Origin of the sequence: Caballeronia sp. AZ7_KS35, from assembly GCF_023631045.1 — a bacterium.
Taxonomy (GTDB): Bacteria; Pseudomonadota; Gammaproteobacteria; order Burkholderiales; family Burkholderiaceae; genus Caballeronia; species Caballeronia zhejiangensis.
Map to the genome: position 1 here is coordinate 57,672 of NZ_JALQDV010000008.1, position 105,354 is coordinate 163,025.

Sequence of the window (105,354 nt, forward strand, 5' to 3'; positions counted from 1 at the left end):
GCCGACACGGACATCCGCGAGTGGATGCGCGCCGTCGACATGTTCGACGGCGTCTCGATGTCGCGCTCGTCCATCGAAAAGCTCATGCCCGCGATGCTGAACAACGGTATCGAGCCGGTCATCATCCCGAACAGCGACGGCTCGGTGTCGAACGATCCGCAAATCGACATTCGTTCGCTGTCGATGCTCGCGAAACAGCGCGGCGTCGAAACCCTCGCCTTGCCCGCCGCCGATCCGAAAGCGCTGCGTCCGTTCGAAGTCGTCGGCATTCCGCTGACAAAGCCGGGCTTCTATGTCGTCGAACTGAGTTCGCCGGCGCTCGGCGCATCGCTGCTCGACAAGAATCAGGCGATGTACGTGCGAACGTCGGTGCTCGTCACCAATCTCGGCGTGCATTTCAAAGAGGGACGCGAGAACAGCGTCGTCTGGGTCACGACGCTCGACAAGGGCAAGCCCGTCGCGAACGCCGACGTGCGCGTCACCGACTGCAACGGCGATGAAATCGCCACCGCGAAAACCGATGCGCAAGGCATCGCGAAAATCGGCAAGCCGCTCGCGTCCGTGCGCCGATGCAACGAGCGCAGTCTCGCGTGGGGCGGCTTTTTCGTGTCCGCGCGCGTGAACGATCCCGTGAGCGGTCCGGACATGGCGTTCGTGACATCGGACTGGGATCGCGGCATCGAATCGTGGCGCTTCAACGTGCCGACCGACATGAGCGCGGCGCGCACGACGCGCGCGCATACGGTGTTCGACCGCACGCTGCTGCGCGCGGGCGAAACCGTATCCATGAAGCACCTGCTGCGCGTGCAAACGCTCGGCGGCTTCGCGTTTCCGAAGAGCTATCCAACGCGCGTGACGATCCGGCACGTCGGCAGCGGACAGACGTGGCATTTGCCGCTCAAATGGGCCGCCGATCACAGCGCCGATTCGACCTTCGCCGTGCCCGCCGCCGCGAAGCTCGGCGAATACAGCGTGTCGCTCGACAACGGCACAGCTTCATCCGACGACGATAGCGGCAACGACAACGACAACGACAACCCGGTGACGCAGTCGTACGAATCCGGCAGCTTCCGCGTGGAGGAATTCCGCCTGCCGGTGTTCAAAGGCTCGATCACGGCCGGCGAGGCCAAAGCGTCCGGTCTCGTCGCGGCGCAGGAAGCGCCGGTCGCGGTGCGGCTCGAATACGTGCAGGGCGGACCGGCATCGAATCTGCCGGTGCAGGTTTCCGCGCTCGTGCGCGATGCCGCGCCGCCCTTCGCTTCGCAATACGAAGCGTTCACTTTCGCGCCTTACCGCAAGCCGACGGACGACGGCGCGAGCGCGCCCGCCGAAGACGAAGACAGCGAGCAGGAAGACCACGCGACGACGAAGCTCGTCGCCGACAAGCTGCGCGTCACGCTCGATCGCGAAGGCGCCGGCAAGGTCACGATCAAGCCGCTGCCGGCGCTCGAATCGCCGAAGCGTCTCACGCTCGAAGCGAGCTTCGCCGATCCGAACGGCGAGATTCAGACGATCAGCGGCGGCACGACGCTGTGGCCCGCCGACGTCGCGGTCGGCGTGAAAGCGGGACATTGGGTATCGGTCGGCGGCGCGCTGCCGGTGCAGGCGATCGCGCTAGATCTGCAGGGCAAGCCGCGCGCGGGCGTGTCGGTGGAGATCAAGGCCGTCGCTCGCGTGATGTCGAGCTCGAGAAAGCGCATGGTCGGCGGCTTCTACGCTTACGACAACCACACGGAGATCAAGGATCTCGGCACGCTGTGCAGCGGCAAGAGCGACGATCACGGCATCGTCTCGTGCGATGCGAAGCTGAAGGATGCCGGCAACGTCGATGTCATCGCGATCGCGAAAGACGGCGACGGCCGCGCGGCCAACGCGAGTACGTCCGTGTGGGTCACGCGCGCGGACGAGCTGTGGTTCGGCGGCGAGAACACCGACCGCATCGACGTGCTGCCGGAAAAGACGAGTTACGAGCCCGGCGAAACCGCGCGCTTCCAGGTCCGCATGCCGTTCCGGTCCGCGACGGCGCTCGTCGCCGTCGAGCGCGAGGGCATCGTCGAGACGCGCGTCGTCGAACTGAACGGCACCGATCCGAGCGTCGAGCTGAAAATCGAAGCGTCGTGGGCGCCGAACGTGTACGTGTCGGTGCTCGCGTTGCGCGGACGCATCCGCGAAGTGCCGTGGTATTCCTTCTTCACTTGGGGATGGAAGGCGCCGGTCGAATGGGCGCGCGCGTTCTGGTACGAAGGCCGTCAGTATCAGGCGCCGACGCCGCTCGTCGATTTGAGCAAGCCCGCGTTCCGCTACGGGCTGGCGTCGATCAAGGTCGGCACGGCGGCGCACAGGCTCGCGGTCAGCGTGAGCCCGGATGCGAAGTCGTACACCGTGCGAGGCAAGGCGCACGTCAAGGTGAAAGTCGCGCTGCCCGATGGCAAGCCCGCGCCCGCGGGCACGCAGATCGCCGTCGCGGCCGTCGATGAAGCCTTGCTCGAACTGATGCCGAATCGAAGCTGGGACGTGCTCGACGCGATGCTCGAACGGCGCGCGTACGGCGTCCAGACGGCGACCGCGCAGATGGAGATCGTCGGGCGGCGGCACTTCGGGCGCAAGGCGGTGCCTGCGGGCGGCGGCGGCGGACACAGCGCGACGCGCGAACTGTTCGACACGCTGCTGCTGTGGAATCCGCGCGTCACGCTCGATGCCAAAGGCGAAGCGACCATCGACGTTCCGCTGAACGACGCGCTCACGCGCTTTCGCATCGTCGCGGTGGCGGCGGTCGGCGCGGGACAGTTCGGCACCGGCAGCGCATCGATTCAGAGCACGCAGGACTTGCAACTGATATCGGGATTGCCGCCGCTCGTGCGTGTCGGCGATTCGTTCCGCGCGCAGTTCACGCTGCGCAACACGACCGCGCGGACGATGCGCGTCTTCATCACGCCGCATGCCGGCGCGCTGGCGCTCGATGCGCGCACGGTCGAGCTTGCGCCGGAATCGTCGCAGGAAGTCGCGTGGGAGGTCACGACGCCCGATGTGCTCGGCGCGAATTCATCCGCAGCGTTGGAATGGAACGTGACCGCGTCCGAACAGGCCGGACCCAGGGCGAGCGATGCCGTCAAACTGACGCAGAAAGTCGTCGCGGCGATTCCCGTCAATGTCCAGCAGGCGACCCTCGCGCAAGTCGACGGCACGCTCACGCTGCCCGTCGCGCCGCCCGCCGATGCAATCAAGTCGAGCGACGGCGCCGTGCGCGGCGGCATCGCGGTGTCGTTGCAATCGAAGCTCGCCGAAGGACTGCCCGGCGTGCGTCGCTGGTTCGAGCGCTATCCGTACAGTTGCCTCGAACAGCAGACTTCGCGCGCGCTCGGCCTGATGGACGCAGCGCTTTGGCAAGGCGTGCTCGCGCGGATGCCGTCGTATCTCGATCGCGACGGCCTCGCGAACTACTTCCCGCCCGCCGACGACGAGCGCCCGACCGGCAGCCCCGCCCTCACGGCCTATCTGCTCGCCGTCACCGATGAAGCCGCGAAGCAGGATCGCCGTTTCGCGCTGCCCGACGATCTGCGCAATCAGATGGCGGCGGGCCTCGCGAATTTCGTCGACGGCAAGCTCGAGCGCAAGTTCTGGGCGCCGCGCAACGATCTCGACGATAGGAAGCTCGCCGCGATCGAAGCGCTCTCGCGCTATGGCCTTGCACAGCCGCGCATGCTCGGCTCGATCACGGTCGCGCCGGATCAGTGGCCGACATCCGCGGTGCTGGACTACTACGCAATCCTGTCGCGCGTCGACGGCATTCCGAATCGCGACGAGAAGCGTGCGCAGGCGGAGCAGATCATTCGCGCGCGTCTGACGTATCAGGGCACGCGACTCACGTTCTCGACCGAGCGCGACGACGATCTCTGGTGGCTCATGACCGGCATGGAAACCAACGCCGCGCGCACCGCGCTCATCTTCGCGGATGCGCCCGGCTGGAAGGACGAAATGCCGCGCGTCGTCGCGGGCCTGCTCGCGTTGCAGAAGCACGGCGCGTGGCAAACGACGACCGCCAATCTGTGGGGCGCGCTCGCCGTCGGCCGATTCTCGCAACTCTTCGAGAGCACGCCGGTGACGGGTCACGCGTCGATCCAGCTGGGCGCATCGGCGCAAAGCGTGAGTTGGAGCGCCGCTGTCATGTCCACGCCCGCGCCCGCCTCGGCCACGCCCGCGACGAAGAACGCGAACGCGCGCAGCGTGATGCTGCCGTGGAGCAGCGGTTCGCTCACGCTCTCGCAGGACGGCACGGGCAAGCCGTGGGCGACGATCGAAAGTCTCGCGGCTGTCGCGTTGAAGGCGCCGTTCGCGGCGGGCTATCGCATCGCGAAAACCGTCACGCCGATCGATCCCGCCGTGAAAGGCGTGCTGTCGCGCGGCGATATCGTCCGCGTGCATCTCGACATCGACGCGCAAAGCGACATGACGTGGGTCGTCGTCAACGATCCGATTCCCGCGGGCGCGACGATCCTCGGCTCCGGTCTCGGACGCGATTCCGCTGCGGCGACCGAAGGCGAGAAGCGGGATGACGGCGCGTGGCCCGCGTTCGTCGAGCGTAGCTTCGATGGTTATCGCGCGTATTACGACTATCTGCCGAAGGGCAAGCTGAGCGTCGAATACACGATGCGCCTGAACAATCCGGGCACGTTCGGCCTGCCGCCGACGCGCGTCGAAGCGCTCTACGCGCCGTCGGCGTTCGGCGCGCTGCCGAATGCGCCGGTGGTCGTCAAGCCGCTCGCCGCGAAGTGATCCGATGAAACGCGCCGCCTGCCTTCTGATCGCATGCGCGCTATCGATGCCGGCGCAGGCGCAGCCGGGCTTCGACGAAGTGCGCGCGAACTGGCGCAGCTCCGACTGGGTGCTGCTCTCGCGCGACGGCGAGCCGCTCGCGCGCACGCGCGTCGACAAGAGCGCGCGGCGCGGCGACTGGATCGCGTTGTCCGACGTGTCGCCCGCCTTGCGCGAAGCGATCGTCGTATCGGAGGACAGGCGTTTCTACGAGCACGCGGGCGTCGACTGGCGCGGCGCCGCGGCAGCCGCGTGGGGCAATTTGTGGAACACGCGTACGCGCGGTGCATCGACGGTGACGATGCAGCTCACCGGTCTCATCGACGATGACGGCAAGCGCGCCGGCCGCCGTTCGATCGGCGAAAAGGCCGGGCAGACAATCGGCGCGCTGTGGCTCGAACGCACCTGGCGCAAGGATCAGATTCTCGAGGCGTATCTGAATCTCGTGCCGTTTCGCGGCGAGATCGTCGGGTTGTCGGCGCTATCGCAGACGCTGTTCGGCAAGGCCCCTTCCGGTCTCGACGAACGCGAGTCGGCGCTCGCCGCCGCGCTGGTGCGCGCGCCGAACGCGCCCTTTGCGAAGGTCGCCGCGCGCGCGTGCGTGATTCTGCGCGACATGCAGACGCTGCACGGCGTCGCGCAGAGCGTCGATCCGTGCATCAATCTCGACAGCTACGTGCAGCTCACGTTGACCCGCACCGCGTCCGCGCCCGCCTTCGCTCAGGGCGACGACGCGCTCGCGCCGCATCTCGCGCGACGCATCGCGGGCGAAGTGCATCCGATGGCTGGCGCGCGCGTGCGCTCCACGCTCGACGCGCGCCTGCAACGCTTCGCCCGCGATACGCTCGCCCGCACGCTCGCCGAACTGAACGCGCGCGCGCATCCGCGCAATGTGCACGACGCGGCGGCCATCGTGATCGACAATCGTTCGGGCGACGTGCTCGCGTGGGTCGGCTCGGCGGGCGGCCTGTCGAACGCGCCGGAAGTCGACGCCGTGCTCTCGGCACGTCAGGCCGGCTCGACGCTCAAGCCCTTTCTGTATGCGCAGGCGATCGACGAAAAGCGCGTCACCGCCGCCACGCTGCTCGACGACGCGCCGCTCGATCTCGCGACCGGCGGCGGCCTCTACATTCCGCAAAACTACGATCACGACTTCAAGGGCTGGGTAAGCGTGCGAACCGCGCTCGGCTCGTCGCTCAACGTGCCGGCGGTGCGTACGCTCGTGATGGTCACGCCGCATCGCTTCGCGAAGACGCTCGTCGCGCTCGGGCTGCCTTTGTCGCAAGCTGGCGATTACTATGGCTTTTCCCTCGCGCTCGGCAGCGCGGACGTGACGCTGGCGACGCTCGCCAACGCGTATCGCACGTTCGCGAACGGCGGCGTCGCACAGCCCTTCTTCGATCTCGCGGACCATCGGCCGGCGCAGGCGGGCACGCGCGTCTTCAGCCCGGAAGCGAGCTTCATCGTCACCGACATCCTCGCGGACAACAACGCACGCACGCGCACGTTCGGCTTCGACAGCGTGCTCGCCACGCGCACCTTCAGCGCCGTGAAAACCGGCACCAGCAAGGACATGCGCGACAACTGGGCGATCGGTTTCACATCGCGCTACACCGTGGGCGTCTGGGTCGGCAATGCCGACGGCGCGCCGATGTGGGACGTTTCCGGCGTGACGGGCGCGGCGCCGGCGTGGAACGCGATCGTCAACTATCTGAACCGGCGATCGGATAGCCGCGCGCCGCAAGCGCCATCGGGCGTCGTGACGACGCGCGTCACGTATCAGAACGACATCGAACCGGCGCGCAGCGAGTGGTTCGTGCGCGGCACGCAGATGAGCGCCATCGGTCTCACGGCGAACGCGGCGCAGGCGGCACGCGGCGCGAACGCCGACGCGCGGGCCGCACGCATCGGCGCACCGACGGACGGCACGATCTTCGCGCTCGACCCTGACATTCCGCCGGCGCGTCAGCGCGTGTGGTTCACCCGCGTGGACGGCAGCGCGCGCCTCGCGTGGCGGCTCGACGGCAAACCCTACGGTCACGACGCCCGAGCGGCATGGCTGCCGTGGCCGGGCCGACATGTGCTCGAACTGGTCGATGCAAAAGGCGAAGTCGTCGATAAAGTCGGCTTCGAGGTCCGCGGCGCTTTCGCGAAGACGTCCGCGCGCACATCGAAGTGATGCGCGCACGCCCGCTAAAACAGCGACGTCATCCGTGCAGCGTTTTGCAACGTTAAAGATTGTGCGCGGGCGCGGTGCGCGCGGCGGGGTCGTGCACAATGCGGGCGCCATCGTTCGGGAGGGTTTTTTGCCCTATCCTTAACGGCATCTTCCCGATTGGCCCGAACTTATCGATTCATCCTTTCTCTCAAGCCTGGAGTGCCGTCATGCTGAAAAAGCTGCTGATGCTGTGCTTTGCGTTCGTGCTGTCGATGGGAGCGGCGTTCGCCGCGGTCGATGTCAATACCGCCGATCAAGCCGCGCTGGAATCGGTGAAGGGTCTGGGGCCGGTGAAGTCGAAGGCGATCATCGACGAGCGCACGAAGAACGGCCCCTTCAAGGACGCCGACGATCTCGCGACTCGCGTCAAGGGTCTCGGCGCCAAATCCGTGACGAATCTGGAACAGAATGGGCTGACGATCGGCGGCTCGTCGCTGCCGCCGACAGGCAAACCGTCGAAGCCCGCGACGCCGTCGACGCAAGGCGGCAGCGCCGCGCCGAACTCGACGGTCAAATCGTCGACCGCGGCCACCGGCGCGACCTCGCCCGCAGCCACGACGGCGCAGACGCCGGCCACGACGCCTGCCGCGCCAGCATCGGGAACGAAGGCGTCGAAAAAATCGAAAAAGGACAGCGCAGCGTCGGCAGCAGCGAGTGCGTCGAGCCCTTCCGCCGCGAGCGAAGCGAAGCCCGCAAAATCGAAACGCAGCAAGAAAGATAAGGCCGCCAGCGCCGCGGCTGCCAGTCAGTGATTCTTCGGGGAACCTTGTCGAAGGAAACTTGCCTTCGTATGACCATCGTCGAACGGCCGCTCGCGGCCGATGCCCGCGCCGCCGCGACCGGTTCCGAGCCGAATGCGGCGGCACAGGCGAATCCACCCCGCAACCTCTCGTAGTGAGACCGTCATGAGCCTACTCGATATCCTCGCCTCCACCCTCGGCAATTCGTCGCAACAACCGGGCGGCCAACCGGCTCAGTCCGGCCAGGCCGCGCTGATCGCAGCGGCGCTCGCTTTCGTCAACAGCCAGCCCGGCGGCCTCATGGGCCTGATCCAGCGCTTCCAGCAACACGGCGCGGGCGACGTGGTCCAGTCGTGGATCGGCACGGGCGAGAACAAGCCCATCAGCCCGGACACGCTCACGAACGTGCTCGGGCAGGACAACGTCGGCGCGCTCGCGCAGAAAGCAGGCGTCTCGGGCGACCAACTGTCCGGCATGCTCGCGGCGGTGCTGCCGCATATCGTCGATCGCGCAACGCCGAACGGTGAGGTGCCGCCCGAAGGCCAGCTCGATCTGACCGGCGTTCTGGGCTCGCTTGGCGGCCTCGCAGGTCTTTTCGGCAAGAGCGAAGAGCCCAAGCAAGGCTGAACGCGCTTTCACGCATTGAATCGAAAGCCCCGCCGGCGTTGAACCGAGCGGGGCTTTTGTGTTTCAGGCGGCTGCAAGCTTGCGTGTCATGTCCTCGATGATCGTGTAGCGGATCACACGCAGACACATCAGCTCGCCGCCGAGCGTCGCAGCGAGTCCCGGCCGCTCGGCGAGCAACGCCGCGTTTTTCTCTTCGACGCGCGCGTACAGATCGGCGGCCGCGCGCACGATCGAACCTGCGAGCGCATCCAGCAGCCGTTCGGCCGTCGTCCTGGCGATACCGAGCACTTCGCCCGCCCGCAGCATCAACGCGCGATCGAAGTCGTCGTAGTAGCGCGCGCCGAGGATGTCCCACGCGAACGATGCCCGCTTCGGCCATGCGTCCTTTTGATACGACGGCGTCGCGTATGCGGCTACGCTCAGCAGGTCGTAGAACGGCGCAAGCTGAATACCTTGGCGCGAGACGAGGAAACTCAGGTTTTTCAGATGCGCGTCCGAATTGCCCACCAGCACATTGAACACGAGCCACGAAAAGAGCCGCGTGCGTGCGGACGCCTGATTCCGGCAACGCGCGGCCAGTGTCGCGAGTTGCTCGACGCTGCCCTGCTCGTACTTGAACGTACGCGCGAGGTCGAGCAACTGGCAAGCGTCGATGCTATGCAGCCGGCGCCATTGTCCCGCCCGCGACTCGCGGTCGAAGCGATCCACGAGATACACGGGAGAAGGCACGTAGCGCCGATGCACGCCCGGAACGCCGAGGCGCAGCTTGTCGGCGAGCTTCATCACGAACCATTCGTTGATGACCGAGTGCGGATAGTCATCGGTGTCCTGATGATTCGGCTTGAGGATATGCGTCGACGGTGTGCGGCCTGCCGGCTCGAACAACGCGTCGTCGCGCAACACCACCGCCAGCTTGTGCTGCGCGCCGGCGAGCGACATGCGTTTGAGTGCGTCGTGCGTGAGCGGCAGGCGGGGCAACGCGTCGATCCGCGCCTGCAACGCTTCGTCGGGCAGCAAGCGCTCGGCGGGCGGTTGCTCGTCGCTTGCACCGGGTGGACGCAGCGTCACCGAACCCGCCGATTCGGCACCGTAGTGCGCGAGCAGCGCGAAGGCATCGGCTTCGTTGCGAATGGCCGCGTCGCGCGCGAGCAGCGTGCGTTGGCCTTCTTCCGGAAGGAGGTTGTCGAAGTACCACTGCACCGAGCGGCGCGTGCTGCCGTCGCACAACGCGTTCGGTTGCAGCGGCAGCGCCGGACTCAGCGGATAACCGTCCACGCTGTCGCGCCACGCCGGCAGATAGGAGAAAGACCAGATGTCGTCGTCGGCGTTGAGCACACCCACTTCGACGTCGTTGATGCTCGCGATCAGATTGCGGCGGCCTTCGAGCGTCGCGATGGTCTCAGGACTCATCCGCGTCCTCTCGTGCGCGACGACGTTTCTCGGCGCGCTCGACGCGGGCGTAACGCTTGACCGCCTCTCCCGCGAAAAGCTCGCCCGCTTCGTCCGGGATATCGACCGTCACGCGCACGCCCAAGCCTTCGAGCACTTGGAACAGCTTGCCCCAATGCACGCTCTCAGCGCCCTTCTCGACCTTGCCGAGAAAGCTCTCGCTGACGCCGATGCTGCCGGCCGCATCGTCCTGGCGAAGCCGTTGCGCTTTGCGCGCCGCACGCACTGCGACGCCGATTTCGCTCGCCGTTCGAATATCGATTTCCATGATTTGAATCCGTGCGATCGCAGGGATAAAACCGAATCATTGTATGAGATCACGATAATCCATGCAATCGAATGGATTTTCATTCATCGCACGTGCTCCGCGCGGGAATCCGTGCGATCGCACAGATTATAGAAACAAAAAAGGCAACGAATCGCTCCGTTGCCTTTTTCGCCCGACGGCCGCCGCGCTACCGCGACGACCGAACCGCCCTCAATGCACCACGCGATCGAACACGAACTGGCCTTCCCGCACATCGACGGGAATGACGTCCTTCGGCCCGAACCGGCCCGCGAGAATCAGCTTGGCGACCGGATTCTCGATCTCCTGCTGGATCGCGCGCTTCAGCGGACGCGCGCCGAACAGCGGGTCGTACCCGACCTTGCCGATCTGCGCGAGCGCCGCATCCGAGACGTCGAGGTCCATATCGAGCTTGGCGAGCCGCTCGTGCAGACGCGCCAACTGAATCTTCGCGATGGACTCGATGTTCGTGCGATCGAGCGCATGGAACACGACGACATCGTCGATACGGTTCAGGAATTCCGGCCGGAAGTGCAGCTTCACTTCTTCCCACACGGCGTCCTTCACCCTTTCCTGCGGCTCGCCGACCATGCCCTGAATGACCTGCGAGCCGAGGTTCGACGTCATCACGATCACCGTGTTCTTGAAGTCCACGGTGCGGCCTTGACCGTCCGTCATGCGCCCGTCGTCGAGCACTTGCAGCAGCACGTTGAACACGTCCGGATGCGCCTTCTCGATTTCATCGAGCAGAATCACGCTGTACGGCTTGCGGCGCACGGCCTCGGTCAAATAGCCGCCTTCCTCATAACCGACGTATCCCGGCGGCGCGCCGATCAGACGCGCGACGCTGTGCTTCTCCATGAACTCGCTCATGTCGATGCGGATCAGATGATCTTCCGAATCGAAGAGGAACGCCGCGAGCGCCTTGCACAGTTCCGTCTTGCCGACGCCCGTCGGCCCGAGGAACAGGAACGAGCCATACGGACGATTCGGATCCGACAGACCCGCACGCGAGCGGCGAATCGCGTCCGCGACCGCGCCGATCGCCTCGTCCTGGCCGATCACGCGCTCATGCAGCTTCGCTTCGATCTGCAGCAGCTTCTCGCGCTCGCCCTGCATCATCCGCGAAACGGGAATGCCGGTGGAACGCGACACGACTTCCGCGATTTCCTCGGCGCCGACCTGCGTGCGCAGAAGACGCGGACGCGTCGGGTTGTTCTGCTCCTGCGATTCGGCCTGCGTCACCTGCTTCAGACGCGCTTCGAGTTCCGGCAGCTTGCCGTATTGCAATTCGGCGACCTTCTCCAGCTTGCCTTCGCGCTGCAGACGCGTGATATCCGCGCGCACTTTCTCGATTTCTTCCTTCAGTTGCGCGCTGCCCTGCACCGCCGCTTTCTCGGCAGTCCAGATTTCCTCGAGATCGGAATACTCGCGATTGAGCCGGTCGATTTCCTCTTCGATGAGTTGCAGACGCTTCTGCGACGCCTCGTCCTTCTCCTTCTTCACGGCCTCGCGCTCGATTTTCAGCTGAATGAGACGACGATCCAGCTTGTCCATCTCTTCGGGCTTCGAATCGATTTCCATCTTGATGCGCGACGCGGCTTCGTCGATCAGATCGATGGCCTTGTCGGGCAAAAAGCGGTCCGTGATATAGCGATGCGACAACTCCGCCGCCGCGACGATAGCCGGATCGGTGATCTCGACGCCGTGATGCAGTTCGTACTTTTCCTGCAAGCCGCGCAGAATCGCGATGGTCGCCTCGACCGACGGTTCATCGACGAGCACTTTCTGGAAACGCCGCTCGAGCGCCGCGTCCTTTTCGATGTACTTGCGGTATTCGTCGAGCGTCGTCGCGCCGATGCAATGCAGCTCGCCGCGCGAGAGCGCCGGCTTGAGCATGTTGCCGGCGTCCATCGCGCCTTCGGCCTTGCCCGCGCCGACCATCGTGTGAATCTCGTCGATGAAGACGATGGTTTGCCCTTCGTCCTTCGCGATGTCGTGCAGCACGGCCTTCAGGCGCTCCTCGAACTCGCCGCGATACTTCGCGCCCGCGAGCAGCGCGGCCATGTCGAGCGAGAGCACGCGCTTGCCCTTGAGCGTTTCCGGCACTTCGCCATTGACGATGCGCTGCGCGAGTCCTTCGACGATCGCCGTCTTGCCGACGCCCGGCTCGCCGATCAGCACCGGATTGTTCTTCGTGCGGCGCTGGAGAATCTGGATCGAGCGGCGAATTTCATCGTCCCGGCCGATGACCGGATCGAGCTTGCCCGCACGGGCGCGTTCGGTCAGATCGACGGTGTATTTCTTGAGCGCCTCGCGCTGGCTTTCCGCGTCCTGGCTATTGACCTGCGCGCCGCCGCGCACGGCGTTGATCGCGGCTTCGAGCGCACGGCGCGTCAGGCCGTGCTGCTTCGCGAGACGGCCGGCTTCGCCACGGTCATCCGCGACGGCGATCAGGAACATCTCGCTCGCGATGTACGTGTCGTTGAGCTTCTGCGCTTCCTTGTCGGCGGCGTTGAGCAGGCCCGCGAGTTCGCGGCTGACTTGAACATTGCCGTCGGTGCCCTGGACTTGCGGCAGACGGTTGATCGCTTCGTTGAGCGCCGTTTGCAGCGCCTGAACCTGCACGCCCGCGTGCGACAGCAGCGAGCGCGCGGAGCCGTCCTGCTGCGCGATGAGCGCGGCAAGCAAATGCACCGGTTCGATGTACTGGTTGTCGCGCCCGACCGCGAGGCTCTGCGCGTCGGACAGCGCTTCCTGAAATTTGGTGGTGAGTTTGTCGATTCTCATTTTTTAAAAGCTCCGATTCTGAATACGACCAAAATGAGGCGCTTTTTGTCACTTTCAAGCATCGTTTGGGCCGGAAAGTGCTCTTTTTGCTCTTCGACAATGGCGGCAGCCAACCGCCCAGGCTCTGAATTGACCTACGGCGTCCGGGTTTCGTTCAACGCGTGCCGGCTGGAATCACGAAGGCGCGCGAAGCGCCCCGGGCGCACCCACCGCAATCGGCGCGATGCTGACGATGCCGAGCAGAGCCGCCAGATCGTTCGCGGGTTGAGCGAGCTCGCCGACCGTGTGCTTGTCGAGTTCGGCGAGAAAGGCGTCGCGCGCGGCTGCCAGCACGCCGCGCAACCGGCAGGCCGGCTGAATGACGCAGCGCGCGTGCGACGAGGCTTGCCGATCCGCCGGCTGATTCACGAGGCAGCCCACGAGCGCGAAATCGCTTTCGGTTCTGCGCACGATGTCGCCGATCGTGAGGTCGTTCGTCCGCGATGAAAGTCTCAGTCCGCCGTTGCGGCCGCGCACGGTCTCGACCCACCCGAGTTCGCCAAGCTGCTGGACGATTTTCATCAGATGGTTCTTCGAAATGCCATATGCATCCGAGATTTCCTGAATCGTCGAAAGGCCGGAAGGTCGAACCGAGAGATAGAGCAGGACGCGCAGCGAATAATCGGTGTAATCGGTGAGTCGCATGATCTCGCGCGGAGAAAGTGGATGCAAAAGCGCATCGGGATTTCGACGAAACGCGCGTATCGTCAAGGAGTCCGCGTCAAGACGAGGGACGATGACACGAGCGGACGTGGCTGACTTACCATCGGCGCACCGCTCGCCCGCGTCGTACCAAAATGCACGGAATCCGTACAAGCGTGCTTTTCGTACGGCTTGAGACGCGCGTCGACGAATCGGCCGCATGGATGCGCCATTTTGCGGCATCTTTACATTCTTCGCCGGAAAATATCTGATCCGCCTTCACTGTTTCAAAGATGACGAACACCGAACACCTTTCCGCCGATGCCCCTCGCGAACGCGCACCCAGCGAAGCCAATGTCCGCGCGCTGGTCGAAGCCTTCTATCGGCGCGTCGATGACGATGCGCTCCTCGGGCCGATCTTTTCGCGCGCGCTCGCCGGCCGCTGGGACGAGCATCTCGCCAAAATGACCACCTTCTGGTCGAGTCTCGTGCTCGGATCGAAGCAATATCGCGGCAACGTGCAGGAAGCGCATCGCCCGATCGACGATATCGAGCCGCAACACTTCGCGCGCTGGCTGTCGCTGTTTCTCAACACGGTCGAGTCGCGCTATGAGCCGGCTGCGGCCGTGCAGTTCATGGAACCCGCGCTGCGCATCGCGCAGAGCTTGCAGTTGAGCAAGTTCGGCTGGGACTACGAGATTCCCGTCGAGCAGCAGGAACTCCTCGCGGCGCTGAAGCGGCAGCGCACGGGCGGCGCGCCCGAGCCGCGCTTCCCCGAGCGTCCCGACGCCGCGCCGTTTCCCGCGAAGTTCATCGGCAAATCGGCCGACGAAAAATGACGCCGGTCAGGTCTGCCAGCGCGCGAGCGCCGTATCGTCGGACTCGCGCGCGTCGACCCAGCGTTCGCCCGCTTCGGTCTTCTCCTTCTTCCAGAACGGCGCCTGCGTCTTGAGATAGTCCATCACGAAGGCGCAGGATTCGAACGCCTCCGCGCGATGCATCGCCGTCGTCGCGACGAGCACGATCTGATCGAGCGGCTTGAGTTTGCCCACGCGATGCACGATCAGCACGTCCGAGCCGCGCCAGCGCTCGCGCGCCTGATCGGCGATCGTTTCGAGCGATTTTTCGGTCATGCCGGGGTAATGCTCGAGTTCCATCGTCTCGACGGCGCTGCCTTCGTTCAGATCGCGCACCGTGCCGACGAAACACGCGACCGCGCCCACTTTCGGATTGTCGGCGCGCAACGCGGCCACTTCCGCGCTGATGTCGAAATCGGCTTCCTGCACGCGGATTTTCGAACGCGTGTTCATCTCAGCCACCCGTCACAGGCGGAAAGAACGCCACTTCGCAACCCTCGGTGATGCGCTGTGACGGACTCGTCATCACGTGATTGCAGGCCATGCGCAATGCACGGCCTTCCGCGAGCGTCTCTTCCCACACGCCGCCGCGCATGCGCAGCCACGCGCGCACGTCGCCGACATTGACCACCGTGTCCGGCACGCTGACCGTCTCGTTCGCGACGCCCAGCGCCTCGCGCACGCTCGCAAAAAATCTCAAATCGATCTTCATTTCTCTACCGCGTCAGTTCTGAAAATGGGATGAAGCGCACGATCTCGCCCGCGCCGATCGCATGATTCGGCGGATTGTCGATGAGACCATCGCCCCAGACGGTCGATGTCAGCACGGCCGAGCTCTGATTCTCGAAGAGATCGAGGCCGCCCGACGCGTTCACGCGCGCGCGCAGGAATTCGTTGCGGCGATCGCCTTTTTTCTGGCTGAAGTCGGCGCGCATCGAATAGACGCGCGGCGCGACGTTCGTCACGCCCGCGAGCCGCAGCAGAAACGGCCGCACGAACAGCAGGAACGTGCAGAAACTCGAAACCGGATTGCCCGGCAAGCCGATGAAAAACGCCTCATCGCGAACCGCGCCGCCGCGCCGCACCGCGCCGAACGCGAGCGGCTTGCCCGGCTTCATCGCGATCTGCCACATCGAAATGCGTCCTTCGGCCTCGACCGCCGGCTTCACGTGATCTTCCTCGCCGACCGACACGCCGCCGCACGTCAGGATGAGATCGTGATCCGCCGCCGCGCGCCGCAAGGTTTCGCGCGTCGCGTCGAGCCGGTCCGGCACGATGCCGAGATCCGTCACCTCGCAGCCGAGCTTCGCGAGCAGCGCGCGCAGCGTGAAGCGGTTCGAGTTGTAGATCGCGCCGGGTTCGAGCGGCTCGCCCGGCATGCGCAGTTCGTCGCCGGTGAAGAAGATCGCGACGCGCACGCGCCGCACGACCTCGAGCTGCGCACATCCGACCGACGCCGCAAGCCCGAGCGCCTGCGGCGTCAGGCGCGTGCCCGCGGGCAGGATCACCGAGCCGCGCCGGATATCCGCGCCTTGTTGCGTGATCCACTCGCCCGCCGTGGGCGCCTGCCCGAACGCGACGCGCCCGTCGTCCGACGCTTGGGCCATTTCCTGCATGACGACGGCATCCGCGCCGGGCGGCACCGTCGCGCCGGTGAAGATGCGCGCGGCCGTACCCGCCGCGAGCGGCTCGGCCGCGTGCCCCGCCGGGATGCGCTGCGACACCCGCAACGTGACCGGCGCGCCTTCGCCCGCACCAGCGAGATCGGCGATGCGAACCGCGTAGCCATCCATCGCACTGGTGTGCATCGGCGGGACGTCGAGCGGCGAGGTCACGTCGGCGGCGAGCACGCGGTTCAGCGCATCGAGCGTGTCGACGCGCTCGCGGGCGTCGACCTGACGCGCGGCGTCGAGCAGACGGCCGAGCGCGTCGGCGGTGGCGAGCATCGGAGGACGGCTTGAAGCGGCTGGCGTGGATGACATGGCGTTCGGTTGGGACGCGCGCGGCGGCCTGATCGTGAAAGGGACATTGCAATTCCGGTCAACTATTGTAGCGAGAAGGCAGGCGTCGCACCTTCGCCCTCGGGCACGCCGGACATGCGCCGCGACCGATACCGCAATCCATTCGCGCGCCTCAAAGCCGCGGCGGTGCGGTGATACACTCGCAGCACACTTCCCACGTCCATTTCCATGAAATTCTGTTCCCTCTGCGGCCACGAGGTCGGTCTCGCCATTCCGCCCGGCGACAACCGCGAGCGCTTCGTCTGCAACAACTGCGGCACCGTTCACTATCAGAATCCGCGCAATGTCGTGGGCACCGTGCCGGTGTGGGACGACAAGGTGCTGCTGTGCCGTCGCGCGATCGAGCCGCGTTACGGCTACTGGACGCTGCCCGCGGGCTTCATGGAAATGCAGGAAACGACGAGCGAAGGCGCCGCGCGCGAGACGCTCGAGGAAGCGGGCGCGCGCGTGGAGATTCAGAGTCTCTTCACGCTGCTCAACGTGCCGCACGTGCATCAGGTGCATCTGTTCTATCTGGCGCGGCTGCTCGATATCGAAGTCGATCCCGGCGAGGAGAGTCTGGAAGTGAAGCTCTTCGAGGAAAGCGAGATTCCGTGGGACGAGATCGCCTTTCCGACGGTCGGACAGACGCTGCGATTCTTCTTCGCCGATCGCGCCGCCGGCAACTTCACGCTGCATACGGGCGACATCTTCCGCACGCTGCGCGACGGCTGATTCCGCCGCTGTCCGACGAATCTCACTGAACGCCGCCCTCCCGAGAACATGGTTCCCTGGCTCGCCGACGACGATCCCTTCCCGCCCGTCGAGCGCGCGCTCGGCGCGGCGAGCGGCGCGCCGGGCCTGCTCGCCGCGAGCGCCGATCTTCTGCCGTCGCGGCTCATCGATGCTTACGGGCGCGGCATCTTCCCGTGGTATTCCGACGGCCAGCCCGTGCTGTGGTGGAGTCCCGATCCGCGCATGGTGCTGTTTCCGGCCGAGTTCAAGGTGTCGGATTCGCTGCGCAAGACCTTGAAGCGCGTGGTGCGCGATCCGGTCTGGGAGATCCGCGTCGACGACGATTTTCCCGCCGTGATGCGCGCCTGCGCCGACACGCCACGCGACGGCCAGCGCGGAACGTGGATCACGTCGGATATCGTGGATGCCTACACGACCTTGCATCGCGCAGGCAACGCGCACAGCGTCGAGACGTGGTTCGACGGCGTGCGCGTGGGCGGACTCTACGGCGTGTCGTTCGGGCGCATGTTCTTCGGCGAGTCGATGTTCGCGCACAAGACCGACGCGTCGAAAATCGCGCTTGCGGCGCTCGTCGGACACTTGCGCCGCAATCAAATTGAGATGATAGACTGCCAGCAGAACACGTCGCATCTGGCGTCGCTGGGCGGCCGCGAGATCGCGCGCCGCGCGTTCGTCGCGCATCTGAGACGGGCGACGGCGGAACCGGCGATCGGCTGGCGCTTCGACAAATCCGTCCTTCTCGACGTGCTGGCACGCTAAACGCTACACGCGTGATGCCCGAGCGACACATGCAATGCAGCCGCCGCGCGCCTGAAGACGATCTCGCGCGCCGGCCGGCAACGACGAGACGACGCCTGCGAGAGCCGCCAACGTGACACATCCGAACGAGCTGCCGCTGTCACCGCTTTCCGCGCTGCAATTCTATGCAACAGCGCCCTACCCTTGCAGTTATCTGGAAGGGCGTGTTGCGCGCTCGCAGGTGGCCACGCCGAGCCATCTCATCAACTCCGACGTCTACACCGAACTCGTCAAGGCCGGCTTCCGGCGCTCGGGCGTCTTCACGTATCGACCGTATTGCGACGGCTGCCGCGCCTGCGTGCCGGTGCGCGTGCCGGTCGCGCGCTTCGTGCCGAACCGGGCGCAGCGGCGCGTCTGGAAGCTGCACGGCAATCTGATCGCGAGCGTCGCGCCGCTGCATTACGACGAAGAGCATTACGCGCTTTACATGCGCTATCAGTCGGCGCGTCACGCGGGCGGCGGCATGGACCGCGACAGCCGCGATCAGTACGAGCAGTTCCTGCTGCAAAGCCGGATCAATTCGCGGCTCGTCGAGTTTCGCGAACCCGCGCATCCGGGACATCCGGACGAGCCCGGCGAACTGCGCATGATCAGCATGATCGACATACTCGGCGACGGCTTGTCGTCCGTGTACACGTTCTTCGAACCCGATCTGCCGAAGACGAGCTACGGCACCTTCAACATCCTCTGGCAGATCGAGCAGGCGAAGAGTCTCGACTTGCCGCACGTCTACCTCGGCTACTGGATCCGCGAAAGCGAAAAAATGGCGTACAAGGCCAATTTCCGGCCGCTGGAAGGTCTGATCGACGGCCGCTGGACGCTGCTCGATCCCGCGAACACTCACTCCGCGGGCGCGCTGCCGATGCCCGGGCGCATCAACGGCCCGAGCCAGCCGAAATAGCCGCCGAAGTCCCTCCCGCGCGCCCGGACCGGCACGCCGTCCGAAACGGCTAAAATAGCGGTCTTAAAAAAATTCGCCGTCGCCGGCTTTCATTTCGTGTTCAGTTCCCTCTATCCGATCGCGCGTTCGCATCTCTTCAAGATGGATGCGGAAGACGCTCATCATCTGACGCTGCGCATGCTCGGCGCGGCTGGCCGCACCGGGCTCGCCGGCATGCTCGCCAAGCGCGGCCCCGATTCGCCCCGCACCGTCATGGGCATCACGTTCCGCAATCCGGTCGGACTCGCGGCGGGGCTCGACAAAGACGGCGCGTGCATCGACGGGCTCGCGGCGCTCGGCTTCGGCTTCATCGAAGTGGGCACCGTGACGCCGCGCGCGCAACCGGGCAATCCGCGCCCGCGCATCTTCCGGCTGCCCGAGGCGAACGCGCTCATCAACCGGATGGGCTTCAACAATCGCGGCGTCGATCAGTTCGTCGCGAACGTCAAGGCCGCGCATTATCGCGGCGTGCTGGGACTGAACATCGGCAAGAACGCCGATACGCCGATCGAACGCGCCGCCGAGGACTATCTGTATTGCCTCGAGCGCGTCTATCCGTTCGCGAGCTATGTGACGATCAACATTTCGTCGCCGAACACGAAGAATCTGCGGCAGCTCCAGGGCGCGGGCGAACTCGATTCGCTGCTCGGCGCGCTCAAGGAAAAGCAGGCGCGGCTGTCCGATCTGCATGGCAAGCTCGTGCCGCTCGCGCTGAAGATCGCACCCGATCTCGACGACGAGCAGATCAAGTCGATCGCGGGCACGTTGCTGGCTCACAAGATCGACGGCGTGATCGCGACCAACACCACGCTTTCCCGCACCGCCGTGACCGGCATGAAGCACGGCGACGAAGCGGGCGGCCTGTCCGGGCGTCCGGTCTTCGACGCGTCGAACGAGGTCATCCGCAAGCTGCGCGCGGAGGTCGGGACCGACGTGCCGATCATCGGCGTAGGCGGAATTTTCTCGGGCGACGACGCGCGCGCGAAGCTCGCGGCGGGCGCGTCGCTGGTGCAGATTTATACGGGGCTGATCTATCGCGGTCCCGCGCTCGTGAAAGAGTGCGTCGAAGCGCTCGCGTGACGCCCCGATCCGGCATATAGACATAAGCAAACGATATTACGCAGCGATTGCGTTTTCACTATGATCGCCGCATCGAAAAAAAGACGCTGTGCCCATCAAGAGGAAAACAACACGATGAAACTGTCCACGCTCAAGAAGCTCGTCGCCGCCAGCCTGATCGGCGCGGCATTCACGGCCGTCACGACCGCCGCCCACGCCGAAGATCTGCTCGATCAGGTCAAGCAGCGCGGCACGCTGCGCGTCGGTCTCGAAGGAACCTTCCCGCCGTTCAACTCGAAAGCGCCGAACGGTGAACTGGTCGGCTTCGACGTCGATATCGCCAAGGCCGTCGCGGCCAAGCTCGGCGTGAAGCCCGAGTTCGTCACGACCGAATGGAGCGGCATCATCGCGGGCCTGCAGGCGGGCAAGTTCGACGTGATCGTCAACCAGGTCGGTATCACCGATGCGCGCAAGCAGACGCTCGATTTCTCGCCCGCCTACACGTACTCGAACGCGCAACTGATCCAGCGCAGCGACGACAAGCGCGAGTTCAAGTCGCTCGAAGAACTGAAGGGCAAGAAGCTCGGCGTCGGCCTCGGCACGAACTATATGGACATGGCGAAGTCGGTGCCGGGCATCGACGTGAAGACGTATCCGGGCGCGCCCGAGTATCTGCGTGATCTCGCCGCCGGGCGTCTGGACGCCGCGCTCAACGACCGCCTGATGCTCGCGTACTTGCTGAAGAATTCGCAATTGCCGCTGCGCACCGGCGCGAATGTCGGCGCGGGCAATCCGTCCGGCATTCCGTTCAAGAAGGGCAATCCGAAGTTCGCCAAGGCGATCGACGACGCCATGACCCAGCTCGAAGCCGATGGCACGTTCTCGAAGATTTCGGACAAGTGGTTCGGCATCGACGTGACGAAGCCGGCGAAATAAGACGCGCCGTTTCGGGCGTCGCGAGGGCGGCATCGTAACGGTGCCGCCCTTCTCTTTTGCCGGCTCGGTTTAATATGTGCCGGTTTGTTTCACTTCAGCACCGTTTCAGTCAACGCGTCTCTTAAATGTCCACGACATCCCTGCTCGTTCAATCGGCGCCCGTGCTGGCGCAAGGCGCGCTGCTGACGATCAAGTTCGCGCTCTACTCGATGTTCTTCGGCCTCATCGCGGCCGTCGTACTGGCGTTGATGGGCATCAGCCAGAACCGCGCGCTCGTCGCGATCGGACGCTGCTATGTCAGCGTGATGCGCGGCACGCCGCTGCTCGTGCAGATCTTCGTCATCTACTACGGCCTGCCGAGCCTCGGCATCTCGCTCGAACCGACGCCCGCGGGCGTGATCGCGCTGTCGGCGAACGTGGCCGCGTATCTCTCGGAAAGCATGCGCGGCGCGATTCTCGGCATCCACGCCGGGCAGTGGCTCGCGTCCTATAGCCTCGGACTGTCGCGCGCGCAGACGCTGCGTTACGTGATCGGGCCGCAGGCACTGCGCATCGCGGTGCCGAGCCTGTCGAACAGTCTCATCAGTCTGATCAAGGACACATCGCTCGTGTCGGTCATCACGGTGACCGAACTGTTGCGCAGCGCGCAGGAAGTGATCGCGGCGACCTATCAGCCGTTGCCGCTTTATCTCGCGGCGGCGTTCGTCTACTGGATTCTTTGCAGCGTGCTCGAATTCGTGCAGCGGATTTTCGAGCGGCGTCTCGCGCTGCCGGGGCGGCACTGATCGAAAACAAGCCGCTGAAAAGCGGCTTTTTCGCATTAGTCGGTTTCGAACGGAAACCTGAGATTCAAATCGCGCCGCGCGGCGTCGATGATCGCGATCATCCGCATCGACGTTGCGTGCGGCATGACCGGGCTCTCGGTTTCGCCGGCGCGCAGCAGCTCGCAGAAATGCGCGGTTTCGTAGTTGAGGCCGCCGCCCGAGAACGGCTCGTCGAGTTCGGCCTTTCTTCCGTCCGTATAAGCGATCGTCGCGCGCGATGGATTCCACCAGTTCTCGTGGATCGTCACCGTGCCGAGCGTGCCGCCGATGAGCGCATCGCCGCGGCCTTGCAGATCGAGTCCGCAGAACAGTTGCGCGATGCCGCGTTCGTGGCGCACGTTCAGGCTCGCGAAGACGTCGACGCCGGTCGCGCCGAGCCGTCCGATGGTCTGCACGTCGAGCGCCTCGCCGAGCCAGTCGACCGCGAGAAACGCCTCGTAAATGCCGATATCGAGCAGCGCGCCGCCGCCCGCGTCCAGCGAGAACGACGGATGATCGAGCGGCACGTTCGCCATCGAGCAGCCGGCCCGAACGAGACCGATTTCACCGATCGGATCGCTTTGCACATGCTCGCGCAAGCGGCGATACAGCGGATAGAACGGCGGCTTCATCGCTTCCATGAACAACACGTTCGCCGCGCGCGCCGCGTCGATCATGCGTTGCAGCTCGCGCGCATTCACGGCTGCGGGCTTTTCGCACAGCACGGGCTTGCCCGCCGCGAACGCGCGCAACGCGTACGCCGGATGGCTGTCCTGCAAGGTCGCGATGTAGAGCGCATCGATGTTGGCGAGCAGCGCGTCGAAATCGGTGAATGCGCGGGCATCGAATGCATCGGCCAATGCGCGCGCCGGTTCTTCGCGGCGCGACCACACGCCCGCGAGCCGCGCGCCTTCGACGTGCCTGAGACTGTCGGCGAAGCGCCGCGCGATGCGTCCCGCGCCGACGATGCCCCAGCGGATCGTCTTTTCATCGATATTCGTATTGCTCAAGCCTGCCTCCGTGCGCCAGATTCGTCGTGCGACGCATTGTGCCTGATTGCGTCGCATGACGACTGCGCGCGGCGGGCTCAGACGGCAAAAAGCCGGGACATGTCCCGGCTCGATACATTCGATCGTCCGATGCGTTCGAGGACCCGCTACGCACCCGCGGACGCGTTCACGTTCGGCGACGCAGGCTGACTGTTCACGCGCTCCAGCGAGAACGCGCGGCCGACTTCTTCCGCGGCCAGGTCGACGAGCGCGCGCGTCGCGGCTTCGGCGGCGGCGGGATCTTTCGCCTCGATCGCCTCGACGACGCTCTTCTGCGCCGCGAGCGTCGCTTCGCGCACGGACTCGATGCCGTCGACGATCGGATTGACCGTCACCAGCGCGCCGCGCACGATCGCCGTCATCTGACGAAAGAACTGGTTGCCGCTCGCCGCGACGATGCGCGTATGCAGCACTTCGTCAGCCGCCTGATATTCCGGCTCGCCGACCTGCAGACGCGACAGCGTGTCGAATGCATCGCGAATCCCGGCGATTTCGTCGGGCGTCGCGCGGGCGGCGGCGAGCGCTGCGGCGCGCGGCTCGATCAGCATGCGGAATTCGATTACATCGCGTAAAAACGTCTGATCCGGCTTGGCGCGAAAACGCCAGCTCACCACGTCCTCGTCGATGAGACGCCAGTCGCTCATCGGACGAATGCGCGTGCCGGTTTTCGGCCGCACATCCAGCATGTGCCGCGCGAGCAGCATCGAGAGCGCCTCGCGCATGACGGTGCGGCTCACGTCGAACTCCTTCGAGAGGATGTCCTGCGGTGGCAGTATCGCGCCATATTTTTGCTCGACGATCCCTGAGACGAGTCCGTCCATGACCTTCGCCACCAGCGATCGCTCTTTGTTGTCATCCATCTCGCTTCTCCCCTTCTCGCCTGTTCCGTAGCCGTGTGTATGAGCGCATCGCTTTCGCTTCCCGGGCTGCGAAAGGCACGACGGGTTCCCGACAGGTCCATTCGTCGTGCTTGATACGTTGCGTCTTCGTTGCTTCGAATGCCAGTTGGGAATTTCCTGACAGGGTAATCCCTCTGGCTTCGACGTCACTGTTTCGTTTTTTACTTCTTACCGCTTCACGTGCATCTCTTGCGCTCGCGCCGCGCGCGCGCAGGCATTCATCAGGGAAACTGAAGAATGGCTGCGTCGCGTCGCGGCGTGTGCGTTCTTTCGCGGCCCGCTGTTGCCATCGGACCGATCATGCACCCATTTGAGCAAGCATCTCGTAGGCTTTCTGTGCGAACGCGAACGGAAGCCGGCTCGCTTTTGCCTTTTGTATGATCGGATGGTTTGGACGAAAGTACCGTGGCGCGGTGCAAGCGGGGCGATTTGTCAGCCCTATGCTTAAATCGCGCCATCTGTCGTTCGGGGTGTGCGCGCGTCGAGATCGATCTGCCGGCGCTTCAATGCTTCGCGCTCCGTAAGCGCTTGCTGATACACCGCGAGGTACTCGTCGCAGACTCTTTCGACGGAAAGCTGCTGCAGGCCGTGACGCGCGCGCGCCGCCAGTTGGCCACGCGCCTGCCGGTCGAGCAGAAGCCAGCGCAGTTTTGCCGCTGCCTGCCCGATGTCGCCGGCGGGCACGAGCAGACCCGCAGCGCCGTCGTCGAGCATTTCGGGGATACCGCCCACGCGCGTCGCGACGATCGCGCAGCCGGCCTCGCGCGCCTCCGCGATCACGAGCGGACTCGGGTCCTGGCGCGAGAGCAGCGCGAATACATCGGCGCTCGCGAAATACGGCCGCGTATCGGCGACGAAACCCGTGAAGTGCGCGTTCTCCGCGATGCCGAGCTCGGCTGCCAGCGCTTCCATCGATCCGCGATCGGGGCCTTCGCCGACGAGATACAGATGCGGCTCCGCCATGAATTCGCGCTCGCTCGCGGACTGCTCGCGCACCTGCGCGAACGCCTGCAGAAGATCCGCAATCCCTTTCCTGCGATACATCCCCGCCACGCAGACGATATTCGGATGCTTGAGCCGCACCGGCTTCGCGGGCGGCCGCGTGATGAGCCGCGGCGCGCCGACGGCGCCGTTGAGCACGGTCGACAACCGCGCCGGCCCGATGCCGCGCGCCTCCAGATCGAGCGCCAGCGCGCGGCTCACGGCCACCATGCGATCGCCCGCGCGCACCAGCGCCGCGCTTTTCTGCAGTTCGTGATGCACCGTGGTGACGAGCGCGAAGCGCCGCCGCATGCTGCCGAAACGCGAAATGAGCGCGCCGGTCATCATGTGCGCGTGCACGATGTCGGGATCGAAACGATCGATGAGGCGATTGAATCCCGCGATCATCGACGGCACGCGCCACGGTTGCCGCGACTGCTGCAGCGAAACATGCGTGATGCCGTGGCGACGCAAAAGCGGCTCGAAGCCGCCGCCCGACGATGCGACCACGACGTCCTGCCCCATGCGCGCCTGCATGCAGGCGAGATCGACCATCATGTTGACGGTGCCGTTGCCGATCGTCTGCGCGTGATTGGCGAGATGGACTATTCGCATGAGATAGGCTGTTTGTGCGCTCGCCGGCCCATGCCGGCGGCGTCGATCTTATTGTTTCGAGGACGCGTCTCGAAGCGGCCTGCGCCGCGCCGATCGCGTTGTTATCGCGTTGTTATCGCTTTGTTATTGCCTCGATGCCCGGACGGTCCACGCCTTCGATGCTGCTGACTGCCGCGTTGGTTCTTTCGCCGCGCGCGCGGTTGCGGCGCACGCTGCGCGTCTCTGGTGGCGCTTACAGCAACTCGTACGTCGTGGCGTTGTCGCTCGCGGCGAACGGAGCCTTGCTCGCGCCCGATGCTTCGCGCGATTGCCGGCCCTTTCTCGTCAGACCGATGTACGGCATGCCGTGCTCGAGAAACGGCCCTTCGGTCTTGCGAAAGCCGAACGCCTCGTAGAAACCGCGCAGGCTCACCGGCGCGGTCAGCCGCACGCGGCGGCCGGGCCAACGCTCGGCGGTCACCGCGAGCACGCGTTCGATCAGGGCGTGCGCGGTGCCGTCGCCGCGACGCAGCGGGCTCGTCAAGATCTTGTCCACCACGACTTCCGGATCGTCCGCGTCGCCCTCGTTGATGCGTGCATAGGCGAGCACGGGCATCGAACGGCTCATGTCCTCGGCGGCGAATACGTGCGTGCCGGTTTCATCGCGACCATCCGGGTCGAGATGGACATGCGACTGTTCGACGACGAACACCGCACTGCGCGCGCGCAAAATCAGATAAAGCTCCCGCGCAGTGAGTTGTTCGAAATCCAGCGTTTTCCAGTTCATCGATTATCTCCATGCTTTACCGGCAATTACCGGCGTTGCGACGATTGAACGTTACGTGCCGACCCGCCTGAATTCAGTGCGCCATCGCACCGACCCATGACGCGCGCGCCTTTCAAATAAGCTCGACCACACGCACAAAGGCGTCCCGGGGAAAAAGACGCCTTTCCGACGATCAATGCGACCGCGCTACAGCCCGGGTTGCGGGCTGCCGCGCGCGCGTCGCATGGCGTCGATAGCACTCGCGTAATACGGCACCTTCATGGGAAAATCACAATGCATACCGCCATCGAACGCGATAGAGACGCACGATTAAAAGCACATTCGCTCCATTGCGCACGCGGTATCGAACGCCGGCCTTTCCGGCCCGAGGTCACGGCATGAGCGCGTTCCATACGAGCGGTGTGACGGATTCAGGAGCAAGTCGTTCCCGCGTCGTGTCACTCGATCCCTTGCGCATGCGTGCGCGGCGGCATCACGCGCACGCGCTGCATCGCGGCGAGCGCATCTGGCGTGAAGCGGTCGCGCCCGTCGATCTGTGGATCGAAATTCTGCACGGCAACGGGCTCGAACCGCGCGCTGCGCTCGCGTTCGCCGTCGCTCAGGACTTCGAAGCCGATCAGTTCACGCTCGGCAAGCTGCCGTTCGAAGACATTGAAAAACTCTACGGCCTGCAAGTGCAGGAGCTTTCCGTGTTCGATTCGCTCGAAGAGCGCGCGCTCGTGCAGACGCGCCGCGCGAATATCGTGCTCGTCGAAGTCGATGCGTTCTATCTGCCGGACACGCGCACGGCTTCGTATCGCCGCGAGCATGCGAAGACAACCATCGGCATCGATGTGATCGATCGCGATGCGCGGCGTCTCGGCTACTTTCATCACACGGGTTATCACCTTCTCGACGGCGAAGACTACGACGGCGTGCTGCGCTCGAATGCGACGCCCGAGCCGGCGCTTTTTCCGCACGTCGAGTTTGTCAAGCGCGTGCGCGAGCCGCTGTCGGGCACGCCGCTCGCGGAAGTATCGGCGGATCTGCTGTGCGCGCATCTGTTGCGACGTCCGATGCACAATCCGATCACGCGTTGGCGCGCGGCGTTTCCCGAGCATCTCGATACGATGATTGCGCGCGGCGAATCGTATGCGCGTCATTACGCCTTCAACGTGATGAGGCAACTCGGCGCGAACTTCGAATTGCTCGCGCATTATCTGCAGTGGATGCGCGAACAAGGCTTCGACATTCCCGTGCCGACGTATGCGGGCGCGCGCAAGATCGCGAGCGAAACCATGGTGATGCAGTGCCGCCTCGCGCGCGCCCTTTCGCGCGGACGACGAGAGCTGTGCGAGACATCGTTCGACTTGATCGAGGATGCGTACGAACGCGTGATTCCTCCGCTTGCGGACATCGTGTGCTGAACGTTGATGTCGAACCGCGATTCGCACGCGCTTTCATCTCGGGAGCGACTGTTTAAAAAGACACATTTCAACCCTTGTTTCAAGGGTTTTTTCACTCGCTTACGTTCGCGTCTTATACGGGTTTTTATGACCTCGTGATGTCGCCGCGAGAATTTCTTCGCGCCGGTTTCTCCGCGTTAATGAGTTCCGCATGAGATTGTCCTCGATGAAACATTTCAGGGCATCGCGCGCACGACTGAAATGCGCTGCGCCCGACCATGAATCCGATGAATGACGCGCAAACGTTTCACGGCGGCTAGTCGCATGCCGAACTCGCGAGAGGGCCGCTACAAGGCCTGTGTGGGCTATTCCTCGCCGAAAGCCGCGCTAAAGAGGCGCTTATGCGCGAGGAATCGCACACGCAGATTTCACTTCGTGCAACGGGCGCAACGTTTCCGCTTCACGCAACGCCGCGCGGAAGACTTTTCCCGATGCCGGCAAAGCCTTATCCGGCAAGGCTTCGTGGGGAATCAAGCAGCGCTCGGATAAACACGCGTTCGCCAGCCCACGGAGCCGATGGAACACGGATGAATCATTTTCCATTGTCCCTACGAAAGAAGGTGGTATGTCGAAGGGATGTCGACCCGTGAGGCCTGTCGCACCGTGGTCAAAAAATCCTCAACCGCCTTTCGAGGGGTATGCGCTGATGAAACTCATCGGGGCACGCACGTATTCCTAAGACCACCGATGTTCAAGACTGAAACAAAAACGCAGCGCTGCGCTGCATCACAAAAAGTGCACGAGTTATGAGGCCCCGCCAGCATTGCGATTGCCCGCATTGGCACAGTCCTCGCTAATAGAAGCACGCAACCCAGACCAGTGCGATCAACCAAAAGCAATTCAAGTACGAAACGGGCGGCTACGGGGCTGATGTCATCCTTCCTCGAGGAACCGGCGCAAGCGGCAATCTTCGAAAACGGTCACATCAGTAAATAAAAATTGAAGCGCAACGCGCGAAAGTTACGAGAGAGAACAATCATGCTGACCCTCCAGTCCGACCTGCACGGCAATCATCTGCTTGGCGCGCTTCCTGCGCACGAATGGCAGGCGCTCACGCCGCATCTCGAACTCGTGCAATTGCGCACCGAGCAACTGCTGTGCGACTCCGGCCAACGGATTCACCACGTCTACTTCCCGACGACCGCGATCATCTCGCTGCTGCACACGATGGAAGACGGCGGTTCGGTCGAGATTGCCGCGGTGGGACGCGAAGGCATGACTGGCGTGCCGGTTCTGACCGGCGGCGAAACGATGCCGACCCGCGTGCAGGTGCAATGCCCGGGCTTCGCGTATCGCATGAGCGCGCAAGCGTTGCGCGAGCAGTTCGGCCGCTCGGACTTCCTGCGCCGCCTGATGCTGCTCTATATGCAGGCGCTGCTCACGCAGGTCGCGCAGACGGCGGCATGCAACCGGCATCACTCGCTGAACAAGCAACTTTGCCGCTGGCTGCTGATCGAAATCGATCGCACGGCGTCGAACGAATTGCAGGTCACGCAGCAACTGATCGCGGACATGCTGGGCGTGCGCCGCGAAGGCGTGACCGAAGCGGCGGGCAAGCTTCACGACGCGGGTCTCATTCATCACAGCCGCGGCTGCATCAAGGTCGTGGATCGCGAGGGTCTGGAAGCACGCGCATGCGAGTGCTACGGGCTCGTCAAGCGGGAGTTCGATCGACTACTTCCGCGTCTTCGTGCAACCGAGGCGATATCGGCCTCAAGTGTCTAACGGCTAGGATTAATGCAAGAAAAAAACCTCGATCTGTTCTCATGGCTGGCGCGTGTTCTGGATGTCTGTCTCATCATCGCGGGCGGATTGATCGCGCATGACGTACGCTTTTCGTCGCTGGATTTCGTCAGCGATATCGAAAGGCTTCTGATCGCGTTCAACTCCGCACTCGCCCTCCTGCTCTTCCCTGCTTTCGGCGTGTATGAAACCTGGCGCGGCAAGCCGTTCGCCATGATGCTGGCGCGCGTCACTTTGGCGTGGATGGCGGTCGTCGCGGGCGCCCTGCTGCTCGCCTTCACGCTACATCGCATGGATACGGTGTCGCGACTCTGGTTCGCGTATTCGACGCTCATTTCCGGCGCGCTCATCATCGCTTCGAAGCTGATCGTGTACTCGGCCTTGCGCCTGATGCGCGGCCGCGGCCTGAATCAGCGCACCGTGGCGATCGTCGGCGCGCAGGGTTTCTCGCGGACCTTGCTCGCGCACCTGTGCAGCACGCCCGAACAGGGCTTTACTCCGGTGTGCATTCTCGATACGACCGGCGACGAGGAACTGCACGCGAGCGGCATCAGCGGCATGCCCACGCCGACGACCGCGATCGGCATGGGCGGCAATCGTTTGCCGGTGCTGAACGATTTCGACGAACTCGTCGAGAAGGTGCGCGCCGAGGAAATCAACGAAGTGTGGCTCGCGCTGCCGCTGTCGCAGGAGCACACGATCTACCGCTTCGTGCATGCGCTGCGGCACGATTTCGTGAATCTGCGGCTGATTCCGGACACGCGCAGCATTTCGCTCTTCAATCATTCGATGACGGATGTCGCCGGGCTCGCGACCATCAACCTGACGACGTCTCCGATCAGCACGCTGCAGATGTGGCCGAAGATGCTCTTCGACCGCCTGTTCGCGGCGGCCGCGCTGCTCGCGCTTTCGCCGCTGATGATCGCGATCGCGATCGCCGTGAAGACGACCTCGAAGGGTCCGGTGTTCTTCACGCAGCATCGCAAGGGCGCGGACGGACGGCCGTTTCGCATCTACAAGTTCCGTTCGATGGGCGTGCATCGCGAGCACGGTCGAGTGACGCAGGCGACGCGCAACGATCCGCGCGTGACGAAGGTCGGCGCGTTCCTGCGGCGCACGAGCCTCGACGAGCTGCCGCAGTTCCTGAACGTGCTGTTCGGGCATATGTCGGTGGTCGGTCCGCGCCCGCACGCGATCGAGCACGACGATCTGTACAAGGATCTCGTCTACGGCTACATGTTCCGCTACCGCATCAAGCCCGGCATTACCGGCTGGGCGCAGGTGAACGGCTATCGCGGCGCGACGGAAAAGGTCGAGAAGATGCAAAGCCGCGTGAAGTTCGACCTCTTCTACATTCACAACTGGTCGTTCTGGTTCGACATCAAGATCGTCGCGATGACGATGTTCAAGGGATTCATCGGACGCAACGCGTATTGAACGGCGTAAAAACGCGAAAGGCCCGGCGATTTTCGGATCGCCGGGCCTTTCGCTTGGTGCGCGCGTGACTTACTTGTAGTCGATGCGCTCGACGCCGTTCTCCGTGCCGAGCAGACAGATATTCGCGCCGCGCGCCGCGAACAGACCGACCGTCACGACGCCCGGCCAGGCGTTGATCTGCGCTTCGAGCGCACGCGGATCGGTGATCGACAGGCCCTTCACGTCGAGGATTTCGTTGCCGTTGTCCGTGATGAACGGCGAGCCGTCCTTCGTCACGCGCACGATCGGCACGCCGCCGAGCGCCGCGAGCTTGCGGCCGATCGCCGTGCGCGCCATCGGCACGACTTCGACGGGCAGCGGGAACGTGCCCATCACCGGGACGCGCTTGCTCGCGTCGGCGATGCACACGAACACGTCCGCCACCGACGCGACGATTTTCTCGCGCGTGAGCGCGCCGCCGCCGCCCTTGATCATCGCGCCGCTCGCGTCGATTTCATCGGCGCCGTCGACGTAAATGGACAGCGTTTCGATGTCGTTCAGATCGAACACCTTGAAACCGTGCGATTCGAGCCGCGCCGTGGTCGCGAGCGAACTCGACACCGCGCCGCGATAACGCGCCTTGGACTTCGCGATGGCGTCGATGAAGCAGTTCGCCGTCGATCCGGTGCCGACGCCGATGATCGCGCCTTCCGGCACGTTCGCGTTCACGTAGTCGGCGGCGGCCTGACCGACCAGTTGCTTGAGTTCGTCTTGAGTCATGGGAGCGGTGCTGCTGTATCGGTGAAAACTGAGATTTTATCGGAGCGCGGGCGACGGCCTCGCGGATCATGCCAACGCGTGCAGGAAGCCGAGCGGATCGTGCGTGCGCGCCACCGACGCGATGAACGCGAACACGACGATCGCCAGCACGCCATAAACGGCGCGCGCGCCCTTCGTGCGGCCGCGCTTGAGCGCGAACGTGCCGAGCACGATATAGACGACGAGCCCCGCGATTTTCGCGCCGAGCCACGCAGCGTTCGCCGAAAAACCGATGATCGCGACCAGCGCGATGGCGCTCGCGAGCAAAAGCGTATCGACGATATGCGGCAGGATTTTCGTCGCGCGCGCGGCGAGGAGGCGCGAATTCGTCAGCATCCAGATCCAGCGCAGCACGAATCCGGCGATGGAAAGGCCGGCGCAGGTCATGTGGATCGCGCGCAGTGTCGGAAACCAGTCGTTCATTGTGGGAAGTATTTATCGAGCAGGGCCTGGGCGATCGCGTCGCTTTCTGCATCCGCGTTGCCCGCGTGATCCGACGGGCGAAAGTGCATCTGAAACGCGCTGAAGACGCGGCGGGTTTTGGCGTCGAGCACGCCGTCGGTCGCGACTTCGTAGCCGTAGCGCTTCAGCTTTTCCTGCAGCGCGCGCACGTCCGATGGCGCCTTCGGATCGCGGCCCGCGAGATGCGTGGCAACAGCCGCGTCGTCGGGCCATGCGCCCACGCCGGCGTCGTATAGCGCATGCCACGGGAAAAGCGGACCCGGATCGATCTTGCGTTGCGGCGCGATGTCGCTATGGCCGACGACGCGCGTCGGCGGGATGTGGTAGCGCGCGACGATATCGCGGGAGAGCTTGATGAGCGCATCGACTTGCGCGGGCGGATACGGCTGCCATTTTCCATCGCTCAGCGGGCCGATCGGACCGAGATTCACGTTCTCGATGCCGATAGACGACGCGTTCAACTCCGTCGCGCCCTGCCACGAGCTCACGCCGGCGTGCCAGGCGCGCTTGTCTTCCGGCACCAGTTGATAGACGACCGGCTCGCCTTTCTCGATGCGCGGGGCGTCGGGGACGACGTAGTGCACGCTGACTTCGTCGCCGGTCAGGACGGCGAGCGATCCCGCTTCGTCGATCTCCGTGTAGTGCATCACGAGGAAACGGATGCGGGAATCGGCGTTCTTCGCGTGGTACTGCGTGTCGGCGATGTAGGTGGTGCGGTCTTGCATCGCGGTGCAGGCGGTGAGCAGGCATGCGGAGATTGCTGCGGCAAGACGAATCGCGCGTGTGGTGCTCGTCACGATTGCATTTCTCGAAGCGAATGCACGTGCATCCAGTGGGTGAGAAGCGCGTCGCGGCTCGGCTGGCTTTTCGGATCTTTCGGAAGCCGAAGCCTTTTGCCGGCTAGCGCGGCGTACTCGCTGCCCTTCAGCTCCGGCGAAATCGACACTTCATAGATCGCAGGGTCAATCGTAATCAGCATGCGGTCGTAAAGCGTGTGCAAGTCCGCACGAAGTAAAAGGCCGTTTCGAACGTCGTTGGTTTCAGTGCCCATGTAGCCGCAGATATGCGCCGCTTCGAGAACCGCTTCGACCGCGCAGTCCGTGAGCGCGCAACGGCGCTCGTAGGCTTTGAGCAGTCCATTGCGAAACGCGGGTTGGCCTTGCCTTACGACGATGGAAACGAGCGTCTTCTTGCGGGCGTCTTCGATGCACGATGGATCGAATGCGCCGCTCGATTCTGCCCGCGCCCGGGCTTCGCATTCCGCTTGCGCGAACGTACTGCTTACTCGCTGCGAAGCGCCCGGATTCGCTCCCGGGCTCGAAACCTGGAATCCCAAGCTTTCGAGCCTGCGCGCGACCGTGAGCGCGCCGCCACTGAAATCTTTCGCACGCAACGGTCCGACGGCGGGAAACTGGTAGCCGCAAGCCGCGCCAGCGACGGCCTTCGAATCGTAGCGTCGCCCATTCAAGACGACAAAATAGTCTCGCGCTTCCCTGAAACCGTATTTATCCAAAAACGCGGATCGGCCGATCCGATCGAATTCTTCCAGCGCGGCATGAACCGCCGAAGGATCACTAAGTCGCTTCAAAGCCATGAATGACGTTGGACCCTGACCCTTACTTCTTCACCGCCCGCTGCCTCACCGCCTCAAACAAACAAACCCCCGACGCCACCGACACATTCAAACTCTCGACCGTCCCCGCCATCGGGATATTCATGATTTCGTCGCACGTCTCGCGGGTCAGGCGACGCATGCCCTCGCCCTCCGCACCGACGACGATCGCCACCGGGCCATCCAGCTTGGTCTCGTAAAGCGATGCCGTCGCCTCGCCCGCCGTGCCGATCACCCAGACGCCCGCCTCCTTGAGTTCGCGCAGCGCGCGCGCCAGATTCGTCACGGTGATATACGGCACGCTCTCCGCCGCGCCGCTCGCCACCTTCGCCGCCGTCGCGTTCAGGCCCGCCGAGCGATCGCGCGGCGCGATCACCGCATGCGCGCCGGCCGCATCCGCGACGCGCAGACACGCGCCGAGATTATGCGGATCGGTGACGCCGTCGAGCACCAGCAGCAAAGGCGTGCCCGAAATGCCATCGAGCAGTTCGGCCAGATTCTGCGCGAGCGGCAGATCGTGCGCGCGCGCCACCACGCCCTGATGCTGGACGTTGCCCGACAGCCCCCAGAGACGCGCTTCATCGGCCGCGATCAGCCGCACGCCCGCTTCCTTCGCGGTCCGCAGAAAGTCCTGCATGCGCCGATCCTTGCGCGTGGGGTCGTACAGCACCTCCTCGATCGACGATGCATCCGCGCGCAAACGTGCGGTCACTGCGTGAAATCCGTATAGAACCTTGAGACGTGACATGACTGATCCGAACCTTCGGTGAAAACTTGAAAAGCACGACGCGGTCCGAAGCACGAAGCATCGGACCGCGCGTATTCGATGGCGGCTGTATTGACGCGCCGCCCTAACGTTTCTTGCGCGCCGGCCGTCCCTGCGATGCCGACTTCGACGCCGCTCCGCGCTTCTTCGCCGCGCCGCCGCGCGGACTCGCCGCAAGCGCCGCGCCCTTCTTCGTGCCGCCGCGCGCACGCGTGCTCGGAACGTCGTCGTCGCCGAACGGACGGATACGCGGTCCCGCGCCGATGCCGGCAGCCGCTGCATCGCTCGCACCGGTCGACGGACGCGGCGACGGCGGCTTCACCGGCGTATCGCGAACCAGCCGGAAATCGATCTTGCGCGCATCGAGATCCACGCGGCTCACCTGCACGCGCACGCGATCGGACATCCGGTAGCGAATGCCCGTGCGCTCGCCGCGCAGTTCGTTCTTGATCTCGTCGTACTGGAAATAGTCCGAGCCGAGCTCGGTCACATGCACGAGTCCTTCGATGAAGAGCGAATCCAGTTGCACGAAAATGCCGAACGACGTCACGCCGTTCACCATGCCGCCGTATTCCTCGCCGAGCTTGTCGCGCATGAAGTAGCACTTGAGCCACGCTTCGACGTCGCGCGAGGCTTCGTCGGCGCGACGCTCGTTGGACGAGCAATGCAGCCCGAGCTCTTCCCAGATCGCGACGCTGTTGCGAGCGCGGCCACGCGCGGAGTCGTCGGCCTTCTGCAGTTCGCGCGCGGCTTTCGTGAGGCCCGTGCTCAGGAAAACATCGTGACCGACGTCCGGCAGATACTTCTTGCCCTGCAAGATCGCGTAGATCGCGCGATGCGTGAGCAAGTCGGGATAGCGCCGGATCGGACTCGTGAAGTGCGCGTACGCCTCATAAGCGAGGCCGAAATGGCCGATGTTGTCCGGGCTATAGACGGCCTGCTGCATCGAACGCAGCACCATCGATTGCAGCATCTGCGCGTCGGGCCGGTCGCGAATCTGCGCGATGAGGGCGGCGTAATCGCTCGCGTGCGGCTTGTCGCCGCCGGTGAGCGTCAAGCCGACGCCGCGCAGGAACGCGCGCAGGTTTTCGAGCTTCTCTTCCGTCGGCCCCGCGTGCACGCGATACAAACCGGGATGCTTGTTGCGCTTCAGAAAGTCGGCCGCGCAGACGTTCGCCGCCAGCATGCATTCCTCGATCAGCCGATGCGCGTCGTTGCGATGACGCGGCACGATCTGCTCGATCTTGCCCTGCGAGTTCACGACGATATACGTCTCGGTCGTATCGAAGTCGATGGCGCCGCGCTTCTGGCGCGCGGCATGCAGCGACTTGTAGACGCCGTAGAGGTTCTGCAGCTGCGGCAGGATATCGGCGCGCTTCGCCGCTTCCGGACCCTTCGTGTTGGTGAGCACGGCCGCGACTTCGGTGTATGTCAGGCGCGCCGCCGAGTGCATCACGCCGGGATAAAACTGATACGCCTTGATCTCGCCGCGCGCGGTAATGACCATGTCGCACACGAGCACGCAGCGATCGACATCGGGGTTTAGCGAGCACAGGCCGTTCGACAGCTTCTCCGGCAGCATCGGAATCACGCGGCGCGGGAAATACACCGACGTGCTGCGATCGAGCGCATCGATATCGAGCGCTTCGTTCGGACGCACGTAATGCGATACGTCCGCGATCGCGACCAGCAGACGAAAACCCTGACCACGTCCGACGGCGACCGGCTCGCAATACACGGCGTCGTCGAAATCGCGCGCATCTTCGCCGTCGATGGTGACGAGCGGCACGTCGCGCAGATCGACGCGATGACGGATATCCGCCGCGCGCACTTCGTCGGGCAGCTTGGCGGCGGCGGCGAGCGCGGCGTCGCTGAATTCGTGCGGCACGCCGTACTTGCGCACCGCGATTTCGATTTCCATGCCGGGATCGTCGATATCGCCGATCACTTCGACCACGCGTCCGAGCGGCTGCGAATGGCGGCTCGGGAAATCCGTCAGATCGACGGACACGACCTGCCCGACCTTCGCCTTCTTCGGATTTTGCGTGATGAGGATGTCATGCCCGATGCGCTTGTCTTCGGGCACGAGAATCAGCGCGCCGTTCTCGTTGACGAGGCGCCCGATGACGCGCTTGTTGGCGCGATCCGTGACCTCGACGATGTGCCCTTCCGGCCGTCCGCGCCGGTCATAGCCGACGATGCGCGCGAGCACGCGATCGTTGTGCATGACCTTCTGCATTTCGCCATTGGGGAGGAAGAGATCGTCCTGGCCGTCATCGCGGATCAGAAAGCCGAAGCCGTCGCGATGCCCCTGCACGCGCCCCGCAACAAAATTCGACGGATGCGTGAGTTGATAGTGGCCGCGCTTGTCGAGGCGGATTTGCCCGTCGCGTTCCATGGCCGCCAGTCGCTTGAAAAATCCTTCGCGCTCCTGGCGCTTGATCGACAACGCTTCGGCGATGTCGTTCGCGGCATGCGGTGTCTCGCTCGTGCGCAGCACGCCGAGAATTTCTTCGCGGCTCGGAATCGGATACGGATATTTGCTCAAGGGCGTAGTCGTGTTTTTTCTCGTTGGACGGGACTTTTGCGGTGCTTTGTAACCAATAATGCGGTCATCGTTGCGGGTCATTCTAACACCCGTCTTTTAAGCGCCACGGGCGCGAGACGCCGACGCGGCGCGCTTCGCGGCTCGTTACAGGCATCGCATCGAAACGCTTGACAGATGCGTCAGGCTCGCTATAATTGCGTTCTCTGCTGCTGAACACTCATTCGAACGATCAGTAAAGCGCAGCAGATTTGAAGTAACACGCACCCTTGCCCAGGTGGCGGAATTGGTAGACGCACTAGGTTCAGGTCCTAGCGGTGGCAACACCGTGGAGGTTCGAGTCCTCTCTTGGGCACCAGATGTTTGAAAAAGCCACCTTCGGGTGGCTTTTTCTTTTTATGCGGAGACCGTGTTTTTGTCGTAGACGAGTCGTATGACTTTTCGATTGACACGGCGCCCGTTCCCGCTAGAATAGCGGGCTTGCTGTACCCCTTGGCCCAGGTGGCGGAATTGGTAGACGCACTAGGTTCAGGTCCTAGCGGTGGCAACACCGTGGAGGTTCGAGTCCTCTCCTGGGCACCAAGGTCCCTCTTTCGCGAGACGCTCGTTCGAGCGCATCGCACGCAAAAACCCCGCGCATCGTCGCGGGGTTTTTTGTTTTCCGCCTTCGCTTTCCGCCTTCACTTTCCGTTCGCAATTCGGTCTCCGATTCGGTCCCCGGATGTCGAATTGAAATCGAAACGAATCTGCGTTCGCCGATTCATATTCGTGCGAACACTGCGACGCGCCAGTGCTCGCGGCGTTCACTTTCTTCAGCCGCGAGCGCAGGGGCGTCGATATGACCCGCTTTGCGCAAGAAGCCGGCGCGACGAATAGCTGCGTTTCTCCGCCACCCGGCTCGCGTCCGACGCGCCTCGCTTATCGCGCTTCGTCGCCCCGAAAGGCAAGCATCCGCAGCAGCGAATTCGTGTTCTGCGGGCGCAATGCGACGAGGCCGTGCAGTTCCCTGCGATAGCGATAAGCCGTCGTCACCGACAAGTTGACCTCGCGCGAAACCTCGACGACCGGCGCGCCATCGTGCAGCAATGCCAGCGCCTGGAATTTCCTCTTGAAGTCGACGCGTCCTCGGACGCCGCCGCCCGGCGACGCCTCGACGACCCGAAACTCCTTGCGCAATTTCCTGGGCGCCGAGCAGTCCAGCGATATGGACCGATAGCTATAGCCGTCCGTGCCGTTGCTAAAGAGATAGAGCTTGCTGTCGAAAACGTAGCTCCGATCGATCGGCGCGGTCTCTCTGTACAGCGAGTTTATTTTTAGCTCGACTCGGTAAACACATTTATTTAGGACCACTTACTCTCCTGTTGCCGATTGTTAACGGCAGGTGATTGCTGCCTACAGGAGACGACTGTAGTTTGCGATCGTCGTGCGCGGGTCTGCAAACCCGATCACGGCATTCCTACGCGTCCTGGCTTCGCCTGAGCGGAGTCAGGACCGATACTCGCTCGCACCCCTCGACCAGGGCAATCGCGGTGCGAGTTCTCGATATTTTTAGCTCGTTTCACGGCCATCCCCACCAGATGTTTCCGAATTGGCGCTGCCGACGTTCCCACGAGCTAGACATCTCCGTTTCCCTCGAACGGCAGCGGGGGAATCAGTTGCAATCGGCTACCGCAATCGATGACGCCGACGGCAAAATGCCAGACAACGAGCAATAGATTCATCATCGCTTCGGACAGGCCGAGTTCGCGCCTGATAGCCTGAATCGGCACGTCCCGCTGCAGAAAAACGAAGGCCAGATACGTGGCAAGCAGTGTCGGCTCACCTCGACTATTCCGATACACGCCATCTCCCTTTCGCATGGTCGACTTCCGCACGTTATTGAGCAGTTCCAGATCCAGCGGCACACGCAGATAACTGACCTCTCCACTGCAACGGGCCAGCAAATACAGCACATCCCCCGTAAGCAGCATCCAGTCAGAAACACCGATGTCATCAGGAACGGCGCCCATGCTTAGCCTGACTAAGTGATCTCTCGTCTCCATTTCCAAATATGCTCCTATGGCCACCGTACGCGTGGCAGGTGGTCACACTAGAAGCCCTCCGATGTGACCTGCTGTGGCGCATCCCGCGAAGAACGACCCACAGCCCCTTTGACGCCCCGCGTACTGCGGGGTGTCAAGAATCCAATCGCTTTAATTTTGTTTAGTAAATCGAACTAATCATTCGATTTTGTCGGTGCTAATGCGAAACAAAAGCATAACGCCCGAATCTCGAATCCTTGAAGTGGACACATCCTAAAGAATGAGACTTCCGAATTAGAGTTCTAATCGGTCGTTATGCTCTTGTTTATTCTGTGGCATGGTGTGTGCTCCGAGTGTTCAAATACCGGAGATTCGTGATGCCTGCCCTGTATGTCATCGCTTTCCTCCTGCTCGCCGGCACGCTCGCCTTCCTGCAAGCGCCGGCGCTCGCATGGCTCACCGGGTTCGCGGTCTGGGTCGCCGCCGGCGCGCTGACCGGTTTGACGGTCCCGCTCGGCGCGACGCTGCTCGCGATCGTCTTCGTGCTTCCGGCGCTCGCGCTCACGCTGACACCGATGCGTCGCGCGCTCGTCAGCCGCCGTGTAATCGCCGTGTTTCGCAAGATCCTGCCGGAGATGTCGTCGACGGAGCGTGACGCCATCGAAGCCGGCACGGTCTGGTGGGACGCCGAGCTTTTCTCGGGCCGCCCGCGATGGGACCGCCTGCTCGCACACGGCACGCCGAAGCTCACGCAGGAAGAGCAAAGCTTCATCGACAACGAATGCGCGCGTCTGTGCGACCTGTCGAACGACTGGGATACGACCGCCATCTGGCAAGACTTGTCGCCAGAAGCGTGGGCTTACCTCAAGGAACACGGCTTTCTGGGCATGATCATTCCGAAGCGCTATGGCGGAAAGGCTTTCTCCGCGTACGCGCACTCGCAGGTCATCATGAAGCTCGCGACGCATTCGTCGGCGGCGGCCGTATCGGTGATGGTGCCCAATTCGCTCGGTCCCGCCGAGCTGCTTCTGCACTACGGCACCGAGGAACAAAAAGATCACTATCTGCCGCGGCTCGCGCGCGGCGATGAAATTCCGTGCTTCGCGCTGACCAGCCCATACGCCGGATCGGATGCCGCGGCGATCCCGGATATCGGCATCGTGTGTCGCGGCGTGCATGAGGGCCGCGAGACGCTCGGATTTCGCGTCACGTGGGAAAAGCGCTACATCACGCTCGGTCCGATCGCGACCGTGCTCGGCCTCGCCTTTCGCGCGCTCGATCCCGATCACCTGCTCGGCGACGACGACGCGCCCGGCATCACCTGCGCGCTCATTCCGACGAACCATCCCGGCGTGAACATCGGACGGCGGCACTGGCCGCTCAACGCCGTGTTCCAGAACGGCCCGAACTGGGGTAAGGACGTGTTCGTCCCGATGGACTGGGTCATCGGCGGACGCGCGCAAGTGGGTAACGGCTGGCGCATGCTGATGGAATGCCTCGCCGCCGGCCGCGCGATCTCGCTGCCTTCGTCGAACGTCGGCATGGCGAAGCTCGCGGTGCGCGGCACCGGCGCGTATGCCGCCGCGCGCCGTCAGTTCCGCACGCCGATCGGCCGCTTCGAAGGCATACAGGAAGCGCTCGGGCGCATGGGCGGCAATCTCTATGTGATGGACGCGGCGCGGCGTCTTTCCGCGCAGGCCGTCGATCTCGGCGAGAAGCCGTCCGTCATCTCGGCGATCGCGAAGTATCACATCACCGAACGCGCGCGCAAGGTCATCAACGACAGCATGGATGTCGTCGCGGGCAAGGGCATCTGCATGGGACCGTCGAATTTCTTGGCGCGGGCGTATCAGCAGATGCCGATCTCGATCACCGTCGAAGGCGCGAATATCCTGACGCGCTGTCTCATCATCTTCGGACAGGGCGCGATCCGGTGTCACCCCTACGTGCTGAAGGAGATGGCCGCAACGCGCGACAACGATCTGCGCGCGTTCGACGCCGCGTTCTTCGGACACGCGGCGTTTCTGGCATCGAACGCGATGCGCGCCTTCGTGTACGCATGCGGCGGCGGCGTGTTCGTCGCGAAGCCCGCGCGCGCCGATGCGCGTCTCGTGCCGTACTATCGCGCGGCCACGCGTCTGTCGAGCGCGTTCGCGTTGTTCGCCGATGTGTCGATGCTCACGCTCGGCGGCGAGCTGAAACGCCGCGAACGTCTTTCGGCGCGTCTCGGCGACATCCTCTCGCAGTTGTATCTGCTCTCCGCGACGCTCAAGCGTTTCGAGGACGATGGCCGCCCTGAAAGCGATCTGCCGCTCGTGCGCTGGGGCGCCGAAGACGCGCTTTATCAGGCGCGCGCCGCGTTCGAGGGTTTGCTCGCGAACTATCCGAACCGCGCGGCGGCGGCGTTTCTGCGCATCGTCGCGTTCCCGTTCGGCTTGCCGCACGCCCCTAGCGTCGATGCGCTCGGCAACGACGTCGCGATACTGATGCAAGCACCCGGCGACGCGCGCGAGCGCCTCGTCGCAGGCTCGCACGTTTCGGCGCTCGAAGACGATCCAATCGCGCGCGGCGAAAAGCTGCTCGCGCTCACGCCTGCCGTCGCGGCGCTAGAGGCGCGTCTGCGCGACGCCGTCAAGGCGGGCGCCGCCGCCCCGCTGCCGCAAAGCCCGCACAACATCGAAGCCTGGTCGCAGACGGCGGCGGCGCGCGGTCTCATCGACGAAAACGAACGCGCGCTGCTCGCCGAATGGGCCGCTCATGCGAAGGAAGCGGTGAAAGTCGATGATTTTTCCGCAGACTTCGGTATCCTCGAAGCATTGCAAAAGCGCAGCGCGGCGCTCGAGCGGCACTTGCCCGAAGCCATTGCCTGAAGCATTCAGGACCAAAGGCACCGCCCCGCGCGCCCGACGACCGATCGACAATCGATGAAAGACCGCTATCTCGACTTCGTCAATTCGCCCTTCGGCACGAGCATTGCACGCTCGCTCGGCCTTCCGCGTCCCGAGGTTTTGCGCCGCCATCGCGCGGATCAGGCCGAATTCGGCGGCATGGCCGCCATCGGCGCGGGGCCGTCGCCCGCGCTCTTCGACGATCTGATGGCCGTGCTGTCGGCGATCGGCATGACGGGCATCGCGCACGAAAGCGCGTCCGGCTGGCTGCCGGTCGCCGCGCGGCACGGCGCGATGAGCGGCCGCTTCGAGCCGCGCTCGCGCGACGCTTCCGCGACCGACCGCGTCGAGGCGCTGATTTTCGATGCGACCGGCATCGGCGAAAGCGCGCAACTCCATTCGCTCTACGCGTTCTTCCACGATGCGCTGCGTTCGCTCGCGAAGAACGGGCGCATCGTCGTGCTCGGGCGTCCGCCCGCCACGCGCTCGAGCGTCCGCGCCGCGACCGCGCAGCATGCGCTCGAAGGCATGGTCCGCTCGCTCGGCAAGGAAGCGCGCAACGGCATTACGTCGAATCTGCTGCGCGCAGCCGATGGCGCGGATGTCGAGTCGGCGCTGCGCTTTTTCCTTTCGCCACGCTCGGCTTATGTCTCGGGCCAAGTCGTGACCATCGATGCGCCCGCCGACGCGCCGCCAAGCTGGGCCAAGCCGCTCGCCGGCAAACGCGCGCTCGTGACGGGCGCGGCGCGCGGCATCGGCGCGTCGATCGCGGCGGTGCTGGCCGAGCACGGCGCGATCGTCACCGGGCTCGATATCGACGCCGCCCGCGATGCGCTCGATCAGACCATGCTCGCGATCGAAGACGCGTCGCCGTCATCGGGCGCGCACGCGGCGCTCGTCGCGGATATCGCCGCGCCCGAAACGCCCGCCGAAATCGCGGCGGCGCTGGCTGCATCGGGCGGCATCGATATCGTCGTGCATAACGCGGGCATCACGCGCGACAAGACCATCGCGCGCATGACCGCCGACATGTGGGACAGCGTCATCGACATCAATCTGCTCGCGCAGGAACGCATCGACGACGTGCTGCTCGCGCAGAACGTGTTGCGCGCGGGCGGGCGCATCGTCGCGGTGTCGTCGATCAGCGGCATCGCGGGCAATCGCGGGCAGACCAATTACGCGACGTCGAAAGCCGGCGTGATCGGCCGCGTGCACGCGATGGCGCCGTTGCTGCGCGAGCGCGGCATCACGATCAACGCGGTCGCGCCGGGCTTCATCGAAACGCATATGACCGCGCGTATGCCCTTCGGCGTGCGCGAGGCCGGCAGACGCCTCAATTCGATGGGACAAGGCGGCTTGCCCGTCGATGTCGCCGAGACCGTCGCGTGGCTCGCGAGTCCGGGCAGCGCGGGCATCACGGGCAACGTGGTGCGCGTGTGCGGCCAGAGCCTGATCGGCGCGTGAGGAGGCAGAACGCGATGCACGCACCGACCATGCCGCGCGCCCGCACCGTCGTCGTCGAAACGCTGCCGCCGCCCGCGAAGCTCTACGGCCGCGCGCTGCCCGCGCTTTTCCGGCGCGCGCGTGCGCCGGAGCTGCCCGCGTTGCGGCTCGTGCGCCCGAATGTGAGGATCGACGCCGAACAGGTCGGCCGATACGCGCGCGTGTGCGGCTTCATTCCCGAGCACGGCGTGCCGCTCACGTTTCCGCACGTTCTCGCTTTTCCCTTGCATCTGATGATGCTCACCGATCCGTCGTTTCCGTGGTCCGCGCTCGGCGTCGTGCATCTGTCGAACAGCGTGCGGCTGCGGCGTCCGCTCGCGGCCGGTCAGGCGTTGCGCATCGAAGTGGAATGCGGGCCGCTCGTGCCGCATCAGAAGGGCCAGGCGTTCACGCTGCATACGCGCATCTATCGGCGCGGCGAGGCGGTGTGGGACGGCGACAGCGTGTATTTGAAGCGCGGCGCGCGCAGCGAGCGCGCGGCGCCGTCGATCGAGATCGCCGATGCCGCCGACGTACGCGTGCCGCTGCTCGCGCGCGAAGCGCGCTGGCAGCTTCCGCCGCAACTCGGACGCGACTACGCGAAGGCGTCGGGCGACTTCAATCCGATCCATCTGCACATGCTGAGCGCGAAAGCGTTCGGTTTTCCACGCGCCATCGCGCATGGCATGTGGACGCTCGCGCGCACGCTCGCCGCGTTGCATCCGGTCAAGGCGCTGGCTTCCGGTTACGCCCACGGCGATTTCAAGACGCCGCTATACATTCCCGGCGATGCGACGCTGTGGACCGCCGCGCCCTCGCCCGTCGCGCGCGATTTCGAAGTGCGCGATCTCGCCGGCGACCGGCCGCATCTGCGTGGCCATTTCGAATGGGAGCTGCCATGAGCGAAGCGCGTCGTGTCGCGGTAATCGGCAGCAATCGCATTCCGTTCGCGCGCTCGAACACGGCGTACGCGAGCGCGTCGAATCAGGACATGCTGAGCTTCACGCTGCAAGGACTCGTCGATCGCTTCGACCTGCACGGCATGCGCCTCGGCGAAGTGGCGGCGGGCGCGGTCGTCAAGCATTCGCGCGATTTCAATCTGACGCGCGAAGCCGCATTGTCGACGACGCTCGCGAAGGAAACGCCCGCCTACGACGTGCAGCAAGCCTGCGGCACCGGCCTTGAAACGGCGATTCTGGTCGCGAACAAGATCGCGCTCGGACAGATCGACGTGGGCATCGCGGGCGGCGTCGATACGGCGTCGGACGCGCCCATCGCGGTGAACGAGCGCATGCGCAGAATCCTGCTCGAAGCGAATCGCTCGCGCTCGGCGGGACAGCGCGTGGGCGCGCTCGCTAAACTGCGGCCCGGCATGTTCTTCAGGCCGCTCCTGCCGCGCAATGCGGAACCGCGCACGGGCCTTTCGATGGGCGAGCACTGCGAACTGATGGCCAAGCGCTGGAAGATTTCGCGCGAGGCGCAGGATGCGCTCGCGCAGGAGAGTCATCGCAAGCTCGCGGCGGCGTACGGGCGCGGCTTTTTCAACGATCTGATGACGCCGTACAAAGGCCTCGCGCGCGACAACACGCTGCGGCCCGACGTATCGCTCGATCAGTTGTCGGCGCTCAAGCCCGTCTTCGATCGCGACGCGGGCACGCTCACCGCGGGCAACTCGACGCCGCTCACCGACGGCGCATCGGCGGTGCTGCTCGCGTCCGAGCAATGGGCCGCCGAGCGTGGCTTGCCGGTGCAGGCGTTCTTGACGTTTTCCGCGACCGCCGCCGTCGATTTCTTCGACAAGCGCGAAGGCCTCCTGATGGCGCCCGTCTACGCGGTCCCGCCGATGCTCGCGCGCGCCGGAATCGCATTGCAGGACCTCGATTTCTACGAGATCCACGAAGCATTCGCGGCGCAGGTGCTGTGCACGCTCGCTGCGTGGGAAGACGACGAATACTGCCGCACCGCGCTCGGACTCGACGCGCCGCCCGGTTCGATCGACCGCGCGCGTCTGAACGTGAACGGCAGCTCGCTCGCGACGGGGCATCCGTTCGCGGCGACGGGCGGGCGCATTATCGGCACGCTGGCGAAGATGCTCGCGAACGCGCCCGCGCGCAGCGACGGCAAGCCGTTGCGCGGACTGATCTCGATCTGCGCGGCGGGCGGACAAGGCGTCGTCGCGATACTGGAGCGGTAGCCGGAAATATCGGCCAAAAAAATACAAGCCGACGGAGACACCACATGAGCCCGGGACAGGCAGCGCCGCGCGGGACTTCCGAGCCGCACGCGACAGACGGCATCTGGTATGCGTCGTATCCGCCGGATGTCGCGCATGAGATCGATCCTTCGCGCTATCGCTCGCTCGCGCATTTCTTCGACGAATGCGTCGCGCGTTTTGCCGGTCATGTCGCGTTCGTGAGCCTCGGCTCGGAACTGAAGTTCGCGACGCTCGGCGAGAAGGCGCATGCGTTCGCGGCGTATCTGCAGGGCATCGGCGTGAAGCCCGGCGATCGCGTCGCGCTGATGATGCCGAACACGCTCGTCTATCCGGTGACGCTCTTCGGCACGCTGCTCGCGGGCGCGATCGTCGTCAACGTGAATCCGCTCTATACGGTGCGCGAGCTCGGCCTTCAGTTGAAGGACAGCGGCGCGCAGACGATCGTCGTATTCGAGAACTTCGCCAAGACCGTGCAGGACGCGCGGCCGGGATCGCGCGTAAGGAACATCGTCGTGACCGGGCTCGGCGATCTGCTCGGCAGCGGTCTCAACGTGAAAGGCCGCGCGATCGATCTGATCCTGCGCTATGTGAAAAAGCAGGTGCCCGCCTACGCGCTGCCCGATGCCGTGCGCCTGCCGCAAGCGCTCGCGCTCGGCGCGCGGCGCAAGTTCGAACCGGTGCGCGTCGGTCACGGCGATATCGCGTTCATTCAGTACACCGGCGGCACCACAGGCATCGCCAAAGGCGCGATGCTCACGCATCGCAACGTGATCGCCAATCTGATGCAGGCGCTTGCATGGGCGGGCGCGCGGCTCGTCGAGGGCGAAGAGACCGTCGTCACGCCGTTGCCGCTGTATCACATCTATTCGCTCACGGTGAATGCGCTCGCGTTTCTTGCGATCGGCGCGCGCAACGTGCTGATCGTCAATCCGCGCGATATCGGCAGCCTCGTGCGCGCGCTGCGTCACGAGAATTTCACGGCGATCACCGCGCTCAACACGCTTTACAGCGCGCTGATGGACAACGAAGCCTTCCGTCAGCGCGACTTCTCGTCGCTCAAGCTCGCGATGGCGGGCGGCATGGCGACCCAGCGGGTGATCGCCGAGCGCTTCAGGGCGCTGACGGGCAAAACGCTCGTCGAAGGTTACGGCCTGACCGAGTGTTCGCCGCTCGTCGCCGCGACGCCGCTCGATACGCACGGCGACAGCGCTTTCGATGGAACCATCGGCGTGCCGGTGCCGTCCACGCTCGTGCGCCTGCGCCGCGAAGATGGCGCGTGGGCGAACGTCGGCGAACCGGGCGAGCTTTGCGTCCAGGGTCCGCAAGTGATGAAGGGCTACTGGAACCGTCCGGAAGACACGGCGAAAGCCATCGACGCGAACGGCTGGCTCGCGACCGGGGACATCGGCGTGATGGATGCGCGCGGCATCATCCGGCTCATCGACCGCAAGAAGGACATGATGATCGTGTCGGGCTTCAACGTGTATCCGAACGAAATCGAGGACGTGCTCGCGGCGCATCCGAAAGTGCGCGCGGTCGCGGCCGTCGGCGTGCCCGATCCGGTGACGGGCGAGCGCGTGAAGGCATTCGTCGTGCGTCGCGACGACACGCTCACGGTGGAAGAACTGCTGAAGTTCGCGCGTTTACACCTGACCGGCTACAAGGTGCCTGCTTATGTCGAGTTCCGCGACGCGCTGCCGCTCACGCCGATCGGCAAGGTGCTCAGGCGCGAACTGCGCGACGCCGGATCCACATCGCAGGGCTAGCCCTCACGGAGATACCCATGCCGCGCTCGGCTTCCGGCTTGCGGTTCGCTTGCGCGAGCCTGTTGTGTCTCGCGCTCGCGTCTTTCGCGGCACGCGCCGATCCATCCGATGACGTTGCGCGCATCGGCGATCTCGGCGTCGAGCAGCAGGTGCAATGGCTGTCGCGATCGGCGGGAAGCGGCGCGCTCGCCAGTCTCGACGATGCGCAACTCGTCGCCCTCTTCCGCTCGCTCGACGCGCGCACGCTGCCGCGCTATCTGCAAGACGGCTTACGCGATTTCGATTCGTGCGAGTTCACGATGCGCCGCCGCGAGCGCATCAAAGGCAAATGGCCGAAGCGCGCGGATCACATGCTCGTGCGCGTCACGCGCGAGCCGCTGCGCATCTACGCGAAATGGCTGCCGGATGGCGGGCACGCGGGCCAGGAAGTCATCTACGACGATTCGAAGCGTCCCGATCAGCTTTACGGTCATCTCGGCGGCTTTCTGGGCGTCGTGCCGATGTGGGCATCGGTGAACGGCGCGCTCGCCCGCGCGCAGTCGAATCATTCGATCCGCGAGCTCGGCATCGACGCGATCACGCAACGCTTCATCGACGAAGGGCGCAAGTTCGCCGAAGCGGGCATCACGAAACCAACGAACATCGAAGTGAAGAACGTCGACGGACTGCGCGTGATCGCGCTCACCTACGAAACGGTCGAAGGCCAACCCACCTTCTATGCGAAAAAGGAAGTGCTCGGACTCGACCTCGAACGGCCGGTTTTCCGCACGCTGGAGTCGTACGACAACGACGGCGAGATTTTCGAAAGCGTCGTGTTCGAGCGCATCGAGACGAAACCCTTCGACGACCTGACGTTCGACCCGAAAAATCCCGACTATCGCTTCTGATTTCCTTCTGATTTGAAGCGCGCGCTGACTTCGTGACATCCCGTGTAACAACTCGTCGCACCGCGCGGCGCGCGTTTTAAGTTTCGCCTAAGAGTCGGCCGATAACCTGCCCGCACTCCATCGACATCAAGGTCCGCGCGAAGCGTCAAGCCGAAAGCGCCGCACATCGTCATGCAAACCTGAGGACATCGTTCATGAACCTCCGCCGTCCGGCTTCCGCACCCGTGCGAGCCATCAAAAAGCTTCTGAGCCATCACGAAATCGCCACGCTGCTCCTGCTGATGCACGCGCCGATCGATGTGATGGCCGCCACGCCCGATGTCGCCTCGCTGCAGGAATACGGCTATGTCGAGATCGTGTCGCCGGACGCCGGCACCCCGAAAGTGCGCCTGACCGAAGACGGCAACGCCGTGCTGCGCGGACTCGGCGTCAAGTAAGGCTTCATTTCGATACGGGCCGCGGACGCCCGGGAACGCGAACTCTGTAATAATCGGTCGATACTTTTTCATCACCGACCAAGGAGTGATTCGCGATGTCCGCCCTCTCACCCATCGTGCAGCGTGTGCTCATCACCAACGACGACGGCATCGACGCGCCCGGCCTCGCCGTGCTCGAAGCGGTCGCCGCCGAACTCGCGCACGAAGTTTGGGTCATCGCGCCCGAGCACGATCAGAGCGGCACTTCGCATTCCATCAGCCTGCATTCGCCGCTGCGCATCTCGCGTCAGGGCGAACGGCGCTTCGGCGTACAGGGCACGCCAGGCGACTGCGTCGTGATGGGCGTGCGCCACATCATGAAAGACGCGCCGCCCACACTTGTCCTGTCCGGCATCAACCGCGGGGCGAATCTCGGCGTCGAAACGATGTTCTCCGGCACCGTCGGCGCGGCGATGACGGGCCTCTTGCTCGGCTTGCCGTCGATCGCGCTCAGTCAGGCTTTCACGGACCGCGAGAACGTGCGCTGGGACACGGCGCGCGCGCTGGCGCCGGGCGTGATCCGCCAATTGCTCTCGATTTCCCACGAGGCGCCGACGTGCCTGAACGTCAACTTCCCCGATTGCGACGCGTCTGCCGCGGGTCCGCTCACCGTGACGCGGCAAGGCATCGGGCTCGTGGAAGGCATCGACGTGTTGCCGCTCGTCGATCCGCGCGGCATCGACTATCATTGGCTGCGCTTTCAGCGTGCCCCGCGCCCGAATTCGCCCGATAGCGAAACGGCGGTGGTGGCGGCAGGCAGCGTGTCGGTCACGCCGCTCCATTTCGATCGCACCGACGAGCGCACGTTCGCCACGCTCGAAGCGGGTCTTGAACGCGCCGTCTGAGTTTTCGGTCCGCGCGCGCCTAGAACGATTCTTCTCAGACGGGAACGGTCGCTTTCTCGTATGCTCGGCCGTTCACGACAAGGAGACGACATGACCCGTTTCATCGGCTCGCGCGGTGCACGCGTGACGCTCGGCGCGCTGTGCGCCACTTTCGCCGCGAGCGTTTTCGCGCAGGCGACGCCCGTCGGCACCTGGCAGACCATCGACGATCAGACCGGCAAAGCGAAAGCGATCATCCAGATCGCCGACGACGGCAACGGGCAGTTGTCGGGCAAGGTCGTGCGTGGCATCGGCGAATTCGATCATCCGGAACGGCGCTGCACGGCCTGCACGGACGAACGCAAGGATCAGTTGATCAAGGGCATGACGATCATCACCGGCATGCGTCAGGACGGCGACGAGTGGGAAGGCGGCCAGATTCTCGACCCGGACAGCGGCAAGCTCTACAAGTGCAAGATGAAACTCGAAGACGGTGGCAAGAAGCTCGTCGTGCGCGGGTATATCGGCGTTTCGCTGCTGGGGCGCTCGCAAACCTGGGTGCGCCAGCAATAGCTTTATATAAAGACAAAGCCGGTCGAAGACGTCGATCTTCGACCGGCTTTGCTCATCTCGCGAGCACGCTTCGAGCAATCATGCGGCGTGACGATGTTGCGCCTCTTCCGCTTGTGCTTCGGCGGGCAGGTTCGGCTCTTCCGGCTTGAATTCCCCCGGCACACGCATGCGCGATGTCATCAACGCATAGAGCGATTCGCCGGCCGGCCCGAACAACTGCGTCATGACGCGCAGCAGGACGCCCGATTCGTGCCACGCCTTGAAGCGCCGATGGCACGTCTGATACGACGGATATTTGCGCGGCAGCGTGGACCATGACGCCCCGCTGTACATGACCCAGAGCACACCGTTGAGCACGGCGCGGGTATTGGCGAGCGGCCGGCCCCGCAACTCCGAACGCGGACGCAGTTCGGGAAGCAGCGGTGCAACCATCTGCCATTCTTCGTCGGACATGTCGCGATAGGGCTTCACGGTAGTTTCTCCAATTTACTGACTGATAACCGGTATCGACGATACCGAGTACCTGAAAGCCAGCAAATCGGAGTGGTCCGAATCTTGAAATTGCTCGCAAAACCTTATGCCGATTGGCCTACCGCAGATTTTTGATACTCGTATTAGGTCAGCGAAATATCGGTGACGCGGCGCGGCGCCTCCAGATATTCCTTCGACTGCATCTCGACGATACGCGACACCGTGCGCGTGAACTCGTTGGCCATCGGCCCTTCGACGTACAGTTCTTCCGCGGGCACGGCCGCCGACATCAGCAGCTTGACCTTGTGGTCGTAGAACACGTCGATGAGCCAGGTGAAGCGGCGCGCTTCCGATGCCATGCGCGGCGTCATTTGCGGCACGTCCGACAAGATGACCGCGTGAAAGCGGTTCGCCAGTTCGAGATAGTCGTTCTGCGAGCGCGGGCCGCCGCATAGCGTCGCAAAGTCGAACCAAACGACACCGTCGGCTTTGCGCAATGCCTTGATCTCGCGCTTCTCGATGTGCAGGATCGGGCTTTCGTCGGGCACGGCCGCGAGTTTCGCGAAATCCGCACGCAACGCCTCGCTCGCCGACGCACCAAGCGGCGTGTGATACGCCTTCACCGTCGAGAGCGTTTGCCTGCGGTAATCGGTGCCGGCATCGACGTTGAGCACGTCGAGATGCTCTTTGATGAGCTCGATCGCGGGCAGAAGACGATCGCGATGCAGCCCTTCCGGATACAGCGTGTCGGGCTGGTAATTGGACGTCATCACGAACTGCACGCCGGCCTTGAAAAGACGGTCGAGCAGGCGATACAGGATCATCGCGTCGGCGATATCGGAGACGTGAAACTCGTCGAAACAGATCAGCCGATAACGCTTCGCGATGCGTTTGGCGAGTTCGTCCAGCGGATCCGACTGCCCTTTCAGTTCCTCCAGCTCGCGATGCACCTCGCGCATGAATTCGTGAAAATGCAGACGCGTCTTGCGCTGCACCGGCACGACCGCATAGAAGCTGTCCATCAGGAAGCTCTTGCCGCGCCCGACGCCGCCCCACATGTAGACGCCGCGCGGCAACTCGGGACGCACGAGAAACTTCTTGAGCGCGTTCGAGCGGCGCGCCTTGTACGCGACCCACTCTTCATAGCACTGTTGAAGACGCGCGACCGCCGCGAGCTGCGCCTCGTCCGATTGATAACCCCGCGTGCGCAGTTCGTTTTCGTAGTATTCGGTGACGTTCATCTTCGGCCGTTCGATGTGACAAAGGCGAGCGGATCAACCCGCTCGCCTTTGTTGTGCTGCCTTACTGCCAAGGCAAACGGTATTACATGTTCAACGCGCGCTTGTCGACGGCGAGCGCCGCTTCGCGCATCACTTCAGACAGCGACGGATGCGGATGGCAGATGCGGCCGATATCTTCCGACGCCGCCTTGAACTCCATCGCCACGACCGCTTCCGCGATCAGATCCGACGCGTCCGCAGCAATGACGTGCACGCCGAGGATTTCGTCGGTCTTCGCGTCCGCGATCATCTTGACGAAGCCTTCGGCACGGCCGATGCCGAGCGCGCGGCCGTTGGCCATCATCGGGAACTGGCCGGTCTTGATCTCGCGGCCTTCGGCCTTGAGCTGCTGCTCGGTCTTGCCGACCCACGCGATTTCCGGTTCCGTGTAGATGACCCACGGCACGCAGTTGTAATCGATGTGCGGCTTCTGACCGTCGATGATCTCCGCCACCGCCACGCCTTCGTCTTCCGCCTTGTGCGCGAGCATCGGGCCGCGCACCACGTCGCCGATCGCGTACACGCCCGGCACGCTCGTCGCGCAATGATCGTCCACGTCGATGAAACCGCGCTCGTTCGCCTTCAGGCCGATGCTTTCCAGACCGAGGTTATCGGTGTTCGGCACGCGGCCGATCGACACGATCAAACGATCCGCTTCCAGCGTCTGCGCGTTGCCTGCGTTGTCCGTGTAAGCGATCGAAACGCCGTTGGCGCTCGTCTTCACTTCGCCGATCTTCACGCCGAGGTGAATGTCGAGACCCTGCTTCTTGAACTGCTTCGCGGCTTCCTTCGCGAGCGACTCGTCCGCCGCGCCGAGGAATTGCGGCAGCGCTTCGAGCACGGTCACTTCCGCGCCGAGACGACGCCACACCGAGCCGAGCTCCAGACCGATCACGCCCGCGCCGATCACGGCGAGCTTCTTCGGCACGGAATCGAACGACAGCGCGCCTTCGTTGTCGGCGATCAGCTTGTTGTCGACCGGAATGTTCGGCAGATGGCGCGCCTTCGAACCCGTCGCGATGATCACGTTCTTCGCCGTGACGACTTCGGTCTCGCCTTCGCCCGACACTTCGATCTGCACGCCGGCCGCGTTCTTCCCGGTGAACTTGCCATGACCCTTGAGCCACGTGATCTTGTTCTTGCGGAACAGGAACTCGATGCCCTTCGTCATCTTTTCGACGATGCCGTCTTTGCGCGCGAGCATCTTCGACACATCGAGCTTCACGTCCGACACGCTGATTCCGTGATCGGCCAGATGCTTCGACGCATTCTCGAATTCTTCCGACGACGCCAGCAGCGCCTTCGACGGAATGCAGCCTACATTCAGGCACGTGCCGCCGAGCTTCAATGCGCCTGCCGGGTTCTTCCACTTCTCGATACACGCAACCGACTTGCCGAGCTGCGCTGCGCGAATCGCCGCGATATAGCCGCCAGGGCCCGCGCCGATCACGACGACATCAAATTCTTTGGACATGACTTTCCTTGGTGTGTCTCCGCTTTTGCGGAGCAGCCTCTTGCGATGCGCGCGAGCCTATCGCGCGCATCGAGGCAACTAAGCTTGTATTACAGGTCCAGCAGCAGACGAGCCGGATCTTCCAGCGCGTCCTTCATCGCGACCAGCGACAGCACGGCTTCGCGGCCGTCGATGATGCGGTGGTCGTACGACAGCGCGAGGTAGTTCATCGGACGGATCACGATCTGGCCGTTTTCGACGACCGCGCGTTCCTTCGTCGCGTGCACGCCGAGAATCGCGGATTGCGGCGGGTTGATGATCGGCGTCGAGAGCATCGAGCCGAACACGCCGCCGTTCGAGATCGAGAACGTGCCGCCGGTCATTTCTTCGATCGACAGCTTGCCGTCCTTCGCCTTCTGGCCGAATTCGGCGATCTTCTTCTCGATGTCGGCGAGGCTCATCTGATCCGCATTGCGCAGGATCGGCACGACGAGACCGCGCGGCGAACCGACCGCGATACCGATGTCGAAGTAGCCGTGATAGACGATGTCGTTACCGTCGATCGATGCGTTCACGAGCGGGAACTTCTTCAGCGCGTGGACGGCGGCCTTCACGAAGAACGACATGAAGCCGAGCTTCACGCCGTGTTCCTTCTCGAAGCGGTCCTTGTACTTGTTGCGCAGATCCATGACCGGCGCCATGTTGACTTCGTTGAACGTCGTCAGGATGGCGTTGGTTTGCTGCGATTCGAGCAGACGTTCGGCGATGCGCGCGCGCAGACGCGACATCGGCACGCGCTGTTCCGGGCGGTCCTTCAGCCACTGATCGGCCGATGCCGGTGCGCTGACTTGCGGCAGCGACGGCTTCGCGGCGCGCGCGGCGGCCGGAGCCGGTGCGGCAGCGGGCTTGGCCGGTGCGGCAGCCGGTGCGCCGGCTTGAGCGGCGAGCGCGTCGCCCTTCGTGATGCGGCCGTCGCGGCCCGAGCCCGACACCTGATCCGCCGACACGCCCTTCTCGGCGAGGATCTTCGTCGCGGCCGGCGATGCGGCGCCGCCCGCCGATGCTTGCGCAGCAGCCGGAGCCGACGTGGCAGCGGCGGTTTCCGCGACCGGCGCGGGCTTCACTTCGGCGTCGCCGGCAGCGGCGACGGCGGCAGGCGCTTCGCCCGCTTTCGCTTCGGTGTCGATCTTGGCGATGAGTTCGTCGGCGGTGACGATATCGCCGTCGTGCTTGATGACTTGCGCGAGCACGCCGGCCGACGGAGCCGGCACTTCGAGCACGACCTTGTCGGTCTCGATTTCGATGAGGATTTCGTCCTGGGCGACAGCCTCACCCGGCTTCTTCTTCCACTGCAGCATGGTCGCTTCCGAGACCGACTCGGAAAGCTGGGGAACCTTGACTTCTACGATAGCCATTTCTGTATTTTCCTGATGCGTGTCTGTGTGTACGAGCAGCGAAACCGGGGAACGTCCATTCGCCCGGTTTCGATCAAGCAATGCTTACTTCGCGATGACCTGCGCGCCCTTGAGGCGGCCGAACGCGCCTTCCACGAGCACCTTCTGCTGCTCGTAGTGCTTCGCGTAGTAGCCGACCGCCGGCGATGCCGATGCAGGACGGCCGCTGTAGGCCAGCTTCATGCCTTCGCGCATGCCTTCGCGCAGATGGTGCTCGACGTAGAACCAGGCGCCCTGGTTCTGCGGCTCGTCCTGCACCCACACGACTTCGGTCGCGTTCTCGTACTTCTTGAGTTCCGCGTCGAACTGCTTGTGCGCGAACGGGTACAGCTGCTCGATACGCACGATCGCGACATCGTTGCTCTTCGCTTCGCGGCGATGCGCGATGAGGTCGTAATAGACACGGCCCGAGCACACGATCACGCGCTTGACCTTCTTCGCCTCGATGGCTTCGTCCGTTTCGCCGATGACCGGCTGGAACGAGCCCTTCGCCAGTTCCGACAGATCGGACACGGCTTCCTTGTGACGCAGCAGCGACTTCGGCGTGAAGATGATGAGCGGCTTGCGGAACAGGCGGATCATCTGACGGCGCAGCAGGTGGAAAACCTGCGCCGGCGTCGTCGGCTGGACCACTTGCATGTTGTGATCCGCGCACAGTTGCAGGAAACGCTCGATACGCGCCGACGAGTGCTCCGGACCCTGACCTTCGTAGCCGTGCGGGAGCATCATCGTGAGACCGGAGACACGGCCCCACTTCACTTCGCCCGACGAGATGAACTGGTCGATCACGACCTGCGCGCCGTTCACGAAGTCGCCGAACTGCGCTTCCCACGCGACGAACGTGTTCGGTTCAGCGGTCGAATAACCGTACTCGAAACCGAGCACCGCTTCTTCCGACAGCACCGAGTCGATCACCGTGAACTTGGCCTGGCCTTCCGCGATGTTCTGCAGCGGAATGTACGTGCCGTCGTTCCAGCGCTCGCGGTTCTGATCGTGCAGAACGGCGTGGCGGTGCGTGAACGTGCCGCGGCCCGAGTCCTGGCCCGTCAGACGCACGGCATAGCCCGATGCGACCAGCGATGCGAACGCGAGGTGCTCGCCCATGCCCCAGTCGAGCTTGGCTTCGCCGAGACCCATCGCGCGGCGGTCGTTGATGACGCGCTCGACGAGCGGGTGAACCTTGAAGTTTTCCGGAATGGTCGTGATGCGCTCGGCCAGACGCTTGAGTTCCGCGAGCGGCACCGCCGTGTCGGCCGCGTCGGTCCACTTGCGGTTCAGGAACGGCACCCAGTCGACCGCGTACTTGCTCTTGTAGTTCGAGAGCACCGGATCGATCGTGTGATGGCCTTCGTCCATCGCCTGACGATATTCCTTGACGAAGTTGTCCGCTTCCTCGGCCGTGATGACGCCCTGTTGCACCAGCTTTTCGGCGTAGACGGCGCGCGTGCCCGGATGCTTCGCAATCGTCTTGTACATCAGCGGCTGCGTGACCGCCGGCGTGTCCTGCTCGTTGTGACCGAGCTTGCGGAAGCAGATGATGTCGACGACCACGTCCTTGTGGAACTTCATGCGGAAGTCGATGGCGAGCTGCGTCGCCAGCACGACGGCTTCGGGATCGTCGCCGTTCACGTGCAGCACCGGCGCCTCGATCATCTTGACGACATCCGAGCAATACAGCGTCGAGCGCGCATCGCGCGGATCCGACGTCGTGAAGCCGATCTGGTTGTTGATGACGATGTGCAGCGTGCCGTGCGTGCCGTAACCGCGCGTCTGCGCGAGGTTCAACGTTTCCATCACGACGCCCTGGCCCGCGAAGGCCGCGTCGCCGTGCACTTGCACCGGCAGCACTTGCAGGCCTTCTTCGTCGCCGCGACGATCCATACGCGCCTTGGCCGAGCCTTCGACCACCGGATTCACGATTTCGAGGTGCGACGGGTTGAATGCGAGCGACAGGTGAACCGGGCCGCCTTCCGTGGCGACGTCCGACGAGAAGCCCTTGTGGTACTTCACGTCGCCGGCCGGCAGGTCATCGACGTGCTTGCCTTCGAATTCGGCGAAAAGGTCCGCCGGCATCTTGCCGAGCGTATTGACGAGCACGTTCAGACGCCCGCGGTGCGCCATGCCGATGACGATTTCCTGCACGCCGTTCTTGCCCGCGTGACGCACGACTTCGTCCATCGACGCGATGAAGCTCTCGCCGCCTTCCAGTGAGAAGCGCTTCTGGCCGACATACTTGGTGTGCAGGAAACGCTCGAGGCCTTCGGCAGCCGTCAGGCGATTCAGGATGTGCTTCTTCTTGTCGTTCGAGAAATTCGGCGTCGAGCGAATCGACTCGAGCTGCTCCTTCCACCAGCGCTTCTGTTCCGGATCGCTGATGTACATGAACTCGGCGCCGATCGTGCCGCAGTACGTGTCGCGCAGCGCCTTGACGATGTCGCGCAGCGATGCCTGCTCGAAACCGAAGTACAGGTTGTTCGCGTTGAACACCTGATCCATGTCGGCTTCGGTGAAGTCGTAGAAGCCGGGTTCGAGTTCGGGAATGGGGGGACGCTCGCGGCGCTTGAGCGGATCGAGATTGGCCCATTGCGTGCCAAGGAAGCGATACGCGCCGATCAGCGATTGGACGTAGACTTGCTTTCGCGCGGTGGTCAGATCACCGGTGCTTTCGCGCGGCAGAAAGGCGTTCGCCTTCGCGCGCTGAGCGAAAGATTCGACGATGGGGCCGTGAGCCACGTCGTTGTGAGCCGTGCCGTCCGAAGCGGGCACGTTCTGCAACGCGTCGAAGTAGGCGCGCCAGGTCTCGGGCACTGACGCGGGATTATCGAGATATTGCTCGTACAACTCTTCGACGTACGGAGCATTACCGCCGAACAGATAAGAGTTCGACTGGAATTGCTTCATCATTTTACGCTCACCTTTCTTCGAGTTTCTCGAGGAAGTGCGGGTTACGAAACCTTCCGCGCCACGGCCTGACCGTTTAGCGGATTGCGCGAATCAAGTCTGCTTGGAAGGACCTAAAAAGCGACAGCTAATCCGAGAAGCATAGCACAGAACGAATAGTCATATGACGTATCGCCGCATGTGCCCTCGCCTCGTCGTCGCCTCGCCATCCTTTACGCAACAAGGATGTGCGGGCTATTCTGAGATAAGCAAGGGTGCGTTGCGAGGCATCGAAGAATGACAAAAGCCGCCCGAAGGCGGCTTTTGTTCCGACGTTGCTCACAGATGCATGCGCAGCTTATTCGGCGTTGGCTTCGCGGCTTGCGCGGCGACGCTCGTGTTCCTTCAGATGACGCTTGCGCAGACGAATCGACTGCGGCGTGACTTCGACGAGCTCGTCGTCGTCGATGAACTCGACCGCGTATTCGAGCGAAAGCTGGATCGGCGGAACAAGACGCACGGCTTCGTCAGTGCCCGATGCGCGCACGTTCGTCAGCTGCTTGCCTTTGATCGGATTCACGACGAGGTCGTTGTCGCGGCTGTGAATGCCGATGATCATGCCTTCATAGAGCGCATCGCCCGGCGACACGAACATGCGGCCGCGATCCTGCAGCTTCCACAGCGCATAGGCGACGGCAGCGCCATCGTCCTGCGAGATCAGCACGCCGTTACGGCGCTCGCCGACCGAACCTTCCTTCACCGGCGCGTACGAATCGAAGGTGTGGCTCATCAGGCCCGTGCCGCGCGTGAGCGTCAGGAACTCGCTCTGGAAGCCGATCAGCCCGCGCGCCGAAATCTTGTACTCGAGACGCGTGCGGCCACGGCCATCCGAGGTCATGTCGAGCATTTCCCCCTTGCGGCGGCCGAGCTCTTCCATCACGCCGCCCTGATGCTGGTCTTCGATATCGACCGTCAGGTTTTCATACGGCTCGCACTTCACGCCGTCGATTTCCTGCAGCACCACGCGCGGACGCGACACGGCCAACTCGTAACCTTCACGGCGCATGTTCTCGACGAGAATCGTCAGATGCAGTTCGCCGCGGCCCGACACTTCGAACGTCGTTTCGTCGCCGGTGTCTTTCACGCGCAGCGCGACGTTGTGATTCAGTTCCTTCGTCAGACGATCGCGGATCTGGCGGCTCGTCACGAACTTGCCTTCCTTGCCTGCGAGCGGCGACGAGTTCACGAGGAAGTTCATCGTGAGCGTCGGCTCGTCAACGGTGATCATCGGCAGCGCTTCGGGATTGTCCGGCGAGCAGATGGTCACGCCGATGCCGATTTCCTCGATACCGTTGATGAGCACGATATCGCCGGCCTGCGCCTCTTCCACCTGCACGCGCTCGAGGCCGTGGAACGACAGCACCTGATTGATCTTGCGATTCAGGATCGCGCCGTCCGGACCCGAGCGCACGGCCACCTGCATGCCCGGGCGGATACGGCCACGCGCGACACGGCCCACGCCGATACGGCCGACGTACGAGTTGTAGTCGAGCGACGTGATCTGAAGCTGCAAAGGACCGTCCGGATCGGCCGGACGCACGGGAACGTGTTCGAGAATGGCTTCGAACAGCGGGCGCATCGTGCCTTCGCGGACATCGGGTTCGAGGCCGGCGAAGCCGTTGAGACCCGACGCGTAGACGATCGGGAAGTCGAGCTGCTCTTCGGTCGCGCCGAGCTTGTCGAACAGATCGAAGGTCTGGTTGATCACCCAGTCGATACGCGCGCCCGGACGGTCCACCTTGTTGACGACGACGATCGGCTTCAGGCCGAGCGCGAGCGCCTTCTTCGTGACGAAGCGCGTTTGCGGCATCGGGCCTTCGACGGCGTCGACGAGCAGCAGCACGGAGTCGACCATCGACAGCACGCGCTCCACTTCACCGCCGAAGTCCGCGTGTCCCGGCGTATCGACGATGTTGATGTGCGTGCCTTCGTATTCGACGGCGCAGTTCTTCGCCAGGATCGTGATGCCACGTTCCTTTTCGATGTCGTTCGAGTCCATGACCCGCTCGGCGACCTGTTGGTTTTCCCGGAAGGTGCCCGACTGGCGGAGCAACTGGTCGACGAGCGTGGTCTTGCCGTGGTCGACGTGGGCAATGATGGCGATATTGCGGAGGGCGCGAGTCATAGAAAGTGTCTTGGTTGTGCGCCGTAAGAGCGAGTCCCTTCTGTTGCGAGACTCCGTGGCTCGGCAAGCCCCCTCTGGAAAGCGTCATGCAAGCATGACTACGCGGGCCCGGCGCGGTGAGAACCGAAGAGTATAGCACGCACGGATGTCTAAACCTGGCAATAGGACTCAACCCGTAAATCGGGCCAGCAACCGCCGCATGTCCGCGGCGTCGGGTCGCGACGAACCGCAGGCCGGGCGCGGGCGGATTGTTAAGCATATTCAGAAAAGATCCTTGCACGCCGCGAAACGCCTCCCTATAATCCTGCCTAGTCAACTATTGCAATCGCACAAATATTCTTATGAGCGACGCTCCGAAATCCGCGGCGATCGGCGACTACGTGCTCGCCGAGAGCGTCGGCTATCTGATCAGCCGGGTCCGCTCGACCATGTGGAACATGGTCACGCAACACACGACGTCCGAACTGGGCATCACGAGCACGCAGGCAAGCATCCTGTTCATGCTGGCGGTCGGCAAATGCCTGACGGCGGCGGATATTGCCCGCGAATACGGCATCGATGCGAGCGCGGTCACGCGTCTCATCGACAGACTGGAAAAGCGTGGCCTGCTTTCGCGCGTGCGCAGCGAGGAAGACCGGCGCGTCGTGCGCCTCGCGCTGACGGACGAAGGTCACGCGACCGCGGAAAAGATACCCGCCATCTTCACGCGCGTACTGGACAACCTGCTTGCCGGTTTCACGCCGGAGGAAGTCGGCTTCCTCAAAAGCATGCTGCGGCGGATTCTCGCGAACTCGTGCGATCCATCCGTCGCGCCACTGCTGGGCGGCAACGATAAGCCTGGTACGTCATTGCGATGACAAGCAAATTCGTCATCGCAACCCTACAAAAAGATTGCAACGTCCACCTTTAATTTGCATCTCGAGAGACGAGATATGAACCAGCACTTCCTGTCCGCTATGCGCGGCGAAAGCCGTGCGAAGCGCGCCGTCGCCGCCGCGGTGGCCGCGCTTGCGCTCGCCGGCTGCGCGAACTATTCGGGCATTTCGAGCGACAAGCAGATCGCCGCGCCGGAAAACTTCGAGGCCACGCAAAGCGTGCCGGGCCAAGGCGGCCAATGGCCCACGCTCGACTGGGCGAAGCAGTTCGGCGATCCGCAACTGCCGCAACTGATCGACGAAGCGCTCGCCGACAATCCGAGCATCGCGCAGGCGCAAGCGCGCATCGCGAAGGCGTCGTCGTATATCGAGACGTCGCGCTCGGCGCTTTATCCGAAGGTCACCGGCTCGTATTCGTGGACGCGCGAACTCTATTCCGCCAACGCCCTCTTCCCGCCGCCTTATGGCGGGACGTGGTTCAGCGAGAACAACGTGCTCGCGAGCGCGTCGTGGGAACTGGATCTGTGGGGCAAGAACCGCTCGCGCCTCAACATGGCGGTATCGCAGCAGAAAGCCGCCGAAGCCGACATGCAGCAGGCGCGCGTGACGCTTGCGGCGTCGGTCGCGCGCACGTACAACCAGCTCGCGCTGCTCTACGCGCTGCGTGACGTGGCGCAACGCGAAATCGCGAACCGTCAGGACGTCGGACGCATCACGAACGGGCGCGTCGCGGCCGGGCTCGACACCAACGTCGAGCGCCGCACGGCGGAGGGCAACGTCGCGACGAGCCAGACGAACTCGACGGAACTCGACGGCCAGATCGAAACCGTCCGCTATCAGCTCGCGGCGCTGCTCGGCAAAGGCCCGGACCGCGGCCTCAAGATCGCGAAACCCGTGATCGACCCGAACGTCAACGTGACGCTGCCCGACAACGTGCCCGCCGATCTCGTCGCGCGCCGCCCGGATATCGTCGCCGCGCGCTGGCAGGTCGAAGCCGCGACCCACAACATCAAGGAAGCGAAGGCCGAGTTCTTCCCGGACATCAACCTCGCGGCGGCCTTCGGTTTCGACGCGTTCGGCTGGAGCCGCTTCCTGCAGGCGAGCAGCCGCCAGATCCAGGCCGGTCCGGCGATCCATCTGCCGATCTTCGACGCCGGCGCCTTGCGCGCGCAGTTGAAAGGCCGTTACGCGGACTTCGAAGGCGACGTCGCGAACTACAACCAGACACTCATCACCGCGATGAACGATGTCGCGACCAACATCTCCGCAATCCGCTCGCTCGACAAGCAAATGGCCGACGCCCAGCGCGCGCTCGCGGCGGCGTCGAGCGCGTATCAGCTCGCCGTGATCCGCTACAAGGCCGGCCTGTCGCCGCAATTGCAGGTGCTCAACGCCGACGAAAACCGCCTCGCCAACGAGCAGACCGTGACGAATCTGCGCCTGAAGCGCACCGATCTGCAGATCGCGCTGATCAAGTCGCTCGGCGGCGGATTCGACGCGACGAGCAGCAATCTCGCGATCGGCGGCAGCGGACAAAGTCAGACGACGACGCAGGCGGCCAATCAGGCCACGCCGTCGAACTAAGCGCCCACAAGAACACGCATCGGACCAAAAACGGAATTTTCGGAGTCTTTCATGAGCGACCCTCAACAAAACGCAGCCGCGGCCGCCGCGCCCGCGCCGAAACAGAGCAACGGCAAACGCCGAGCGCTGATGACGCTGATCGTGCTCGTCATCATCATCGCGGCTATCGCGTACGGGCTGTACTACTTCCTCGTCGCGCGCTTCCACGAAGCCACCGACGACGCCTACGTGAATGGCAACGTCGTGCAGATCACGCCGCAGGTCGTGGGCACGGTGATCTCGGTGAACGCCGACGACACGCAGACCGTGAAGATAGGCGATCCGCTCGTCGCGCTCGATCCGGCCGACTCCAAGGTCGCGCTCGATCAGGCCGAGGCAAATCTCGCGCAAACTGTGCGCCAGGTACGCACGTTCTTCGTCAACAACAACCAGTACGAAGCGCAGATCGCGTTGCGCCGGTCCGATCTGTCGCGCGCGCAGGACGATTTGAAGCGCCGCATGCAGGTCGCGCAGACGGGTGCGGTCTCGCAGGAAGAAATCTCGCACGCCCGCGACGCGGTGCGCAGCGCGCAGGCCGCGCTCGACGCCGCCGAGCAGGAGCTCGCGTCGAACCGTTCGCTCACGGCCAACACGACGATCGCCGATCACCCGAACGTGCTCGCCGCCGCCGCGAAGGTCCGCGATTCCTACATCAACTACGCGCGCAACACGCTGCCCGCGCCGGTCACGGGCTATGTCGCCAAGCGCTCGGTGCAAGTCGGCCAGCGCGTGTCGCCGGGCAATCCGCTGATGGCGATCGTGCCGCTCAACGCCGTGTGGGTCGATGCGAACTTCAAGGAAGTGCAGCTCAAGCACATGCGGATCGGCCAGCCGGTCGAACTGACGGCCGATCTGTACGGTTCGGGCGTCGTGTATCACGGCAAGGTGGTCGGTTTCTCGGCCGGCACGGGCTCGGCTTTCTCGCTGCTGCCCGCGCAGAACGCGACCGGCAACTGGATCAAGGTCGTGCAGCGCCTGCCGGTGCGCATCCAGCTCGATCCGAAGGAACTGGAAGCGCATCCGCTGCGTATCGGCCTGTCGATGAACGTCGACGTCACCATCAAGGACGAGCAAGGCGGCCAGCTCGGCAACGCGCAGAACACGGTCTACCAGACGAATGTGTTCGACAACTACGGCGCGCAGGCCGATCAGGAAATCGCGCGCATCATCCAGCAGAACGCGGGTACGGGTGCGGGCGCAGGGTCGTCGGCGCAGAGCGCGTCGCCGGCGCACGGGCGCGCGACGAAGTCCGCGTCGGCCGCCAAGCTGATGTAAGCGGACTCGCCACATGTCTTCGCAAAACGTCGTACATCCGCCGCTGTCGGGCGGAAAGCTCGTCATCGGGACGATCGCCGTATCGCTCGCGGTGTTCATGAACGTGCTCGACACGTCGATCGCGAACGTCTCGATTCCGTCGATCTCCGGCGATCTCGGCGTGTCGTCGGATCAGGGCACGTGGGTCATTACGTCGTTCGCGGTCGCCAACGCGATCTCGGTGCCGTTGACCGGCTGGCTCACGCAGCGTCTCGGGCAGGTGCGGCTCTTTCTCGGCTCGATCATCCTGTTCGTGATCGCGTCGTGGCTCTGCGGTCTCGCGCCGACGCTCCCCTTCCTGCTCGCCGCGCGCGTATTCCAGGGCGCCGTCGCCGGCCCGATGATCCCGCTGTCGCAAACGCTGCTGCTCGCGAGCTATCCGCGCGAAAAAGCGCCGATGGCCCTATCGATGTGGTCGATGACCACGCTGATCGCGCCGGTCGCGGGGCCAGTCCTCGGCGGATGGATCTCGGACAACATCTCGTGGCCGTGGATCTTCTACGTGAACATTCCGGTCGGCATCGCGGCGGCGCTCGCTACGTTCGCGATCTTCCGCGACCGCGATTCCGCGATCCGCAAGGCGCCGATCGACACGGTCGGGCTCGGCCTGCTCGTCGTCTGGGTCGGCTCGCTGCAGATCATGCTCGACAAAGGCAAGGATCTCGACTGGTTCAACTCGACGACGATCGTCGTGCTCGCGCTCATCGCCGTGATCGCGTTCGCGTTCTTCATCGTGTGGGAGCTGACGGCGGAGCATCCGGTCGTGGATTTGTCGCTCTTCGAGCTGCGCAACTTCACCGGCGGAACGATCGCGCTGTCGATCGGATACGGGCTCTACTTCGGCAATCTCGTTCTGCTCCCGCTGTGGCTGCAGACGGATATCGGCTACACGGCGACGAACGCCGGTCTCGTGATGGCGCCCGTCGGCGTGTTCGCGATCCTGCTTTCTCCGATCACCGGCAAATTCCTGCCGCGCACCGATCCGCGTTACATCGCGACCGCCGCGTTCCTCGTCTTCGCGCTGTGTTTCTGGATGCGTTCACGCTACACGACCGGCGTCGACACTTGGGCGCTCACGATACCGACGCTGATTCAGGGCATCGGCATGGCGGGCTTCTTCATTCCGCTCGTGTCGATCACGCTGTCGGGCTTGCCGGGACATCGAATTCCGGCGGCGTCGGGGCTGTCGAACTTCGTGCGGATCATGTGCGGCGGCATCGGCACGTCGATCTTCTCGACGGCGTGGGAGCATCGTTCGATCGTGCATCACGCGCAACTCGTCGAAAGCGCCAATTCGTACAACCCGGTGTTCGCGAATTCGATGCAGCAGATGGGCGCGCTCGGCCTGACGCACGAGCAGACCGTCGGCCTCTATAACAGCATGGCGACGCAGCAGGCCGCGCAGCTCGGCGTGAACGACATGTTCTATATTTCGGCGGGGATTTTCGTCGCGCTGATCGTGCTGATCTGGATCACGCGGCCCGAGCGTTCGGGCGGTGGAGATTCGGCGGCGGCGGCATCGGCGGCGCACTGATCGCCTGACTGCTCCCAAAAGAACAGAGCCCGGTCGACATCGACCGGGCTCTTTTTCATTGCGCCGTGACGATGAGCCGTTCCGGCGCGAGCACACCCTCGCCCGCGCGCGCCACGCCCAGCAGACGGCCGCCTTCTTGCGCATAAACGCGCACGCGGCCTGCTTCGAGACGCGTTTTCACGACGTCCGCGAGCTTCAGACGTTGGCCGTGCAGGAAGCGCTGCGTCGCTTCGTCGTTCAACTGAACCGCGGGAAACGTGGATAGCAGTGCATCGACGGGCTGAAGCCGCTCGTCGCGCTCCGCTTCGCTCAGGCTCGCGAGGTGATCGAGCGTGACCGCCTGTTCGAGCGTCAGCGCGCCGACACCGGTGCGCCGCAACGCCGTCAGATGCGCGCCGCAGCCGAGCGCTTCGCCGATGTCCTCGGCCAGCGTCCGTACGTAAGTGCCCTTGCTGCACGTCACGCGAAACGTCACGAGGGGCAGCGCGCACGCGATCAACTGCAGCGCGTGAATCGTCACTTGCCTGCCCTCACGCTCGACCGTCTGACCGGCGCGCGCGTATTCGTAGAGCGGCTTGCCGTCGCGCTTGAGCGCCGAGTACATCGGCGGGACTTGCACGATTTCGCCGATGAACCGCGTCATCGCTTCGACGACGGCAGCTTCGTCGCACGTCACGTCGCGGGTATCCACCGCCTCGCCTTCGGCATCGCCGGTCGTCGTGCGGATACCGAGGCGCATCGTCGCTTCGTAGGTCTTGTCGGCATCGAGCAGGTCTTGCGAGAACTTCGTCGCTTCGCCGAAGCACAACGGCAGCAGACCGGTTGCGAGCGGATCGAGCGTACCCGTGTGGCCCGCCTTCTTCGCCAGATAAATCCGCTTTGCCTTGATGAGCGCATCGTTGCTCGACAGCCCGAGCGGCTTGTCCAGCAAGAGCACGCCGTCGAGCGCGCGACGGGGAATCTTCGGACCGCCCTTCACTCACGCACCTTCTTCGTCATCTTTTGCGCGCGTCGCGTTTGCCTCGTCGATCAGGCGCGACATCTCGACGGCCTTCTCGATCGTCTGGTCATAGTGGAAATGCAGCGTCGGCACCGTGTGGATGTGCAGGCGCTTGAACAGCATATTGTGCAGATGTCCCGCCGCATGATTGAGCCCTTCCTGCGTCTGCTTCGGATCGCCCGTCAGCGTCGTGAAGTAGACCTTCGCGTGCGCGTAGTCAGGCGTGAGCTCGACGCTCTGAATCGTCACGAGTCCGACGCGCGGGTCTTTCACCTCGCGCATCAGTTCCGAAAGATCGCGCTGGATCTGATCCGCAATCTGCACGTTGCGGTTCGCGGATGTCCGTTTTTTAGCCATGATTTCGTTTCCGTATTCTTGTCGCGCCGCCTGAAGCAAAAAGGGCGGAGCGAGCCGCAAGGCTCACCCCGCCCTTTTTTCAGCGGCTAGCGCATTACAGCGTGCGAGCCACTTCCGTCACTTCGAAGACTTCGAACTGATCGCCTTCGACGATATCGCTGAAGTTCTTGATCGACATACCGCACTCGAAGCCCTGACGCACTTCCTTGACGTCGTCCTTGAAGCGCTTGAGCGAATCGAGCTCGCCGGTGTGAATCACGACGTTGTTGCGGATCACGCGCACCGACGAGGAACGCTTGACCACGCCGTCCGTGACCATACAACCCGCGATCAGGCCGACCTTCGGCACGCGGATGACCTGGCGCACCTCGACCATGCCCGTCACCGTTTCGCGCTTCTCCGGCGCGAGCATGCCGGACATCGCCGCCTTCACCTCATCCACTGCGTCATAGATGATGTTGTAGTAGCGGATGTCGATGCCGTTCGCCTCGGCCACCTTGCGCGCCTGAGCATCCGCACGCGTGTTGAAGCCGATGATGACCGCCTTCGATGCCGTCGCCAGGTTGACGTCCGATTCGCTGATCGCGCCGACCGCGCTGTGCACGATCTGCACGCGCACCTCGTTGGTCGACAGCTTCTGCAGCGACTGGACCAGCGCTTCCTGCGAGCCCTGCACGTCCGCCTTGACGATGAGCGGCAGGTTCTGCACTTCGCCTTCGCCCATCTGCTCGAGCATGTTCTCGAGCTTGGCGGCCTGTTGCTTCGCAAGCTTGACGTCGCGGAACTTGCCCTGACGGAACAGCGCGATTTCGCGCGCCTTGCGCTCGTCCGGCAGCACGATGACTTCCTCGCCCGCCGCCGGCACTTCCGACAGACCCTGGATTTCCACCGGGATCGACGGACCCGCCGTCTTCGTCGGCTTGCCGGTTTCGTCGAGCATGGCTCGCACGCGACCGTAGGCGCTGCCCGCGAGAACCACGTCGCCGCGGTTCAGCGTGCCCGACTGCACCAGAATGGTCGCGACCGGGCCCTTGCCCTTGTCCAGCTTCGCTTCGATGACGAGACCCTTCGCAGCGGCTTCCACCGGCGCGGTGAGTTCCAGGACTTCGGCTTGCAGCGACACGTTTTCGAGCAGATCGTCGATACCCCGGCCGGTCTTCGCCGACACTTCGATGAACGGCGAATCGCCGCCGTACTCTTCCGGCACCACGCCTTCCGCGACGAGTTCCTGCTTCACGCGGTCGGGGTTCGCTTCCGGCTTGTCGATCTTGTTGATCGCAACGACGATCGGCACGCCGCCCGCCTTCGCGTGAGCGATCGCTTCCTTCGTCTGCGGCATCACGCCGTCGTCGGCTGCGACCACCAGAATGACGATGTCGGTCGCTTTCGCGCCGCGCGCACGCATGGCCGTGAAGGCCTCGTGACCCGGCGTGTCGAGGAAGGTGATGACGCCGCGCGGCGTATCGACGTGATATGCGCCGATATGCTGCGTGATGCCGCCCGCTTCGCCCGCCGCCACTTTCGCGCGACGGATGTAGTCCAGCAGCGAGGTCTTGCCGTGGTCGACGTGACCCATGACGGTGACAACCGGCGGACGCGGCAGCTTCTCTGCCGTTTCCTCGGTGGTTTCGCCTTCGATCAGCAACGCTTCCGGGTCGTCCAGCTTCGCCGCGACCGCGCGATGGCCCAGTTCCTCGACGACGATCATCGCCGTTTCCTGGTCCAGCACCTGGTTGATCGTGACCATCTGGCCGAGCTTCATCATCACCTTGATGACTTCCGAAGCCTTCACCGACATCTTGTGCGCGAGGTCCGCGACGGAAATGGTTTCCGGCACGTGCACTTCACGGACGATCGGCTCGGTCGGCGCCTGGAATGACGTCTGTTCCTGATGCTTGCCGCGACCCTTCGGACCGCCGCGCCAGCCGCGATCGACACCACCGCTCGAATCGCCACGCGTCTTCATGCCGCGACGCTTCGATGCGTCGTCCTGCTGCCAGCCGCCCTTGCCAGCCTTCTTCTTGTCGCCGGCGCCTGCGGGAGCCGTCGATGCGGGTGCCGGCGCGCCTGCAGCCGGCTTCTTCGCCGCTGCGGGACGTGCCGCCTGCGCGCCTTCCGGCTTCGCGGGCTTGTGCAGCGTGCCCTTCGCTTCGGCGGCCTTCGCCGCTTCGGCGGGCTTCGGTGCGGGCGCGGGTTCCGGCGCCTTTACTTGCGCCTTGCGCGGGGTGTTCATCATTTCGCGGATCGCGCGGGCTTCGGCTTCCGCCGCCGCACGGCGCTTCGCGATGGCTTCCTGCTCGAGGCGAGCCTTTTCGGCCTTCGCCTTCGCGTCTTCTTCCGCCTTCTTCGCGGCTTCACGCTGCGCGGCACGCTCGCTCGCAGCCTTCTCTTCCGCTGCCTTTTCGGCGGCTTCGCGCTGCGCGGTGTCGTCCTGCTTCGGTTCCGGCTTCGCTTCGACGGCCGGTTGCGTGCGCGCTTCCTGACGCGCGGCCTGCGCCGCACGCGAGATTTCGGCAGCCTGAGCCGCAGCCGCCGCGCGGCGCGCCGCTTCCTCTTCCTGCTTCTTGCGCTCGGCTTCCGCCGCTTCCTCGCGAGCGCGGCGCTCGGCTTCTTCGCGCTCCAGCTTCGCCTGCTGTTCCTTCAGCTCGCGCTCTTCGCGCTCGAGCTGCTCGGCGGCACGGCGCGCTTCTTCCTCGCGACGCTGCAGTTCGGCTTCGTCGACTTCCGGCTCTTCGACGTGATTCGGCGCGGCCTCGGCCTGCTCCACACCGGTTTCGTCGCGTTTCACGAAAACACGCTTCTTGCGCACCTCGACCTGAATGGTGCGAGCTTTACCCGTTGCGTCGGATTGCTTGATTTCCGACGTATGCCGGCGGGTCAAAGTGATCTTGCGCTTGTCGGCGTCGGCGGAACCGTGCGACTTGCGCAAATGATCGAGCAGACGCGCCTTGTCCGTCTCGGACAGGTCGTCGTTCGCGCTCGCTTTCTGGACGCCAGCCGCCTGCAACTGCTCGAGCAGGACGCCCGCAGGCATTTTGAGTTCCGCGGCAAATTGGGCTACGTTGTTACTCGCCATTCATTCCTCTTGATGCAAGGACCAATCCTTGCGGTTAGATCGGGGTCACGCGGCCAGACAGGCCGCCAAATATCAGTGCGCCATGGTCATTTCTCACTGGAACCAGTGTTCACGTGCTTTCATGATCAACGCCTTAGCGGCATCCTCTTGCATTCCGGTCATTTCGACCAGTTCATCTACTGCCAGCTCCGCGAGATCGTCGCGGGTCTGAATCTGGTGCTCGGCGAGCTTTGCGAGAAGCTCGTTGTCCATGCCGTCGAGGCTCTTCAAATCGAGGGCGACACCTTCCACCTTCTCTTCGTTGGCGATCGCCATCGTGAGGAGCGCGTCGCGCGAGCGATTGCGCAGCTCGTGCACGGTGTCTTCGTCGAACGCTTCGATTTCGAGCATTTCGTTGAGCGGCACGTAGGCGATTTCTTCGAGACTCGTGAAGCCTTCGTCGATCAGGATGTCGGCGACTTCCTCGTCCACATCCAGACGCGCCATGAAGAGGTCGCGCAACTTGCCACGCTCTTCGTTCTGCTTCAGCGCGGACTCGTCCGGCGTCATGATATTGATTTGCCAGCCGGTGAGTTCGCTTGCGAGCCTCACGTTCTGGCCGGCGCGGCCGATGGCGACGGCGAGCTCGTTTTCGTCCACCACGACGTCCATCGAATGCTTTTCTTCATCGACGACGATCGACTGGACGGCTGCCGGCGCGAGAGCGCCGATCACGAACTGCGCGGGATCTTCCGACCATAGCACGATGTCGACGTTCTCGCCACCGAGCTCGTTACGCACGGCCTGCACGCGCGAACCGCGGATGCCGACGCAAGTGCCGATAGGATCGATCCGCTTGTCGTAGGCGATCACGCCGATTTTCGCACGCACGCCGGGATCGCGCGCGGCGGCCTTGATTTCCAGCAGACCTTGCTCGATTTCCGGCACTTCGAGTTCGAACAGCTTCATCAGGAACTCGGGCGCGGTGCGCGAGAGTTCGATCTGCGGGCCGCGCGCGGTGCGATCGACCTTCGCGATGTACGCGCGCACGCGGTCGCCCACGCGCAGGTTTTCCTTCGGAATCAGCTGGTCGCGGCGCAGCAGCGCTTCGACACGGCCCGACTCGACAATGAAATTACCCTTGTCCAGGCGCTTCACCGAGCCGGTCATGATCTTTTCGCCGCGCTCGAGGAAGTCGTTCAGAATCTGTTCGCGCTCGGCGTCGCGCACCTTCTGCAGGATCACCTGCTTGGCGGCCTGCGCGCCGATACGGCCGAATTCGATCGACGGAATCGGCTCCTCGATGAATTCGTCCACCTGCGCGTCGGGCTTTTGCTCCTTCGCTTCGAACAGCAGGATTTCCTGATCCGGCTCTTGCAGGCCGGCCTCGTCCGGCACGACGCGCCAGCGGCGGAAAGTCTCGTGTTCGCCGCTCTCACGGTCGATGGCGACACGAATATCCACGTCTTCCTCGAAGAGCTTCTTCGTTGCCGAAGCAAGCGCAGCTTCCAGCGCTGCGTACACGACGTCCTTGTTGACGTTCTTTTCGCGTGCCAGCGCATCCGCCAGCATCAATACTTCGCGACTCATTGTTTGCGGCTCCTAAAGTCAACCTTGGGGACGAGACGTGCCTTATCGAGGTCCGCGAGCGTGAAATCGAGCATCGCAGCGCCGTCCTTCCCTTCAAATTCCAATCCGATCGTTTCGCCGTCAGGGGCGTGCAGGATGCCGCGGAACGACTTGCGCCCGTCCAGCGGCTTCTTCAATGTAATGGCGACTTCGCTCCCCGCGAAGCGCTCGAAATCCGCCAGTTTCTTGAGCGGGCGGTCGAGCCCCGGCGACGATACTTCGAGCCGGTCGTAGTCGATGTTCTCGACTTCAAACAAATATTGGAGCTGACGGGTGACCTTCTCGCAGTCTTCAATCGCGATACCAGCCGGCTGGTCGATGTAGACACGCAGCATGCCGCCTCCCGAACGCTCGAGATCGACAAGCTCGTAGCCAAGGCTCGAGACCGTGGTTTCAATCAATTCCGTCAGTTGCACAGTAACTCCAAGGTGTTCGCGCGCTCCACGCCGAAACACCTGCGGGCGAGCGCCTTCATGCGGGCGCGCACCCCTGCTCCCGAGATGCCGAACCGAATAGCCAAAAAAAAATGGGCGCAACGCCCACATTTTTCAACCGAGGTCGCACTCAGGGCAGCGAAAGAAAACTACGTGCCCAGCGACTTCATGATTTTAGCCATTTTTCAGGATAAACGCAAACGTAACGCGCACTTTCGCCCCTGTTGGACCCGGTTTCACGCCGGTTTGTCCTAACGATCAGAAAGAGCGAAACGCGAGATTTTCGTCGCCGGGGGCGGACCGATGCTTCGCATCCCGCTTTTGGACTTCTCCCGGCGACGTCTTTGCGATTTTTTACATATCGCGCTCAGCGGCCGCGCGAGCGATTACGCGCGCCCCGGCCCGCGCCGCCGGCTTTGTTCTGGCCAGCGCCCTGCTGTCCGCCGCCCTGGCGATTGCCCCGCGGTGCGTTGCCACCGGCGGCACGCTTGCCGGCGCCGCCCGCGCCCTGCGGACCGCCGCCTTGCGGACGCGCGCCGCGCGGACCCGGCCGTGCGCCGTTAGCGCGATTGCCGTTGGGCTCGTTGCCGATGCGGTTGCCGTTCGGCTCCCGGCCGCCGCGACGGCCCATGCCGCCCCCGTTGCCTGCATTGCCCGTGTTGCCGCCGAATCCGCCCATGCCGCCGAGCCCGAAGCTGCCCGGCACACCGCCCGGCTGGCCGCGCCGGCCGCCGCGTCCCGGCGTCTGCTGCTGCGTCATGCGCGAGTGCGAGCTCAGCACCGGCTCGCGCGTGATGAAGCCCATCGACGTCTGCATCGGATCGGGTTGCACACGCGGCGCGGCGCTGCGTCCGCCCTTCTCGGCCGTCGGCAATTTCAGCCCGACCGACGCCATCAGGCTGCGCACCTGATTGTCCTCGAGCTCTTCCCAGCGGCCGCGCTTCAGGCCGCGCGGCAGCGCGATCGGACCATGACGCGTGCGGATCAGGCGGCTCACCATCAGGCCGGCCGCCTCGAACATACGGCGCACTTCGCGATTCCGGCCTTCCGCCAGCGCGACGTGATACCAGTGATTCGTGCCTTCGCCGCCGCCGTCCTGGATGCGCAGGAAGTTGGCGGGACCGTCGTCGAGCTCGACGCCTTTCAGCAGCTTCTGCTTCATCGCCTCAGACAGTTGTCCGACCACGCGCACCGCGTACTCACGCTCGACGCTGTAGCGCGGATGCATGAAGCGGTTCGCCAGATCGCCGGACGTCGTGAGCAACAGCAGGCCTTCCGTATTGAAGTCGAGACGCCCGACCGCGAGCCATTTGGCGGTTTTCATCGACGGCAGCTTGTCGAACACGGACGGACGCCCTTCCGGGTCGGCATGGCTGACGATCTCGCCCGTCGGCTTGTGATACAGCAGGATGCGCGGCGGCTTGCTCGCGAGCTTGCGCTTGAGCGGCTTGCCGTTGATGCGCACCTGATCGGTCGGCATGATGCGCTGGCCGATATGCGCCGGCTCGCCGTTCACCGATACGCGCCCGGCGATGATCAACTCTTCCATGTCGCGCCGCGAACCCATGCCCGCATCCGCGAGCACCTTGTGCAGCTTCGGCGCGTCTTCGTCCGGTTCCAGCACGCGCTTTTGCGGTGCATTGCGGCCGCGTCGCAGCATCGGGGCGCGCACGCCGGCCGAACCGTTGTCGGCGTCGAAGGCCGGCGAGGTCACGTAGGCGAACACGTCGTCGACGGCTGCAGCAGCCGCGCTCTCGACGGTCGCCGGTCCCGCGTCGCTGCGCTTGCCGCGCTTTTGCTGCGGCGGATTCTTGCGCCGGCCGCCTTCGCGCGGCGCGGGCGCGGCGGCCTGTACGCCGGCCTCGTCCGCTGCTTCGACGCCGGTTTCGCCCGCTTCCGCGCGCGCGCTCTTGCGGCCGCGCGGACTCGCCCCTTCGCCCTTGCGCGGCTTCGCGCCCGGATCCTTGCGCGGGGCACGCACTTGTGCCGCCACGACGCCATCGGGCGGCGTCTCGTTGACGGCGCCCGGCGCGCCTGGCGCAGCGTCCGCGCCCTTGGTCTTCGCGACAGCGCGACGCCGTGCGATCAGGCTGCGCGGCCCGCGGCGCAATCCGCGGCGCGGACGGTCATCGCCCTCGCCGCCTTCATCGGCGCGGTCGGTGCGCGTGCTGTCGCCGGCATCGGCCGACTCAGGTGCGTCCGCGGCGTGCACGGGGCGCGCGGATTCAGGCGAATCGCTGTCGTGGGAGTGTGTCAAAACAACCTCAAATGTCGAATCGCGCGCCCGTCGCGGGCGCGTCAAAAAATCCGCTGACCGGTCCGGCTGGTCGTCTCGAAATAATCTTTATGGAGAGCCGGATTGCCAGATCAGGGGCCATGCAAATTGCGTCAGGCGCGGCGCGCCTTCGGTTCTTCGGAGTCGTCGTCCAGTTCGGCTTCGTTCGATGGACTCGCATCTCTTTCGTCTTCACGCGGCATCGGAACGGGCGCATCGTGCGCGGTGCCCAAAGGCTGTGCGTGAATCCCGGCTGTCGACGCGGCGCGCTCGTCCAGCGCATCCGCACGTTCCGTTCCGAGTCTTTCCTGCTGTTCTTCTGTCTGTTCTTGCTCCGCCGGCCCGGCGGCCGCGCGCTCATCGGCGGAAGCGTCGGGTTCGGCGGATTCCGCCGATTCCAGCGCTTCAACGGCGAAGACCTGCGCCGGGGCGTCAGGTTCCCCGTCATTCGACGCTTGCGGCGTGGCCGGCGGCTCGATGCCCGCCGGCGGCGCATTCCCGGCGATGCTGTCGGGAAATTCGATCGAATGCTGCGCGAGCAGCGATGCTTCGAGCTGCGCCGACGGATTGTCCAGCGCGGGCAACTCGTCGAGCGCGGTCAGGCCGAGATCGTCGAGAAACTGCTTGGTCGTCGCGTACAGTGCCGGGCGGCCCGGCACGTCGCGATGACCGATCACCTCGATCCAGCCACGGTCCTCCAGTTGCTTCACGACCTGCGTGTTCACCGTCACGCCGCGGATCTCTTCGATATCGCCCCGCGTCACTGGTTGCCGATAGGCAATGATCGCCAGCGTTTCGAGTACGGCCCGCGAATACTTGGGCGGCTTTTCCGGGTGCAGCCTGTCGAGATAGGCCCGCATCGCGGGCTTGCTCTGAAAACGCCAGCCCGAGGCAAGCGCGACCAGTTCCACGCCGCGTCCCGACCAGTCGGCCTTGAGCGCTTCGAGCAACGTGCGAACGGTATCCGCCGAAATGTCGTCGGCGAACAGCTTGCGCAATTCATTCAGCCTCAGCGGTTCCTGCGCGCAAATCAAAGCAGTCTCGAGGACGATCTTCGCCTCTTGGGTATTCATGCAGCTTGGGTCAACCCTATATGGTCAATGATTCAATTCAAATCGAGCTTGCGCAGGACCGAACGCCACCAAAATGGTGCGAACGATAAAGCTGGACGCGGAGTTTCAAGACGCGCTCGCCCGATTGTAATCGGTCATATTGATTGGGAGCACGCACCGGGGAGAGGCGTAAAGGGCGATCGGTGAGCGAACGCCGGGCCATCCAGCCGGACGAGGTGGCGCTTTCCTAGGCGAAAGCGCGTGACTGAGCGCCATATTACGCAAAAACAACCGGGGCGTAAAGGTGATCGATTGATCGGCACCCGGACTCACTCGACGCCGGTCGTGCGCGGCCGACGTCGATCGGCACGGCTCAGGCGACGCCGCGCGCCGTCAGGAATCGCTGCAGGCGTTCGACGCCCGTGTCCAGCCGTGCGGGATCGCACGCGTAGCACCAGCGCACGAAGCCTTCGCCTTCCGGGCCGAACGCGCTGCCCGGCGCAAGTCCGAGACGGGCTTCGCGCACCAGCGATTTGCACAGTTCGAGGCTGTTTTGCGCGCCCGGTAGCGAGAAAAACAGGTACATCGCGCCGTCGGGCGTGCGCACGTCGACGCCCTCGATCGCCTGAAGCGCCCGCACGAGATGATCGCGGCTTGCGCGCAGATCCGCGACGAGCGCCTGAGTAAAGCGCTCGCCCTCTTCCACCGCGACGACGCCCGCCTGCTGCACGAACGACGGCGCGCACGACGTGTTGTACTCGACCAGCTTGCCGAGATCGTCCATCAGTTGCGTCGGGGCGACGAGCCAGCCGAGGCGCCAGCCGGTCATCAGCCACGCCTTCGAAAACGAATTCACCGCGATCACGCGCTCGTCGCGCGCGGCGAGATCGAGAAAGGACGGCGCGACGCGAGCGTCATCGCCGTAGTACAGGCGTTCGTAGACTTCGTCCGCGACGATCCAGATTCCGTGACGGCGGCAATGCGCGAGCACGGCGCGCTGCTGATCGCGCGTCATCGTCCAGCCGGTCGGGTTGTTCGGCGAGTTGATCATCAGCATGCGCGTGTTGGGCGTGAGCGCCGCGAGCAGGCGGTCGAGATCGAGCGTCCAGCCACGCGGGCCGTAAGTCAGCGAAACGGTATCGACGCTCGCGCCGAGGATTTTCGGAATCTCGACGAGATTCGGCCATAGCGGCGTCACGGCGACGACGCGATCGCCCGCACCGACCACGAGTTGCGCCGCGAGCATCAGCGCGTTCACGCCGGCGCTCGTCACGGCGATGTGCGCCGGCGTCGTCGCGCCGTGCAGCGCGCTCACGTAGCGGCTGAGCGATTCGCGCAGCGGGGCGATGCCGAGATTGTGCGTGTAGAACGTGGCGCCATCGGCAAGCGCGCGGCTTGCGGCATCGCGGATGAATTGCGGCGTCACGCGATCCGATTCGCCGAACCAGAACGGCAGCACATCGGCGACGCCGAAACCCGCGTTTGCGACCTCGCGGATCTGCGACGGCCTCAACGCCCGCACGGCGTCGCGCGCATTCGGCCCACCCGATGCGTGCGCGCCCGCCAATTGACTCAGTTCGCTGACCACCGCGCCTTCCGATTCACTCATCGCTCGCCCCGTCGTCTTGTCTTAAAAAAGAAGTCTAACGCGCGCGCCGTGATTTTCGCGATGAACGGAGGCTTATCCGAGGTCTTCCGCACGCGGCGGCAGCGAGGCGATCAGCGACCACACCGATTCCGCCGCGGGCGACAGCGAGCGATCGCGCCGCCGCACGAGCTCCACGGTCCGTTCGGCGCGCGGTTCGAGCGGCAACGCGACCAGCGACGAATCCGCCGGCAGCGGCAGCGCGAGCCACGGCAGCACGCTCACGCCGACGCCCGCTTCCACGAGCCCGAACACCGTCGCCGAGTGTCCGAGTTCCTGCACCACTTGCGCCTCGACGCCGTGCTCCTGCATGACGGCATCGATGATCGGCCGGCTGCCCGACGCGTAGTCGAGCATCACGAGCCGCTCGCCCGCGAGCGCTTCCCACGGCACCGCCGTCTCGCGCCCGAGCGGATGATCGCGCCGCGCGACGAGACAGAACGAATCGGTCATCACGGGTTCGCCGTGGAGTTCGTCGGAGGAAAACGGGCCGATCACGACGCCGAAATCGACCTCGCCCGACTTCACCTTGCGCAGGACATCAGACTGGACGTCGTCGCGCAGACTCAGCGTGATGAGCGGAAACTGCCGCAAGCACGACGCGATCACGCGCGGCATCAGCCGGCAGGCGACCGTCGGACTCGCCGCGACGATCACGCGTCCGCGGCGCTGCTGGCCGAGATCGCGGACCTCGCGCAGCGCTTCGTCCAGGTCGGCCAGCAGGCGCGACACCGTGCCGACGAGATTCACGCCGACATCGGTCAGCTGAACTTCGCGCGTCGTCCGGTCGATCAGCTTGAGACCAATCTCCCCTTCCAGCTCGCGCACGCACCGGCTGACCGCCGACTGCGTGAGGCCGATTTCATCGCCTGCGCGGCTGAAGCTGCGCAGCCTCGATACTTCGATGAAGACGCGCAGTTGCCGCAACGTCACGTTCAATGGCGCGTTCATTCAGAATGCTCATCAATATCCACAATTCATGCACGGATTATAGCGAGCATTGGTCTGAACTCATGCCCGAACGCGCGTTTCGCTGCGGTGCAGCAAATCCTCACGACGCACGCTGGATGGGCCTATTGCACTTGATTGGTGATTGTCCCGATTTCTTAATCAGTGTGTTTCGGGTCTGATACGGGCCATGCTGGCATCGCGTCAGCCTACTGCCATGCGGGTTTCCCGGATTTAGCAACATGCATGGCACGGTTCTCGCATTTCATTGCGCACAGAGGTTGGAGCCATTCGCGGTTACATCGAACATCGTCCGCCGCAATCGCTCTGGCCTTCCCAGGTATTCGTTCATCGGATTCCGACCAGAGTGCGCGGCGCGGGGCAGCGCACCGGGGTTAGCTTCGCTGAGGTGAGATATGGTGCTGTTCGACGATTTGAGAGATAACGAGTGGGCGCTGGTTGAGGCGTTGTTCTGTTCCGAGCCGGCGCGCAGCGAACGGCGCGGCCGTCCGCGCGTCGAAGCGCGGGCCGTGGTCAACGCGGTTTTGTGGGTGCTGTCGACGGGCGAAGGCTGGTCGAAGCTGCCCGGACGCTACCCGTCCCCGCCGACCTGCCGCCGCCGCTTCGACGAGTGGCAGGCAGACGGCACGCTGGCCGAGATCGTGAAGCGCCTTTCCAGCAACGGCCGTGAAGTGTCGCTGCGCGGACGCATCGGTTCCAGCGCCGCCAAACCGCCCGCGCCGCCGAGCCGCGATCGCCTGCGTGGCGCGTTCTGGACGAACCCGGAATCGTGGCGCGCTCCGGCCAAGATGGCCTGAACGGTTCTTTGCATCGACCGAAGCCGGCGCTCGCTGGCTTCACCCAGACATTTCACCTCTCGCGCGGGCCGCGGCCTGCGCGAATCTTTCTCCTCTTTGCGTTGCCGCATTCGGATGTCGTAGCACAGTCGCGCGCACTGCGTCGTCGACGAAACAACTCTTTACGATTCCTTACAGCGCCCCGGCGGATCGCAGCATAGCTTGGTGATTAATCGAACAAGCCCCACGAAGGCTTCGAGGATTTCACCATGAAGGCATCGACTCTGCTCGCTCATGGCGCCTTCGTCGCGCTGACGAGCACTGCGGCGATGAGCCAGGCGCAGCCGCCACCTCCCGCATCCGACTTTCACGTCAGCACGAAGGCTTCGATGGCCGCGCCGCAGAATGCCGGCCGCAATCGCGATGCGACGCCGCCCGCGCCACGCGGCGACCTGCGCGGCGATATCGCGAGCAACGTGCGCGCGCGTCCCGATACCGAACGCGATGCGCGTTCACAACATCATTGAGTTCGTCTGAACGATGCGCGCTTGACGGAACCACTCCGGCGCGCGGCAGTCACACCTCGTGCCATGAGCACAGCATGGCGACAGTGAGATCCGGTATGCCCGTGTCGTTCGCGATACGGGCACTTTTTTGGGGTATTGCCGTTGGCTGCAGGCAGATTGTCGGCTCTTTCATCCGACGACAACGCTCCCTCGACCCATGCGTCGACTGTCGACCGCTGCCGGCCTCGCTGCCGACGTGTCCGGCAGTGCTAGACTCGCGCCTCCAGGACCGCCTCCTGACCACCGAACGTATAAGGTTCCATGCGGCGCAAGTCCCAGTCGCTGCCACGTTCGTCGCGCGAAAGACGCGTGAATTCGTGCTTGCCGCGTTCGGTCACGACCGCGATATCGACCGGTGCGTGAAATCCGGGCGCGGGCGCCACGGTGCGCTGCCGGGCGAGTTCGAGCAAACCGAGCGCGCGCAAGAGATCGAAAACGTTGGGGCGTTTCGCCCAAGGAACCTGACGATACTGCGCTCGGCGAAGTGCTTCGAGTACAACTTCGTTGGAATACGTGGTCATCTCGTTGTTTCTTCCTGTGCAGCCATGACGACGCTCGTGACGGTCGCAAGACGGTCCGCGACGTCGACTAAACGCGGCGCGCCGAATTCCGATTGCGACGAACGACTCGCAGCCGAATGTTTGGCCACCGCTTGCGTTAGGTGCTGCTTTCTATTACAAGCCCCCGTTGACAGCGCGCTAATCACGCGCTCTGCTGCGACATCCGCCGATGCGTTCCGAAGCACGCGATGACGGAACGAATTGCCCTTAAACCAATACGTTACCCCAATCAAATTGGTTCTATTCACTTTATTGCTGCTTTTTTTTGCGTTATTCGCACTATGGCGACGCCGCCGCATCCAGATTGCGATCATCGTGGCGGCGCTCGCGTGGGCGATCGGCGCGGGATGGTTCGCAACGCCTTTGCTCGATCTCGCCCAGCACGGCTATCGTCACACGGACGTGCCTTCGTTCGCACCGAAGACGACGATCGTGCTGATGGGCGGCGGCACGCATCGCAGCGAAGCGGGGCTCGTTCCGAAGTCCAACGCGGTGCGGCGCATCGACGCCGTGGCAACGCTGTATCGCGAATGCCGCGAAACCGGCGCGTCGTGCAAGGTGATTCTGAGCGGCGGCGATCCGGAACATCACGGGCAGGCCGAAGCCGACAATTACGCGCCATACGTGCTTGCGCAAGGCGTCGCTGCAGACGACCTCGTGCGCGAGAATCAAAGCCTCAATACTTACCAGAACGCGCGAAACGTGGCCGGTATTCTCGGCCACGCACATGACAACCGTTTGATCGTCGTCACATCCGCGTATCACATGCGCCGCGCGTTGCGTGCTTTCGAGGCTTTCGGCTATGCGCCGGTGCCGTATGTGTCGGATGTATGGCCCACTCGCCCGACGTTCTTTCCCCGTGTGCGGGGCTTCACGAACAGCGAGCTCGCGATGCACGAACTCGTCGGGCTCGCGCGCTTCGACGTGTATCGCTGGCTGCATCTCTATTAGCGCCTCGTGATTCGGGAGCGAAGCGCATTGATAAGCACTGGAAAATAATTCGACGCTTGTGCTCGATCATGCGCGTCCGCTTTTCGGACAGACGCACGACACACCCTTGCCCGATTCAAGGCTTATGATTCAGGTTGTCTGATCGTCAGACGCGCGAGGTTAGCGGCTGACTACCCGCACAGCGGGAGCGATTTTTGCTCAGACACAAGTGTCGTTCCAACGGATCGGACAGACGATTCCCAGGTTCCAACTGCCACTCGGAGGTAACAATGAAGAAAGTGTCCCTGGCTGTTCTGTTGTCCCTCAGCGCGGTCGCATCGGCCGCGTATGCCCAGAGCGATCAAGGCGTGACCATGAGCACCGATCCCGCCAAAATCGCTGATGTCGAGTCGCGCGCGCAGGCTCTGCAGTCGCGTCAGGAAAGCCAAAAGATGACCGAGCAGACGCCTTCTTCGCACAAGTCGATGCATCACAAGAAATCGCACAGCAAGCCGGCGGCCCCGAGCCAGTAAGCCGGTTCCCGCTGCAAGGCGCGGGGCCATTCACGCCGCGGTGAGTCGACGCATCGGCTCACCGCGGCGCGAGCAAAATCAGTTTCCCTGCTTCGCGCATTCAGGCGCGTTCGGCGCGATGCGTCACCCAGTCGCCGCCTTCGATGCACGGCAGCCCGGCAGCGGACGCAGCCCCGACGGGATAGATCAGGCAATCGACCCGATCCTTTCTCCCCTCGATTTCCACCTCCACATGCAGGCGATGCGAGCGGAATAAGCCTTCCACGCCCGGATACACATGTTCGATCTCGTCGAGCACGGGCACGAGCGCGTCCTCGATCCGGTAGACATCGCCGCGAATCGGCGCGCCCTTCTCATCGATCACGAGACCAGGATAGTTGCCGAAGTCGAAAAGCTGACCCCGAACGTGGGCGGCACCGATCCATTCGGGCGTAGCGATGCCGTTTCGCGCGGCTGCGTGGTTGATATCGTTGGCCTCGCCCGCGCGCAGCGTGCCGTAGACAAAAACGTATTGCATCGAGAAAAACGCTCCTGTTGTCGCAAAAGGTGAACAACGGGCATTATGCGCCGGGCAATATTCGCGGTTCGCCCGGGCGCGCGCTTTCGGCTACCATCGGCGCGTGGCGGTCGATGAATCCGGCCGCCTGCAACCATCAACTCGAGCGAACATGGCCACGTTTGTCGAATCGAACTCGTCGGGCGAAGAAGTCGAGCATCTCGACATTCCCGTCGAGCATTCGCCGACGCTCGATCATCCGATTCGCGTGCGCTCGCGGCCCGTTCCCTACGGCGTGCGGATCGCGCTGCATACGCATCCGTGGGCGCAGGTCGCCTATACGTCGCGCGGGGTCTTGCGTGTCGCGACAGCGGATTCGACTTGGATGGTGCCGCCTTCGCGCGCGATCTGGGTGCCGCCCAATGTCACGCACGAGGTCGTGATCGTCGAGGACGCTTATCTGCGGACGCTTTACGTCGACGCGAGCGTCGTGCCGGCGGGTCTCGGCGCGTGTCGCGTCGTCGAGGTGTCGCCGCTTTTGCGCGAAGTCATCGCGGCGCTCGATGAAGAACCGATTTCGCGTCAGCGCGAGCGACTGCTGGGCACGCTCGCGCTCGATGAAATCATCCGCTCGCAGCCGCTGCCGCTCTCCGTGCCGATGCCGAACGAGAAGCGCCTGCGCGCCCTGTGCAACGCCGTGCTCGCCGATCCGTCGCATTCCGATCTGGAGCGGTGGTCATCGGAGGCCGGCGCGAGTTCGCGCACCATCGCGCGGCTTTTCAGACGCGAACTCGGCGTGAGTTTTTCCCAGTGGCGTCAGCAGGCCGTTCTTGCGCGCGCCATTCCGCTGCTCAGCCAGGGCCGTCCGCTCGCGCAAGTTGCGCGTGAACTGGGCTATCAGAGCCAGAGCGCATTCTCCGCGATGTTTCGCCGTGCGTTCGGCGAAAGCCCGCGCGCATTTTTCGCCCGCGATGGCCGCGACGAGCGCGACATCGACGGCTCTTAGCGCGTGTGCGCGCTTTCTTCAGACGCGCCGCACCATGTGCCGGATTGCGCCGAGCTGCGCGAGCCGCGGTCCAGCCGGCCGGTATCCGAGCCGAATGTAAAGACGCGCCGCGGGGTTATCGACGAACACGCGCAACTGACATTCGGCGAGCCCGCGCGCCCTCGCCCATCGATGCGCCGTGTTAAGCAGAAAGGTCCCGGCGCCGTGTCCACGATAGCCCTTCGCGATCTGCACGTCGCGAATATGCAGCGAATTGTCTTCCTCGGTGACACGCATGACGCCAATCGGAACGCCATCCGCCTGCAGGATGAAATTTTCGGACTCGCGCCAGCTGGAAAGGAAAAGATCGCCGCGCCACACGAGATTGTGACGCCGATAGTAGCCCACCATGTTGTCGTGCGTGAGCGCTTCGGCGAAGGCGAAGTCCGCCATGTTCGCCTGGCGCAGTTGATAGAGCGAGAGGTCTTCGGTCGGGTCGAGCATCGCACGGGCACGAGAAACAGGTGCCTAAACACTAAGACAGTGTGCGCGGGCTGGCAATGGCCATTATCACGGTCGAATGCGCAGCGAACGCGTACGAAAGGGAATCGGATATGGCGAGCGGCGGAAAGCGGGCAAAAAAAATCCAGCCCGAAGGCTGGATTTCCTTAAAACAACTTGGCGGAGCGGACGGGGCTCGAACCCGCGACCCCCGGCGTGACAGGCCGGTATTCTAACCAACTGAACTACCGCTCCACTTCTTTTCATCGTTCACAGTGTCACTTGTGAACTTGCAGCGCTTTTGACTAGCAGCCGCCGATGTTCTGGCGTCCCCTAGGGGATTCGAACCCCTGTACTCACCGTGAAAGGGTGATGTCCTAGGCCTCTAGACGAAGGGGACTTCAACTTCTGCACACCCTGCGGCGAAAAAAAACCGGCTCTCATTAGCCGGAGTGTTTCTGCTCGCAAGCGTTGGCGGAGCGGACGGGGCTCGAACCCGCGACCCCCGGCGTGACAGGCCGGTATTCTAACCAACTGAACTACCGCTCCACTTCTTTTCATCCGTTCACAGTGTCACCTGCGAACTTGCAGCGCTTTTGACTAGCAGCCGCCGATGTTCTGGCGTCCCCTAGGGGATTCGAACCCCTGTACTCACCGTGAAAGGGTGATGTCCTAGGCCTCTAGACGAAGGGGACAGAAACTTGTGATTCTGTCTTTACTACTGCTCCGCTGATCTACTTGCCGCCGATCAGCGAAGACCGAAATTCTATACAACTTCGTGTTACCTGTGAAGTATTTTTTTTTGCGACCTCCGTTTCCGGAGAACAAGCTTCGCACTACTTCAACTGCTTTCTGCTGTTCTTGGTGGAGGTAAGCGGGATCGAACCGCTGACCTCTTGCATGCCATGCAAGCGCTCTCCCAGCTGAGCTATACCCCCTTGCAGAACAGAAACGAGATTGTATAGGGCGTTTTCGAAGTTGTAAATACCCTCTGACGACTTCAGTGAAACTTTTTTGCCTCGACAGACGCCGATGCGCGCAATGGATCACGCCCCGCGATCCATTGCGCGGACCTCAACCCGCCGCCTTTTCCAGACGCGCCAACACGACATCGCGTCCGAAGAGCATCAGGACGGCATCGATCGACGGCGTGTGGGTCGTGCCCGCGACCAGCAGGCGCACTGGCATCGCGAGTTGCGGCATTTTCAGCTTGTGCGCGGCGAGCGTCGCCTTGAGCGCGGCCGCGATCGCTTCCTTGGTCCACTCGACGTTCGCGAGCGCCGCACGCAGGTCCGCGATAGCCGGACGCACCGCATCGGTGACGTGCTGCGCGAAGGCATCCGCATCGATCACCGGCTCACGATAGAACATGGCGGCGTTATCGGCGATTTCCTTCACCGTCGATGCGCGGTCCTTCAAGAGCCCGATCACCTGATCGAGCGGCGCGCCGCCGTCGATCGCCGCGGCATCGATACCGGCCTGCCGCAGGAACGGCTTCGTCAGCTCGGCGAGACGCGCGTTGTCCGCTTCCTTGATGTAGTGCGCGTTGAGCCAGTTCAGCTTGTCGTGGTCGTACTGCGCGGGCGACTTGCCGAGATGCTCGAGATCGAACCATTCGACGAACTGCTCGCGCGAGAAAATCTCCGCATCGCCATGCGACCAGCCGAGGCGCGCCAGATAGTTGACCACCGCTTCCGGCAGATAGCCATTGTCGCGATAGCCCGTCACGCTCATCGCGCCGTGGCGCTTGCTCATCTTCTCGCCCTGCTCGTTCAGCACGGTCGGCAGATGCGCGTACACCGGCACCTCGCCGCCGAGCGCGCGCAGAATGTTGATCTGGCGCGGCGTGTTGTTGACGTGATCGTCGCCGCGAATCACATGCGTGATCTTCATGTCGAGATCGTCGACGACCACGCAGAAGTTATACGTCGGCGTGCCGTCGGGGCGCGCGATCACGAGGTCGTCGAGTTCCTCGTTCGAAATTTCGATGTGGCCTTTCACCGCGTCGTCCCATGCGACCGTGCCCGAGAGCGGATTGCGAAAGCGCACGACAGGCTTCACGCCTTCCGGAACCGGCGGCAGCACCTTGCCCGGCTCGGGGCGCCACGTACCGTCGTAGCGCGGCTTCTCGCCCGCGGCGCGCTGACGCTCGCGCAGCGCGTCGAGCTCTTCCGTCGACATGTAGCAGTGATACGCGAGCCCCTTTTCCATCATCTGCGCGATGACCTCGCGATAACGGTCCATGCGCTGCATCTGATAGAACGGGCCTTCGTCGAAATCGAGCCCGAGCCACGCCATGCCGTCGAGAATCGCATCGACCGACGCATCGGTGGAGCGCTCGAGATCGGTGTCCTCGATGCGCAGCACGAAAGTGCCCTTCATCTTGCGCGCGAACGCCCACGGATAAAGCGCGGAGCGGATGTTGCCGAGATGGATGAAGCCGGTCGGACTCGGAGCGAAGCGTGTGCGGACTTGGGTGGTCATTGCTGTTTACTCGATGAATGGCAGTGCGCCAGGCGCTGAAATGCCGCGCAAAATGAGACGAAATTATACTCGCCGCCCGCTTCGCGCCGGTCCGCGCGCCTTTTGTTTTATGATGTGCGCGCTTTTCAAGATCTCCCCGAACGCCCGCATCGACGGGCCTGCCGGAACCCGCCGCACCGCTGGAGCACACTTTGAGTTCATCGTCACCCCGTCTTTCGCGCCGCGCGTTTTCGCTCGCGGCCGCGTCGTCCGTTCTCGCCGCCTGCACCACCACGAGCGGCGGCAATTCAGGCGAAACGGCGATCGTCACGCCGCCGGCGCCGCCGAAGGCAGAACCGCAACAACCGATGCGTATCGGGCTCGCGCTCGGCGGCGGCGCCGCGCGCGGCTTCGCGCATATCGGCGTGATCAAGGCGCTCGAGGCGCGCAACGTGCGCGTGGATCTCGTCGCGGGCACGAGCGCCGGCTCGGTCATCGCGGCGCTGTACGCATCGGGGATGAGCGGCATCGCGATCAACAAGCTCGCCCTCACGATGGACGAAGCCTCGATCAGCGACTGGGCGATGCCCTTTCGCGCGCGCGGCATCCTGCAAGGCGTCGCGCTGCAGAACTACCTGAACAGGACGCTCGACAACCGTCCGATCGAAAAGATGGCGAAGCCGCTCGGCATCGTCGCCACGGATCTGAAGAGCGGCCAGCCGATTCTCTTTCAGCGCGGCAACACGGGCGTCGCTGTGCGGGCGTCGTGCAGCGTGCCGTCGATTTTCGAGCCGGTGAAGATCGGCGATCGCGAGTATGTCGACGGCGGGCTCGTGAGTCCGGTGCCAGCGGCGTTCGCGCACAAGATGGGCGCGGATTTCGTGATTGCCGTCGATATTTCGGCGCGGCCGGAAAGCGGGCTGACATCGAGCTCGTTCGACGTGCTGATGCAGACCTTCACGATCATGGGCCAGACCATCAAGGCCTACGAGCTCGACAAATACGCGAACGCGGTCGTCCGCCCCAACCTCAACGCGATGAGCAGCAGCGATTTCAGCCAGCGCAATGCATCGATTCTCGCGGGCGAGGAAGCCGTCGCCAAGATGTGGCCGACGTTGCAGCGACAGCTCGCGGAGCGCGGCGCGAAGGTCTGAACTTCTGCAATGCGAAGCATCGGCGCAAAAGAATGCCCGCAAAACAAAACGGCGGCTTCTCACGAAGCCGCCGTCATGGCGAATTAGAACCGGTCAGTAGTCCGCGTCCTCGATCCAGGCCGCCTGGATTGCCTCGAGAATCTTCTCGTTGGACTTTTCGGGATCGTCGTCGAAACCGTCGAGTTCGGTGATCCAGCGATGCAGGTCAGTGAAACGCACATATTGGGGATCGACATCCTGATGCGCGTCGGTGAGTGCCATCGCGATCTCCTGGGTATCTGTCCACTTCATGGGCGAGCCTCCTGTCAGTGATTTTCTTTGGCGTGATTGATGGAGTACCGCGGGATCTCGACCACCAGATCCTCGTCGGCAGGCACCATTGCCTGACATGATAACCGCGATGTCGGTTCGAGACCCCACGCTTTATCGAGCAGATCGTCCTCGTCTTCCTCGGACGGCTCGAGCGCGTTGAAGCCCTCGCGAATGATGACGTGGCACGTCGTGCACGCGCACGATTTCTCGCAGGCGTGCTCGATCTCGATGCCGTGATCCAGCAGATTGTCGCAGATGCTCTTGCCGATGTCGGCGTCGATCACCGCGCCGTCCGGGCAAAGCTCCACGTGAGGCAGCACAACGATTTGAGGCATGTTTCGTATTTCTCGAATAGGATGATTTAGACGTCGTCGAGCTTGCGGCCCGCGAGCGCGCGGCGGATGCTCTTGTTCATGCGGCGCGCGGCGAATTCATCGGTGCCGGTGGCGAGCGTCTTCGTCGCATCTTCGATCTTCTCGACCGAATCGCCGTTCGCGAGCGCCGCCAGTTCGGTCACGAGCGCGACGATTTGCGCGCGTTCATCGTCGTCGAGCAGTTCGCCGTCAGTTTCGAGCGCAACGTGCGTCGCTTCGATGAGACGCTCCGCTTCCACCTGCGCCTCGCGCAACGCACGCGCGCGCATGTCCGTCTCGGCGGTCTTGAAGCTCTCTTCGAGCATGCGGGCGACTTCGTCGTCGGCGAGTCCGTACGACGGCTTCACGACCACCGACGCCTCCACGCCCGACATCTGCTCGCGCGCGAACACGGACAAGAGACCGTCCGCGTCGACCTGATAGGTCACACGAATGCGCGCCGCGCCCGCCGCCATCGGCGGAATGCCGCGCAACTCGAAGCGCGCGAGCGACCGGCAATCGGACACGAGTTCGCGCTCGCCCTGAACGACATGGATCGCCATCGCGGTCTGGCCGTCCTTGAAGGTCGTGAAATCCTGTGCGCGCGCGGTCGGGATCGTCGAATTGCGTGGGATGATTTTCTCGGTGAGGCCGCCCATCGTTTCGACGCCGAGCGACAGCGGAATCACGTCGAGCAGCAGCCAGTCGTCGCCTTCGCCGCGACGGTTGCCCGCGAGCAGATCGGCCTGAATCGCAGCGCCCAGCGCGACGACCTGATCTGGATCGAGATTGATGAGCGGCGGCTGGCCGAAAAACGTTTCGACCGCGCGGCGGATCACCGGCATGCGCGTGGCGCCGCCAACCAGTACGACGCCCTTGATGTCCTTCGCGGCGACCTTCGCATCGCGCAGCGCCTTTTTCGTCGGCGTGAGCGTGCGCGCGACGAGCGCCTCGGTCAGCGCGGCGAACTCGGCTTCGGTCACGGCGACATCGATCTGCTGGCCAGTCGAGAGTGTCGCCTGGACGCGCGTTTCGTTCGTCGACGACAGCGCTTCCTTCGCGTTGCGAACGAGATCGAGCAGCAGGCGCACGTCTTCCGGCGCATCGACCGACACGCCCGCCGCCGTCAAGACGTGCCGATACAGCGCGTGATCGAAATCGTCGCCGCCGAGCGCGGAATCGCCGCCCGCCGCAAGCACTTCGAAGACGCCTTTCGTGAGCTTGAGAATCGACAGATCGAATGTGCCGCCGCCGAGGTCGTAGACGGCGTAGAGGCCTTCCGCGCCGTTATCGAGACCGTAAGCGATCGCGGCTGCGGTCGGCTCGTTGAGCAGGCGCAGCACGTTCAGGCCGGCGAGCTTCGCCGCGTCCTTCGTCGCCTGACGCTGGGCTTCGTCGAAATAGGCGGGCACCGTGATCACCGCGCCGACGAGATCCTCGCCGAGCGTGTCTTCCGCGCGATAACGCAGCGTCGCGAGAATTTCCGCCGATATTTCGACCGGGCTTTTCACGCCGTCGACGGTGCGAATCTGCACCATGCCCGGCGCGTCGATGAAATCGTACGGCGCGTTCTCCGCGCCCTCGACCTCGCTCTTGCCGCGGCCCATGAAACGCTTCACCGAGACGATCGTATTGCGCGGATCGATGACCGCTTCTTCCTTGGCGGCGCGGCCGATGCGCCGTCCGCCCTTCTCCAGATAGCGCACGACCGACGGCAGCAGCACGTGGCCGTCCTCGTCGGGCAGCGCTTCGGGCACGCTGCTGCGCACGGCCGCGACGAGCGAGTTCGTCGTGCCGAGATCGATGCCGACCGCCACGCGCCTTTGATGCGGCGCCGGCGCCATGCCGGGTTCTGAGATTTGCAGTAAAGCCATCGTTGGTCTTATGAGGTTGTATGCGGCGCGTTTGCCTTTAGTGTTCGAGCCGTTCGATCTGCGCGCCGATTTCATGCGCCACGCGTTCGATGAACATCAACTGACGCACGGCCTCGCCCGCCGCCTGATCCGACTTGCTGTCGATCAGCGCCTCGAGCTTGGTGAAGCGAATGCGCTCTTCGTCGCGCAGTTCGTCGAGCAGCGCTTCGAGCGCACCGATGTTCTTCGCGTTCGCCGCATCCTCGATATTTTCGCGCCATTCCATCTGCTGCATCAGGAACGCCGGCTCCATCGCGGTGTTGTTCTCCGCGCCGACGTCGATGCCGCGCTGCGCGAGCATATAGCGCGCGCGCTTCAGCGGATCGCGCAGCGTCTGATACGCCTCGTTCGCGTGCGTGGCCCACTGCATCGCGAGACGCTTCTGCGCATCGCCGGCCGCGGCGAAACGGTCCGGATGCACTTGCGCCTGCACGGTGCGATAAGCGTCGTCGAGCTTCTGCTGGTCGACGGCGAAGGTCTGCGGCAGATCGAAGAGATCGAAGTGACTGTCGGTGAGCGTGGCCATGCTATGTCTGTGAATTCAGTGTGCGCGAATGAAAAAGGCGGCACGCGCCGCCTCTTTTGCCGATACCGCCGGCGTCATTCCCGTCAGACGCGGAACGATTCGCCGCAGCCGCATTCGTCCTTCGCGTTCGGATTGTTGAACTTGAAGCCTTCGTTCAGGCCTTCGCGGGCGAAGTCCAGCTCGGTGCCGTCGAGATACGGAAGACTCTTCGGATCGATCACGATCTTCACGCCCGACGACTCGAACACGGTGTCCTCCGGTGCGAGCTCGTCGACATACTCGAGCTTGTACGCGAGGCCCGAACAGCCCGTCGTCCGCACGCCCAGCCGCAAGCCGACGCCCTTGCCGCGCCGCGTCAGATACTTCTGCACGTGTTGTGCCGCTTTATCCGTCAACGTGATTGCCATAGTCTTCGCTTCTCTCTTCGGGGCGCCGCCCCGGACGCCCGTCGTCACAATTACGCCGCTGCCTGCTTCGATTCCGCCGCTGCCGCTTCCGGCGCCGCGACGCCATGACGCTGCTTGTAGTCCGCAACCGCCGCCTTGATCGCGTCTTCCGCGAGGATCGAGCAGTGGATCTTCACCGGCGGCAGCGCCAGTTCTTCGGCGATCTGCGTGTTCTTGATGGTGAGCGCCTGATCCAGCGTCTTGCCCTTCACCCATTCGGTGACGAGCGAGCTCGATGCGATCGCCGAGCCGCAGCCGTAGGTCTTGAACTTCGCGTCCTCGATCACGCCATCCGCGCCCACGCGGATCTGCAGCTTCATCACGTCGCCGCACGCCGGCGCGCCGACCATGCCGGTGCCGACGGTGTCGTCGTCCTTCGAGAACGAGCCGACGTTACGCGGGTTTTCGTAGTGGTCCAGAACCTTGTCGCTATAAGCCATGATTCAAACTCTCCTAATATTCGGTGTCGCGTGGCGCTCAGTGGTCGCTTAGTGCGCAGCCCACTGGATGGTCGAGATGTCGATGCCGTCCTTGTGCATTTCCCAGAGCGGCGACAGATCGCGCAGTTTCGCGATCTTGTTCTTCAGCAGGTTGATCACATAGTCGACGTCCTGCTCGGTGGTGAAGCGGCCGACCGTGAAGCGGATCGAGCTGTGCGCGAGTTCGTCGTTACGGCCGAGCGCGCGCAGCACATAAGAGGGCTCGAGCGACGCCGACGTGCACGCCGAACCCGACGACACCGCGACGTCCTTCACCGCCATGATCAGCGATTCGCCTTCGACGAAGTTGAAGCTGATGTTGAGGTTGTGCGGCACGCGGCGTTCCATGTCGCCGTTGACGTACACCTCTTCGATGTCCTGCAGCCCCTTCAGCAGACGGTCGCGCAGCATGCGGATGCGCTCGTTCTCCGTCGCCATTTCCTCCCGCGCGATGCGGAACGCTTCGCCCATGCCGACGATCTGATGCGTCGCGAGCGTGCCCGAACGCATGCCGCGCTCGTGACCGCCGCCGTGCATCTGCGCTTCGATGCGCACGCGCGGCTTGCGACGCACGTACAGCGCGCCGATGCCCTTCGGACCGTACGTCTTGTGAGCCGAAAACGACATCAGATCGACCTTCAGCTTTTGCAGATCGATTTCGATCTTGCCGGTGGCTTGCGCCGCATCGACGTGGAAAATGATGCCCTTCTCGCGCGTGATCTCGCCGATCGCCTCGATGTCCTGAATCACGCCGATTTCGTTGTTCACGCTCATCACGGAGACGAGGATCGTGTCCGGACGGATCGCCGCCTTGAACTTTTCCAGATCGATGAGACCGTCGTCCTTCACGTCGAGATACGTGACTTCGTAGCCTTCGCGCTCCAGCTCACGCGTGGTGTCGAGCACGGCCTTGTGCTCGGTCTTCACGGTGATGATGTGCTTGCCCTTGCTCTTGTAGAAGTGCGCCGCGCCCTTGATGGCGAGGTTGTCCGATTCCGTCGCACCCGACGTCCAGATGATCTCGCGCGGATCGCAATTCACGAGCGCCGCGACGTTCTCGCGCGCTTCCTCGACCGCACGCTCCGCATCCCAGCCGTACTGGTGGCTGCGCGAGGCCGGATTGCCGAACTGCTCGCGAAGATACGGAATCATCTTGTCCACCACGCGCGGATCGACGGGGGTCGTCGCGCTGTAGTCCATGTAAATGGGCAGGTGGGGAATATCGTTGTTCATCAGTCGCTCCGGGAAAATCGGTCAAAGCTCTTGGCTGGGACGCTTTCGTCTGCGCGCGCGGCTCGCGCCGGCGCGGTTTATGTCATCCGGCCAGATTGAAAATGGAATTCGGCCCCTTGGGCACGACACGCGCGGCCTCGACGCCAGCCGATTCCGCGCGCCGGTCGCGCAGCACCGCCGACGAACCTTCGCGCGCACGCTGCTGGTCGACCAGATCCTTCAACGAGACGGAATCGAGATACTCGACCATCTTCTGGTTCAGTGTCGCCCAGAGCTCGTGCGTCATGCAGTGGCCGTCGTGCTGCTTCGTGCCTTCGCACGTGCCCTTGCCGCCGCACTGCGTGGCGTCGATCGGCTCGTCGACCGCGATGATGATGTCGGCAACCGTGACGTTCTCCGCGCGGCGCGCGAGGTTGTAGCCGCCGCCCGGTCCGCGAACCGATTCGACGATCTCATGCCGCCGCAGCTTGCCGAAGAGCTGTTCGAGGTAGGAAAGCGAGATGCGCTGGCGCTGACTGATGCCTGCCAGCGTCACCGGGCCCTGCTCCTGGCGCAGCGCCAGGTCGATCATCGCCGTGACGGCGAAACGGCCTTTCGTGGTGAGTCTCATAATTGGGGGCTAACGCTAATACTCGATGGTTTTCGTCAAGTATAAATAGCCCACGTTTTTAGTCAAGTATCCGGGGCGAGATAAGTAGTCTTTTAACGCGTTTTTTTTCGGATCGCGCGGCCGCGCCGCCGCTCAGGCAGTCAACTGAGCGCGTAAGGCTTTCAGCAAGCCTTCACATGCGTCCTCGCATTGGTCGAGCACTTTTTCGAAGCCCTCTTCGCCACCGAAATAGGGATCGACCACCACGCGGCTGTCGTCGCGCGTCGCGAACTCCATCAGCAGGCGAATCTTGTCGCGGTGCTCGGACGGGCAGACTTCCGCCAAGGCGGCGGCGTTGGCGTCGTCCATGACGATGAACAGATCGAAGCGCGCGAAATCGGCCGCGGCGACCTGACGGCCGCGCAAGTTCGACAGATCGTAGCCGCGCTTCTTCGCTGCCTTTTGCGCGCGTTCGTCCGGCGGCTCGCCGATGTGCCAGTCGCCGGTGCCCGCCGAATCGATCACGATGCGCTCAGCCAGTTTCGCGCGCTCGACGAGATCGCGCATCACCGCTTCCGCGCTGGGCGAGCGGCAGATATTGCCGAGACAGACGAAGCAGACCGCGATCGAGTTCATCTAAAGCCGGGAAAAGTCGTGATGTCCGGCGTCGATAGAAACAGCACCGGAATGCGTCCCGAATTATACAAAGGGGCACAAATTCTCGCCCACACGGCTCATTCCATCTTGCGCAACGCTTTCATCGCTCGTCGCGATGGATGTCATGCGTGATGAAGCGCGACTCGCCGTTGGGCATGTCGAGCCAGTCGCGATGCGCAAGCGTGCGGCGCATATCGGAGAGACCGCTTTCCCAGTGTTCGCGCATTGTCGAAAAGCCGAACTGGTAGTCCTTGAAATGCCCCTCGTACTCTTTTTGCCGGTATATCAGGTGGATGATGTTGTAACGCTTCGAACATGCCAGTTCGGCGGCGAGCCTGCACCATTCGTCGCCCTCGCGGACGTCTTCGGGCACGAGATCGAGAACGTGCTGCAACACGTTACGGTAGCGCTGCGCGCGCTGCATCTGATCCGTGACGAGACGCGTGCGGCTCGAATACTGCACGTCCTTCACGCGCCCCATCACGTCGACGATGCTGTCGGGCACCGGCCCGCGCGCGCTCCACAGATCGACCTGGAAGGCGAGCGTGTCGCGGCGTGGCGTCGCCTGCGCGATTTCGTAGAGCGGCGTGTTCGACATGAGACCGCCGTCCCAATAGAACTGGCCGTCGATCTCGACTGCGGCGAAGCCCGGCGGCAAGGCGCCCGAGGCAATGAAATGCTCGGCGCGCAAGCGGATCTGCGTGTTGTCGAAATACGCGAAGTTGCCGGTCGCGACGTTCACCGCGCCTACCGACACGCGCGTTTCGCCGGAATTGATGCGGTCGAAATCGCAAAGCCGCTCGAGCGTGGCCTTGAGCGGCGTGGTGTCGTAATAGCTCGCGGTCTGCGGCGAGCTCGACGCGATCGGCGACGGCGGCGGAAAGCGCGGGATGAAAAATCCCTTCTGCCCTTCGACGATCGCGCCGAAAGCCTGCATCGCGGTGAACGCCTTGCGAATTTCGTCGGCGGAATCGAATAGCGCGCGCTCGAGGAACGCGGGCAACGGGAAACCGAACGCGGGCCGGCAGATCGTCTGCCAGAATTCAAGCAGACGCGTCACGCGATGCTCGGGCGCGTTGCCCGCGATGATCGCCGTGTTGAGCGCGCCGATCGAGATGCCGGCGATCCAGTTCGGATGGATGTCCGCCTCGTGCAACCCTTGATAGACGCCCGCCTGATAGGCGCCGAGCGCGCCCCCGCCCTGGAGCATGAGCGCGATCGTCGCGTAGGGCGGCAGGTGCACGCGGGTTTGCTGCCCGGCGGACGCCCGAGTCCGCGCGCCTTCCCGTCCTATGACTTCTTCGTTCTCGATTTCCGACATCCCGCGCGTTCTCCTTATTGCATGAACCAGCCGTGACTCACGACGAACGATTGCCCCGTCAGCGCCGCCGTTTCGAACGCGGAAAGGAAGAGCACGGTCTGAGCGACGTCCTCGACGGTCGTGAATACGCCATCGACCGTGCCACCGAGCATCACGCGCCTGACGACTTCTTCCTCGCTGATTCTCAACTCCTTCGCCTGCTCGGGAATTTGCTTGTCGACGAGCGGCGTACGCACGAAGCCCGGACAGACGACGTGCGAGCGCACGTTGTGCTTCGCGCCTTCCTTCGCCAGCACGCGCGCGAGGCCGAGCAGTCCGTGTTTCGCGGTCACATAGGCGGACTTCAGCGGCGACGCCTCGTGCGAATGCACCGAACCCATATAGATCACTACCCCGCCGCGATCGTCCTTGTACATATGCTTGAGCGCGGCTTTGGTGGTGAGAAACGCGCCGTCGACGTGGATCGCCATCATCTTCTTCCAGTCGGCGTACGCGTAGTTTTCGATGGGATTGACGATCTGAATGCCCGCGTTCGACACGAGGATGTCCACAGAGCCCAGTTCCGCAGCGACGTGATCGATGCCCTGATTGACGGCGTCTTCGTTCGTCACGTCCATCGCGATGCCGATAGCCTTGCCGCCCTTGCCGCGGATCTCTTCGGCGACCGCGTCCGCGCCCGCCTGATTCAGATCGGCGATGGCGACCGCCGCGCCCGCGCCGGCGAGCGTGAACGCGAGAGCCTTGCCGATACCGCTCGCCGCGCCCGTCACGATCGCGGTCTTGCCGTCGAGCTTACCGTTTGATGACATGCGAACCCCCTATCCAGTGGGAAGACATCGGGTGTATGACAACATCCGTCGGCACGGCTATCAAGCTGGCCGTTCGGCATAGGAAAAGTCGGGCGAAACTCAGAACGCTTAGGCCATTCGGCCGACTGTTCATGAAAGTCCGGGAGCGGTTATTGTGCATGAAGGACGCAATGCGCCGCAGCACGCGCTGGGCGTCGTGAGTCATGCAGCGCACGGGGTCGGCTAGAATAGGCGCCCTTCCGCCGCACCTTTTCATTTTGCTTCTCGCGCCCGACGCGGGCCTCCTGTCATGCTCAGTTACCGTCACGCCTTTCATGCGGGCAACCACGCCGATGTGCTGAAACACGCGATCGTCATTCAGATGCTTCGCTATCTCGGCCAGAAGGACAAATCGTATTGGTATGTCGACACGCACGCCGGCGCCGGAGTGTATTCGCTCACCGAAGGCTTCGCGACGAAGAACGCCGAGTTCGAGACGGGCATCGGCAAGCTTTGGGATCGCGGCGACCTGCCGGCGCTGCTCGCCGACTATGTCGACGAAGTGAAGGCATTGAATCCCGATGGCGGTCTGCGTTTCTATCCCGGCTCGCCCTATCTGGCCTGGCGCACGATGCGCGAGCAGGATCGCATGCGGCTTTTCGAGTTGCACAGCACGGAAATCGACGTGCTGCGCCACAATTTCCGCGATGCCGGCCGGCGCGCGATGATCTACGAAGGCGACGGCTTCGACGGCATCAAGGCGATTCTTCCGCCGCCGCCGAGGCGTGCGCTCGTGCTGATCGATCCGTCGTACGAGGACAAGCGCGACTACGCCCGCACGATTACGTGCCTCGAAGAAAGTATCAAGCGCTTCTCGACCGGAACGTATGCGGTCTGGTACCCGATCGTCACGCGCCAGGAGTCGCAGCGTTTCGCCGATCAGCTGAAGGCCATCCAGCCGAACGGCTGGCTGCATGCGGCCCTCACGGTGAGGAAACCGCCGATGGACGGCTTCGGGTTGTTCGGCAGCGGCATGTTCGTAATCAACCCGCCCTACACGCTGGCGAAGGAACTGAAGGAATCACTGCCCTACCTCGTCGACGCGCTCGGCGAGGACGGCAACGCTTCGTTCAAGCTTGAACATCGCGCCGACTGAGCACGGTTTCGGGGTCAGGGATAAGGCGCGCGCGGAGTTCTGGGGCGCACGCCGCCGCCAGGCTGAACGGGCACCGTGTTCTGTCCGCTTGAATATTCGACGTATGGTGAAACGACGATGGGCGGTTGAGCCTCCTGCGGGATGCCGGGCAATGTCGCCATCGGCACCATGCCCGGGCCGCCGAGCGGGCCGCTCTGGAGCACCGTGCCGCTCACGCCGCTGTGGATACCGGTTTGCGTATCGAGTACGAGCGGTTCGCCGCCCGGCTTGGCGAGCGCCGGTTGCGAGCCGGGCAAGACTGCGGCGAGCGCGATGCAAACCTGCGTGACTTTCGTGATTCGATGGCGGAACCCGATATTCGTCGTGTCATTGATATGGCCTGGCATCGCGCGCTCTTTTGTGTAGACGAAACCGCTTTACCTTACCCCGGTGGCAAGCTTTAGGCTAGGTGGTTCGACACATAAGCAGCCTTGCAACCGCCCCTTCCACAGGAGATACGATGAAATCAACAAGAATCGCACTTGCCATCTTCACCATCCTCTGCAGCGCAAGCGTGAATGCCCAGACCGCCGCGCCGGCGAGCGATGCAATGCCAGGCATGAATATGGAACAGCACGAGCCGAAGCCGACGGACGTCTCGTCCACCGCCGCGTTCCAGGCCGCCGATCAGAAAATGATGTCGGGCATGTCGAGCATCGAGTACACGGGGGACGCCGACCGGGATTTCGTCGCGCACATGATTCCGCATCATCAGGGCGCGGTGGAAATGGCGAAGGTCGAACTGAAGTACGGCAAGGACGCCAAGCTGCGCAAGCTGGCGAAGGACATCATCGCCGCGCAGAACAAGGAAATCGCATTCATGAAACAGTGGCTGGAGCAGCATCCGCACAAGCAGTAAAACGCTCCGCTCACGTGACGAGCAAAAAGCAAAAGCCCAGCAATTGCGGGGCTTTTGCTTTCACATCGGGCGTGTTCGACGCCAGGAACGAAACGCTTAAGCGTTGTAGCCGTTCGTTTCCAGCGAGCGGATGCGCTGTTCAAGCTGGACGATGTCCGTCGATTGCGCAAGATAGGCTTCGCGGCGGCGCTGCTCGGCGGCTTCAAACCAGATGCTCAGTTTTTCGATGAGGAATGCAAACATGGTGTTCTCCAAGGTCTTCGAAAGATCCCTGGCGGTTCGGGTCAGGGATTACCCGCGTTAGGGAATACCCGGATTATAGGGGAGAACGTCCGTGCCGGGGTAGTGAAATGCTTGAATAGTGTGCATTCGGATTCGGAATGGTGCAGGCCGCATTCTTGCTTAAACCACTGATTTCTCGTATCAATTCGCTCATTGTCAACAATCTGGTCGTTGCACATGCACCATTTTCGTGCATTACTGCGCCAGCTTGTCCAATATCGGGCAATCCGGCCGCGCGTCGCCGTGACAATGATTAGCCAGATGCGACAGCGTGTCGCGCATCTCGGTTAATTCGGCGATCCGCCGGTCCAGTTCCGCAACATGTTCCAGCGCAATCGACTTCACCTCCGCGCTCGCCCGCGACCGGTCCTGCCACAAGGCGAGCAGCTTGCGGATATCGTCGACGAGAAAACCGAGCCGGCGTGCCTGCCGCACGAAACGCAGCGCGTGGACCTCGTGATCGCCATACACGCGATATCCCGATGACGTCCGTCCGACCGGATTGAGCAATCCGACGCTCTCGTAGTAGCGGATCATTTTCGCGGTCACGCCCGAGGCGCGGGCCGCTTCGCCGATATTCATCGTCTGCTCCTGAAAAATGTCATTCCGACTCTACACCTTCCCATGATGGCAAGGTATACGATGTCGTTGATCCGGACTTTTTCAAGGGGAAACAGCAATGACCGAATTCGAAGTTCAGGGCATGAGTTGCCAGCACTGCGTCGCCGCTGTGACGCGCTCGATTCAGGAAATCGATCCGCAAGCGCAAGTTCGCGTCGATCTGGAGCGAGGCAAGGTCGCCGTCGAATCCGCAAAATCGAACGATGCGCTCAAGGAAGCCATCGACGAGGCCGGCTATACGGTCGTCGGCGTCGCTTCGGCATGAGGCAAAACGAGCGCTTTACCGTCGCGCTGATCGGGGCGTCGGGGTTGCTGGGCCGGGCGGTTGCCACGGAACTGGCGAGCGCGGCCAGCACGCAGACGTGGCGCGTCGTGCATACGGCTCACCGGCGCGCCGACGCCGCGAGCGTGAAGCTCGACCTGCTCGACCATGACGCGGTACGCGCGTTCGTGCGCGATCTCGCGCCGGATGCGATCGTGGTCGCGGCAGCGGAGCGGCGTCCGGACATCTGCGAAAACGATCCGGCGCTCGCGCGCGCGTTGAATGTCGAGGCGTTGAGCGTGATCGCCACCGAAGCGCGCGCGCTCGGCACATGGGTATTGTCGATTTCGACCGACTACGTCTTCGACGGCGCGTCGCCGCCCTATTTGCCCGACGACGCGCCCGCGCCGCTCAACGCCTACGGCCAGAGCAAGCTCGACGGCGAACGCGCGCTGCTCGCGAGCGATCCGATGTCCTGCGTGCTGCGTCTGCCGCTGCTTTACGGGCCGTTCACCGACTGGAGCGAATCTGCGGTGACGAGCCTCACGCCCGCGATCGTGAAATCGTCCGAGGCTGCCGGCGCGCCCGCCTCGATGGACGCCTGGGCGACGCGTTATCCGACATACACGCCCGATGTCGCCGTGGTGATTCGCGGCATGCTCGAACATCACGCGAAAGGCGCGACGATCTCCGGGATCACGCAATGGTCCGGCGACGAGCCGATGACGAAGTTCGATATCGCCGAACGCATCGCGCGAGCACTGAAAGTGGACGCGAAGCTCGTTGCGCAGCGCACGCCCGCGGACGCGACGCCGCGCCCGCGCGACTGTCATCTCGATTCCGGCCGGCTGGAAGCGCTGGGCATCGGCCGGCGCACGCCGTTCGACATCGCGATCGGCAGACTGCTCGCGAAGTATCCGGACGTCTCATCTCAGTGAAAATCGCGGCTCGGCGCGGCCAGGCGGCCGAGCAAAGCACTATGGTCTTCGAGCCGCTGCGCCACCAGATGGCGCACCTCGCCTTCCATTTGCCAGACGCCGTGCACGCCGAGCAGCGACGCGCCTAGCAGCACCTTGCGCTGTTTCTCGACGAGCCCCGGCCAGACGATCACGTTGATTGCGCCCGTTTCGTCCTCGATCGATACGAAAATCGTGCCGTTGGCCGTGCCCGGCCGCTGCCGCACCGTCACGATGCCGCACGCCCGCACGAAGCGCCCGTTTCTGATATCCGCGAGTTCGGCCGCGGTCTTGAAGCGCATACGCGCGAGCTTCGCGCGCAAAAGCGCGAGCGGATGCCGATTGAGCGTGAGCCCGAGACTCGCGTAATCGTCGACGATTTCGCGACCTTCCGATGCTTCCGGCAACAGCAGCGGCGCCTCGCTCATCGGCGCGTCGCGCAGCAATTCCGGCGCGCGCTGCTGTGCGGTGACCGCCCACCACGCCTGACGCCGGTGTCCTGCAATGCTCGCGAGCGCATTGCCCGCCGCGAGCGCTTCGAGTTCGCGGCGCGACAACGCGGCACGGCGCGTGAGATCGTCGACATCGATGAACGGCGCTTCTGCGCGCGCGGCCATGATCCGCTCGGCCGCCGCTTGCGGCAGACCTTTGATCAGTTGCAGGCCGATCCGCACGCCTGGCCCTTTCGCGCCGTATTGCCGTCCATCCAGCTCGACGCGCTTTCTGAGCCTGCGCGCCGCTCGCTGCACGGTCTTCCGGAACACGCGATCCGACTCTGCCGCGCCGTAAAACTGTTGACGCCGCCGCTCCTTGCCGGCATCGAACCCGATGCGCTCGCCATCGCCGGCGCGCGCTTCCAGCACCGACTCCCAATCACTCAGCGAAACATCGGGCGCGAACACCGGCACGCCGTGACGCCGCGCGTCCTGCACGAGTTGCGACGGCGAATAAAAGCCGAGCGGCTGGCTGTTCAGCAGGCCGGCCAGAAACGCCGCGGGCTCGTAACGCTTGATCCACGCGCTGAAGTAGACGAGCAGCGCGAAGCTCGCCGAGTGACTCTCAGGAAAGCCGTATTCGCCGAAACCCTCGATCTGCTTGCACACGCGCGCGGCGAAATCGTGCTCGTAGCCGCGCGCGAGCATCTTCTGCATGAGATCGGCTTGATACTTTTCCAGATGACTGCCGCGGCGCCACGCGGCCATCGCGCGGCGCAACTGATCGGCCTGTTCCGCCGTGTAGCCCGCCGCGACCATCGCGAGCTTCATCACCTGCTCCTGAAAGATCGGCACGCCGAGCGTGCGGCCGAGCACCGGCCGCAGTTCCTCTTTCGGATAATCCTCCTCTTCCAGGCCCTGCTTGCGGCGCAAATACGGATGCACCATGCCGCCCTGGATCGGGCCGGGCCGCACGATCGCCACTTCGATGACGAGGTCGTAATACTTCTGAGGCCGCAAGCGCGGCAGCATGCTCTGCTGCGCACGCGATTCGATCTGAAACACGCCGATGGTGTCCGCGCGGCAGCACATTTCGTAGACGGCCTTGTCCTCGCGACGAATATGCGACAGCCCGAAGCCCGGCACGCCGCGCCGCAGCGCGACGAATTCGAGCGCGCGCCGGATCGCCGAAAGCATGCCGAGCGCGAGCACGTCGACTTTCAGGAGCTTCAGCTGATCGATGTCGTCCTTGTCCCATTGAATCACGCAGCGGTCCTTCATCGCGGCGTTTTCGATCGGCACGAGCCGCGACAGACGTTCCCGCGCGATCACGAAGCCACCGACATGCTGCGACAAATGCCGCGGAAAGCCGCGCAACTCGCGCGTGAGCCGGATCAGATGCTTCGTGACGTGCGAATCGTCGCTGAAGCCGGCTTCCCGGAGATAACCCGCCACCGCCGACGGCCCGTCCCACCATTGCTGCGATTTGCCGATGCGCTCGATCAGCGATGCATCGAGCCCGAGCGCCTTGCCGACATCCTTCAGCGCGCTGCGCGTGTGATACGTGATGAGCGACGCCGTCAGCGACGCGCGATGCCGCCCGTACTTCTGATAGATGTACTGGATGACTTCCTCGCGCCGCTGATGCTCGAAATCGACATCGATGTCGGGCGGCTCGTTGCGCGCTTGCGAGATGAAGCGCTCGATCAGAAGACCCATCCGCACCGGATCGAGCTCGGTGATGAAGAGGCAATAACAAATGATCGAATTCGCCGCCGAGCCGCGTCCCTGACACAAAATCCCTTTGCTGCGCGCGAACGCGACGATGTCGTAGACCGTCAGGAAGTACTTCTCGTATTCCAGCTTCGCGACGAGCGCCAGTTCCTTGTCGATGAGACCGATCGTCTCGGCGTCCATGCCGTTCGGCCAGCGCTGCAGCGCGCCCGCCATCACCCGCTTGCGCAGATAGCTCGCGGGTGTCTCGCCGGGCGGCACCAGTTCCTCGGGATATTCGTACTTGAGTTCGTCGAGCGAGAAGGTGCAGCGCGCGGCCACCTTCAACGTTTCCCGGATCGCCTCTTTCGGATAAAGCGCGCCGATGCGCAACCGCGTGCGCAGATGCCGCTCCGCGTTCGCTTCGAGCGCATAGCCGCATTCGGCGAGCGGCCGGTTCAGGCGAATCGCGGTGAGCGTGTCCTGCAAGGGCTTGCGCGAGCGCGCGTGCATCAGCGCACCGCTTGCCGCGATGAGCGGCAATCCGCTCGCCTGCGCGATCACGCGGCACGAAGCGAGACGCTCGTCGTCGCTGCCGTCCTGCCAGAGCTCCAGCGCGAGCCACGCGCGGCCCGCGGCGAAACCGGCCAGCCAGTGCGCGCGATCGAGCGTATCGGCGAGCGTCGCTGCGCGCTGCGGCACGAGAATCAGCAGGCAATCGGGCAAGTGCTTCAGATGCGCGATATCGCCGCGCAAGTCCGATGTATCGGATGAAGCGGCGGGATCGGTGAAGTCTTCCGGACCGATCCGATAGCTGCCCTTCGGCGAACGCGCGCGCGCGTGCGAAATCAGCTCGGACAGGTTGCCGTAGCCCGCCCGATTTGTCGCGAGCGCGATGAGCGTGCAGAACGGCTCGCCATCGGCGTCCGTGAGATGCAGTTCGCTGCCGATGATCAGCTTCAGATCCTGCCTCTTGGGCGGCGGCTCGCCGGCAAGCCGCGCGGCTTCGGCGTCGGCTTGCGCCTTCGCCTCGATGTCCTTGATCGCGGCATGCGCGCGCACGACGCCCGCGAGCGAGCATTCATCCGTAATCGCGAGCGCGGTGTAGCCGTGTTCGAGCGCGGCCGCCGCCAGTTCCTGCGGATGCGATGCGCCGCGCAGAAACGAAAAGTTACTCAGGCAATGCAGTTCGGCATAACCGGGCAACAACGCCGACGCCGACATCGAGCCGGGAAACGCGTTGTCTCCATCCAGACCGATGATGTCGTTCAGATCATCCATCGCGCATCATCCGAAAAAACCGTGCAGGAACCAGTCGCCCGTAAGACGTTCGCGATAGAGCCAGAACATGCGCCCGCGATCGTCGGCGGCGACGTAGTAATCGCGCTGGACGCCGTTGCCGTCCCACCATCCCGCCTCGATACGCTCGGTCCGGCTGATCAGCTTCAACGGACGCCGATAGAACGGCCGCTCGTTGCGCAGCATCAGCTTTTGCGGCGTTTCGAGTATCCACGACGGACGCGGCTGCTGAGGCACGGCGAGATCGGGAAGTTCGAGCGGTTCGTCTGACTCCGTTTGCACTTCGGGTTCTGCTTCTGCCCTTGCCGTTTGCGTCTTCGGCGACTTTTTTCCGCGCTTGGATTTCGTTTCGCTTGCGGGCTTATAAGGTTCGACGGTCATCGCCGCCTCGGGCCGATGATCGTCGCGCGCGACCAGTTGCACCACGTTCTCCGCGCCCAGCCGCGCGCTCAGGCGTTCGAGCAGTTGCGCCATCGATTCGCTGTCGGAACCAGGCATCGGAAACAAGGTGTCGGGCGGCGGCGCATGCTCGCTGACCTTGTCGGCCAGGAGTTTCATCTCGATGACGGGCGCGGCGAGCGTCGTCTGATTCAGCTTCTCGCGCAAGAGCCACAGGATGTGGTCGGCGTCGCGCGTCGGCACGGCCCACGCCACCTTGAATGTCGACGTTTTCGGCGCGTGACGGGCGGCCAGTTCGTGTTCGAGCAAGAGCGAAAATTCGCTGACCGCCGCATGATGCGCAGAGAGCCAGCCGGCGAGTTGCAGCACGAGCCGGCGCGCGGCGAACAGCAGCGCCTCGGCGCTTTCCACGCGCGCCTGCAATTCGAGCCGCGCTTCGAACGACGCCGGCGCACAAAATGCCTCACGCGGGTCGGGCGCCTGTCCGTACGCTTGCGCGAGCCATTGCAGAACGCCTTGCCCGAAGCGGCGCGCGACGCCCTTGCGCGGCAGACGACGCAAATCGGCGAGCGTCGCGCAACCGATCTGCTCGAACACGTTGCCGTGCGAATGCGCCGATGGGATGAGCGATACGGGCAACTCATCGAGTACGTGCACGAGCGTCGTCTCTTTCACGATGCGTACGCGCCGCGCGACCCGGCGCGTGCGCGCGTGCGCCAGCAGCCACGCGCCCCACGCTGTCGGCGCGCAGCCCATGCGGGACGTGAAGCCACATCCTTTAACCGTCGATGTCACTCTGGACAGCAACGCGCGCAATCCGCCGAAGAGCCGCATGCTGGCGCCGACTTCGAGCAGTACCGTATTCGCATGCGCGAGCACGACTTTGGGCGTGAACGCGAGCAGCGCCAGCGCAACGGCTTCGAGCGCGTTCTGCTCCTCGCGAATGTCGACGGCAAGCAGCGTCAGTTGGGGCGCGAGCGCGAACGCATGCGAGCGCGTGCTGCCGGGCCGCACGCCGAGCCGAAACGCGACGAGATCGGGCATCAGGACGCGCGCGTGATCGGCTAGCGCGAAGCATGACTGATCGATATTGTCATTCGCCGTCGAGCTCGCTCCAGGCGATGTCGAGTTCGCCGGCGCTGAGGGCATCGAAGGCGGCCTGACGGCTTCGAGCGATAAAAGCGGCAATGTCACCGCTATCCACAACATGTTTGACCTCTCGTGCTTTCCTTGCCTGATGCGCCCGACGAATATGTTCGGGCAGCGCAGGCATCTGCAGCGGCAAGTTCAACTGCAAGGGCTTGCCGAGCAATGGGCCGCGCCGCTTGATGATGTCGATTTCGAGCATGACGGCCTGCATCCATTCGCGACGGTTCATCGTCTGCGCGTTGGCGGGAAGTATCGGCTTGCAGACCATGCGCAGCGGCGCAGCGGAGGATTGCTTCGCCGCCTTGAGCGGGCGGAATAGAAATGCCAGCGACTGCGCTTCCTGAGCCGCCACCTGCAGTCTTCGCAAGGCTTTGGCATCGACTTGTGGTAGCCAGATCAGCACTGCGCCGATGCCTTCCTGCTTCAACGACTGCTCCGCGGCCCAGAGCACCTGATCCTCGGCCGCTTTGACCCAGACCAGCTTGTTCACCGCGATGTTCATCGTCCGAAGCGCGGCCAGATTGGGCTTCCACGGTGGCGCGACGAAGATGACGGAGCGGCCTTTGCTTGCTGTCAGTTCGCGGATCGAGTGCGCGAGCAGTCTGATTTCGCCTACGCCACTCTCTTCGATCAGCAACTCGGTGACTGAGCCGGGCATCCAGCCTGCGCCGGGCAAGGCCAAGTCGAGCGCTCGAAAGCCGCTCGAGATGATGTTCGAATCGGGATCGTTGACCGGACTGCCCTGCCAGACCTGACGCTGCAGATGCGATGTCAGCCCGATGTCGAGCAATGAAAGTGCTGCACCCATGAGTTTTCCCCGTCCGACGCGAATACAGGGGCCTGCTCATGGCGCAAGCGCTCGGTGGGCCTCCGGTTTACTGTATATTTATACAGTATTTTTGCGGGCGAGGGTAAACAGCTGGCGGATAGAAGGATGCGCCGATGGGGCGCGAGGCGAGTCGCAGCGCGGGTTATCCGGATTCGCAGATGCCGCGCCCCAACGCAAAAACCCCACCTTTTGGGGTGGGGTTTTTGTTTGAAGCATGAGGAGCCTGACGATTACCTACTTTCACACGGGTATCCGCACTATCATCGGCGTGGAGTCGTTTCACGGTCC

Annotated in this window: 93 protein-coding genes, 7 tRNA genes and 1 pseudogene (1 of these 101 cut by a window edge); 39 read left to right on the plus strand and 62 right to left on the minus strand. The window is 63.8% G+C overall.

Features of this window, described 5'->3' with window-relative positions:
* The 4 genes from NCT05_RS09675 to NCT05_RS09690 all read left to right on the plus strand — a co-directional run.
* On the plus strand, positions 1 to 4,773 hold the 3' portion of the coding sequence (locus NCT05_RS09675) for an alpha-2-macroglobulin family protein (RefSeq protein ID WP_250502189.1). 1,245 nt of this gene lie to the left of the window's left edge; the window shows 4,773 of its 6,018 coding nt (coding positions 1,246-6,018); its start codon lies off the left edge, out of view; it ends in the stop codon at positions 4,771 to 4,773.
* Positions 4,774 to 4,777: 4 nt separating this feature from the next.
* Positions 4,778 to 6,991: a penicillin-binding protein 1C gene (gene pbpC, locus NCT05_RS09680; protein ID WP_250502190.1), complete on the plus strand. Its 2,214-nt coding sequence runs from the start codon at positions 4,778 to 4,780 to the stop codon at positions 6,989 to 6,991.
* Between the two features lie 206 nt (positions 6,992 to 7,197).
* A complete protein-coding gene (locus NCT05_RS09685; protein ID WP_175982271.1) occupies positions 7,198 to 7,782 on the plus strand; it encodes a ComEA family DNA-binding protein in 585 nt (194 codons plus the stop codon).
* 153 nt (positions 7,783 to 7,935) lie between these two features.
* On the plus strand, positions 7,936 to 8,397 hold the full coding sequence (locus NCT05_RS09690) for a YidB family protein (RefSeq protein WP_008349311.1): 462 nt from the start codon (positions 7,936 to 7,938) through the stop codon (positions 8,395 to 8,397).
* 63 nt (positions 8,398 to 8,460) lie between these two features.
* Here NCT05_RS09690 and NCT05_RS09695 read toward each other — a convergent pair whose 3' ends face one another.
* The 4 genes from NCT05_RS09695 to NCT05_RS09710 form a co-directional block, all read right to left on the minus strand.
* Entirely contained in the window at positions 8,461 to 9,807 is a 1,347-nt protein-coding gene (locus NCT05_RS09695) for a HipA domain-containing protein (RefSeq protein WP_051996632.1), read from the minus strand.
* Positions 9,797 to 10,114: a helix-turn-helix domain-containing protein gene (locus NCT05_RS09700; protein WP_175982273.1), complete on the minus strand. Its 318-nt coding sequence runs from the start codon at positions 10,112 to 10,114 to the stop codon at positions 9,797 to 9,799. Before NCT05_RS09700 ends, NCT05_RS09695 begins: the two co-directional genes overlap by 11 nt.
* A 210-nt stretch (positions 10,115 to 10,324) precedes the next feature.
* Positions 10,325 to 12,922, minus strand: coding sequence for an ATP-dependent chaperone ClpB (gene clpB, locus NCT05_RS09705; protein ID WP_008349306.1), 2,598 nt, complete (start codon positions 12,920 to 12,922; stop codon positions 10,325 to 10,327).
* A gap of 174 nt (positions 12,923 to 13,096) precedes the next feature.
* Entirely contained in the window at positions 13,097 to 13,606 is a 510-nt protein-coding gene (locus NCT05_RS09710; RefSeq protein ID WP_250439840.1) for an Rrf2 family transcriptional regulator, read from the minus strand.
* Between the two features lie 290 nt (positions 13,607 to 13,896).
* Between NCT05_RS09710 and NCT05_RS09715 the strand changes: the two genes are divergently transcribed.
* Positions 13,897 to 14,442 (plus strand): group III truncated hemoglobin, encoded by a 546-nt coding sequence (locus NCT05_RS09715; protein WP_250434840.1) that lies wholly within the window; start codon positions 13,897 to 13,899, stop codon positions 14,440 to 14,442.
* Positions 14,443 to 14,448: 6 nt separating this feature from the next.
* Here the strand turns inward: NCT05_RS09715 and moaE are convergent, their stop codons facing one another.
* From moaE to NCT05_RS09730, 3 genes are read right to left on the minus strand one after another with little or no spacing between them, the layout of a single operon-like run.
* Positions 14,449 to 14,913 (minus strand): molybdopterin synthase catalytic subunit MoaE, encoded by a 465-nt coding sequence (gene moaE / locus NCT05_RS09720; RefSeq protein WP_008349299.1) that lies wholly within the window; start codon positions 14,911 to 14,913, stop codon positions 14,449 to 14,451.
* 1 nt (position 14,914) lies between these two features.
* Entirely contained in the window at positions 14,915 to 15,172 is a 258-nt protein-coding gene (gene moaD, locus NCT05_RS09725) for a molybdopterin converting factor subunit 1 (protein ID WP_034473180.1), read from the minus strand.
* A gap of 4 nt (positions 15,173 to 15,176) precedes the next feature.
* Positions 15,177 to 16,406 (minus strand): molybdopterin molybdotransferase MoeA, encoded by a 1,230-nt coding sequence (locus NCT05_RS09730; protein WP_350030079.1) that lies wholly within the window; start codon positions 16,404 to 16,406, stop codon positions 15,177 to 15,179.
* Between the two features lie 243 nt (positions 16,407 to 16,649).
* On the opposite strand from NCT05_RS09730, the gene NCT05_RS09735 reads away from it, so the two are divergent.
* From NCT05_RS09735 to NCT05_RS09760, 6 genes are all read left to right on the plus strand, one after another.
* Complete coding sequence (locus NCT05_RS09735; protein ID WP_008349294.1) at positions 16,650 to 17,195, plus strand: NUDIX hydrolase; 546 nt, start codon at positions 16,650 to 16,652, stop codon at positions 17,193 to 17,195.
* Positions 17,196 to 17,243: 48 nt separating this feature from the next.
* Complete coding sequence (gene aat, locus NCT05_RS09740) at positions 17,244 to 17,975, plus strand: leucyl/phenylalanyl-tRNA--protein transferase (RefSeq protein ID WP_008349292.1); 732 nt, start codon at positions 17,244 to 17,246, stop codon at positions 17,973 to 17,975.
* A 112-nt stretch (positions 17,976 to 18,087) separates the two neighbouring features.
* A complete protein-coding gene (locus tag NCT05_RS09745; protein WP_033536383.1) occupies positions 18,088 to 18,915 on the plus strand; it encodes an arginyltransferase in 828 nt (275 codons plus the stop codon).
* A 96-nt stretch (positions 18,916 to 19,011) separates the two neighbouring features.
* Positions 19,012 to 20,034: a quinone-dependent dihydroorotate dehydrogenase gene (locus NCT05_RS09750; protein ID WP_008349289.1), complete on the plus strand. Its 1,023-nt coding sequence runs from the start codon at positions 19,012 to 19,014 to the stop codon at positions 20,032 to 20,034.
* Between the two features lie 114 nt (positions 20,035 to 20,148).
* Positions 20,149 to 20,949, plus strand: coding sequence for a cystine ABC transporter substrate-binding protein (locus tag NCT05_RS09755; RefSeq protein WP_008349288.1), 801 nt, complete (start codon positions 20,149 to 20,151; stop codon positions 20,947 to 20,949).
* Positions 20,950 to 21,074: 125 nt separating this feature from the next.
* A complete protein-coding gene (locus NCT05_RS09760; protein ID WP_034473185.1) occupies positions 21,075 to 21,734 on the plus strand; it encodes an amino acid ABC transporter permease in 660 nt (219 codons plus the stop codon).
* Positions 21,735 to 21,769: 35 nt separating this feature from the next.
* Here the strand turns inward: NCT05_RS09760 and NCT05_RS09765 are convergent, their stop codons facing one another.
* From NCT05_RS09765 to NCT05_RS09780, 4 genes are all read right to left on the minus strand, one after another.
* Positions 21,770 to 22,762 carry a Gfo/Idh/MocA family protein gene (locus NCT05_RS09765; protein WP_250502192.1) on the minus strand — a complete coding sequence of 331 codons (993 nt, stop codon included), beginning with the start codon at positions 22,760 to 22,762 and terminating at the stop codon, positions 21,770 to 21,772.
* A 146-nt stretch (positions 22,763 to 22,908) separates the two neighbouring features.
* The gene (locus NCT05_RS09770) at positions 22,909 to 23,661 is read right to left on the minus strand and encodes a FadR/GntR family transcriptional regulator (protein WP_008349281.1); all 753 of its coding nucleotides are present in this window, start codon (positions 23,659 to 23,661) and stop codon (positions 22,909 to 22,911) included.
* 483 nt (positions 23,662 to 24,144) lie between these two features.
* Complete coding sequence (locus NCT05_RS09775; RefSeq protein WP_250502193.1) at positions 24,145 to 25,296, minus strand: glycosyltransferase family 4 protein; 1,152 nt, start codon at positions 25,294 to 25,296, stop codon at positions 24,145 to 24,147.
* 232 nt (positions 25,297 to 25,528) lie between these two features.
* A complete protein-coding gene (locus NCT05_RS09780; protein ID WP_008349278.1) occupies positions 25,529 to 26,062 on the minus strand; it encodes a GNAT family N-acetyltransferase in 534 nt (177 codons plus the stop codon).
* 377 nt (positions 26,063 to 26,439) lie between these two features.
* On the opposite strand from NCT05_RS09780, the gene NCT05_RS09785 reads away from it, so the two are divergent.
* The 3 genes from NCT05_RS09785 (at position 26,440) to NCT05_RS09795 (ending at position 30,687) form a co-directional block, all read left to right on the plus strand.
* Complete coding sequence (locus NCT05_RS09785; RefSeq protein ID WP_502801780.1) at positions 26,440 to 27,468, plus strand: DUF1839 family protein; 1,029 nt, start codon at positions 26,440 to 26,442, stop codon at positions 27,466 to 27,468.
* A 1,017-nt stretch (positions 27,469 to 28,485) separates the two neighbouring features.
* A complete protein-coding gene (locus tag NCT05_RS09790; protein WP_008349275.1) occupies positions 28,486 to 29,232 on the plus strand; it encodes a Crp/Fnr family transcriptional regulator in 747 nt (248 codons plus the stop codon).
* Between the two features lie 33 nt (positions 29,233 to 29,265).
* On the plus strand, positions 29,266 to 30,687 hold the full coding sequence (locus NCT05_RS09795; RefSeq protein ID WP_033536392.1) for an undecaprenyl-phosphate glucose phosphotransferase: 1,422 nt from the start codon (positions 29,266 to 29,268) through the stop codon (positions 30,685 to 30,687).
* A 69-nt stretch (positions 30,688 to 30,756) separates the two neighbouring features.
* Here the strand turns inward: NCT05_RS09795 and rpiA are convergent, their stop codons facing one another.
* The 7 genes and pseudogenes from rpiA to rnr all read right to left on the minus strand — a co-directional run bounded on the left by rpiA (position 30,757) and on the right by rnr (position 36,873).
* Positions 30,757 to 31,446 carry a ribose-5-phosphate isomerase RpiA gene (rpiA, locus tag NCT05_RS09800; RefSeq protein ID WP_008349271.1) on the minus strand — a complete coding sequence of 230 codons (690 nt, stop codon included), beginning with the start codon at positions 31,444 to 31,446 and terminating at the stop codon, positions 30,757 to 30,759.
* A 66-nt stretch (positions 31,447 to 31,512) separates the two neighbouring features.
* On the minus strand, positions 31,513 to 31,908 hold the full coding sequence (locus NCT05_RS09805) for a SirB2 family protein (RefSeq protein ID WP_008349269.1): 396 nt from the start codon (positions 31,906 to 31,908) through the stop codon (positions 31,513 to 31,515).
* A complete protein-coding gene (locus NCT05_RS09810; RefSeq protein ID WP_250434873.1) occupies positions 31,905 to 32,672 on the minus strand; it encodes an N-acetylmuramoyl-L-alanine amidase in 768 nt (255 codons plus the stop codon). Before NCT05_RS09810 ends, NCT05_RS09805 begins: the two co-directional genes overlap by 4 nt.
* 68 nt (positions 32,673 to 32,740) lie before the next feature.
* Positions 32,741 to 32,998 (minus strand): HNH endonuclease signature motif containing protein, encoded by a 258-nt coding sequence (locus NCT05_RS09815; RefSeq protein ID WP_250502194.1) that lies wholly within the window; start codon positions 32,996 to 32,998, stop codon positions 32,741 to 32,743.
* Positions 32,999 to 33,325: 327 nt separating this feature from the next.
* Positions 33,326 to 33,541, minus strand: a pseudogene (locus NCT05_RS37195) (ScoMcrA-related endonuclease); the annotation flags it as partial.
* Positions 33,542 to 33,563: 22 nt separating this feature from the next.
* Positions 33,564 to 34,307, minus strand: a complete 744-nt coding sequence (gene rlmB, locus NCT05_RS09825) for a 23S rRNA (guanosine(2251)-2'-O)-methyltransferase RlmB (protein WP_008349264.1) — start codon at positions 34,305 to 34,307, stop codon at positions 33,564 to 33,566.
* A gap of 103 nt (positions 34,308 to 34,410) precedes the next feature.
* Positions 34,411 to 36,873 (minus strand): ribonuclease R, encoded by a 2,463-nt coding sequence (gene rnr / locus NCT05_RS09830; RefSeq protein ID WP_250502196.1) that lies wholly within the window; start codon positions 36,871 to 36,873, stop codon positions 34,411 to 34,413.
* A gap of 268 nt (positions 36,874 to 37,141) precedes the next feature.
* On the opposite strand from rnr, the gene NCT05_RS09835 reads away from it, so the two are divergent.
* Positions 37,142 to 37,228 (plus strand) — tRNA-Leu (locus NCT05_RS09835).
* Positions 37,229 to 37,365: 137 nt separating this feature from the next.
* Positions 37,366 to 37,452: transfer RNA gene (locus NCT05_RS09840), tRNA-Leu, on the plus strand.
* 336 nt (positions 37,453 to 37,788) lie between these two features.
* Here the strand turns inward: NCT05_RS09840 and NCT05_RS09845 are convergent.
* A complete protein-coding gene (locus NCT05_RS09845; RefSeq protein WP_008349260.1) occupies positions 37,789 to 38,046 on the minus strand; it encodes a helix-turn-helix domain-containing protein in 258 nt (85 codons plus the stop codon).
* A gap of 437 nt (positions 38,047 to 38,483) precedes the next feature.
* The gene (locus NCT05_RS09850) at positions 38,484 to 38,912 is read right to left on the minus strand and encodes a hypothetical protein (RefSeq protein WP_250434848.1); all 429 of its coding nucleotides are present in this window, start codon (positions 38,910 to 38,912) and stop codon (positions 38,484 to 38,486) included.
* A 356-nt stretch (positions 38,913 to 39,268) separates the two neighbouring features.
* Between NCT05_RS09850 and NCT05_RS09855 the strand changes: the two genes are divergently transcribed.
* The 9 genes from NCT05_RS09855 (at position 39,269) to NCT05_RS09895 (ending at position 50,002) form a co-directional block, all read left to right on the plus strand.
* Positions 39,269 to 41,761, plus strand: a complete 2,493-nt coding sequence (locus NCT05_RS09855; protein ID WP_250502197.1) for an acyl-CoA dehydrogenase — start codon at positions 39,269 to 39,271, stop codon at positions 41,759 to 41,761.
* A gap of 54 nt (positions 41,762 to 41,815) precedes the next feature.
* Positions 41,816 to 43,243 carry a 3-oxoacyl-ACP reductase gene (locus tag NCT05_RS09860; RefSeq protein WP_034473190.1) on the plus strand — a complete coding sequence of 476 codons (1,428 nt, stop codon included), beginning with the start codon at positions 41,816 to 41,818 and terminating at the stop codon, positions 43,241 to 43,243.
* A 14-nt stretch (positions 43,244 to 43,257) separates the two neighbouring features.
* Positions 43,258 to 44,163 carry a MaoC/PaaZ C-terminal domain-containing protein gene (locus NCT05_RS09865; RefSeq protein WP_008349253.1) on the plus strand — a complete coding sequence of 302 codons (906 nt, stop codon included), beginning with the start codon at positions 43,258 to 43,260 and terminating at the stop codon, positions 44,161 to 44,163.
* Positions 44,160 to 45,455, plus strand: a complete 1,296-nt coding sequence (locus NCT05_RS09870) for an acetyl-CoA C-acetyltransferase (protein ID WP_250502198.1) — start codon at positions 44,160 to 44,162, stop codon at positions 45,453 to 45,455. Before NCT05_RS09865 ends, NCT05_RS09870 begins: the two co-directional genes overlap by 4 nt.
* 44 nt (positions 45,456 to 45,499) lie before the next feature.
* Entirely contained in the window at positions 45,500 to 47,242 is a 1,743-nt protein-coding gene (locus NCT05_RS09875) for an AMP-binding protein (protein ID WP_250502199.1), read from the plus strand.
* A 17-nt stretch (positions 47,243 to 47,259) separates the two neighbouring features.
* Positions 47,260 to 48,129, plus strand: a complete 870-nt coding sequence (locus tag NCT05_RS09880) for a DUF1571 domain-containing protein (RefSeq protein ID WP_008349249.1) — start codon at positions 47,260 to 47,262, stop codon at positions 48,127 to 48,129.
* Between the two features lie 194 nt (positions 48,130 to 48,323).
* The gene (locus NCT05_RS09885; protein ID WP_008349248.1) at positions 48,324 to 48,566 is read left to right on the plus strand and encodes a hypothetical protein; all 243 of its coding nucleotides are present in this window, start codon (positions 48,324 to 48,326) and stop codon (positions 48,564 to 48,566) included.
* A 95-nt stretch (positions 48,567 to 48,661) separates the two neighbouring features.
* Positions 48,662 to 49,450, plus strand: coding sequence for a 5'/3'-nucleotidase SurE (gene surE, locus NCT05_RS09890; RefSeq protein ID WP_250502200.1), 789 nt, complete (start codon positions 48,662 to 48,664; stop codon positions 49,448 to 49,450).
* A 90-nt stretch (positions 49,451 to 49,540) separates the two neighbouring features.
* On the plus strand, positions 49,541 to 50,002 hold the full coding sequence (locus NCT05_RS09895) for a DUF2147 domain-containing protein (protein ID WP_034473199.1): 462 nt from the start codon (positions 49,541 to 49,543) through the stop codon (positions 50,000 to 50,002).
* Positions 50,003 to 50,080: 78 nt separating this feature from the next.
* Here the strand turns inward: NCT05_RS09895 and NCT05_RS09900 are convergent, their stop codons facing one another.
* The 6 genes from NCT05_RS09900 to typA form a co-directional block, all read right to left on the minus strand.
* Positions 50,081 to 50,473 (minus strand): transposase, encoded by a 393-nt coding sequence (locus tag NCT05_RS09900; protein ID WP_008349245.1) that lies wholly within the window; start codon positions 50,471 to 50,473, stop codon positions 50,081 to 50,083.
* A 143-nt stretch (positions 50,474 to 50,616) separates the two neighbouring features.
* The gene (gene zapE, locus NCT05_RS09905; RefSeq protein WP_034473201.1) at positions 50,617 to 51,714 is read right to left on the minus strand and encodes a cell division protein ZapE; all 1,098 of its coding nucleotides are present in this window, start codon (positions 51,712 to 51,714) and stop codon (positions 50,617 to 50,619) included.
* An 82-nt stretch (positions 51,715 to 51,796) separates the two neighbouring features.
* Positions 51,797 to 53,227, minus strand: a complete 1,431-nt coding sequence (gene lpdA, locus NCT05_RS09910) for a dihydrolipoyl dehydrogenase (RefSeq protein ID WP_008349243.1) — start codon at positions 53,225 to 53,227, stop codon at positions 51,797 to 51,799.
* 89 nt (positions 53,228 to 53,316) lie between these two features.
* The gene (gene odhB, locus NCT05_RS09915; RefSeq protein WP_008349242.1) at positions 53,317 to 54,621 is read right to left on the minus strand and encodes a 2-oxoglutarate dehydrogenase complex dihydrolipoyllysine-residue succinyltransferase; all 1,305 of its coding nucleotides are present in this window, start codon (positions 54,619 to 54,621) and stop codon (positions 53,317 to 53,319) included.
* A gap of 84 nt (positions 54,622 to 54,705) precedes the next feature.
* A complete protein-coding gene (locus tag NCT05_RS09920) occupies positions 54,706 to 57,564 on the minus strand; it encodes a 2-oxoglutarate dehydrogenase E1 component (RefSeq protein ID WP_008349241.1) in 2,859 nt (952 codons plus the stop codon).
* A 334-nt stretch (positions 57,565 to 57,898) separates the two neighbouring features.
* Positions 57,899 to 59,725 (minus strand): translational GTPase TypA, encoded by a 1,827-nt coding sequence (typA, locus tag NCT05_RS09925; protein ID WP_008349240.1) that lies wholly within the window; start codon positions 59,723 to 59,725, stop codon positions 57,899 to 57,901.
* A gap of 341 nt (positions 59,726 to 60,066) precedes the next feature.
* Between typA and NCT05_RS09930 the strand changes: the two genes are divergently transcribed.
* The 4 genes from NCT05_RS09930 (at position 60,067) to NCT05_RS09945 (ending at position 65,071) form a co-directional block, all read left to right on the plus strand.
* Positions 60,067 to 60,582 carry a MarR family winged helix-turn-helix transcriptional regulator gene (locus tag NCT05_RS09930; protein ID WP_008349239.1) on the plus strand — a complete coding sequence of 172 codons (516 nt, stop codon included), beginning with the start codon at positions 60,067 to 60,069 and terminating at the stop codon, positions 60,580 to 60,582.
* 75 nt (positions 60,583 to 60,657) lie between these two features.
* Positions 60,658 to 62,184, plus strand: coding sequence for an efflux transporter outer membrane subunit (locus NCT05_RS09935; protein WP_250502201.1), 1,527 nt, complete (start codon positions 60,658 to 60,660; stop codon positions 62,182 to 62,184).
* A gap of 51 nt (positions 62,185 to 62,235) precedes the next feature.
* Positions 62,236 to 63,498: an HlyD family secretion protein gene (locus NCT05_RS09940; RefSeq protein ID WP_008349236.1), complete on the plus strand. Its 1,263-nt coding sequence runs from the start codon at positions 62,236 to 62,238 to the stop codon at positions 63,496 to 63,498.
* Between the two features lie 13 nt (positions 63,499 to 63,511).
* Positions 63,512 to 65,071, plus strand: a complete 1,560-nt coding sequence (locus NCT05_RS09945; protein WP_034473204.1) for a DHA2 family efflux MFS transporter permease subunit — start codon at positions 63,512 to 63,514, stop codon at positions 65,069 to 65,071.
* Between the two features lie 55 nt (positions 65,072 to 65,126).
* Here the strand turns inward: NCT05_RS09945 and truB are convergent, their stop codons facing one another.
* The 9 genes from truB to NCT05_RS09990 form a co-directional block, all read right to left on the minus strand.
* Positions 65,127 to 66,050: a tRNA pseudouridine(55) synthase TruB gene (truB, locus tag NCT05_RS09950; RefSeq protein ID WP_250502202.1), complete on the minus strand. Its 924-nt coding sequence runs from the start codon at positions 66,048 to 66,050 to the stop codon at positions 65,127 to 65,129.
* The gene (gene rbfA, locus NCT05_RS09955) at positions 66,051 to 66,428 is read right to left on the minus strand and encodes a 30S ribosome-binding factor RbfA (RefSeq protein WP_008349233.1); all 378 of its coding nucleotides are present in this window, start codon (positions 66,426 to 66,428) and stop codon (positions 66,051 to 66,053) included. It lies immediately after the preceding gene.
* 94 nt (positions 66,429 to 66,522) lie between these two features.
* On the minus strand, positions 66,523 to 69,504 hold the full coding sequence (gene infB, locus NCT05_RS09960) for a translation initiation factor IF-2 (RefSeq protein ID WP_033536385.1): 2,982 nt from the start codon (positions 69,502 to 69,504) through the stop codon (positions 66,523 to 66,525).
* A gap of 93 nt (positions 69,505 to 69,597) precedes the next feature.
* Positions 69,598 to 71,073 carry a transcription termination factor NusA gene (nusA, locus tag NCT05_RS09965; protein WP_008349231.1) on the minus strand — a complete coding sequence of 492 codons (1,476 nt, stop codon included), beginning with the start codon at positions 71,071 to 71,073 and terminating at the stop codon, positions 69,598 to 69,600.
* A complete protein-coding gene (gene rimP / locus NCT05_RS09970; RefSeq protein WP_008349230.1) occupies positions 71,070 to 71,528 on the minus strand; it encodes a ribosome maturation factor RimP in 459 nt (152 codons plus the stop codon). The genes nusA and rimP overlap by 4 nt, the downstream gene beginning before the upstream one ends.
* A gap of 385 nt (positions 71,529 to 71,913) precedes the next feature.
* Positions 71,914 to 73,803, minus strand: a complete 1,890-nt coding sequence (rluB, locus tag NCT05_RS09975; RefSeq protein ID WP_250502203.1) for a 23S rRNA pseudouridine(2605) synthase RluB — start codon at positions 73,801 to 73,803, stop codon at positions 71,914 to 71,916.
* A 131-nt stretch (positions 73,804 to 73,934) separates the two neighbouring features.
* Entirely contained in the window at positions 73,935 to 74,894 is a 960-nt protein-coding gene (gene scpB, locus NCT05_RS09980; protein ID WP_008349227.1) for an SMC-Scp complex subunit ScpB, read from the minus strand.
* Between the two features lie 352 nt (positions 74,895 to 75,246).
* On the minus strand, positions 75,247 to 76,482 hold the full coding sequence (locus tag NCT05_RS09985) for a pyridoxal phosphate-dependent aminotransferase (RefSeq protein WP_250502204.1): 1,236 nt from the start codon (positions 76,480 to 76,482) through the stop codon (positions 75,247 to 75,249).
* A 72-nt stretch (positions 76,483 to 76,554) separates the two neighbouring features.
* On the minus strand, positions 76,555 to 77,457 hold the full coding sequence (locus NCT05_RS09990) for a LysR family transcriptional regulator (RefSeq protein WP_008349225.1): 903 nt from the start codon (positions 77,455 to 77,457) through the stop codon (positions 76,555 to 76,557).
* 425 nt (positions 77,458 to 77,882) lie between these two features.
* On the opposite strand from NCT05_RS09990, the gene NCT05_RS09995 reads away from it, so the two are divergent.
* A complete protein-coding gene (locus tag NCT05_RS09995; RefSeq protein WP_008349224.1) occupies positions 77,883 to 78,284 on the plus strand; it encodes a transposase in 402 nt (133 codons plus the stop codon).
* A gap of 248 nt (positions 78,285 to 78,532) precedes the next feature.
* On the plus strand, positions 78,533 to 78,790 hold the full coding sequence (locus NCT05_RS10000; protein ID WP_008349223.1) for a hypothetical protein: 258 nt from the start codon (positions 78,533 to 78,535) through the stop codon (positions 78,788 to 78,790).
* A gap of 248 nt (positions 78,791 to 79,038) precedes the next feature.
* Here the strand turns inward: NCT05_RS10000 and NCT05_RS10005 are convergent, their stop codons facing one another.
* Positions 79,039 to 79,350, minus strand: a complete 312-nt coding sequence (locus tag NCT05_RS10005; RefSeq protein WP_008349222.1) for a hypothetical protein — start codon at positions 79,348 to 79,350, stop codon at positions 79,039 to 79,041.
* Positions 79,347 to 79,703: a hypothetical protein gene (locus NCT05_RS10010; protein WP_162483413.1), complete on the minus strand. Its 357-nt coding sequence runs from the start codon at positions 79,701 to 79,703 to the stop codon at positions 79,347 to 79,349. The genes NCT05_RS10005 and NCT05_RS10010 overlap by 4 nt, the downstream gene beginning before the upstream one ends.
* A gap of 1 nt (position 79,704) precedes the next feature.
* On the opposite strand from NCT05_RS10010, the gene NCT05_RS10015 reads away from it, so the two are divergent.
* Positions 79,705 to 80,340, plus strand: coding sequence for a YdcF family protein (locus NCT05_RS10015; RefSeq protein WP_235366243.1), 636 nt, complete (start codon positions 79,705 to 79,707; stop codon positions 80,338 to 80,340).
* 269 nt (positions 80,341 to 80,609) lie between these two features.
* Entirely contained in the window at positions 80,610 to 80,852 is a 243-nt protein-coding gene (locus NCT05_RS10020) for a hypothetical protein (protein WP_008349220.1), read from the plus strand.
* Positions 80,853 to 80,952: 100 nt separating this feature from the next.
* Here the strand turns inward: NCT05_RS10020 and NCT05_RS10025 are convergent, their stop codons facing one another.
* The gene (locus NCT05_RS10025) at positions 80,953 to 81,369 is read right to left on the minus strand and encodes a gamma-glutamylcyclotransferase family protein (protein ID WP_034473211.1); all 417 of its coding nucleotides are present in this window, start codon (positions 81,367 to 81,369) and stop codon (positions 80,953 to 80,955) included.
* A gap of 151 nt (positions 81,370 to 81,520) precedes the next feature.
* Here NCT05_RS10025 and NCT05_RS10030 point away from each other — a divergent pair, with 151 nt between their 5' ends.
* Positions 81,521 to 82,354 (plus strand): AraC family transcriptional regulator, encoded by an 834-nt coding sequence (locus tag NCT05_RS10030; RefSeq protein ID WP_008349217.1) that lies wholly within the window; start codon positions 81,521 to 81,523, stop codon positions 82,352 to 82,354.
* An 18-nt stretch (positions 82,355 to 82,372) separates the two neighbouring features.
* On the opposite strand, the gene NCT05_RS10035 is transcribed toward NCT05_RS10030, so the two are convergent.
* The 7 genes from NCT05_RS10035 to gltX all read right to left on the minus strand — a co-directional run bounded on the left by NCT05_RS10035 (position 82,373) and on the right by gltX (position 85,318).
* Entirely contained in the window at positions 82,373 to 82,837 is a 465-nt protein-coding gene (locus tag NCT05_RS10035; protein ID WP_008349215.1) for a GNAT family N-acetyltransferase, read from the minus strand.
* A 175-nt stretch (positions 82,838 to 83,012) separates the two neighbouring features.
* Positions 83,013 to 83,089, minus strand: a tRNA-Asp gene (locus NCT05_RS10040).
* A gap of 69 nt (positions 83,090 to 83,158) precedes the next feature.
* A tRNA-Glu gene (locus tag NCT05_RS10045) sits at positions 83,159 to 83,234 on the minus strand.
* Between the two features lie 72 nt (positions 83,235 to 83,306).
* Positions 83,307 to 83,383: transfer RNA gene (locus tag NCT05_RS10050), tRNA-Asp, on the minus strand.
* Between the two features lie 70 nt (positions 83,384 to 83,453).
* Positions 83,454 to 83,529 (minus strand) — tRNA-Glu (locus tag NCT05_RS10055).
* 167 nt (positions 83,530 to 83,696) lie between these two features.
* Positions 83,697 to 83,772: transfer RNA gene (locus NCT05_RS10060), tRNA-Ala, on the minus strand.
* Between the two features lie 136 nt (positions 83,773 to 83,908).
* A complete protein-coding gene (gltX, locus tag NCT05_RS10065; protein ID WP_250502205.1) occupies positions 83,909 to 85,318 on the minus strand; it encodes a glutamate--tRNA ligase in 1,410 nt (469 codons plus the stop codon).
* A gap of 158 nt (positions 85,319 to 85,476) precedes the next feature.
* Here gltX and NCT05_RS10070 point away from each other — a divergent pair, with 158 nt between their 5' ends.
* Positions 85,477 to 86,451 carry a patatin-like phospholipase family protein gene (locus tag NCT05_RS10070; protein ID WP_250439922.1) on the plus strand — a complete coding sequence of 325 codons (975 nt, stop codon included), beginning with the start codon at positions 85,477 to 85,479 and terminating at the stop codon, positions 86,449 to 86,451.
* A 93-nt stretch (positions 86,452 to 86,544) separates the two neighbouring features.
* Here NCT05_RS10070 and iscX read toward each other — a convergent pair whose 3' ends face one another.
* The 11 genes from iscX to NCT05_RS10125 all read right to left on the minus strand — a co-directional run bounded on the left by iscX (position 86,545) and on the right by NCT05_RS10125 (position 95,089).
* Positions 86,545 to 86,742 (minus strand): Fe-S cluster assembly protein IscX, encoded by a 198-nt coding sequence (gene iscX / locus NCT05_RS10075; RefSeq protein ID WP_008349212.1) that lies wholly within the window; start codon positions 86,740 to 86,742, stop codon positions 86,545 to 86,547.
* Between the two features lie 14 nt (positions 86,743 to 86,756).
* Positions 86,757 to 87,098: an ISC system 2Fe-2S type ferredoxin gene (gene fdx, locus NCT05_RS10080; RefSeq protein ID WP_008349211.1), complete on the minus strand. Its 342-nt coding sequence runs from the start codon at positions 87,096 to 87,098 to the stop codon at positions 86,757 to 86,759.
* 26 nt (positions 87,099 to 87,124) lie between these two features.
* The gene (gene hscA / locus NCT05_RS10085) at positions 87,125 to 88,990 is read right to left on the minus strand and encodes a Fe-S protein assembly chaperone HscA (protein WP_250502206.1); all 1,866 of its coding nucleotides are present in this window, start codon (positions 88,988 to 88,990) and stop codon (positions 87,125 to 87,127) included.
* A gap of 37 nt (positions 88,991 to 89,027) precedes the next feature.
* Positions 89,028 to 89,555 carry a Fe-S protein assembly co-chaperone HscB gene (hscB, locus tag NCT05_RS10090; protein ID WP_175982302.1) on the minus strand — a complete coding sequence of 176 codons (528 nt, stop codon included), beginning with the start codon at positions 89,553 to 89,555 and terminating at the stop codon, positions 89,028 to 89,030.
* Positions 89,556 to 89,638: 83 nt separating this feature from the next.
* Positions 89,639 to 89,962 (minus strand): iron-sulfur cluster assembly protein IscA, encoded by a 324-nt coding sequence (gene iscA / locus NCT05_RS10095; protein ID WP_008349207.1) that lies wholly within the window; start codon positions 89,960 to 89,962, stop codon positions 89,639 to 89,641.
* Between the two features lie 50 nt (positions 89,963 to 90,012).
* The gene (iscU, locus tag NCT05_RS10100; RefSeq protein WP_008349206.1) at positions 90,013 to 90,441 is read right to left on the minus strand and encodes a Fe-S cluster assembly scaffold IscU; all 429 of its coding nucleotides are present in this window, start codon (positions 90,439 to 90,441) and stop codon (positions 90,013 to 90,015) included.
* Between the two features lie 48 nt (positions 90,442 to 90,489).
* Entirely contained in the window at positions 90,490 to 91,713 is a 1,224-nt protein-coding gene (locus NCT05_RS10105; protein WP_008349205.1) for an IscS subfamily cysteine desulfurase, read from the minus strand.
* Positions 91,714 to 91,795: 82 nt separating this feature from the next.
* The gene (gene iscR / locus NCT05_RS10110) at positions 91,796 to 92,323 is read right to left on the minus strand and encodes a Fe-S cluster assembly transcriptional regulator IscR (RefSeq protein WP_008349204.1); all 528 of its coding nucleotides are present in this window, start codon (positions 92,321 to 92,323) and stop codon (positions 91,796 to 91,798) included.
* A gap of 132 nt (positions 92,324 to 92,455) precedes the next feature.
* A complete protein-coding gene (locus NCT05_RS10115) occupies positions 92,456 to 92,938 on the minus strand; it encodes a low molecular weight protein-tyrosine-phosphatase (RefSeq protein ID WP_175982303.1) in 483 nt (160 codons plus the stop codon).
* Positions 92,939 to 93,059: 121 nt separating this feature from the next.
* Positions 93,060 to 94,280 (minus strand): DUF3734 domain-containing protein, encoded by a 1,221-nt coding sequence (locus NCT05_RS10120; RefSeq protein ID WP_250502207.1) that lies wholly within the window; start codon positions 94,278 to 94,280, stop codon positions 93,060 to 93,062.
* Between the two features lie 14 nt (positions 94,281 to 94,294).
* Positions 94,295 to 95,089: a 3-hydroxybutyrate dehydrogenase gene (locus tag NCT05_RS10125; protein WP_250502208.1), complete on the minus strand. Its 795-nt coding sequence runs from the start codon at positions 95,087 to 95,089 to the stop codon at positions 94,295 to 94,297.
* A 289-nt stretch (positions 95,090 to 95,378) separates the two neighbouring features.
* Between NCT05_RS10125 and NCT05_RS10130 the strand changes: the two genes are divergently transcribed.
* The gene (locus NCT05_RS10130; RefSeq protein ID WP_250502209.1) at positions 95,379 to 96,224 is read left to right on the plus strand and encodes a 23S rRNA (adenine(2030)-N(6))-methyltransferase RlmJ; all 846 of its coding nucleotides are present in this window, start codon (positions 95,379 to 95,381) and stop codon (positions 96,222 to 96,224) included.
* 14 nt (positions 96,225 to 96,238) lie between these two features.
* On the opposite strand, the gene NCT05_RS10135 is transcribed toward NCT05_RS10130, so the two are convergent.
* Positions 96,239 to 96,610: a hypothetical protein gene (locus NCT05_RS10135; protein ID WP_250502210.1), complete on the minus strand. Its 372-nt coding sequence runs from the start codon at positions 96,608 to 96,610 to the stop codon at positions 96,239 to 96,241.
* Positions 96,611 to 96,723: 113 nt separating this feature from the next.
* Between NCT05_RS10135 and copM the strand changes: the two genes are divergently transcribed.
* Positions 96,724 to 97,122, plus strand: a complete 399-nt coding sequence (gene copM / locus NCT05_RS10140) for a CopM family metallochaperone (RefSeq protein WP_008349197.1) — start codon at positions 96,724 to 96,726, stop codon at positions 97,120 to 97,122.
* A 96-nt stretch (positions 97,123 to 97,218) separates the two neighbouring features.
* On the opposite strand, the gene NCT05_RS10145 is transcribed toward copM, so the two are convergent.
* A complete protein-coding gene (locus NCT05_RS10145) occupies positions 97,219 to 97,365 on the minus strand; it encodes a DUF3563 family protein (protein WP_008349196.1) in 147 nt (48 codons plus the stop codon).
* 234 nt (positions 97,366 to 97,599) lie between these two features.
* Entirely contained in the window at positions 97,600 to 97,986 is a 387-nt protein-coding gene (cueR, locus tag NCT05_RS10150; protein WP_008349194.1) for a Cu(I)-responsive transcriptional regulator, read from the minus strand.
* Positions 97,987 to 98,083: 97 nt separating this feature from the next.
* On the opposite strand from cueR, the gene NCT05_RS10155 reads away from it, so the two are divergent.
* Entirely contained in the window at positions 98,084 to 98,290 is a 207-nt protein-coding gene (locus NCT05_RS10155) for a heavy-metal-associated domain-containing protein (protein WP_008349193.1), read from the plus strand.
* Positions 98,287 to 99,225, plus strand: a complete 939-nt coding sequence (locus NCT05_RS10160; RefSeq protein WP_008349192.1) for a dTDP-4-dehydrorhamnose reductase family protein — start codon at positions 98,287 to 98,289, stop codon at positions 99,223 to 99,225. The genes NCT05_RS10155 and NCT05_RS10160 overlap by 4 nt, the downstream gene beginning before the upstream one ends.
* On the opposite strand, the gene NCT05_RS10165 is transcribed toward NCT05_RS10160, so the two are convergent.
* Genes NCT05_RS10165 through imuA form a run of 3 tightly spaced genes read right to left on the minus strand, consistent with a single transcriptional unit; the run spans position 99,219 to position 105,045 of the window.
* Positions 99,219 to 102,671 carry an error-prone DNA polymerase gene (locus NCT05_RS10165; protein WP_502801781.1) on the minus strand — a complete coding sequence of 1,151 codons (3,453 nt, stop codon included), beginning with the start codon at positions 102,669 to 102,671 and terminating at the stop codon, positions 99,219 to 99,221. The genes NCT05_RS10160 and NCT05_RS10165 overlap by 7 nt on opposite strands.
* Before the next feature lie 6 nt (positions 102,672 to 102,677).
* A complete protein-coding gene (locus NCT05_RS10170; RefSeq protein WP_502801782.1) occupies positions 102,678 to 104,237 on the minus strand; it encodes a Y-family DNA polymerase in 1,560 nt (519 codons plus the stop codon).
* Positions 104,182 to 105,045: a translesion DNA synthesis-associated protein ImuA gene (gene imuA / locus NCT05_RS10175; protein ID WP_008349189.1), complete on the minus strand. Its 864-nt coding sequence runs from the start codon at positions 105,043 to 105,045 to the stop codon at positions 104,182 to 104,184. Before imuA ends, NCT05_RS10170 begins: the two co-directional genes overlap by 56 nt.
* Between the last annotated feature and the right edge of the window lie 309 nt (positions 105,046 to 105,354).

Excerpts from the sequence above, each read along its gene's own strand:
- NCT05_RS10155 (WP_008349193.1), top strand. The coding sequence starts at position 98,084 with ATGACCGAATTCGAAGTTCAGGGCATGAGTTGCCAGCACTGCGTCGCC.
- NCT05_RS09755 (WP_008349288.1), top strand. The coding sequence starts at position 20,149 with ATGAAACTGTCCACGCTCAAGAAGCTCGTCGCCGCCAGCCTGATCGGC.
- NCT05_RS09920 (WP_008349241.1), bottom strand. The coding sequence starts at position 57,564 with ATGATGAAGCAATTCCAGTCGAACTCTTATCTGTTCGGCGGTAATGCT.
- NCT05_RS10010 (WP_162483413.1), bottom strand. The coding sequence starts at position 79,703 with ATGATCGCAATCTGGATGCGGCGGCGTCGCCATAGTGCGAATAACGCA.
- NCT05_RS09785 (WP_502801780.1), top strand. The coding sequence starts at position 26,440 with ATGAGCGCGTTCCATACGAGCGGTGTGACGGATTCAGGAGCAAGTCGT.
- typA (WP_008349240.1), bottom strand. The coding sequence starts at position 59,725 with ATGACTCGCGCCCTCCGCAATATCGCCATCATTGCCCACGTCGACCAC.
- NCT05_RS09850 (WP_250434848.1), bottom strand. The coding sequence starts at position 38,912 with ATGGAGACGAGAGATCACTTAGTCAGGCTAAGCATGGGCGCCGTTCCT.
- NCT05_RS10165 (WP_502801781.1), bottom strand. The coding sequence starts at position 102,671 with ATGGATGATCTGAACGACATCATCGGTCTGGATGGAGACAACGCGTTT.
- NCT05_RS09805 (WP_008349269.1), bottom strand. The coding sequence starts at position 31,908 with ATGAACGACTGGTTTCCGACACTGCGCGCGATCCACATGACCTGCGCC.
- gltX (WP_250502205.1), bottom strand. The coding sequence starts at position 85,318 with ATGACCACCCAAGTCCGCACACGCTTCGCTCCGAGTCCGACCGGCTTC.
- NCT05_RS10130 (WP_250502209.1), top strand. The coding sequence starts at position 95,379 with ATGCTCAGTTACCGTCACGCCTTTCATGCGGGCAACCACGCCGATGTG.
- NCT05_RS10005 (WP_008349222.1), bottom strand. The coding sequence starts at position 79,350 with ATGACCACGTATTCCAACGAAGTTGTACTCGAAGCACTTCGCCGAGCG.
- NCT05_RS09935 (WP_250502201.1), top strand. The coding sequence starts at position 60,658 with ATGAACCAGCACTTCCTGTCCGCTATGCGCGGCGAAAGCCGTGCGAAG.
- NCT05_RS09985 (WP_250502204.1), bottom strand. The coding sequence starts at position 76,482 with ATGAGTGAATCGGAAGGCGCGGTGGTCAGCGAACTGAGTCAATTGGCG.
- iscA (WP_008349207.1), bottom strand. The coding sequence starts at position 89,962 with ATGGCAATCACGTTGACGGATAAAGCGGCACAACACGTGCAGAAGTAT.
- NCT05_RS10125 (WP_250502208.1), bottom strand. The coding sequence starts at position 95,089 with ATGTCATCAAACGGTAAGCTCGACGGCAAGACCGCGATCGTGACGGGC.
- NCT05_RS09685 (WP_175982271.1), top strand. The coding sequence starts at position 7,198 with ATGCTGAAAAAGCTGCTGATGCTGTGCTTTGCGTTCGTGCTGTCGATG.
- rbfA (WP_008349233.1), bottom strand. The coding sequence starts at position 66,428 with ATGGCTAAAAAACGGACATCCGCGAACCGCAACGTGCAGATTGCGGAT.
- NCT05_RS10020 (WP_008349220.1), top strand. The coding sequence starts at position 80,610 with ATGAAGAAAGTGTCCCTGGCTGTTCTGTTGTCCCTCAGCGCGGTCGCA.
- NCT05_RS09735 (WP_008349294.1), top strand. The coding sequence starts at position 16,650 with ATGAAATTCTGTTCCCTCTGCGGCCACGAGGTCGGTCTCGCCATTCCG.
- NCT05_RS10170 (WP_502801782.1), bottom strand. The coding sequence starts at position 104,237 with ATGCCCTCAGCGCCGGCGAACTCGACATCGCCTGGAGCGAGCTCGACG.
- NCT05_RS09895 (WP_034473199.1), top strand. The coding sequence starts at position 49,541 with ATGACCCGTTTCATCGGCTCGCGCGGTGCACGCGTGACGCTCGGCGCG.
- NCT05_RS10120 (WP_250502207.1), bottom strand. The coding sequence starts at position 94,280 with ATGTCGGAAATCGAGAACGAAGAAGTCATAGGACGGGAAGGCGCGCGG.
- rlmB (WP_008349264.1), bottom strand. The coding sequence starts at position 34,307 with ATGTCACGTCTCAAGGTTCTATACGGATTTCACGCAGTGACCGCACGT.
- NCT05_RS09775 (WP_250502193.1), bottom strand. The coding sequence starts at position 25,296 with ATGCGAATAGTCCATCTCGCCAATCACGCGCAGACGATCGGCAACGGC.
- NCT05_RS09760 (WP_034473185.1), top strand. The coding sequence starts at position 21,075 with ATGTCCACGACATCCCTGCTCGTTCAATCGGCGCCCGTGCTGGCGCAA.
- NCT05_RS09875 (WP_250502199.1), top strand. The coding sequence starts at position 45,500 with ATGAGCCCGGGACAGGCAGCGCCGCGCGGGACTTCCGAGCCGCACGCG.
- NCT05_RS09790 (WP_008349275.1), top strand. The coding sequence starts at position 28,486 with ATGCTGACCCTCCAGTCCGACCTGCACGGCAATCATCTGCTTGGCGCG.
- clpB (WP_008349306.1), bottom strand. The coding sequence starts at position 12,922 with ATGAGAATCGACAAACTCACCACCAAATTTCAGGAAGCGCTGTCCGAC.
- NCT05_RS10135 (WP_250502210.1), bottom strand. The coding sequence starts at position 96,610 with ATGCCAGGCCATATCAATGACACGACGAATATCGGGTTCCGCCATCGA.
- NCT05_RS09715 (WP_250434840.1), top strand. The coding sequence starts at position 13,897 with ATGACGAACACCGAACACCTTTCCGCCGATGCCCCTCGCGAACGCGCA.
- NCT05_RS09730 (WP_350030079.1), bottom strand. The coding sequence starts at position 16,406 with ATGCTCGCCACCGCCGACGCGCTCGGCCGTCTGCTCGACGCCGCGCGT.
- imuA (WP_008349189.1), bottom strand. The coding sequence starts at position 105,045 with ATGGGTGCAGCACTTTCATTGCTCGACATCGGGCTGACATCGCATCTG.
- NCT05_RS09700 (WP_175982273.1), bottom strand. The coding sequence starts at position 10,114 with ATGGAAATCGATATTCGAACGGCGAGCGAAATCGGCGTCGCAGTGCGT.
- NCT05_RS09860 (WP_034473190.1), top strand. The coding sequence starts at position 41,816 with ATGAAAGACCGCTATCTCGACTTCGTCAATTCGCCCTTCGGCACGAGC.
- copM (WP_008349197.1), top strand. The coding sequence starts at position 96,724 with ATGAAATCAACAAGAATCGCACTTGCCATCTTCACCATCCTCTGCAGC.
- NCT05_RS09885 (WP_008349248.1), top strand. The coding sequence starts at position 48,324 with ATGAACCTCCGCCGTCCGGCTTCCGCACCCGTGCGAGCCATCAAAAAG.
- NCT05_RS09770 (WP_008349281.1), bottom strand. The coding sequence starts at position 23,661 with ATGGATGACAACAAAGAGCGATCGCTGGTGGCGAAGGTCATGGACGGA.
- NCT05_RS09690 (WP_008349311.1), top strand. The coding sequence starts at position 7,936 with ATGAGCCTACTCGATATCCTCGCCTCCACCCTCGGCAATTCGTCGCAA.
- cueR (WP_008349194.1), bottom strand. The coding sequence starts at position 97,986 with ATGAATATCGGCGAAGCGGCCCGCGCCTCGGGCGTGACCGCGAAAATG.
- NCT05_RS10025 (WP_034473211.1), bottom strand. The coding sequence starts at position 81,369 with ATGCAATACGTTTTTGTCTACGGCACGCTGCGCGCGGGCGAGGCCAAC.
- NCT05_RS09870 (WP_250502198.1), top strand. The coding sequence starts at position 44,160 with ATGAGCGAAGCGCGTCGTGTCGCGGTAATCGGCAGCAATCGCATTCCG.
- NCT05_RS09940 (WP_008349236.1), top strand. The coding sequence starts at position 62,236 with ATGAGCGACCCTCAACAAAACGCAGCCGCGGCCGCCGCGCCCGCGCCG.
- NCT05_RS09815 (WP_250502194.1), bottom strand. The coding sequence starts at position 32,998 with ATGGGCACTGAAACCAACGACGTTCGAAACGGCCTTTTACTTCGTGCG.
- moaE (WP_008349299.1), bottom strand. The coding sequence starts at position 14,913 with ATGAACACGCGTTCGAAAATCCGCGTGCAGGAAGCCGATTTCGACATC.
- NCT05_RS10030 (WP_008349217.1), top strand. The coding sequence starts at position 81,521 with ATGGCCACGTTTGTCGAATCGAACTCGTCGGGCGAAGAAGTCGAGCAT.
- infB (WP_033536385.1), bottom strand. The coding sequence starts at position 69,504 with ATGGCGAGTAACAACGTAGCCCAATTTGCCGCGGAACTCAAAATGCCT.
- NCT05_RS09865 (WP_008349253.1), top strand. The coding sequence starts at position 43,258 with ATGCACGCACCGACCATGCCGCGCGCCCGCACCGTCGTCGTCGAAACG.
- NCT05_RS10115 (WP_175982303.1), bottom strand. The coding sequence starts at position 92,938 with ATGAACTCGATCGCGGTCTGCTTCGTCTGTCTCGGCAATATCTGCCGC.
- NCT05_RS09810 (WP_250434873.1), bottom strand. The coding sequence starts at position 32,672 with ATGCAAGACCGCACCACCTACATCGCCGACACGCAGTACCACGCGAAG.
- iscU (WP_008349206.1), bottom strand. The coding sequence starts at position 90,441 with ATGGCTTATAGCGACAAGGTTCTGGACCACTACGAAAACCCGCGTAAC.
- NCT05_RS09880 (WP_008349249.1), top strand. The coding sequence starts at position 47,260 with ATGCCGCGCTCGGCTTCCGGCTTGCGGTTCGCTTGCGCGAGCCTGTTG.
- hscB (WP_175982302.1), bottom strand. The coding sequence starts at position 89,555 with ATGGCCACGCTCACCGACAGTCACTTCGATCTCTTCGATCTGCCGCAG.
- NCT05_RS09945 (WP_034473204.1), top strand. The coding sequence starts at position 63,512 with ATGTCTTCGCAAAACGTCGTACATCCGCCGCTGTCGGGCGGAAAGCTC.
- NCT05_RS09780 (WP_008349278.1), bottom strand. The coding sequence starts at position 26,062 with ATGAACTGGAAAACGCTGGATTTCGAACAACTCACTGCGCGGGAGCTT.
- iscX (WP_008349212.1), bottom strand. The coding sequence starts at position 86,742 with ATGAAGTGGACAGATACCCAGGAGATCGCGATGGCACTCACCGACGCG.
- odhB (WP_008349242.1), bottom strand. The coding sequence starts at position 54,621 with ATGGCTATCGTAGAAGTCAAGGTTCCCCAGCTTTCCGAGTCGGTCTCG.
- pbpC (WP_250502190.1), top strand. The coding sequence starts at position 4,778 with ATGAAACGCGCCGCCTGCCTTCTGATCGCATGCGCGCTATCGATGCCG.
- NCT05_RS10160 (WP_008349192.1), top strand. The coding sequence starts at position 98,287 with ATGAGGCAAAACGAGCGCTTTACCGTCGCGCTGATCGGGGCGTCGGGG.
- NCT05_RS10035 (WP_008349215.1), bottom strand. The coding sequence starts at position 82,837 with ATGCTCGACCCGACCGAAGACCTCTCGCTCTATCAACTGCGCCAGGCG.
- hscA (WP_250502206.1), bottom strand. The coding sequence starts at position 88,990 with ATGGCTTTACTGCAAATCTCAGAACCCGGCATGGCGCCGGCGCCGCAT.
- NCT05_RS10145 (WP_008349196.1), bottom strand. The coding sequence starts at position 97,365 with ATGTTTGCATTCCTCATCGAAAAACTGAGCATCTGGTTTGAAGCCGCC.
- aat (WP_008349292.1), top strand. The coding sequence starts at position 17,244 with ATGGTTCCCTGGCTCGCCGACGACGATCCCTTCCCGCCCGTCGAGCGC.
- fdx (WP_008349211.1), bottom strand. The coding sequence starts at position 87,098 with ATGCCTCAAATCGTTGTGCTGCCTCACGTGGAGCTTTGCCCGGACGGC.
- rpiA (WP_008349271.1), bottom strand. The coding sequence starts at position 31,446 with ATGACTCAAGACGAACTCAAGCAACTGGTCGGTCAGGCCGCCGCCGAC.
- lpdA (WP_008349243.1), bottom strand. The coding sequence starts at position 53,227 with ATGTCCAAAGAATTTGATGTCGTCGTGATCGGCGCGGGCCCTGGCGGC.
- scpB (WP_008349227.1), bottom strand. The coding sequence starts at position 74,894 with ATGAATACCCAAGAGGCGAAGATCGTCCTCGAGACTGCTTTGATTTGC.
- nusA (WP_008349231.1), bottom strand. The coding sequence starts at position 71,073 with ATGAGTCGCGAAGTATTGATGCTGGCGGATGCGCTGGCACGCGAAAAG.
- surE (WP_250502200.1), top strand. The coding sequence starts at position 48,662 with ATGTCCGCCCTCTCACCCATCGTGCAGCGTGTGCTCATCACCAACGAC.
- NCT05_RS10105 (WP_008349205.1), bottom strand. The coding sequence starts at position 91,713 with ATGAACAACGATATTCCCCACCTGCCCATTTACATGGACTACAGCGCG.
- zapE (WP_034473201.1), bottom strand. The coding sequence starts at position 51,714 with ATGAACGTCACCGAATACTACGAAAACGAACTGCGCACGCGGGGTTAT.
- NCT05_RS09930 (WP_008349239.1), top strand. The coding sequence starts at position 60,067 with ATGAGCGACGCTCCGAAATCCGCGGCGATCGGCGACTACGTGCTCGCC.
- moaD (WP_034473180.1), bottom strand. The coding sequence starts at position 15,172 with ATGAAGATCGATTTGAGATTTTTTGCGAGCGTGCGCGAGGCGCTGGGC.
- NCT05_RS09995 (WP_008349224.1), top strand. The coding sequence starts at position 77,883 with ATGGTGCTGTTCGACGATTTGAGAGATAACGAGTGGGCGCTGGTTGAG.
- NCT05_RS10000 (WP_008349223.1), top strand. The coding sequence starts at position 78,533 with ATGAAGGCATCGACTCTGCTCGCTCATGGCGCCTTCGTCGCGCTGACG.
- NCT05_RS09710 (WP_250439840.1), bottom strand. The coding sequence starts at position 13,606 with ATGCGACTCACCGATTACACCGATTATTCGCTGCGCGTCCTGCTCTAT.
- NCT05_RS09855 (WP_250502197.1), top strand. The coding sequence starts at position 39,269 with ATGCCTGCCCTGTATGTCATCGCTTTCCTCCTGCTCGCCGGCACGCTC.
- NCT05_RS09695 (WP_051996632.1), bottom strand. The coding sequence starts at position 9,807 with ATGAGTCCTGAGACCATCGCGACGCTCGAAGGCCGCCGCAATCTGATC.
- iscR (WP_008349204.1), bottom strand. The coding sequence starts at position 92,323 with ATGAGACTCACCACGAAAGGCCGTTTCGCCGTCACGGCGATGATCGAC.